This is a genomic window from Streptomyces sp. NBC_01498 (assembly GCF_036327775.1).
GTDB lineage: Bacteria > Actinomycetota > Actinomycetes > Streptomycetales > Streptomycetaceae > Streptomyces.
In genome coordinates this window covers 4,424,899-4,540,241 of the sequence record NZ_CP109598.1, presented here as the reverse complement: position 1 = coordinate 4,540,241, position 115,343 = coordinate 4,424,899, and the positions used below count along the sequence as shown (strand labels likewise).

95 protein-coding genes, 1 tRNA gene, 5 pseudogenes and 1 riboswitch (2 of these 102 only partly in view) are annotated in these 115,343 nt (G+C 70.7%); of the genes and pseudogenes, 47 read left to right on the top strand and 54 right to left on the bottom strand.

Annotation, left to right across the window (positions count from 1 at the left end):
• The 3 genes and pseudogenes from OG875_RS19485 to OG875_RS19475 form a co-directional block, all read left to right on the top strand.
• Positions 1-308: the 3' portion of an RNA polymerase sigma factor SigF gene (locus tag OG875_RS19485; RefSeq protein ID WP_330175498.1), read on the top strand. Its footprint begins 652 nt before the window's first position; the window shows 308 of its 960 coding nt (coding positions 653-960); its start codon lies off the left edge, out of view; it ends in the stop codon at positions 306-308.
• 421 nt (positions 309-729) lie between these two features.
• Positions 730-1,260 carry a GNAT family N-acetyltransferase gene (locus OG875_RS19480; RefSeq protein ID WP_330175497.1) on the top strand — a complete coding sequence of 177 codons (531 nt, stop codon included), beginning with the start codon at positions 730-732 and terminating at the stop codon, positions 1,258-1,260.
• A 78-nt stretch (positions 1,261-1,338) separates the two neighbouring features.
• Positions 1,339-1,640, top strand: a pseudogene (locus tag OG875_RS19475) (transposase); the annotation flags it as partial.
• A gap of 132 nt (positions 1,641-1,772) precedes the next feature.
• Here OG875_RS19475 and OG875_RS19470 read toward each other — a convergent pair.
• The 3 genes from OG875_RS19470 to OG875_RS19460 form a co-directional block, all read right to left on the bottom strand.
• Positions 1,773-2,501, bottom strand: coding sequence for a hypothetical protein (locus OG875_RS19470; RefSeq protein WP_330175496.1), 729 nt, complete (start codon positions 2,499-2,501; stop codon positions 1,773-1,775).
• Between the two features lie 55 nt (positions 2,502-2,556).
• Positions 2,557-3,744 carry a hypothetical protein gene (locus OG875_RS19465; protein ID WP_330175495.1) on the bottom strand — a complete coding sequence of 396 codons (1,188 nt, stop codon included), beginning with the start codon at positions 3,742-3,744 and terminating at the stop codon, positions 2,557-2,559.
• Between the two features lie 362 nt (positions 3,745-4,106).
• Positions 4,107-4,283, bottom strand: a complete 177-nt coding sequence (locus OG875_RS19460) for a hypothetical protein (RefSeq protein WP_330175494.1) — start codon at positions 4,281-4,283, stop codon at positions 4,107-4,109.
• Between the two features lie 88 nt (positions 4,284-4,371).
• Between OG875_RS19460 and OG875_RS19455 the strand changes: the two genes are divergently transcribed.
• The gene (locus tag OG875_RS19455; RefSeq protein ID WP_330175493.1) at positions 4,372-5,067 is read left to right on the top strand and encodes a TetR/AcrR family transcriptional regulator; all 696 of its coding nucleotides are present in this window, start codon (positions 4,372-4,374) and stop codon (positions 5,065-5,067) included.
• A 286-nt stretch (positions 5,068-5,353) separates the two neighbouring features.
• Here OG875_RS19455 and OG875_RS19450 read toward each other — a convergent pair whose 3' ends face one another.
• From OG875_RS19450 to OG875_RS19420, 7 genes are all read right to left on the bottom strand, one after another.
• Positions 5,354-5,752 (bottom strand): YciI family protein, encoded by a 399-nt coding sequence (locus OG875_RS19450; protein ID WP_330175492.1) that lies wholly within the window; start codon positions 5,750-5,752, stop codon positions 5,354-5,356.
• A gap of 489 nt (positions 5,753-6,241) precedes the next feature.
• Positions 6,242-6,538 carry a putative quinol monooxygenase gene (locus OG875_RS19445; protein ID WP_330175491.1) on the bottom strand — a complete coding sequence of 99 codons (297 nt, stop codon included), beginning with the start codon at positions 6,536-6,538 and terminating at the stop codon, positions 6,242-6,244.
• 288 nt (positions 6,539-6,826) lie between these two features.
• Positions 6,827-7,309, bottom strand: coding sequence for a hypothetical protein (locus tag OG875_RS19440; protein WP_330175490.1), 483 nt, complete (start codon positions 7,307-7,309; stop codon positions 6,827-6,829).
• A gap of 90 nt (positions 7,310-7,399) precedes the next feature.
• Positions 7,400-7,984, bottom strand: coding sequence for a TetR/AcrR family transcriptional regulator (locus OG875_RS19435; protein WP_330175489.1), 585 nt, complete (start codon positions 7,982-7,984; stop codon positions 7,400-7,402).
• Between the two features lie 111 nt (positions 7,985-8,095).
• A complete protein-coding gene (locus OG875_RS19430) occupies positions 8,096-8,839 on the bottom strand; it encodes an SDR family NAD(P)-dependent oxidoreductase (protein ID WP_330175488.1) in 744 nt (247 codons plus the stop codon).
• Positions 8,840-9,260: 421 nt separating this feature from the next.
• Positions 9,261-10,118 (bottom strand): lamin tail domain-containing protein, encoded by an 858-nt coding sequence (locus tag OG875_RS19425; RefSeq protein WP_330175487.1) that lies wholly within the window; start codon positions 10,116-10,118, stop codon positions 9,261-9,263.
• A gap of 427 nt (positions 10,119-10,545) precedes the next feature.
• Positions 10,546-10,920 carry a hypothetical protein gene (locus OG875_RS19420; protein ID WP_330175486.1) on the bottom strand — a complete coding sequence of 125 codons (375 nt, stop codon included), beginning with the start codon at positions 10,918-10,920 and terminating at the stop codon, positions 10,546-10,548.
• Positions 10,921-11,151: 231 nt separating this feature from the next.
• On the opposite strand from OG875_RS19420, the gene OG875_RS19415 reads away from it, so the two are divergent.
• From OG875_RS19415 to OG875_RS19390, 6 genes are all read left to right on the top strand, one after another.
• The gene (locus OG875_RS19415) at positions 11,152-13,509 is read left to right on the top strand and encodes a lipopolysaccharide biosynthesis protein (protein WP_330175485.1); all 2,358 of its coding nucleotides are present in this window, start codon (positions 11,152-11,154) and stop codon (positions 13,507-13,509) included.
• Between the two features lie 76 nt (positions 13,510-13,585).
• Positions 13,586-13,765 (top strand): hypothetical protein, encoded by a 180-nt coding sequence (locus tag OG875_RS19410; RefSeq protein ID WP_330175484.1) that lies wholly within the window; start codon positions 13,586-13,588, stop codon positions 13,763-13,765.
• Between the two features lie 12 nt (positions 13,766-13,777).
• Positions 13,778-14,470, top strand: coding sequence for a hypothetical protein (locus tag OG875_RS19405; RefSeq protein ID WP_330175483.1), 693 nt, complete (start codon positions 13,778-13,780; stop codon positions 14,468-14,470).
• A complete protein-coding gene (locus OG875_RS19400; protein WP_330175482.1) occupies positions 14,467-15,456 on the top strand; it encodes a DUF6895 family protein in 990 nt (329 codons plus the stop codon). Before OG875_RS19405 ends, OG875_RS19400 begins: the two co-directional genes overlap by 4 nt.
• A gap of 119 nt (positions 15,457-15,575) precedes the next feature.
• Complete coding sequence (locus OG875_RS19395; protein ID WP_330177816.1) at positions 15,576-16,457, top strand: DUF6895 family protein; 882 nt, start codon at positions 15,576-15,578, stop codon at positions 16,455-16,457.
• Complete coding sequence (locus tag OG875_RS19390) at positions 16,454-17,509, top strand: serine hydrolase domain-containing protein (RefSeq protein ID WP_330175481.1); 1,056 nt, start codon at positions 16,454-16,456, stop codon at positions 17,507-17,509. Before OG875_RS19395 ends, OG875_RS19390 begins: the two co-directional genes overlap by 4 nt.
• Positions 17,510-17,512: 3 nt before the next feature.
• Here OG875_RS19390 and OG875_RS19385 read toward each other — a convergent pair whose 3' ends face one another.
• From OG875_RS19385 to OG875_RS19375, 3 genes are read right to left on the bottom strand one after another with little or no spacing between them, the layout of a single operon-like run.
• Positions 17,513-18,610, bottom strand: a complete 1,098-nt coding sequence (locus tag OG875_RS19385) for a glycoside hydrolase family 26 protein (protein ID WP_330175480.1) — start codon at positions 18,608-18,610, stop codon at positions 17,513-17,515.
• Positions 18,607-19,005, bottom strand: coding sequence for a hypothetical protein (locus tag OG875_RS19380; RefSeq protein WP_330175479.1), 399 nt, complete (start codon positions 19,003-19,005; stop codon positions 18,607-18,609). Before OG875_RS19380 ends, OG875_RS19385 begins: the two co-directional genes overlap by 4 nt.
• Positions 19,002-20,912: a hypothetical protein gene (locus tag OG875_RS19375; RefSeq protein WP_330175478.1), complete on the bottom strand. Its 1,911-nt coding sequence runs from the start codon at positions 20,910-20,912 to the stop codon at positions 19,002-19,004. The genes OG875_RS19380 and OG875_RS19375 overlap by 4 nt, the downstream gene beginning before the upstream one ends.
• A gap of 250 nt (positions 20,913-21,162) precedes the next feature.
• Between OG875_RS19375 and OG875_RS19370 the strand changes: the two are divergent.
• Positions 21,163-21,723: pseudogene (locus tag OG875_RS19370) on the top strand (site-specific integrase); the annotation flags it as partial.
• Between the two features lie 129 nt (positions 21,724-21,852).
• Here the strand turns inward: OG875_RS19370 and OG875_RS19365 are convergent.
• Positions 21,853-22,194 carry a hypothetical protein gene (locus OG875_RS19365; RefSeq protein WP_330175477.1) on the bottom strand — a complete coding sequence of 114 codons (342 nt, stop codon included), beginning with the start codon at positions 22,192-22,194 and terminating at the stop codon, positions 21,853-21,855.
• 841 nt (positions 22,195-23,035) lie between these two features.
• Between OG875_RS19365 and OG875_RS19360 the strand changes: the two are divergent.
• A pseudogene (locus tag OG875_RS19360) lies at positions 23,036-23,641 on the top strand (site-specific integrase); the annotation flags it as partial.
• Between the two features lie 1,727 nt (positions 23,642-25,368).
• On the opposite strand, the gene OG875_RS19355 reads toward OG875_RS19360, so the two are convergent.
• Complete coding sequence (locus tag OG875_RS19355; protein WP_330175476.1) at positions 25,369-25,713, bottom strand: DUF7848 domain-containing protein; 345 nt, start codon at positions 25,711-25,713, stop codon at positions 25,369-25,371.
• Between OG875_RS19355 and OG875_RS19350 the strand changes: the two genes are divergently transcribed.
• The 3 genes and pseudogenes from OG875_RS19350 (at position 25,669) to OG875_RS19340 (ending at position 27,478) form a co-directional block, all read left to right on the top strand.
• Positions 25,669-26,034, top strand: a complete 366-nt coding sequence (locus tag OG875_RS19350; RefSeq protein ID WP_330177815.1) for a replication initiator — start codon at positions 25,669-25,671, stop codon at positions 26,032-26,034. The two genes, OG875_RS19355 and OG875_RS19350, sit on opposite strands and share 45 nt — an antisense overlap.
• Positions 26,027-26,212, top strand: coding sequence for a helix-turn-helix domain-containing protein (locus OG875_RS19345; RefSeq protein ID WP_330175475.1), 186 nt, complete (start codon positions 26,027-26,029; stop codon positions 26,210-26,212). The genes OG875_RS19350 and OG875_RS19345 overlap by 8 nt, the downstream gene beginning before the upstream one ends.
• Positions 26,209-27,478: pseudogene (locus OG875_RS19340) on the top strand (tyrosine-type recombinase/integrase). Before OG875_RS19345 ends, OG875_RS19340 begins: the two are co-directional and overlap by 4 nt.
• A 518-nt stretch (positions 27,479-27,996) precedes the next feature.
• Here OG875_RS19340 and OG875_RS19335 read toward each other — a convergent pair.
• The 3 genes from OG875_RS19335 to OG875_RS19325 all read right to left on the bottom strand — a co-directional run bounded on the left by OG875_RS19335 (position 27,997) and on the right by OG875_RS19325 (position 29,724).
• Complete coding sequence (locus OG875_RS19335; protein ID WP_330175474.1) at positions 27,997-28,296, bottom strand: hypothetical protein; 300 nt, start codon at positions 28,294-28,296, stop codon at positions 27,997-27,999.
• Between the two features lie 235 nt (positions 28,297-28,531).
• Positions 28,532-29,002 (bottom strand): NUDIX domain-containing protein, encoded by a 471-nt coding sequence (locus tag OG875_RS19330; RefSeq protein ID WP_330175473.1) that lies wholly within the window; start codon positions 29,000-29,002, stop codon positions 28,532-28,534.
• 2 nt (positions 29,003-29,004) lie between these two features.
• A complete protein-coding gene (locus OG875_RS19325) occupies positions 29,005-29,724 on the bottom strand; it encodes an XRE family transcriptional regulator (protein WP_330177814.1) in 720 nt (239 codons plus the stop codon).
• 273 nt (positions 29,725-29,997) lie between these two features.
• On the opposite strand from OG875_RS19325, the gene OG875_RS19320 reads away from it, so the two are divergent.
• Both OG875_RS19320 and OG875_RS31030 read left to right on the top strand, forming a co-directional pair.
• Positions 29,998-30,249, top strand: coding sequence for a hypothetical protein (locus OG875_RS19320; protein WP_330177813.1), 252 nt, complete (start codon positions 29,998-30,000; stop codon positions 30,247-30,249).
• A complete protein-coding gene (locus OG875_RS31030) occupies positions 30,156-30,413 on the top strand; it encodes a DUF7848 domain-containing protein (RefSeq protein WP_443079142.1) in 258 nt (85 codons plus the stop codon). Before OG875_RS19320 ends, OG875_RS31030 begins: the two co-directional genes overlap by 94 nt.
• On the opposite strand, the gene OG875_RS19315 is transcribed toward OG875_RS31030, so the two are convergent.
• The gene (locus OG875_RS19315; protein WP_330175472.1) at positions 30,323-30,634 is read right to left on the bottom strand and encodes a winged helix-turn-helix domain-containing protein; all 312 of its coding nucleotides are present in this window, start codon (positions 30,632-30,634) and stop codon (positions 30,323-30,325) included. The genes OG875_RS31030 and OG875_RS19315 overlap by 91 nt on opposite strands.
• Before the next feature lie 269 nt (positions 30,635-30,903).
• Between OG875_RS19315 and OG875_RS19310 the strand changes: the two genes are divergently transcribed.
• Genes OG875_RS19310 through OG875_RS19300 form a run of 3 tightly spaced genes read left to right on the top strand, consistent with a single transcriptional unit; the run spans position 30,904 to position 33,769 of the window.
• Complete coding sequence (locus OG875_RS19310; RefSeq protein WP_330175471.1) at positions 30,904-32,235, top strand: replication initiator; 1,332 nt, start codon at positions 30,904-30,906, stop codon at positions 32,233-32,235.
• Positions 32,235-32,462, top strand: coding sequence for a helix-turn-helix domain-containing protein (locus OG875_RS19305; RefSeq protein ID WP_330175470.1), 228 nt, complete (start codon positions 32,235-32,237; stop codon positions 32,460-32,462). The genes OG875_RS19310 and OG875_RS19305 overlap by 1 nt, the downstream gene beginning before the upstream one ends.
• Positions 32,462-33,769: a tyrosine-type recombinase/integrase gene (locus OG875_RS19300; RefSeq protein WP_330175469.1), complete on the top strand. Its 1,308-nt coding sequence runs from the start codon at positions 32,462-32,464 to the stop codon at positions 33,767-33,769. Before OG875_RS19305 ends, OG875_RS19300 begins: the two co-directional genes overlap by 1 nt.
• A 116-nt stretch (positions 33,770-33,885) precedes the next feature.
• On the opposite strand, the gene OG875_RS19295 is transcribed toward OG875_RS19300, so the two are convergent.
• The 7 genes from OG875_RS19295 to OG875_RS19265 all read right to left on the bottom strand — a co-directional run bounded on the left by OG875_RS19295 (position 33,886) and on the right by OG875_RS19265 (position 48,853).
• Positions 33,886-34,392 carry a hypothetical protein gene (locus OG875_RS19295; protein WP_330175468.1) on the bottom strand — a complete coding sequence of 169 codons (507 nt, stop codon included), beginning with the start codon at positions 34,390-34,392 and terminating at the stop codon, positions 33,886-33,888.
• Positions 34,393-34,404: 12 nt separating this feature from the next.
• Complete coding sequence (locus OG875_RS19290) at positions 34,405-41,268, bottom strand: polymorphic toxin-type HINT domain-containing protein (RefSeq protein ID WP_330175467.1); 6,864 nt, start codon at positions 41,266-41,268, stop codon at positions 34,405-34,407.
• A 155-nt stretch (positions 41,269-41,423) separates the two neighbouring features.
• Positions 41,424-43,181 carry a LamG domain-containing protein gene (locus tag OG875_RS19285; protein ID WP_330175466.1) on the bottom strand — a complete coding sequence of 586 codons (1,758 nt, stop codon included), beginning with the start codon at positions 43,179-43,181 and terminating at the stop codon, positions 41,424-41,426.
• Positions 43,174-45,087, bottom strand: a complete 1,914-nt coding sequence (locus OG875_RS19280) for a hypothetical protein (protein ID WP_330175465.1) — start codon at positions 45,085-45,087, stop codon at positions 43,174-43,176. The genes OG875_RS19285 and OG875_RS19280 overlap by 8 nt, the downstream gene beginning before the upstream one ends.
• Before the next feature lie 348 nt (positions 45,088-45,435).
• Positions 45,436-46,242: a polysaccharide deacetylase family protein gene (locus OG875_RS19275; protein ID WP_330175464.1), complete on the bottom strand. Its 807-nt coding sequence runs from the start codon at positions 46,240-46,242 to the stop codon at positions 45,436-45,438.
• Positions 46,239-47,510 (bottom strand): glycosyltransferase, encoded by a 1,272-nt coding sequence (locus OG875_RS19270; RefSeq protein WP_443079271.1) that lies wholly within the window; start codon positions 47,508-47,510, stop codon positions 46,239-46,241. Before OG875_RS19270 ends, OG875_RS19275 begins: the two co-directional genes overlap by 4 nt.
• 233 nt (positions 47,511-47,743) lie before the next feature.
• A complete protein-coding gene (locus OG875_RS19265; RefSeq protein WP_330175462.1) occupies positions 47,744-48,853 on the bottom strand; it encodes a GNAT family N-acetyltransferase in 1,110 nt (369 codons plus the stop codon).
• Positions 48,854-49,324: 471 nt separating this feature from the next.
• Between OG875_RS19265 and OG875_RS19260 the strand changes: the two genes are divergently transcribed.
• From OG875_RS19260 to OG875_RS19230, 7 genes are all read left to right on the top strand, one after another.
• Positions 49,325-50,830, top strand: a complete 1,506-nt coding sequence (locus tag OG875_RS19260) for an ATP-binding protein (protein ID WP_330175461.1) — start codon at positions 49,325-49,327, stop codon at positions 50,828-50,830.
• A gap of 8 nt (positions 50,831-50,838) precedes the next feature.
• A complete protein-coding gene (locus tag OG875_RS19255) occupies positions 50,839-51,285 on the top strand; it encodes a roadblock/LC7 domain-containing protein (protein ID WP_330177812.1) in 447 nt (148 codons plus the stop codon).
• The gene (locus OG875_RS19250; protein WP_330175460.1) at positions 51,282-51,641 is read left to right on the top strand and encodes a DUF742 domain-containing protein; all 360 of its coding nucleotides are present in this window, start codon (positions 51,282-51,284) and stop codon (positions 51,639-51,641) included. The genes OG875_RS19255 and OG875_RS19250 overlap by 4 nt, the downstream gene beginning before the upstream one ends.
• Positions 51,642-51,729: 88 nt before the next feature.
• A complete protein-coding gene (locus tag OG875_RS19245) occupies positions 51,730-52,254 on the top strand; it encodes a GTP-binding protein (RefSeq protein WP_443079270.1) in 525 nt (174 codons plus the stop codon).
• Positions 52,255-52,267: 13 nt separating this feature from the next.
• The gene (locus tag OG875_RS19240; protein WP_443079141.1) at positions 52,268-53,596 is read left to right on the top strand and encodes a cytochrome P450; all 1,329 of its coding nucleotides are present in this window, start codon (positions 52,268-52,270) and stop codon (positions 53,594-53,596) included.
• Positions 53,597-53,708: 112 nt separating this feature from the next.
• Complete coding sequence (locus tag OG875_RS19235) at positions 53,709-54,929, top strand: cytochrome P450 family protein (protein WP_330177810.1); 1,221 nt, start codon at positions 53,709-53,711, stop codon at positions 54,927-54,929.
• A 243-nt stretch (positions 54,930-55,172) separates the two neighbouring features.
• Positions 55,173-56,438, top strand: a complete 1,266-nt coding sequence (locus tag OG875_RS19230; protein WP_443079269.1) for a family 16 glycosylhydrolase — start codon at positions 55,173-55,175, stop codon at positions 56,436-56,438.
• Positions 56,439-56,516: 78 nt separating this feature from the next.
• Here the strand turns inward: OG875_RS19230 and hutI are convergent, their stop codons facing one another.
• The 4 genes from hutI to hutU all read right to left on the bottom strand — a co-directional run bounded on the left by hutI (position 56,517) and on the right by hutU (position 62,399).
• Positions 56,517-57,728, bottom strand: a complete 1,212-nt coding sequence (gene hutI / locus OG875_RS19225; RefSeq protein WP_330175457.1) for an imidazolonepropionase — start codon at positions 57,726-57,728, stop codon at positions 56,517-56,519.
• 14 nt (positions 57,729-57,742) lie between these two features.
• Positions 57,743-59,110, bottom strand: a complete 1,368-nt coding sequence (locus OG875_RS19220) for a formimidoylglutamate deiminase (RefSeq protein ID WP_330175456.1) — start codon at positions 59,108-59,110, stop codon at positions 57,743-57,745.
• Positions 59,101-60,291, bottom strand: a complete 1,191-nt coding sequence (locus OG875_RS19215; protein WP_330177809.1) for an allantoate amidohydrolase — start codon at positions 60,289-60,291, stop codon at positions 59,101-59,103. Before OG875_RS19215 ends, OG875_RS19220 begins: the two co-directional genes overlap by 10 nt.
• A gap of 434 nt (positions 60,292-60,725) precedes the next feature.
• Positions 60,726-62,399 carry a urocanate hydratase gene (gene hutU / locus OG875_RS19210; RefSeq protein WP_330175455.1) on the bottom strand — a complete coding sequence of 558 codons (1,674 nt, stop codon included), beginning with the start codon at positions 62,397-62,399 and terminating at the stop codon, positions 60,726-60,728.
• Positions 62,400-62,533: 134 nt separating this feature from the next.
• Here hutU and OG875_RS19205 point away from each other — a divergent pair, with 134 nt between their 5' ends.
• Positions 62,534-63,991, top strand: coding sequence for a diaminopimelate decarboxylase (locus OG875_RS19205; RefSeq protein WP_330177808.1), 1,458 nt, complete (start codon positions 62,534-62,536; stop codon positions 63,989-63,991).
• A 303-nt stretch (positions 63,992-64,294) separates the two neighbouring features.
• Entirely contained in the window at positions 64,295-65,785 is a 1,491-nt protein-coding gene (locus OG875_RS19200; RefSeq protein WP_330175454.1) for an APC family permease, read from the top strand.
• Between the two features lie 69 nt (positions 65,786-65,854).
• Here the strand turns inward: OG875_RS19200 and OG875_RS19195 are convergent, their stop codons facing one another.
• Complete coding sequence (locus OG875_RS19195; RefSeq protein ID WP_330175453.1) at positions 65,855-66,277, bottom strand: hypothetical protein; 423 nt, start codon at positions 66,275-66,277, stop codon at positions 65,855-65,857.
• 299 nt (positions 66,278-66,576) lie between these two features.
• Here OG875_RS19195 and OG875_RS19190 point away from each other — a divergent pair, with 299 nt between their 5' ends.
• The 4 genes from OG875_RS19190 (at position 66,577) to OG875_RS19175 (ending at position 68,926) form a co-directional block, all read left to right on the top strand.
• Positions 66,577-67,077 (top strand): hypothetical protein, encoded by a 501-nt coding sequence (locus OG875_RS19190; protein ID WP_330175452.1) that lies wholly within the window; start codon positions 66,577-66,579, stop codon positions 67,075-67,077.
• A gap of 83 nt (positions 67,078-67,160) precedes the next feature.
• On the top strand, positions 67,161-67,904 hold the full coding sequence (locus tag OG875_RS19185; protein WP_330177807.1) for a transcriptional regulator: 744 nt from the start codon (positions 67,161-67,163) through the stop codon (positions 67,902-67,904).
• 38 nt (positions 67,905-67,942) lie between these two features.
• Positions 67,943-68,389, top strand: coding sequence for a roadblock/LC7 domain-containing protein (locus tag OG875_RS19180; protein WP_330175451.1), 447 nt, complete (start codon positions 67,943-67,945; stop codon positions 68,387-68,389).
• A 162-nt stretch (positions 68,390-68,551) separates the two neighbouring features.
• Positions 68,552-68,926: a hypothetical protein gene (locus OG875_RS19175; RefSeq protein ID WP_330175450.1), complete on the top strand. Its 375-nt coding sequence runs from the start codon at positions 68,552-68,554 to the stop codon at positions 68,924-68,926.
• A gap of 248 nt (positions 68,927-69,174) precedes the next feature.
• Here OG875_RS19175 and OG875_RS19170 read toward each other — a convergent pair.
• The 3 genes and pseudogenes from OG875_RS19170 to OG875_RS19160 all read right to left on the bottom strand — a co-directional run.
• Positions 69,175-69,708: pseudogene (locus OG875_RS19170) on the bottom strand (hypothetical protein); the annotation flags it as partial.
• A gap of 148 nt (positions 69,709-69,856) precedes the next feature.
• A complete protein-coding gene (locus OG875_RS19165; RefSeq protein ID WP_330175449.1) occupies positions 69,857-70,693 on the bottom strand; it encodes a MurR/RpiR family transcriptional regulator in 837 nt (278 codons plus the stop codon).
• Positions 70,690-72,285 carry an aromatic amino acid ammonia-lyase gene (locus tag OG875_RS19160; RefSeq protein ID WP_330175448.1) on the bottom strand — a complete coding sequence of 532 codons (1,596 nt, stop codon included), beginning with the start codon at positions 72,283-72,285 and terminating at the stop codon, positions 70,690-70,692. Before OG875_RS19160 ends, OG875_RS19165 begins: the two co-directional genes overlap by 4 nt.
• Before the next feature lie 605 nt (positions 72,286-72,890).
• On the opposite strand from OG875_RS19160, the gene OG875_RS19155 reads away from it, so the two are divergent.
• Both OG875_RS19155 and OG875_RS19150 read left to right on the top strand, forming a co-directional pair.
• Positions 72,891-76,535: a LamG domain-containing protein gene (locus tag OG875_RS19155; protein ID WP_330175447.1), complete on the top strand. Its 3,645-nt coding sequence runs from the start codon at positions 72,891-72,893 to the stop codon at positions 76,533-76,535.
• Positions 76,536-76,753: 218 nt separating this feature from the next.
• Positions 76,754-77,185 (top strand): hypothetical protein, encoded by a 432-nt coding sequence (locus OG875_RS19150; RefSeq protein WP_330175446.1) that lies wholly within the window; start codon positions 76,754-76,756, stop codon positions 77,183-77,185.
• A gap of 294 nt (positions 77,186-77,479) precedes the next feature.
• Here the strand turns inward: OG875_RS19150 and OG875_RS19145 are convergent, their stop codons facing one another.
• The gene (locus tag OG875_RS19145) at positions 77,480-78,889 is read right to left on the bottom strand and encodes a cystathionine beta-synthase (protein ID WP_330175445.1); all 1,410 of its coding nucleotides are present in this window, start codon (positions 78,887-78,889) and stop codon (positions 77,480-77,482) included.
• A gap of 172 nt (positions 78,890-79,061) precedes the next feature.
• On the opposite strand from OG875_RS19145, the gene OG875_RS19140 reads away from it, so the two are divergent.
• The 3 genes from OG875_RS19140 (at position 79,062) to OG875_RS19130 (ending at position 82,899) form a co-directional block, all read left to right on the top strand.
• A complete protein-coding gene (locus OG875_RS19140) occupies positions 79,062-80,159 on the top strand; it encodes an SGNH/GDSL hydrolase family protein (RefSeq protein WP_330177806.1) in 1,098 nt (365 codons plus the stop codon).
• A 196-nt stretch (positions 80,160-80,355) separates the two neighbouring features.
• Positions 80,356-81,576, top strand: a complete 1,221-nt coding sequence (locus tag OG875_RS19135; protein WP_330175444.1) for an acetyl-CoA C-acetyltransferase — start codon at positions 80,356-80,358, stop codon at positions 81,574-81,576.
• A gap of 246 nt (positions 81,577-81,822) precedes the next feature.
• Positions 81,823-82,899, top strand: a complete 1,077-nt coding sequence (locus tag OG875_RS19130) for a hypothetical protein (RefSeq protein WP_330175443.1) — start codon at positions 81,823-81,825, stop codon at positions 82,897-82,899.
• Here OG875_RS19130 and OG875_RS19125 read toward each other — a convergent pair.
• Entirely contained in the window at positions 82,883-83,215 is a 333-nt protein-coding gene (locus OG875_RS19125) for a hypothetical protein (protein ID WP_330175442.1), read from the bottom strand. The genes OG875_RS19130 and OG875_RS19125 overlap by 17 nt on opposite strands.
• Before the next feature lie 103 nt (positions 83,216-83,318).
• Here OG875_RS19125 and OG875_RS19120 point away from each other — a divergent pair, with 103 nt between their 5' ends.
• Complete coding sequence (locus tag OG875_RS19120) at positions 83,319-83,549, top strand: DUF4287 domain-containing protein (protein ID WP_330175441.1); 231 nt, start codon at positions 83,319-83,321, stop codon at positions 83,547-83,549.
• Positions 83,550-83,639: 90 nt separating this feature from the next.
• Here the strand turns inward: OG875_RS19120 and OG875_RS19115 are convergent, their stop codons facing one another.
• A complete protein-coding gene (locus tag OG875_RS19115) occupies positions 83,640-84,524 on the bottom strand; it encodes a Bax inhibitor-1/YccA family protein (RefSeq protein WP_330175440.1) in 885 nt (294 codons plus the stop codon).
• A gap of 423 nt (positions 84,525-84,947) precedes the next feature.
• A tRNA-Leu gene (locus tag OG875_RS19110) sits at positions 84,948-85,031 on the bottom strand.
• A 445-nt stretch (positions 85,032-85,476) separates the two neighbouring features.
• Between OG875_RS19110 and OG875_RS19105 the strand changes: the two genes are divergently transcribed.
• Together OG875_RS19105 and OG875_RS19100 are read left to right on the top strand one after the other, a co-directional pair.
• Positions 85,477-86,235: an ABC transporter ATP-binding protein gene (locus OG875_RS19105; RefSeq protein WP_330177805.1), complete on the top strand. Its 759-nt coding sequence runs from the start codon at positions 85,477-85,479 to the stop codon at positions 86,233-86,235.
• Between the two features lie 241 nt (positions 86,236-86,476).
• Positions 86,477-89,020, top strand: coding sequence for an ABC transporter permease (locus tag OG875_RS19100; protein WP_330175439.1), 2,544 nt, complete (start codon positions 86,477-86,479; stop codon positions 89,018-89,020).
• A gap of 192 nt (positions 89,021-89,212) precedes the next feature.
• On the opposite strand, the gene OG875_RS19095 is transcribed toward OG875_RS19100, so the two are convergent.
• The 9 genes from OG875_RS19095 to OG875_RS19055 form a co-directional block, all read right to left on the bottom strand.
• A complete protein-coding gene (locus OG875_RS19095) occupies positions 89,213-90,511 on the bottom strand; it encodes a cyclopropane-fatty-acyl-phospholipid synthase family protein (RefSeq protein ID WP_330175438.1) in 1,299 nt (432 codons plus the stop codon).
• 341 nt (positions 90,512-90,852) lie between these two features.
• Positions 90,853-92,289, bottom strand: coding sequence for an NAD(P)/FAD-dependent oxidoreductase (locus OG875_RS19090; RefSeq protein ID WP_330175437.1), 1,437 nt, complete (start codon positions 92,287-92,289; stop codon positions 90,853-90,855).
• Between the two features lie 634 nt (positions 92,290-92,923).
• Positions 92,924-93,868 carry a Ppx/GppA phosphatase family protein gene (locus OG875_RS19085; RefSeq protein WP_330175436.1) on the bottom strand — a complete coding sequence of 315 codons (945 nt, stop codon included), beginning with the start codon at positions 93,866-93,868 and terminating at the stop codon, positions 92,924-92,926.
• Positions 93,865-94,491 carry a DUF501 domain-containing protein gene (locus tag OG875_RS19080; protein ID WP_330175435.1) on the bottom strand — a complete coding sequence of 209 codons (627 nt, stop codon included), beginning with the start codon at positions 94,489-94,491 and terminating at the stop codon, positions 93,865-93,867. The genes OG875_RS19085 and OG875_RS19080 overlap by 4 nt, the downstream gene beginning before the upstream one ends.
• A gap of 22 nt (positions 94,492-94,513) precedes the next feature.
• On the bottom strand, positions 94,514-94,987 hold the full coding sequence (locus tag OG875_RS19075) for an FtsB family cell division protein (RefSeq protein WP_330175434.1): 474 nt from the start codon (positions 94,985-94,987) through the stop codon (positions 94,514-94,516).
• A 281-nt stretch (positions 94,988-95,268) separates the two neighbouring features.
• Positions 95,269-96,549 carry a phosphopyruvate hydratase gene (gene eno / locus OG875_RS19070; protein ID WP_330175433.1) on the bottom strand — a complete coding sequence of 427 codons (1,281 nt, stop codon included), beginning with the start codon at positions 96,547-96,549 and terminating at the stop codon, positions 95,269-95,271.
• A 509-nt stretch (positions 96,550-97,058) separates the two neighbouring features.
• Positions 97,059-97,751, bottom strand: a complete 693-nt coding sequence (locus OG875_RS19065; protein WP_330175432.1) for a transglycosylase family protein — start codon at positions 97,749-97,751, stop codon at positions 97,059-97,061.
• 3 nt (positions 97,752-97,754) lie between these two features.
• Positions 97,755-97,936: riboswitch (cyclic di-AMP (ydaO/yuaA leader) on the bottom strand.
• A 255-nt stretch (positions 97,937-98,191) separates the two neighbouring features.
• Entirely contained in the window at positions 98,192-99,169 is a 978-nt protein-coding gene (locus OG875_RS19060) for a transglycosylase family protein (protein WP_330175431.1), read from the bottom strand.
• A gap of 138 nt (positions 99,170-99,307) precedes the next feature.
• Positions 99,308-100,567: a cytochrome P450 family protein gene (locus OG875_RS19055; RefSeq protein ID WP_330175430.1), complete on the bottom strand. Its 1,260-nt coding sequence runs from the start codon at positions 100,565-100,567 to the stop codon at positions 99,308-99,310.
• Positions 100,568-100,940: 373 nt separating this feature from the next.
• Here OG875_RS19055 and OG875_RS19050 point away from each other — a divergent pair, with 373 nt between their 5' ends.
• Complete coding sequence (locus OG875_RS19050) at positions 100,941-101,594, top strand: hypothetical protein (RefSeq protein WP_330175429.1); 654 nt, start codon at positions 100,941-100,943, stop codon at positions 101,592-101,594.
• A gap of 37 nt (positions 101,595-101,631) precedes the next feature.
• Here OG875_RS19050 and OG875_RS19045 read toward each other — a convergent pair whose 3' ends face one another.
• Positions 101,632-101,853, bottom strand: a complete 222-nt coding sequence (locus tag OG875_RS19045; protein WP_330175428.1) for a DUF397 domain-containing protein — start codon at positions 101,851-101,853, stop codon at positions 101,632-101,634.
• A gap of 56 nt (positions 101,854-101,909) precedes the next feature.
• Between OG875_RS19045 and OG875_RS19040 the strand changes: the two genes are divergently transcribed.
• Positions 101,910-102,392: a hypothetical protein gene (locus OG875_RS19040; protein WP_330175427.1), complete on the top strand. Its 483-nt coding sequence runs from the start codon at positions 101,910-101,912 to the stop codon at positions 102,390-102,392.
• A gap of 19 nt (positions 102,393-102,411) precedes the next feature.
• On the opposite strand, the gene OG875_RS19035 is transcribed toward OG875_RS19040, so the two are convergent.
• The 6 genes from OG875_RS19035 to mfd all read right to left on the bottom strand — a co-directional run bounded on the left by OG875_RS19035 (position 102,412) and on the right by mfd (position 111,275).
• Complete coding sequence (locus OG875_RS19035; RefSeq protein ID WP_330175426.1) at positions 102,412-103,446, bottom strand: nucleoside triphosphate pyrophosphohydrolase; 1,035 nt, start codon at positions 103,444-103,446, stop codon at positions 102,412-102,414.
• Positions 103,447-103,494: 48 nt separating this feature from the next.
• The gene (locus OG875_RS19030; protein ID WP_330175425.1) at positions 103,495-104,154 is read right to left on the bottom strand and encodes a SurA N-terminal domain-containing protein; all 660 of its coding nucleotides are present in this window, start codon (positions 104,152-104,154) and stop codon (positions 103,495-103,497) included.
• Positions 104,155-104,356: 202 nt separating this feature from the next.
• Positions 104,357-105,925, bottom strand: a complete 1,569-nt coding sequence (locus OG875_RS19025; RefSeq protein WP_330175424.1) for a serine/threonine-protein kinase — start codon at positions 105,923-105,925, stop codon at positions 104,357-104,359.
• Positions 105,922-106,602: a hypothetical protein gene (locus tag OG875_RS19020; protein ID WP_330175423.1), complete on the bottom strand. Its 681-nt coding sequence runs from the start codon at positions 106,600-106,602 to the stop codon at positions 105,922-105,924. The genes OG875_RS19025 and OG875_RS19020 overlap by 4 nt, the downstream gene beginning before the upstream one ends.
• Before the next feature lie 297 nt (positions 106,603-106,899).
• Positions 106,900-107,658, bottom strand: a complete 759-nt coding sequence (locus OG875_RS19015; protein WP_330177804.1) for an HNH endonuclease family protein — start codon at positions 107,656-107,658, stop codon at positions 106,900-106,902.
• A 65-nt stretch (positions 107,659-107,723) separates the two neighbouring features.
• Positions 107,724-111,275, bottom strand: a complete 3,552-nt coding sequence (mfd, locus tag OG875_RS19010; protein ID WP_330175422.1) for a transcription-repair coupling factor — start codon at positions 111,273-111,275, stop codon at positions 107,724-107,726.
• 355 nt (positions 111,276-111,630) lie between these two features.
• Between mfd and OG875_RS19005 the strand changes: the two genes are divergently transcribed.
• The 4 genes from OG875_RS19005 to OG875_RS18990 all read left to right on the top strand — a co-directional run.
• Positions 111,631-111,900 (top strand): hypothetical protein, encoded by a 270-nt coding sequence (locus tag OG875_RS19005; protein ID WP_330175421.1) that lies wholly within the window; start codon positions 111,631-111,633, stop codon positions 111,898-111,900.
• Positions 111,893-112,516 carry a DUF6879 family protein gene (locus OG875_RS19000; protein WP_330175420.1) on the top strand — a complete coding sequence of 208 codons (624 nt, stop codon included), beginning with the start codon at positions 111,893-111,895 and terminating at the stop codon, positions 112,514-112,516. The genes OG875_RS19005 and OG875_RS19000 overlap by 8 nt, the downstream gene beginning before the upstream one ends.
• Before the next feature lie 163 nt (positions 112,517-112,679).
• On the top strand, positions 112,680-114,956 hold the full coding sequence (locus tag OG875_RS18995; protein ID WP_330175419.1) for an ATP-binding protein: 2,277 nt from the start codon (positions 112,680-112,682) through the stop codon (positions 114,954-114,956).
• Between the two features lie 278 nt (positions 114,957-115,234).
• Positions 115,235-115,343, top strand: the start of a protein-coding gene (locus OG875_RS18990) for a helix-turn-helix transcriptional regulator (RefSeq protein WP_330175418.1). 887 nt of this gene lie beyond the right edge of the window; 109 of the gene's 996 nt are visible here — the first part of the coding sequence; the start codon lies at positions 115,235-115,237; its stop codon lies beyond the right edge, outside the window.

Here is a 115,343-nt window from a genome sequence, read left to right as displayed (position 1 = left end):
CGGCGAGCAACGCGTACACCGCGAGTTCGCTGGACGCGCAGTCGGACGACGACGGCCCGGAGGGGTTGCTGTCCGACCGCATCGGCTACGAGGACCACGGGCTCGAAGGCATCGAGTACGTCGAGTCCCTGAAGCCCCTGATCGCCGAACTCCCGGCACGCGACCGCACCATCCTGTCGCTGCGCTTCTTCGCGAACATGACGCAGTCGGAGATCGGCGAGGAACTGGGCATCTCCCAGATGCACGTGTCCCGCCTGCTGTCCCGCACCCTGGTCCGGCTGCGGAAGGGCCTCACGGTCGAGGAGTGACAGCGCCCCGACGGCTTCGCTTGTGCGGCCCGGCTGCTCCCGACGACTGCCGGGCCGCACGGCGGCCGTGGACCGGCGACGCGAAGAGTATGCGGACGACGGCGCCGTCCCCGACGAGGAACACGTACGCCGGCTTCCGCCCGCGCCCGGGTCCGCCGGCCGGCCACGCGCGCGGCGGCCGGGCTGGCGGGCGGGCGGGCGACGGATCGAGCGGGTCGGCGAGGTGCGTCGGGGCCGCCCGGTGCGAGTGGGCCTCGCGCTCACCGAACGGCGAACCCGGGCCTCAGGCGGGCCCCTTGCCCGGCCACCGAACCCGGCACCCCGGCACCGGAACGCCTCGGAACGCGTGACCGCCGTCCGGTCGGCCCGTGCGACCGCAAATGGGTTTGCCGTCGGCGAATCGGTCCGATAGGAAGCGTGCATGCTACGCGGCGGCAAGGTCGGGCTCAGGGCCCGGCACGACGACGACATTCCGGTCCTTGAGGCCGAGCTCCACGGCGACGTGGCCAACGCCTCGCGGGCCGCCGCCGGGCCGTGGCGGCCGATCACACCCGGTTCCAAGCACGCGCAGTTCGTGGTGGACGACACGGAGGAAGGGAGCATCCCCTTCTCCGTGGTGGAGTCGGCCGGCGGCACGCTGATCGGCGCGGCGACCCTGTGGGGCATCGACACCCACAACCGGTCGGCGCACCTCGGACTGGGACTGCTGCCGGCCTCGCGCGGCAAGGGCTACGGCACCGACGTCGTCGCGGTGCTGTGCCACTACGGGTTCGTCGTACGAGGGCTGCACCGGCTCCAGATCGACACGCTCTCGGACAACACCCCGATGATGCGCTCCGCCGAACGCAACGGCTTCGTCCGCGAGGGCGTGCTGCGCTCCTCGGCCTGGGTGATGGGCGAGTTCCTGGACGAGGTACTGCTCGGGCTGCTCGCGCGGGACTGGAAGCCGTAGCGTTGCAGCTGCCACCACCACGCTTCGAGTTCCTGATACTCGGCGGCTTCCACGGGGACCGCGTACGGCGACTCCCGCGCGTGCGGCAGCGCGTCGGTGCGGGCGGCAAAAGGGGGTCGTTGACGGGACCGAATCCGACCGACCGTGGCAAGTCGGGATCGAAAATCCACCTGATCAACGACCGGAACGGACTTCCGCTGTCGCTGGGCATCTCCGGCGCCAACATGCACGACAGCCAGGGCCTGGGGCCGCTCGTGCGCGGCATTCCGCCCATCCGCTCCCGTCGTGGACCCCGCCGTCGGCGGCCCGGCAAACCGCATGCCGACAAGGGCTACGACTCCAACCACCTGCGCCGATGGCTGCGCAGTCGGGGTATCTCCCCCCATCCGCGCCGGCCGAGCCGTTCACTGGAGCCGATGCCTTTGCGGGCGATACGGACTCCGATCAGCTCAAACGGGCGAACGTGACCTGATGCGGCACCAGGTGCTGCCATGCTCCGCGTCCTGTCCGCATCAGCGCACCGCCTGAGCGGACGAGGGGGCGACGCCGCCGCGCGTGGTGAAGTTGATCATCCCGGCCCGTGGTGCTCCTTCCGTTCCCAGGTCGTGGTCCAGGGCCTCGCCCAGCCTGTTGCCACAGACGTCTTCGAGACGTTCGGAGACGACGAGGCGGTGCTCCCCGGCGCGCCACGGGTGACTCGGGATGAGCCGCGCCGTGGTTCCCTCCGGTGCGAGTGACACACGCGTCCCAACGACCTCTCCCGAAGGGGTCAGGACTCCGATCTCGTCCTGGCAGAGAGTGGCGTCCATCACCCTGTCGAAGTGCACGAGGAGGGGATCGAGACTCTCCGCTGTCGGGGAGACGAGACGCCAGTGGGTCTCGTCGACCGGCTCCAGCACTGGATCGCCTACGCGGAAGGTATGGCGCGCTGTGTGCCCGAGTGCCGTGACGATGAGGCTGTACATCCGCCCGACGACAAGCGCCGGTTCGTGGGACGGGTCTGCTCCGAGACCGCGTTTGATCCTTCCTGGCTCCATCAGGACTGTCAGGCGGCGCCCGTCGACGGACCAGAGCTCGTACGGCAGGACGAGGAAGGGGTCTGACACCACCTGTTCGTCCTCGTTCAGCAGCCAGAGGTGGTCACGATCGAAGTGCGCCTCTGCCGGCCTGGGAAAATGGAGGTAGAAACGCAGGGTGTTGGCGGGCAGGACCTCTGCTTGCGGAGAGATGCGGATGGGCACCTCCGGGGAAGTCGGCATCGGCATCTCAGGCGCACTCAACGTTGAAGCCCGCCTTTCACGCCGTCGCCTTGTGCGGGCTCTCGGCGCTCGGGAAATCCATCTCCACCCAGATCTTGTCCAGCCGCGCGGGGAGCGGGGCGACCATCAGGGTTTCCAGCGTCAGATCGCCGGTGTCCGCGTAGCGGGTCAGCGAGACGAAGAAGCGGTCGCTGAACAGGTCGGCCCGCAGCGACGATCCGACGAACATCACCTGCCTGCCGACCGGCCCGGCCGGCATGAAGGGGGATTGGTCGAACATCGGGCCCTCGGTCGGCCGGTTCCCGGGGGTGAAACCTTCGGCTGTGCGGATCCCGGAAAGCGGGACCACGACGGGGCCGCGACTGACATTGGTGATGAACAGCTTCTCTTCGTCCCCCTCGCGGTAGGCGACCATGCTGATGGGCTGGCCGTTGCCCATGTCGCCGATCGTCTTGCCCCTCACCTTCGCGCCGTGCGTCAGCTCCGAGACCGGAATGGTGACGAGCGGGCTGCACGCATAGGCGGCGATGAGGGTGTCCTCGCCGTCAATGGCGGCGAACTGCATGGCCCGGATCGGCGCACGCGTTTCGTACTGACCGTGGGCGAGGTGGTAGATCTCCAGTTGCGTCTCGCTGGCATCCCCGGTGAACGGGTAGGGGATCCGCCGCAGCGTGGAGGAGAACTCCTGGTTCGAGACGCCGGCGGCGAACACCTCTCCGGCGTGGAACTTCAGGTCCACGATCGTCATGGACCGCAGCGGCGTTCGCGCCTTCTCGTCGAAGTAGGCCGCCGGCGGCATGGGGAAAGTACCGGCCCGGGACTTGAACGTCTTGCCCTCGTCGGGAACGTCGGACAGCTGGTGCACCGTCACGTTCGACGAGGAGAGGTCGAACGGGCGGACCTCGCCGGCCAGCGAGACGCTCACGACCGCGGGCTCCAGGCGATCGCCGTTGCGCACCCCGACTGACAGGTACGGCTCGCGCGTCACCGGATGGACGGCCATCCCGTTCATCATTAGGTTCTTCGCCGTTACGCCCAGCGCTTCGGCGATCTTCTCGTCGATCGACTCGAAGAGGAAGGGATCGAGCGAGGCCGGAGCCCTGCCCCGGTCCGTCTCGAAGGCGAAGACGGCCCCGAGCTTGCTGTCGCCCACGAAGAGGACCCCGTCGGGGCCGAAGGTCAAAGCTCCCGCTGATTGCGGGGTGACTTGGTCGATCGTGTTCACAATGGCCTCCTCGCCGCTCTCAGCGGCGAACCACACCCGGCATATTTTGCAGGGTTCACTCCATTCTATGGCCCAAAATTGGAGTGTCAACTACAAAAATCCCGGACGCCCTGCGATGGACCTTTCATGCCAAGCCACACATTACGGTCACATTCGCCCGGTCGAGTTGCTCGGCCGGGCGTGTCAGGGCCCGCGAGATGGATGATGACGGGGCCAAGCGTCTGGCGCGGATCGCGCACCGGGGTACGGAGGCGCCCATGGGGCCGCACCTCCACGAAACGTGCCCGCTGCGATCAACGCTGCGGCGAGGCCGGACCGGCCGAGGGCCGTGGTCGACTCACCCCCGGCGCAGGCGCCCCCACTCACGTCAGGACAGAAGGAGAAGACTTCCAACCGGCCCATGGCGGCTGCGCAGCGGACTTGGCCCGGACAGACACGAAGACGAGCGCCCCGAGGGCGGCCAGACGGGCGGCGGCTCTGCCGGTGCCGCTGATAGCGCCGCCGATCAGGGCGGTGGAACCGGCCAGATCGGTGGTCACGAGAACCTCTCGCCGAGTGGAGCGAATACTCCAAACCGTTAACCGATGTATCTGGAGCGTCCACTCCATAAGCGGGTACGCTGCGTATATGGAGCAGTCGGCAGTCGAAGGCCAGACGGACGGCACAGGGCCGATGGGCGCGGTCGTCGAGGCCGGGCCGGCGCCGGCCCGGAAATTCACGGCGAAGGGTCTGGCAACCCGGGCTCGCATCGTCTCCGCCGCCGCTGAGCTGGTGTTCGCCCACGGAGTGGCCCGTACCGCTATCGAGGACGTTCAGCGGCAAGCGGGGGTCGGCGCGTCGCAGATGTATCACTACTTCACCGACAAGGACGACCTGATCCGGGCCGTGATCGCCCACCAGACCGACGGCATCCTGGCCGCCCAGCGACCCTGTCTCGACGAACTCGACAGCTTTGACACCCTTTATCGCTGGCGTGATCTACTCATCGACCTGCAAGAACAGCGCCACTGCGTCGGCGGCTGCCCCATCGGATCGATCGCGGCCGAGGTGGCCGACAACACCCCCCACGCACGAGCGGACCTCGTCGACAGCTTCGAACGCTGGGAGGCTCCGATCCGCGACGGCCTGGCCCGCATGCGCGCCCGAGGCGATCTACGCCCCGACACCGACACCGACACCCTCGCCCTCGCCCTGCTCGTCGCACTCCAGGGCGGCCTTCTCCTCACCCAGACCCGCCGCAACACCACCCCCCTGCGCACCGGTCTCGACACCGTCCTGGCCCACATCCGGACCTACGCGACCGAGCAGACGTCAGCGCCGTGAAGCTCGGCCGGGTGCTACTGATCCGCAATGAAGTCGCCAACTTCGGCCTCGGCCCGCATGGTGCGCCGTCGACTATTCAGCCGCCATCGCGGCATGTGGCGGAACACCACCGAGAGGCGGCCGAAGCGGGAGAACTTGGTCGGGTCGCACGACGCGCACCAACTAGCCTCAGCCACACGTCGACGCTCCACCGTCCACACCCGGCTGCGCTGTGGATCGGAATGCAGCTTCGGGATCGGCGGCGACTCTCGGAACGTGTCATGCATTCATGCATCTGCCGTGAGAGTCAGCTGATCTGGGGTCGGCCACCCGAGTAGAAAAGCCGAATGTTGTAAGTGCCCTCGTTCAACAGCCAGGGGTGAACGATGTATCGACGCGCTCCGCTCTGGTGCATCGGGTCGCTCTCGGCGATCCCAACTGCCTCTTCACGGGAGGACGCGCGGTAGACGAAGAGGCCATCGCCGTTCCACTGCTCCTCAGCGTCGTCAGCCAACGGCCCCGCGGCGAACATGATCCCTTCATTTTCCATGCGGGTCTGGTAGGCCACGTGGGGATCCAGATTCTTGAGTACCGGGCCGAGGCCATTGGTCGGTTCGGAAATCACAACATAGAGCCGGAGTGCCAGCAGGCCGTGCTCCTGAGACCAGGAAACGAGGTCACCCCACGGCATGCGGTGTTCGGTCATACGATCCTCCGGCTGATATTAGATTAGATGAGTCTTCGCACACCGCCTCGCGGAATATAGCGCAGCGGGCAGGCGCCGTACGCAACGCCGAAAATGGTGGTGAGCGATACCTTTTCACCGTTGACTTCGCCGCCGTGCCGATTTTTGCCGAGTTCCCCGCGGACCGTCGACGTCGGAGCCTGGGGGACGCCGGGTGCGGCCGTCTCCCTCGACCCGACGGCCAGTGGCCTGTCGCCGAATACGCCGACTGGCGCTGGAATTCCTGGCCGACGTGACCCGGGCACGAGTGGTGGCTCGCGAGCGGGTCACGGCCTGCCGACATCGCGAATAGTTCGACGGTCTGTTGTTGGGAAAACTGAGCGTCGTCTCTGCTGTTCTGGCGCACTTCGTGCTGGTGATCACGAGCGCCTGCGCTCGTTGATTCTCTTCACCGACGTGGCCGGCTTCATCTCAAGCCCGCGCCCCGACGGTGATCCGACCAGCCGTCGACTACTTGGAGGCGACGACGTCGACTGTGCGGATGTCTGGCGTGGAGGCGAGCAGGTCGGTGGCGACCTGGGTAATGGCTCGTGGCATCTGTCCCGCGAGGTGGGCGTCGCGGGCGTCGTTGGTCTCGAAGGTGTCGAACATGCCGTAGTGACTTTCGTTGATCTTGAACGCGTACCACGTGACGGTGCCCTGCTCGGCCAGCGCCAGTTCACGACCTTCTTGCAAAAATGCGGCCAGCTCGTCACCCTTGCCGGGCTTTGCTTCAAGGAGAGCGAGAACTCCGAGTCGGATTGTCATTTGTCGTTTTCCTGTTCTGGTGAGCTACTGCAATGGTTGTCCAGCCAGCCGTGGACTCAGCATTGGCCACGCATCGGCGGTAGGCCACGCAGGGAGCATTCGTTGCCGCACTACAGCGGGGGGCTCATCTTTTACGTGATCTACTCGCTGTCGATGTCCGTTGCCCGGCCCGGTACCTCCGAGAAACCAGCGACGTTTCGCCCGGGCCGACGGCATTCTGGCTGCAGCGTAACCCGTCCTCGCCGAACTCGACAGCTTTGACGCCCTCGATCGCCGACGCATTCTGCCTCATTGCCCCGACAGAGCAGCACGACTGTCCTGGCGGCCGCCCGACCGGATCACAGCCAGTACGGCAACGGTCTTTAGGAATTTCTTTTGGATCATCGTGCCGACCAGATATAGATGCCGGCAATGTGGAGTCAGGCGAGGCAGATGGTTGCGGTCTTGCCGTATCGAGTGCACGGGCCGCGCAATGGCTTTCAAGCGGTTGATGCACCGCTCGACGGTGCTGCGCTCCTTGTACGCCTGACGGTCGAAAACGGGCCGTCCGCCGCGGCGGATTCGGTGGTCACGTTGGTCGTCCGAGGCGGGGACGACCGCTCGGATGCCGCGCCTGCACAGGTGCTCGCGAATGGCGCGGGAGGAGTACGTCTTGCCCGGCCAGGACAGCGTCCCGCCGGGCAGGGCCGGCCCCACAGGCGGGGAAACGCGCAGACAGGACATCACGTCGGTGAAAGCCGCGGCGTGGTCGGTCTGCCCGGCGGGCAGCATCAGAGCGCGTGTCCCGGGAAACCGACTGGGTGGAGCCGAAGAGCGAAGACGGCCAGAACCCCGGGTGTCCCGTGGCCGTGCACTCGTGCCCTACGACTGAGCGATGGCCGTGTCCACCAGAACCTCGGCCGCGGCCCTTGCCTCATCGGCCAGCGACGGGTCTCGCTCTACATCGGCGCCGAGCCCCGATCCGTCGAAGAGCATGTGCAGCTGTCGGGCCAGGGACGCTGGATTCGCGACCCCGGCGTCGCGGGCGAGATCGGTGAACAATCCCCGGACCCATGCTCGGTACCTGGCGTTTTCCTGCTGGGCCGCACTTCCGGGAAGTGCCTCTGCGGTGGCCTTGATGAAGGCGCAGCCGTGAAAGTCCGGACTGCTGAAAACCGTTCCCAGAGTGGTGAAAACGTTCAGGATACGGTCGCGAGCAGTCGCTTGCGCCTCCACCCCACCCATGATCCGTTCGACGGTGGAGGTGTGCTGGAGGTCCAGGTATGCCCGGATCAGTTCGTCCTTGCTCCCGAACGTCTTGTACAGGCTGGCCTTGGCCACCCCGGCCTGTTCTATCACCCGGTCGATTCCGACCGTTTGGATGCCCTCTTCGTAGAACAGCCGATTCGCTGCCGCGAGCAATCGTTCACGGGCCGACGGCCTCGGCACCGAGTTAACTTCGCTCATCCGTCAGCATCCTTTCGATGACAGCGGCCCCGGGCCTCATTCAGCGCACATGCGGCTCGGCCAGCCTAACGAAGCAGGCAGACCGGTCTGACTATCCCCCGGGGAGGCTAGTCAAAGGACCATTCCGCCGTCAACTGCGAGGGTCGCGCCGTAGATGTAGGAGGCGTCGTCGGAGGCGAGGAAGGCGATGGCAGCGGCCACTTCCGCAGTCGTGCCGACACGGTCGGCCGGGGACCCCTTGGGAAAGTCGTGGACGGCCTCGCCAAATGCCTTGGTACTACCTTCGGTAAGGATCGCGCCGAGGCTGACGGTGTTGACCCGGACACCGCTGACGCCGTATTCGGCCGCCCACGACTTGGTGAGCAGACCCACCGCCGCCTTGGAGGAGCCGTAGGCGGCCGGCCCCACCGCGCCTTTCTCGGCGAAGGCCGTGGTGATGTTGATGATGGCACCGTGCCCGCGCTCAGCCATCAACGGAGCCAGCTCCGCGACCAGGAAAAAAGGAACCTTGACGTTCAGGTCGTATATGGCATCGAAGTCGGCCTCCGTGACACTGGCGGTCGGTCCGAGAATGTAGACGCCCGCGTTGTTGACGAGGATGTCGATCTCACCCGCCAGGGCCACCGCCTCGGCGGCGAGTGCCTTGGCGCTGGCGGCATCGTGCAGGTCAGCGACGAGGAAGTCGGCCTCACCCCCGACGGCCCTGATCTCAGCGACGGCCTTCTCGCCGCGCTCCACGTTACGGCCGGTGATCAGGACCCGGGCGCCGGAAGCGGCCAGGGTGCCGGCGGCGTCTCGACCGACGCCCTGGGTCGATCCGGTGATGAGGGCGGTCTTGCCGGTGAAATCGCTCATGGCGATACTCTCCAAACCTCGATAGTCAGACCGGTCGGTCTTCTGAGACCGAAGATAGACCGACAGGTCTGTTCCGTCAACGACCGGAGTCACGCCGTCCGGGAGGGGAAGGGTGGACAGCGCCCGGGACACGTTCTTCAAGCCCACCCGGACCGGTCCAACGCTCGCGCCTCAGTGATCCTCAGCACCCCGGGCGGGTGGATGTTGGACCCGCACTTGCGGTAGGCACCCGCCCGGTCCGAGGTCGCGTCAGGCAAACACCGAGGATGTCGGCGACCAAGAGGCCGTGACGCGCCCCAATCGGTACGGACGTCCATCTCCGCGCCGGCGTGGCCGCCTCTCGCCACTCGCTCGGTGGAAACCGCCGCGATCGGCCGGCCCCCGCCGGCGGTTGAACGCCGGCGGGGGCACGGTCACTCGGTCACGGTCTCGCGGCGGTGCCGTAGCCGTAGGTGGAGACGCGGTTTCCGGCCGGGTCGACCAGCGCCGCGCTGTCGCCCTTGTCGTTCCAGATGGGCCGGCCGCTGCCGTAGTTGAAGCCGCCCCACTCGGGGTGGACCTCGTTGGTGTAGACGCGGATGCGCCGGCCGGGCTGGAGGACGGTGCCGGGCGGGAAGGTGAAGTCCTGGCCGCGGTCGTCGGCGCCGAGGACGAAGCCGGAGATGTCACCGGGTGCGGTGCCCCGGTTGATGATCTCCACGTATTCGTCGGCCTGGGTGTACTTGACGTCGCCCTTGTACCGGACCGTGGTGATGGCGATGTCGGGCGCGCCGGTGCGGGCGAGCACGGCGACGATGTCCCCGCTGTTGGCGCCGTTCTCCGCGCTGATGAACTGGGTGACGATGTTGCCGCCCTGCTTGAAACCGGTGATGACGACCGCGTATTCGGTGCCGTCGATGGTCACGGTCTCGGGGGAGACGGTGGTCGGCAGATCGACGATGTCCTCGGGGTTGGGCCCGTCGTTGGGGGTCTCGTTGTGGCGGAAGCGGAAGCTGAAGTTCTTCGAGAGACCGGCCTCGAAGGCGACGCCGACCGACAGGTCGACCTCGAACCGGTTGACACCGTTGGACTGGATCGGGAAGTTCTGGTGGGTGAACGTCCCGATCACGAACTCGGTTCCGTCGGTGACGACATCCGTGGTGCTGCCGGTGAACACGTAACCGCTCTTGCCGCTGCCCGCGGGGATACCCCAGCGGACGTTGCTGGTGCTGAGCCCTTCGAGGTTCGGCGGGTTGGCGGTCATCGACGGCCACGTGCCGCTCGTGGTGACGGTGGACATGCGTCGGTCTCACTTCCGGTCGGGCAGACAGGGGCGGGACGGCCCCGGCTGCGGTCCACGCCCCCTTGAGGTGGCGCGACTACGAACCGTAGGAGGGTGGCGACGCTGTGTGGGAACGGCGGGGCGCCTTGGCCGAATAGCGCTTCCGTGGCCGGTCGGGAGCCCTTGACCGCCGACGCTCCCGCCCCGGACCTGTCCCACCTTGGCCCGGTCGGGCTGTCACGGGATGTTCGGAGCCAAGCTGACGGGCCGTCAAGACCGTTCCGCGCACCGCGAATTCATCCGTGCGAGTGAACTTCTCTGTCGTGCCGCCGGGACACGCGCGGACATCGGGAACCGGGAACGCTGGGACCGGGAACAGCGGGACCGGGAACGGTGCAACCGGGATCAGTTGGGACCGGGATCGATTGGGACCACGGACGCGGACTCAGTTCTTCTGGTCGTCGGTCGACCCGTAGTAGTCGTCCTTCGCCTTGTCCGTGTCGACCACGTCGTCCTCGGACCCGTAGTAATCGTCCTTCGCCTTGTCCGTGTCGACCACGTCGTCCTCGGACCCGTAGTAATCGTCCTTCGCCTTGTCCGTGTCGGCCACGTCGTCCTCGGACCCGTAGTAGCCGTCCTTGGCCTTGTCCGGGTCCGCGTTCTTGTCGGAGGACGTGCCGGTCCCGCCGCCGTCGGTGGAGTTCTCGACGCTCGTGGACGTCCCGGCGGGGCCGCACGCGGTCACGGTCGCGGTGAGCGCGGCGGCTGCCACGACGGCCAGAACGAGGCGGGCGGAACGGGCGGCGAGGCTCGGACGCATCGTGGTCTCCATCATCCGGGGGGCGGTCGCGGCGGTGTCCCGCCGGCCGCGCCAAACGTATGGCCGAATCGGTCCGGGAACGATCTCGCGAATGTCCGGGTTCCGTCCCGGCACCTCAGGGAGTCCATCCGTGAGGAATCGTCAACTCCGTTGCCGGGAGACCGTATTGACGGCAGCCGTCCCCAACGCCCACATTGATCCGGGAGCCGGGGGGACCGCAGGGGGGACCGTATGGCGCGTGGGGAGGGCCGCCCGGCGGCGTACGCCGCGCCGGGTCCGGCGGCCGGTGACGCGCGTGCGCCCTCGGACGCGAAGGACGGGCCCGGCGACTTACGCGACCGCGGCGACTCGATGTTCCGCAACGCGTACGCGTTGATGCTCTCCACCGGTGTCTCCGCCGCCCTCGGTCTCGGCTTCTGGCTGGTCGCCGCCCGCCACTACACCGACGAGGCCGTCGGCCAGGGCTCCGCCGCCATCGCCGCCATGCGGCTGCTGGCATCCCTGACCGCGACCACCATGATCGGCGCGGTGGTGCGTTACGTGCCCCGGGCCGGGCGGGCGACCGGGGCGCTCGTGTGGCGGGTGTACGCGGTCAGTTCGGCCGTCGTCTGCCTCGCCTGTGTGGTCTTCCTGCTGACCCTCGACCTGTGGGGCGCCTCTTACGCGCCGCTCGGCGGCCTCACCGCCGGGCTGCTGTTCACCGCGTCCTGCGTCGGCTGGGCGCTGCTGACCCTCCAGGACGGGGTACTGACCGGGCTACGGCGGGCGTTCTGGGTGCCGGTCGGCAACGCCGCGTTCTCCCTCGGCAAGCTGCTGCTTCTCGTCGCGTTCGCCACGGCGCTGCCCGTCCTCGGTGTCTTCGTCTCCTGGGCGGCGGCCATCGCCCTGTCCGTACTGCCGCTCGGCTGGCTGGTGTTCCGGCGGCTGATTCCCCGTCAGGCCGCCGCCGACCGGGACCGGGAGCCGCCGCGTACGGCCGAGATCGGGCGGTTCCTGGCCGGTGACTCGGTCGGCGCGCTGTTCAGCCTGGCGATGATCAACCTGCTGCCGGTGATGGTGGCCGTCCGCTTCGACGCGGCGCACAACGCGTACTTCTACACCGCCTACACCGTCGGCGGCACGATGGAGTTCATGGCCATCAACATGGCCTCCTCCCTGACCGCGCACGCCTCGCACTCCCCCGAGCGGCTGGCCGAGGGCGTACGGGGGGCGCTGCGCCGCATGACCGTCCTGCTGGTGCCCGTGGTGCTGGTCCTGGTGGTCTTCGCGCCGCGGATCCTGGCGCCCTTCGGGGCCGACTACGCCGAGCACGGGTCGACGGTGCTGCGCCTGCTGGCCGCCGCCGCGCTGCCGCGTGTGGTGGTGGAGTTGTACATCGGCGTGCTGCGTGTCCAGGGCCGTACGGGCATGCTCGCCGCGCTCCAGGGCGCGATGTGCGTGTCCGTCCTCGGCAGCGCGGTGCTGCTGCTCGGTCCCGCCGGGATCTCCGGGGCGGGGCTGGCGATGCTGCTGTCCATGACGCTGGTGGCGCTGTTCGCGGCGCCGGGGCTGCGGTCGGCGCTGCGCGGTCGCGGGGAGCACGGAAACGGCCGACGGGACGGGAGCCCCGCACAGGGCCGGGGGCGCGAACAGGGCCGGGGCCGCGCGGAGGAGTACGGGACGACGTGGGCGCGCGAGGCCGCCGAGCGGGGCCGGCGGCGGGGCGGCGGGCCGCTGGACGCGACGGAGGAGGCCGCGTACCGGGCGGCGTGGGCGCGGGGGACGACGTACGCGCCGAGCGGGTACGACACGGCGACCCCGGCCTTCGGGCTGCCCGTGCACATACCGCCGAAGGCCGCCGCCCCGGCGGAGGAGCGTTTCGGGTCGGAGGGGCACGTCGAGCCGCCGGAGCCCGCGCCGGCCAGCGGGCCGCGCGGAAAGGGGCCCGGCGCGGCCCTCGCGCTGTGGCCGCTGCTCCTCCTGGCCGCCGGGCTGTTCTGGGTCCCCCTGCGGGACGCGGCGGAGCTCGGCGCCGGGCCGGTGCCGGGGGCCCGGCTGCTCGCGGCGCTGCCGCCGTGGTCCCTCGGGGGCGGAGTGCTGCTGGTCGTGGTCCAGTGCGCGGCCGTGGCGCTCGTACGGTCGCGTCCGCTGCTGCTCGCCGCCGGGACACTGGCGTTGTTCGGCGCGCTGCACGGCGCCCCGGCGCTGCTCGGTGTACGGCCCCCGGCGCTCGCCGGCCCCGGGCATCGGCCCCTCGTCGACGCGCTCGCCCAACTGCCTTGGCCGGAAAAGGTGTTGGACCGCCTCCCGACCACCCTGCCGATTTCCGGGTCACTTGACCCGCCGGGCCTCCTGCCGGTCCTGCTCCCCCTCCTGCTCCCGGTCCTGCTGCAAGTGCTCTGCCTGGGGTCGGCCGCCGTCGTACTCCGCGCCGCACGCCTGGACGGGCGGGTCGTGGCGTCGGTGGTCTGGGTGCTCGCGGTGGCGGGTTGGGCGGCGCAGCGCGCCTTCGCGGACGTCGCCGTGCCGGTCTCGCTGGGGCTGCTGGGCCTTGCCGCCACCGCCGTACTCGCCCGTATCACCATCGGGAAGTCCCGCACGCGGAGCTGAGCGTTTGCGCATGTCCGATATGTGCGTTGAACTTATTTATGTACGAGAAACCAGCTTCCTCCTGAGAGGACAAGGCATGTCCACCGAGACCACCGCCCGTGACGTCACACAGGACATCGACATCGAAGCGGTCCTGAGCCCGAGCGAGGCCGAAGGGACCTACCGCGACAGCCGCGAGAGCCTGGCTCTCGCGCTCATCGGCGGCGCCGGAGGGCTTCTGCTCTCCCCGCCGACCCCGCGCCCGAAGAAGGGCTGACGGGAGAGTCGAATGAAGCAGTCAGGTACCCCTCCCCGCCTGGCGGGTGTGGTGCACGACCTTGCTTCAGAGGTGGTCTCCGTCCTTCGGGACGGAGGCCATTCCTCTGTGGTGGGGGGCACCGTCGCCACCCTCGCGGACGACCGGCTCGGCCTGGCGGCGGTGCGCGTGCTGGGCGCCGACCTCCTGCTGCCCAGCGTGCTCGCGCGCCGCCGGCCGCTCCCGGACGACCTCGCGGTCTTCCAGCGCGCCGTCCACGCCTTCACCCCCGGCGCCTCGTCGTCCGAGACGACGGTCTGGAGCCACTGGGCGATGACCCAGACCCTGCACCGGCTCGACGGGCCCGCCGCCAAAGCGGGCGCCGGGCCCGACGCGACATGGCTGGACAGCCTGGAGTGGCCCCGGCTGACCCACCAGTTGTCCCTGCTCGGGGCGCTGGCCGTACCCGGCGCCGACTCGGCGGTGGCACGGGCCGTCGCCCGCCGGCCGGTGGACGTGGCGCGGGGCTTCGTACGCGCCGTACGCCGGCGGGACTGGCTCCAGGCGGCCGGCGCGGGGCGCTGGCTGACCGTCGTCGAGGGGGTGCCCGAGACGCTGGGGCTGGAGGCGGGGCTCGCGTTCGTCGGGCAGATGGCCGGGGCGGACGCGCGGGTCGGCCTGCATCTGCACGCGGCACGCCACATCCGCGCCGAGGTCGGGGCATGAGCACGCCCCGGACCGCCGAGCCGCGCGAGTGGTCGGTCCCGGCGCGGACGCCGGGCGAGTCCTGGGCGTCCCGGGTCTCACGGACCACCCTGGAGTGGGTGGACGTCCACCGGGTCTCCTTCCGGCTGCCGGACGACGTGCTGGCCCCGTACGCGAACGTCAACCGGACCCTCAAGCCGCTCGGCGAACTGGCCCAGCTCTCCTTCTCGATCCGGGAGCGCAGCGCCCCCGGATCGGAGCGGCTCCGGCGCGCCTCGGCGCTGCTGGACTTCGCGTGGGAGCAGACCGGGCGGGGGCAACTCTTCCTGGATCTCCAGCGGGGCGAGCCCTTCACGACGTACCCGCTGGAGATCTACGCGCCCTTCGCGTCGGCGGGTCTGCGGCACCCGGGCTTCGAGGAGGTGGCGGCGACGGTGAGCGGTACGCGCGGCTGGGCGCGGATCGAGCAGGAGCCGAACCGTCGCCTCGGGGTGCTCAACTCCGAGCGGCGGGTGGGTCTTCCGCCGTACGGGCAGTGGTCGGAGGCGTACGCCCGGACCTGGCTGGGCGGTCTGCCGGAGCCGTGGACCTTCGAGCGGACGGCCGGCTACGGGCTGACGCACGTCGTCTTCCATCTCACCGACTGGGGCAACGCCCCGCAGCGGATGCCCGCCGAACTGGGCCGTTATCTGGCGGCGTGGCTGCCCGCGTGGGTGGACACCTGTCTGGAGGCGGAGCAGTGGGACCTGAGCTGCGAACTGCTCGCCGTCGCCGCGTGCGTTCCTGACGCGCCGTCATATAGCGGGCTGGCGGACACCGTTGAGGCCGCCTGGGCGCGGATCGCCGCGGTCCAGGACGCGGCGGGCGGTTTCCCGGAGATCGGTTCCGGGCGTCCGGACGAGCCCCCGAGGGACTTCGCGAACTGCTACCACTCCACGCTGGTGGGCGCGTTCGGCGCCACGCTGTCCGATGTCCGTCTGGCCGCCGTACCCGGAGGCGCCGCATGACCACCGACCACACCGACGGAACGGGCAGCGCGGACGGCGCGGGCACCGGCGGAACGACCGGCACCGACGCCACGGACCCCGCGCACACGCGGCTGATCCACCAGGTCGGCGCGCAGGCCATGGAGTGGCTGCACACCCACCGCGCGGGCTTCCGGCTCGAACCCGACGTCGATCCGGAGATCGGCTTCCTGGAACGCTTCAAGCCGATCGGCGAAGCCGCCATGATCTGCGAGATCCTCTTCCGGGAGGGTGTGGCGGGCTCGCGCCAGGCGTCTCTCGCACGCGGGCTGATGGACCACCTGTGGCGCGAGGCCCTCGACGGGGGGCGTTCACTGGCTCGCGGCCAGCGGCTGGAACCGCTGTCCCCCATCCCCTTCGAGGTCTATCTGCCCTTCAAGGAACTGGGCTACCAGGAACCGGAGACCGAGCGGGCCGTCCGTCTCAACCACCGGCTCGGCAGCTGGGCCGCCCTGGAGGTGCTGCCCATGCGGCGGCTGGGCATCTCCGCGTACGAGCGGCGCTTCGGGCTCGCGCCCAGCACCCCGGTCCCCGAGGCCACCGCGCGCACCTGGCTCGCCCGCACCCCCGAACCGTGGACGGTGGAGGGGCACATCGGCTACGACATCACCCACACGGTCTTCCATCTCACCGACTGGGGCCAGCGTCCGGCCGGACTGCCGGCGGACATCGCCGGGTATCTCGCCCTGTGGCTGCCGGTCTGGCTGGACGACTGGCTGGACCTGGGGCGCTGGGACCTGCTCGCCGAACTGCTCGTCGTGGACGCCTGTCTGCCCGAACCGACCCTCGACGTGCGGGCCTGGCGCGGGCTCGCCGCCGCGCAGCAGCCCGACGGCGCGGTGCCGACGGCGGGCGCGATGCCGGAGGGCACCGGGGACGAGGTGTTCGACCTCGTCTACCACCCGACGCTGGCCGCCGCCCTCGCCTCCGTCCTGGCCACCTCACGCTCCTTGTCGCTCCTGGCGGAGCCCGTGGCGTCATGACCGGACCGGAACAGGAACCGGCGGCGGGCGGCACCCGGGGCGTCGCCCAGGTCGCGCGCGCGGCCCTCGCCGGTACGCCGCACGACCGCCTCGACGCGGCCGTGCGCGCGGTCGACGCCCCGGACGTCGTGTTCGCCATGTCCGTGCAGGGGCACCGCACCCTGCGCGCCTCGCCCGGCGCGGAGGGGCTGCGCTACGAGATCGGCTCCGCGTCCAAGCCGTACGCCGGTCTGCTGCTGGCCCACCTCGCGGGGACCGGCCGGCTCGCGTACGACGACTCCGCCGCCGCCTGCCTCGGGCCCGAACCGCCACCGTCCGTCGCGCCGATCACCCTGCGCCATCTGATCACCCACACGTCCGGACTGCCCCCGCTGCCCTGGGACTTCTACCCGCAGGCGCTGTCGCGCTGGTCGACCAACCCGTTCGCCGGATATCCCGCGCACCGCGTGGTCGACGCGTTCCTGCGCGCGCGCCCGCACCACCGGCCGGGCACCCGCTGGCGCTACTCCAACTTCGGTGTCTCCGTGCTCGGGCACGCCCTCTCCGCCGCCACCCGCACGGGCTGGGACGCGCTCCTGGAGGAACAAGTCCTGGCGCCGCTCGGCCTGTCCGCCACGTCGACGAGCCCCGCCGGCCCCGCCACCGACGCCGTCGGGCACGCGGCGGACGGCGAGAGAGAGGTCCCCCCGCTGCTCATGGGCGGCTTCGTGACGGCGGGCGGGGTCCGGGCCACCCCGCACGATCTGCTGACCTTCCTGGAGGCGCATCTGCGGCCGGAGCGCACCCCGGCGCTCGCGGACGCGCTGCGCGCGGTGCGCCGCCCCGTCCTGCGGCGCGGCCTCGGCAAGGCGCACACGCACACCCTGACCTGGTTCCAGCACCAGACCGCCGAGGGTCCGGCGTACGTCCACTGCGGGGCGACGAGCGGGCAGCAGGCGTTCCTCGGGTTCTGCCCGGGGACGGGAACGGCGGTGGCGGCGGTGGCGACCCGGCGGTTCCGGCGCGCGGACGCGTTCGTGCCGACGGCGCACGGGGTGCTGTTCGGCGCGTGAGGCTCACCCCGGCGGCTGTCCCGGCGGCGGCTGGCGGAAGTAGCCGTCCCGGCCCGCCTCGCGGTAACCGGCCAGCCCCGGGCCCTCGTTGACCGTCAGGTCGCAGTACTTCCCCGGCACCGGCCGGTTCCACTGCACCAGCGCCCTCACCTCCGGCATCGTGCGCACCGTGTAGGGGATACGGGCGTACCAGTCGCGCTGCCGTTCCGGGTCCGCCGGATCCGGGACCGTGCCGAACTCGGCGAGCATCAGCGGCTTCTCGTCCGAGACGTGGGCCCGCAGCCAGTCGTAGGTGGGGCGCTGGCTGCTCTCGAAGTCCTTCCAGTCGGTGGTGCCGTGGCAGAGGAAGTAGTTGTACTGGTCCATGCCGATCCAGTCGACGTACGCGTCGCCCGGATACAGCGCCTTCATCTCGTCCGCGCTGCCGAGAAAGCCGGAGACCGTCCACACCCACACCACGTTGTCCACTCCCAACTCCCGGAAGCGGTCGTGGAGATGGCGGTAGGCGGCGACGTACTGCGCCGGGGTGCCCGCGCCCTCCTCGATCCGGGCGTCGACCTCCTGGTCGAAGGAGAGGAAGATCCGCTTGCCGTGCCTCTCGCCGTACTCCTTGATACGGCGCGCCTGCGGGTCGACGATCTTCTCGTCGTAGCGGCCGGAGGCGAGGCCGGCCCAGCCCAGCTGGTCCTCGGTCCAGTTCTCGTGGTGCTTCTCGCGCCAGACCGTGGACTCCCAGGCCAGCATCAGCATCCGGTCCTCACCCAGCTCCCGCTCGTCGGGGGTGAGCAGTTGGCCGTCGAGTTCCGTGTTCGACATGTCGTGGTAGTTGTAGACGAGGTCGAGCCTGCGGCCGATCTTCTTCTCGAACGCGTACACGGCCCTGGTCAGCGAGCCCTCCGCCGGGCCGTCCTCGTCGTACGGGACGTACGCGCCCCACCACGCCCCGCACGGCGGCTCCAGCCGCGCGGTCGCCGCGCAGTCGTCCCCCGGCCCGTCCGCCTCGGTGGCCCAGATGCCGATCCCGGCGAGGAGCAGCGCGACGGCGGCCAGCACGACGGGGGTGTACGCCCACTTCCCGCCCCGGCCGTCGGACGCCGTCAACGGCCCCGCCCGGTGTCGGGGGTCCTCGCGCGGGCCGCCCCGCGCGTCGCGGCGGGCAGCGGCAGTCCCGGCAGGGCGGCGGCGACGGTCGTGACGGCGGCGAGGACCGCCAGGAAGGCCGTCGCGGAGAACCCGTTGAGCAGAAACAGCGCGGTGCTGACGGTGACCGCGAGCGAGAGGCTGAGCGGCGCGGCGAGGGCGACGGCCTCGATACGGGCGGCGGGGCGCAGTTTGCCGCCCTGCGGATGGAGGAGCGCGAGGCCGGGTCCGAAACAGACGAACAGCACCACCGGGGCCCAGCGCAGTGGGGAACCACCGGGCAGCGCGGTCGCGGCGAGCGCGCCCCAGCCGGCCAGGGCCAGCGGTACTCGGAGCCGTAACTGATCGACCGTCATGGGCGTGCGCCTCCGGGTGCGTCGGTGGTCCGGGTGTCCGGCCGGTACTCCAGGACGATGCCGTACGGGTGTCGCTCCACGACCCCGAACAGCGGTGAGGCGGTGAGGCGTTGGCGCAGGACGTCGAAGCCGCCCGGGGGCAGGAGACCCTCACCCGCCGCGTAGATGTCCTGCGTACGGGTGAGGACCACGTACGCGGCGGTGCCGGGCGGGATGCCGTCCGCCAGATACCTCGCGGGATCCGCCAGCATCCTCTCGTTCTCGGGGAGTTCCTGCTCGGCGAAGAACCAGTGCTCGACCCGGTCGTAGCGGTGCAGCGCCCCCGGGAACGAGCCGGTGGTGGCGAGGAGCAGCGCGCCGTCCGGCGCCCGGTCGATCGCACGGGTGACCAGCGCCGTCTCGGCGGGCGGGGTGTAGTACATCTTCTCCTTGCCGTAGTACGACGGCAGGAAGCCGGCCAGCAGGACGAGCAGCGCCACCGGCAGCACGGCGTGCAGCGTGAACGCCCGCGCCCGTCTGCGGGCCGGCCGCCAGGCGCCTCCGGCGGCGGGCACGAGGGTCGCGGCGGCGAAGAACGCGGCGCCGGGAAGCCCGAACAGGTAGACGCGGAACAGCATTTCGCCGCCGTAGTCGTTGACGACGAACAGCGGGACCGGGGCGAGGGAGACGAGCAGCAGCGGCAGCGCGGCATGGATCAGTCTGCGTCGCAGAAGCAGCGCGGTGCCCGCGAGCGCGGCGACGACGAGGACCATCAACACATTGGCGAGACCGGCCAGTTCGGGGCCGGGGCCGGTGAGTTCACCGGCGTATCCGGCCCGGGAGTTCTGGGTCAGCTGACCGAGCGAGTCGCGCAGGGTGCCCAGGGTCTCCAGGAAGAGCGGGCGTCCCATCGTCAGGTCCCACACCAGCATGATCAGCCCGGCGACCGCCAGCAGACCGTAGTTGCGGTAGCGGCGGGTGAGGGTCAGGGCGAACAGCGAAACGCAGAGCATCACGGGTGTGAGCTGGTGCGACGCGTTGATGGCCAGGATCAGCGGCGCGAGAACGGCGACACCGACGGCCCGCTGCCGGGTCCCGGTCGGCGGCGGCACGGCGGCGGACGCCGGGTCGAGGTACGACCGGTCGCGCAACCGTCCGGCCGATCCGGGCCGCACGAAGTGCCGCATGACGACGGCGAGTACGGACAGATGCAGCAGGAACGCGAAGCCCTGCGGCGCCAGATAGTCCTGCCCGACCCAGTTGGCGAGCTGAAAGATCCAGACGGCGGTCCACACCAGCCGCCAGTCCTCGGTGAAGGTGCGGTAGAGCAGTACCAGCACCGGCATCATCAGCAGACCGAGTGCGATCGGCGCCCAGTTGAGGAACACGGCCGCGCTCTCCACACCGAAGGCGCGCACCAGTCCGCCGACAAGGGTGAAGAACCCGGGCCACTGGTCGTAGGCGGACATGTTGCCCGACTGCGTGGTGTACGGCCGCAGTTCACCGCCGAGCAGCATCTGGTTGACGACGGCGTCGTGCTTCGACGCCCACGGGTACCGCACGGCCCCGTACAGCACGGCGGGCGGGGCCTTCAACGCGACAAGCAGCGCCACGCAGTACGCGGCGGGCCACCAGGGCGCGGTCCCGGCACGGCGCAGCGCGACCAGAAACCCGCAGGTGAGCAGCGCGAGGGCGGCGTAGTACGCGACGGGGAACCGGTCGAGGAGCCCGTAGTCGCCCATGGACCGGAAGCCGATACGCGGCAGGGCGTAGACCCAGAGAACGGCCGCCGCCGCCAACGGCAGCCAGGAGAGAAGGAGTTGCGGGCGTAATGGGGGCGGCAGGGTGCGCCGGGACGGTGCTGGCGGGCTGTCGGCGGTCTCCGTATCGGCCCTGACCTCGGCCGGCCGCGGCTCCACATCCGTCACGGGCACACGTGATCGCACGGTGCGCATCCCCCCACCCCGTCGGTCGCGGCCGTCACGCCGCTGTCCCCTTCAGCGAAGTATAGGAAGGTCTCTGCGCTTTTGGGCGGCTGTTGTGCCTCTCTGTCGCGAAGAGAGCGCAGCGGGTGCCCGCACCGCCGGGGAGGCTTGGAGTCTCCCCTCGGCGCGGCTACACCTACTTCAGCCGGCCCCACCTTCCAACCCCGAAGGCCATGCACCACTCCAAGTCAGCAGGAGGCTCGCCCTGTTCGAACTCGCTCACCACACCGGGCTGCGCAAGGGCGAACTCCTCGGTCTCCGCTGGGAAGACCTCAACCTCGACCGGGGCACCGCTGCCATCCGCCGCACCTTGCAGCGCACCAACACGGGCGGACTCACCACGTTGCCCACCAAGACCCGGGCCTCCGAGCGCCGCATCGCCCTTCCCGCCCGCTATCTCCAGTCGCTCAAGCACCACCACGAGGAGCAGCGGCGTGAACGGCACACGGCAGGCATCGAGTGGCAGCACAACGGGTACGTGTTCACCACGCCGCAGGGAAGAGCGATCGACCCGACCAACCTCACGCGGACCTTCACCACGCTCCTCCGCAAGGCCGGCCTTCGCCACCGATTCCACGACCTCCGCCACTCGACTGCCACCCTGCTCTTGGAACAGGGCGTCGACCTCGTCGTGATCAAGGAACTCCTCGGCCACGCCCACATCGGCGTCACCGCCACCGTCTACGCCCACGTCCGACTCCGCCTCCAGCGCGATGCCATCGACCTCCTCGGCCGCGCCCTCGACCACCCCTGACATACGTACGGCGACGGCGGCGGACAGCTGGTGTCCGCCGCCGTCGCCGTCAACTACTGCCGTCAAACGGCAAATCAGCCCCGCCGAGCGCAGCTCGACGGGGCTGATATTTGCGATCGCTAGCGTCACTCAGTGTGGCAGCCGAGACAACATCTGCGCGAGGCTGTCCGAGAACTCAGACATGTGCGATTCGGCGGCATATCTCACGGTGCAGGCGGCAGAGACCAGCTCCAGCGCCGAATAATCACCACTCGAAAGCATCCTCGCGCACATTCCTAGGGGGACTACGAAATCTGCTTGCGCACCATCCGATAGCGAATCGAGCATGTCGTCTTCCCCTGCGAGAACCAGCTCCACGATCGAACTCAACACTCCTACCACCCTTGGAGCATCTACTCCATGGGCGAGCTCAATCATGTCTTCGTATTCGGCAAACCCGAATCGATTAACCTGGAGGTGCTCTCTGGCCACATCAACCACCTTCGAAACTGATTCCCTGATGCTGCAGCCTGGGCTGACAGACCAACGCACATGGACTGGCAGGCGTGCCGTGCGCGCCACCGGGCGGCGAATTCAATCCCCGCACCTTTACCACTTCGAACGATCCCCCTCGGATCCCGGCCGCACCCTCGGCCGCCTCCGCCTGGATGAGGCACATCGTTTCAGCACATCCCGCATGGTAGCGACCCCCCTCAGGCGTGAACTGCCGCACGAGAGAATCCACTTCTCCACCGGGAGCTGGCGTCAGGTCATGACCCGAGTGACCAAAATAGGTTCGCCCTGACGGTGATGTATATTTCGCCGCAAAGAAGGGGCCATCAGTTTTATTGAAGCCAGCACGCAGACTGTCGGCATAGTCACCCAGGTTGCAGTTGTGAACCAGGACCGGCGTCGTCCCCGCCAGCACATAGTACGTGTGTGTGCTGAGGTGCTTTCATCTGCGGTTTCGCAGGTCAGCTGAATTCGGCCAGTCCGTGGGCGTGCGTGGAAGTGCGGTGTTGTGCGCACCCTGTTGCCGTCAGACGGCTACGTGCGTGAGGGCGGGGGAGTGGGCTTTGGCCGGTGTCCTGTTCGGGTTGGGGTCGGGCATGGTCAGGGGGCCGTAGGCTGTCCGGCAACTCGGGCGGGCTTTGGGCCTGACCGGAATTCTGAACGAGTGGCCCCCTGGCCTTGCCCGACGCGGGCCCCGGCCTGAACAGGTGGGTTAAAGCCCACGGAGCCGACCGGCCCCACCCGCGAGCCGCGCACCGGCCAACTCCCTGCCGCTGTCTCGCCGTCGGCCTGGCCCTCGTGGTGCAGGTGCGTCCGGGCTCGGCTCCACGCGCTGTACGAACTCGCCCTGCGCACCGGGCTCCGCAAGGGTGAACTCCTCGGCCTCCGCTTGGGAGGGCCTTGACCTCGACGCCGGAACGGCCGGCATCCGGCGCTCGCTCCAGCGGACCCCCACCGGCGGCCTTACGCACCTGCCCACCAAGACCCGCGCATCCGAACGCCGCATCGCCCTTCCCACTGAATGCCTCCACTCCCTCAAGACCCGCTGGCAACGACAGCACGAAGAACGCGGGGCAGCCGGAACGGGATGGACGGACAACGGGCTCGTCTTAACCACCCCGAAGGGCAGGCCGCTCGACCCCACCAACCTCACCCGCCGCTTCCGCCGCCTCCTCCACAAGGCCGGGCTCCGGACGATCCGCTTCCACGACCTCCGTCACTCGGCGGCCTTCTCCTCCTGGAGCAAGGAGTGGAACTCGTCGTTATCAAGGAACTGTTGAGCCACGCCCACATCGGCGTCACTGCGACCGTCTACGCGCACGTCCGAATCCGCCTCCAGCGCGATGCCATCGACACCCTTAACGAAGCGCTCGGCCAGGCCGACGACGACCCTGAAGACCCACCCATCGCAGCCGTCGTCCACTGACGTTGCCGTCACCGTTGCCGTCAAAGCCCCGAAGGCCTGCCGGAAGCATTCCGGCGGGCCTTCGGCAGATCCTCGGCGACATCAAATCCGACGGAGATCAGTCTGCTCATCCCTGAACGTCGAGACCACCCCTACCAACGGAGATGTCTCGAGAATTCCGAGAAAATTAGCCAGCGTCTCGCAATTCTTCAATCGAGGCAGAAATTAGGCCTAGATTTCCCTCTAGCCCGGCTAGCCCTTTAGCTCTCTCCAGGAAATATACGGACCGAGACCTAAGCTCGCTACTAAATAGCCCACACATGAGAATTAGGTCGATGCAAGCCGTACGAGAATCAAGCGTTGCGCTCGTTTCAAGAATCTCAACGTAGGCCGGATACCCTAGGCTGATCTCCTTCATGCACTCCGCTTCGGACGCCGGGCCGTATACGCCCGGATCCTCCTCGCTCACCACGGCGGCTGAAATATCCGAGAGAAGCCCTAGAATTAGATCTTCAGAATAGTCCGAGCAGCGCCATAGACAATGAACGAGACTAGACGCCAAGGCGGTTGAGGCTTCACATAGAAGTCCTTGCCCAAATGAGACCTGCTCTACCCGGCGCGCAGCGCCCACCGCAGCCTCCCGGCTGCCAGCGCGGGACAGCTCCCAGAGGGCATCCCCGAGTATACGAGCATCACCAGAGACCCCTTGGAGTGATCCCCAGGAATGCCGTCTCAGTTCAAGGTCCATATCGGCCTCAACCACCCTTAAGTGTTACTCATCGAAGAGTCTCAATACGTCTGAGTCGAACACTGTACCCGCCCCCTTAAACCCACTACGTCCGAACTGGCCTTCGCATGAGACGCAAATATTGATCGGCGCCCCGGTCCGAGGCCTTACGGCAGTAGTGAATACAATCTTCGACGGGTCGCCTCCGAGCTGATTGACGACGCAAGTCTCTGCGCAGACGCCCTTGGACGATGCACCTGCGGCGTACTGTCCGGTCTCCGAATTGTATCCAGCCGTGACAGTGGCTGGCCTCTTCCTATTGGAGAGCTGGGCCATTTCTCCGGCGTACTCATCTCGAAGCTCTTCTGCCTTCGACATGAGTTCATCCGGACCCAGACCTGCGCCATCTCGGGGACCTGTTCCGCAATTGTGAACCAGTACGGGCGTGGCCCCCGCCAGCACATAGTACGTGTGCTGGCCGAAGTGCTGTCATCTGCGTTTTCGCTGGTCGGCGAATTCCGGCCTGTCCGTGGGTGTGCGGGGAAGTGCCGTGTTGTGCGCCTGTGTTGTCGTCGGCGTTGCCGTCAGACGGCCACGCGCGCGAGGGTGGCGGAGTGGGCTTTGGCCGGTGTCCTGCCCGGGGAGGTGGGTAAAGCCCACGGAGCCGACCGCCCCCACCTCCGAGCCTGCCCTCGGCCAACTCCCCGCCGTCGCCTCGCCGTCTGCCTGGCGCTCGCCGGGCGGGCGCGTCCGGCTTCTCCTCGCTTCCGGCGCAACGCTGTGCTGTTTCTGTGCGGCCTGGTCGCTGGCCGGCCCGCGGTGGCGGAGCCGAGAGCGGGCCGGGTGGGCGGCCGTGCCGTGCGCGACCCGCGTCAGCGGGTCGCCTTGAAGACGTAGAGAAAGTTTGGACGCACCCCGCTTCGGCGGTACGCCGTGGCCGGTGGCTGAGCGTTCGGCTGGGCTTCTGGCCTGGTGCGATGGTCTGCGGCGTGTGGGTCCTGTTCCGGTTGCCGACGGGGCTCTATTCGGCTCGGGTGGCCTTGGCGTGGTCGGTGACGACGCGTCTGAAGAGGTCGTGGCCGATGCGTCCGGTGTGGCGGAGCGCCCAGTCCTGTGCGGCTTCCTGCTCGGCGTGGGGTCCGGATTCGGCTCCGCAGTCGGCAGTGGCGCAGAACGCCTCGTAGGTGATGCCACCTTCAGGGGCGTGGCGGATGGCGTGGGTGACGTGCCGGTAGACGGTGCGGGGGCTCGCTGGTGGCCCTCCGGGTGGCGTCGCATGTAGACGTGCACCGAAGCCGCGACCGGCACCCTCGACCACCAGCTGAAGAGGATCACCGACCTCGGGTTCGAATCCGTACCCGAGCACGCCGCCCGCATGATCCGCACCGCCTGGGCCCTCGGCGCCCGCGACGACCTCAAGTACCTGAACCTGCGCAAGTGGGCCCACAGGCTCGGCTTCCGCGGCCACTTCTCCACCAAGACCCGCACCTACCCCACCACCCTCGGCGCCCTCCGCGCTGCCCGAGCCGCCTGGCAACGCCGCCATACCCCTCCGCCCTCCCCGACCACTCTCGTCATCGCCCACTGGGCCTACGAGGGCACCGGCCTCACTCCCGACCTTGAACGCCTTGCCGCACTCATCAATGGCGGCCCGGCACGCGAACAGGCGGTGACAGCCGGTGCGTGACGACGAACTCCTCACCGTGCCCGAGGCGATGGCCCGTCTCAAGATCGGCCGCTCCGCCCTCTACGACCTGATGCGCACCCGCCGTCTGGCCTCGCTGACTATCGGCCGCGCCCGCCGCATCCCCGCCCACGCCCTGGACGACTACGTGCAGCACCACCTGGAAGAGGCCGCGCGATGACCGCCCCCAAGCGCAAGACGGCCCGCGCCAACGGTGAAGGCACCATCTACCAGCGAAAGGACGGCCGCTGGGAAGCCGCCGGCTACGTCCTCGCCGCCAACGGCACCCGCAAACGCGTCCGTGTCTACGGCAGCACGCGGAGAGAAGCCGCCGACAAACTCGCCGAGAAGATCGCCGACAGCAACCTCGGCCTCCCCGTCGCCACGGCCGACAGCACCGTCACCGACTACCTCACCTACTGGCTGGGCAGCGTCGCCATCCACCGGCTCCGCGAGAACACCCACACCCGCTACGCCGCCTGCGTCCGACTCCACCTCGTCCCCGGCCTCGGCGTCAAGAAGATCGCCCGCCTCACCGCCAAGGACGTCCGCACCTTCCTTGACCGGCTCCGCACCACCTGCCAGTGCTGCGCTCAGGGACTGGACACCGAACGGAAGAGGTGCTGCGCCATCGGCGAGTGCTGCCAGAAGCGGCTGTCCGCTTTGACCGTGACCTACGTGCACTCGGTGCTTAAATCAGCGCTGGAACACGCGGTCCGCGAAGACGAGCTGCCGCGCAACGTCGCTCGCAACGTCAAGACCACCACGCACCAGCCTAGGCGCTTCCGTCCGCTTACAGCGGCCGAGGCCCGCCAGTTCCTCGACGCCGCCCGCGCCGACCGGCTCCACGCGCTGTACGAACTCGCCCTGCGCACCGGACTCCGCAAGGGCGAACTCCTCGGCCTCCACTGGGAAGACCTCGACCTCACCACCGGAACGGCCAGCATCCGGCGCTCACTCCAGCGCACCCGCACCGGCGGCCTCACGCATCTGCCCACCAAAACCCGGGCATCCGAACGCCGAATCGCCCTCCCCACCGAATACCTCCACTCCCTCAAAGAGCACAAGCAGGCAGCAGGACACGGAGCGAGAGATCGCAGGGTCAGCGTTGAGAGACAGCGGCCTCGTCTTCATCACGCCGACCGGGCGGCCTCTCGATCCTGCCAACCTCACCCGCCGCTTCCGCAGCTTCCTCAACCGGGCCGGCCTCCGCAGCATCCGCTTCCACGACCTCCGCCGCTCGACCGCGACCCTGCTCCTGGAACAGGGCGTCGAACTCGTCGTGATCAAGGAACTCCTCGGCCACGCCCACATCGGCGTCACCGCCGGCGTCTACGCCCACGTCCGACTCCGCCTCCAACGCCAAGCCATCGACACCCTCGGCAAGGCCCTCGGGTCGACCGACGATGGACCTGAAGACCCACCTGCCCCAGCCGTCGTCCGCTGACGTTGCCGTCAAGCCCCCTCCCAAACCGCTGCTGCCCCCACCGGATTCCCCGGTGGGGGCAGCAGCGTAATTCCTCAGATGTTCTACGGGGAATCGCCCGAACAAGGCATCTCAAACCTCGACCTGCACACCTCCACGCGAGAAGTCAAGAGATTTGACGCCTATTTCTTCGATCCCTCTCGGATTGGATTCCCACGGCCGGAACCCAGCAATCGGACGCGGAGACCCACCCCCCCAAGAATCCCAAGAATCGAAGTAGATCGAAGCTCTGACTATTGGCCCATAAGGGCCAACAGCCACGGGCTCCCCAATCGATTGCTGGATGGCATCCAGCAATCGACCCACCTGGCCAGCATCGACCCTGCCCTGAGTGCTCCAACAGCCGAGCCAGGACACCGGCGGCAGTGATTCAGGGGACCGCAGGCACACCCAGGTCCTCTCGGGAAGCTCACCATCCCCACGCAGCACGTACGCCGTGAAGTGTACGGAGGACTCCAGTCGGACAGCCCACACCTCCACTAATTCCCTCCGATCATCATTTCAATGAGTGTATCCGGGTGCATCCGCCCATCCAGAACGCGGTTCCTTATCTTCTCGGTTCTGTTATTCCCGTCAGCGATATGCAGCCGGGATCCGGGAAGATTTATGTCATCCCCAGGAGCGAAGTCCCTGAACCCGGTAATTGGTTCACGTCCATTCGGCCCGCCGAATCGGATCAGGTCGTCCTTACTCAGCGATGTCACACCGCCGTGCCCTGCATCGGCGCTGCCATACATCTGCTCGCGAGTCGCAGGGTTCCCCTGGATGCGGTCCAGCATCTCACTCGCCTTTGCATAAAAACGTGTCGGCCTCTCATGGACCGGAAGGTCAGCGAGCTTTCCGTTGCAATTGTGGACGAGTACCGGCCTAGCCCCCGCCAGCACATAGTACGTGTGCTACGCGAAGCCTTTGACCTGCTTTTTCGCAGGTCAAGTGCAGTTTGCTGGTCTGGTGAAGTGCGTGGGTGTCCGTGGTTGTGCGGGGTTGTTGCCGTCGCTACTGCCGTCAGACGGTTCAGCCCAGGTACGGCCTTTCGCGCTGTTCCAGGAAGTGTTGGAGCCTGAGTTGTTGGGTGTGGTGCATCGGCAACCGCTCGATCTCTTCTGATGGCACAAACCGGAGTTCGGTGGACTCGTCGGAGATCTCCAGTTGGCCGCCGGTGATGCGGGTGGTGAAGCAGACGTTGAACTGACGGCGGACCTCACCGTCGGTGTAGGCGATGATGTGCTTCGGGTCGGTGTAAGTGCCGACCAGGCCGGTGATCTCCACGTCGAGGCCGGTCTCTTCCTTGACCTCGCGGACGGCTGTGCCGGGCAGGGAGTCGGTGAGGTGCATGCCGCCTCCGGGCAGAGCCCATAGGTCGTTGTCGCGGCGGCGCTGGAGGAGGATGCGCCCGTGGTCGTCGGTGACGACGGCGGACGCGGCGACGACCATGCTGTTCGGCCTGGGGGCGTTCGGGTCGTCGTAGTACTCGGTGCGGGCCACGGTCAGCCGTCCTCTCGTACGGGTGTTGCCGTCGTCCACACGGCGTCGAAGCTCTCGGCGTAGGTGTCGAACATGCCGCCTGTCTCGTGACGGCGAAGATGCCATACGGGGGCGGCGTAGGCGTTGACGCCCCAGACGTGTGCGTTGACGAGTTGCTGGTCGTCGGCGCGGTAGAGGGAGTTGTAGAGCGTGGTGCCATGGGTGCGGACTTCGATGCCGGGGGTGCCGGCGAGGGGCCTGTAGTGCATGAGGGCGAGGCAGCAGCGGGATTCGATGCCGTGGCCGAACCGCTCCTCTTGGCCGCGGGCTTGGACGTTGTCGCTGTCGGGGTCCCCGATCGCGATGCGGACGGTGCAGCCTTCGGCGGCGCGTTCGGTGAGGAGTTCGTTCAACCGGGGGTACGCCTCGTGGAGGAAGACGGCCGCGTAGACGAGGATGTCGATCTGTTCCCGGGCCTGGGTCATCAGGTCGGTGAACGTCGAGACGGGGATATCGGCCCGCTGTTCGTAGAGCGCGACCAGCTCGGGGCTGATGGCGCGGGCGGGGCGGGCCTGGCGGAGCGCCGGCCAGAGTGCGTGCACGTCTTCTCCCAGGGCCTTGGCCGCCTGGAGGGCGGTGGCACGACGTGGGATACGCCCGAGGTTCACCCAGCGCTCGACCGACTTCGGGTCGACCTCGACCTGCTGAGCGAGTACGGCGTACGTCCAGCCTCCCGCCGCCATGACGGCTCGTAGTCTCTCGTTCGGCACGAGTCTCCCCCTTCGTCTCAGGACGGCACCAGGGACGTTCTACACGGCGTGGGACGTCCTGAAGTGGGGTTTGGTGGAGGTTCCTTCGTCCCGGTGACCGGCGTAAGGATCGGTGCCGACCCTGCGGCACCAACAGGCCCAGGGGCACGCATCAACGCCGCCGAGGAGCGTCACCGTGCGAATGAGCGCCACCCCATGTGTTCCCGCCCTGCGACTGGACGCCCGGTCGCGGACCGCCTCGCCGGGGTGGTCCCGATGACGGTCCCCACCCCTGATGCCGACGGGCACACCGTCTCGCCCGATGCCGGCGCCCTGGTGGTCGACCGGCGGAGCGGCAAGGTGGGCGTGGTGATGGGGCATGTGGGGACGTACGTGCAGCTTCGGCCGCCGCGCGGTGGGCGGGAGTGGGACGTGCCACCCGAAGACGTACGTTCGCCGACTCCGACGGAGGAGTTGAGCGCGAAGGTGGCCGTGGCCAACCGGAGGTGGGGACGGTGACCCCTCGCTCGGTCCTGCGCTACGAGACCTGGAGTATCCAGCCCGACCGCGAGCCGGACGCGGAGCCGGTCCTTTACGCCTCTTCATCGGACTTGCCGCTGAGCCGTACTGCTTCCTCGTCCGCCTGGCGCTGGGCGATGCTCTCGTCGAGCATCTCGTTGTAACGGTTGAGGAGCTGATCGCGCGGGCTGAGTTCGCGGACGAAGACGCCTCGGCCTTGCACGGAGTAGATCAGCCCTTCCTCCTTGAGGACCCGCAAGGCGTTCTGCGCGGTGGAGTTGGCGATGCCGAACTGTTCCTGCATTTCGCGGGCAGGCGGCAGCTTGGCACCGGGTGCGAGCTGGCCGTCCTGGATCTGCTTGCGGAGCGTGTTCGCAGTCCGCACATATGGGGGGCGGGGATCGTCAGCGGGGCTGGTGGCGGTCTGCGATCCGCGCTGACGATCCCCGAGGCCTGTGTACGCGGGATCGGACTCGCCGGGATCAGCCCCGTCGTTTGCCGCTGGGGTCTCCGGCTCCCCTTCGGCCGGTGTCTCCTGCGTGCGGACGTAGCTGCCCCTGCCGAGGACGGAGTAGATCAGCCCCTCGCGCTTGAGGAGCCGCAGGGCGTTTTGGACCGTGGAGCTGGCGATGCCGAAGCGTCGTTGCAGTTCGCGTGCGGCCGGAAGGCGCTCGCCTGTGCCACACCACCACCGCCGACACCACGACCGGCGAGGCCCTGCGTTCCTACGCCTCCTCCGACGAGCCCACAGGCAGCCTGCTCACCACGTGCGGCAACCGCCGCGCCTCCCGTTGCCCGGCCTGCTCCCGCCTCTACGCCGCCGACACCTACCACCTCATCCGCGCCGGCCTCTCCGGCGGCAAGACCGTGCCCGACGCCGTCCGCACCCACCCCCGCGTCTTCGTCACTCTCACCCCGCCATCCTTCGGCCCCGTCCACAACCGCCTCACCACCCCCGGCGGCGACATCCGGCCCTGCCGCTGCCGCAAGCTCCACGAACTTAACGACGCCCTGATCGGGACGCCGCTGAACCCCGCGACGTACGACTACGAAGGCGCGGTCTTGTTCAACGCCTACGCCTCCACGCTGTGGGCCCGCTTCACCACCTACCTGCGCCGCGAGATCGCCGCCGGGCTCGGCATGACCCAGAAGGCGGCCCGCGCGGTCCTGCGGGTGTCCTTCGCCAAGGTCGCCGAGTACCAGCAGCGCGGTCTGGTCCACTTCCACGCCGTCATCCGACTCGACGGCCCGGACGGCAGCAGCCAGCCCCCGCCGCCGTACGCCACCGTCGCCGTACTCACCAAGGCCGCCCGCGCCGCCGCCGCGCGGGTCCGCGTCACGGTCGCCTCGGATGCGGTCGGGGAACGCGAACTCGGCTGGGGCGAACAGTTCGACGTGCGCGAGATCGCCTCCTTCGGCACCGACGCCGAACTCACCGACCAGGCCGTGGCCGCCTACGTGGCGAAATACGCCACCAAGTCCGCCGACGCCTCCGGCACCCTCGACCGCGCCCTGTTCTGCCGCCCCTGCCAGGGACGCGGCGCCACCGTCCTCCCCCACGGGACCCCGCTCCCGTGCACCGCCTGCGGCGGCACCGGGCAGGCCCGGCCGTTGCCCCGGCTCGCCGTCGCCCGGCACGTGCGGCAGATGATCCGCACCTGCTGGGAGCTGGGAAAGCTGCCGGAGTTCGCCGATCTCAAGCTCTGGAAGTGGGCGCACATGCTCGGCTTCCGGGGCCACTTCTCCACCAAGTCCCGCAGCTACTCCACCACCCTCGGCGCGCTGCGCGACGCCCGCCGCGCCTGGCGCACCGAACAGGCCCGCACCCACACCGGCCTGCCCGAGCCGGACCCGACGACCACGCTCGTCGTCGGTCGGTGGGACTACCTGGGCTCGGGCTACAGCCCCGGCGCCGCGCTCCTCGCGGCCGGCGTGTGGCACCGCAAGGAACTGGAACGGCAGTTCATCGCGGAAGGGGGCTGCTGATGATCCCGCCCCCGCCCACCGTCCTCCGCACGGAGGTGGCACCGGCGCTGGATCTGCTCACGGTGCCCCAGGTGATGGCCCGCCTCCAGCTCGGCCGTTCCGCCGTCTACGACCTGCTCCGCTCCGGCCAGCTCACCTCGATCACCCTCGGCCGCGCCCGCCGCATCCCCACCCACGCCCTCACCGACTTCATCCGCACCCGCCTCGAACAGGAAGCCGCCGCCTGATGACCACACCCCGCGACACCCCCGCCTCCCGCCGTATCCGCGCCAACGGTGACGGAACCGTCTACCAGCGCAAGGACAGCCGCTGGGAGGCCGCCGGATATGTCCTCGCCCGCGGCAACACCCGCAAGCGCGTCCGCGTCTACGGCACCACCCGCAAGGAAGCCCTGGCCAAGCTCACCGAGAAGATCGCCAACAGCAACCGCGGGGTCCCCGTACCCTCCGCGCAGGGCAGCCTAGCCGCGTACCTGACGTACTGGCTGAAGGCCGTTGCCGTCCACCACCTCCGCGAGAACACCCACACCCGCTACACCGCCTGCGTGAACAACTACCTCATCCCCGGCCTGGGCAAGAAGAAGCTCGCCAAGCTCACCGCCAGGGACGTCCGCACCTGGCTCAACCAACTCCGCACCACCTGCCAGTGCTGTGCCCGCAGCATCGACGCCGGCCGCGATCAACCCCGTTGCTGCGCCACCGGAACATGCTGCTCCAAACGGCTCTCGCCGCTGACGCTGACCTACATCCACTCCGTCCTCAAGTCCGCCCTGGAACACGCCGTGCGCGAGGAGGAGATCCCGCGCAACGTCGCCCGCAACGTCCGCACCGGCACGCCTCGGCCCCGACGCTTCGAACCACTCACCGCTGAAGAAGCCCGCCATTTCCTCGCCGCCGCGAACGAACACCGGCTGCACGCCCTGTTCGAACTCGCTCTCCACACCGGGCTCCGCAAGGGTGAACTCCTCGGTCTCCGCTGGGAAGACCTCAACCTTGACCGGGGCACCGCTGCCATCCGCCGAACATTGCAGCGCACCAACACAGACGGCCTCACCGCTTTGCCAACCAAGACTCGGGCCTCCGAGCGCCGCATCGCCCTCCCTGACCGCTGCATCCAGTCGCTGAAGCACCGCCACGAAGAGCAGCAGAGCGACCGTGACACGGCGGGCGCCGAGTGGCAGCACAACGGGTACGTGTTCACCACGCCGCAGGGAAGAGCGATCGACCCGACCAACCTCACCCGGACCTTCACCACACTCCTCCGTAAGGCCGGCCTCCGCCGCATCCGCTTCCACGACCTCAGACACTCCACCGCCACCCTGCTCCTGGAACAGGGCGTCGAACTCGTCGTGATCAAGGAACTCCTCGGCCACGCCCACATCGGCGTCACCGCCACCGTCTACGCCCATGTGCGACTCCGCCTCCAGCGCCAGGCCATAGACACCCTCGGCACCGCCCTTGACATCCCTGGCAACGACGAGTCGACCCGCGACAACGGCGATGACCCGCCGCTGTGCGGAGCCACCGTCCACTGACGTTGCCGTCAACTACTGCCGTCACTCACCGCAGAAGCCCCGCCAGGACACACCTGGCGGGGCTTCAATTTTGCTACTGCTATCCAACACGTGGATTGCAGGATCGGGCCGTGAGGCTACACCTCACCCTCCAGCCAACGATCGAATGGTGCGGCCTCCGACAGGTCGAACTTAATCGCCTTCAACCCCCGTGCGAAGTCTTCGGCCAATTTCGAGAGCATCGCGACTAGCTCACTTTGCGCAATGCTCTCGAACTCTGGGTTTGGAACCCAATTGGTCCGCGACTCGCAGTGAATCATCACCAGGTCCTCGCTTGGACGGAAGGTCAAAGTCCTCTCGATACCCTGCGAGTAAAGATCCACCTCGACTTCGCGACGTTCACGCACACTCGCCATCAGCGACGGGAACTGCTCCATGAAGGCAGACAAGTCATACCCGACATCGAGCGGCCACTCATCGTTCCCGAAACCGCCAATGTGGAATCTGCCGCCTCCAGCATCGGAGAGGGCGCTACACGCCTCCATGACGAGGGTTTCGTAATCGTCACCCGGCTCCAGACTCGCTAGAGCAGGAGCCGCAGCACCAGACTGCACGGCCGGATTGAACGACACAGAGAAGGTCATCTCTCCAGCCTCCTAGTTCGGGCCAATAATCGGGAATCCCGTCTTGTACAGTCCATTTGGACTCGGGACGATGGTAGCTGCCCGCGCTTGGACGATACTCCCATCCGGCATGATTACCTGCCCCAACCCATCCGGAATGCGCACCGACCTGGGACCGGCCCCTTCGACATGGAGTCCCTTCAAGAACTCTGCAGCGCCGTCATTATCCAGCCATTGACCCTGCTGATTCCCGGTACTACGAGCGCGATCGGTCAGAGCCTTCGTGTTCTTCGCTCCGGCACCATGAGTCTTGAATGTGTGCCCCCATGTCTTCACGCTATTGGCGGCCCAATTTGTGCAGTTGCTGTTGTGAACGAGTACCGGCGTCTCACCCGCCAGCACATAGTACGTATGGAGGTCGTCCACGGTCAGGTTGTATGTGCGCGCGTGCTTGGCGTAGGCGCGGTTCGCGGTCACGATGACGGTGGTGCCGTCGTCGGTGAGCAGGGTCATGGCCGGTTTCAGTTGGCCAGCTTCGACCCAGCGGTTCTCCGAGGGGGACCAGAAGGGGTGCTCGTGGGTCGCGGTGAGTGTTTCGATGCCTCTGTCGGTCGCGACGGACAGCGTGTTGAAGCGCTTGTCATCCTCGGTGACGATGAGGCGGGTCACTTCTCGAGCGCCTGCCTCGCCTGTTTCCGGGTCTGTGGCCTGTACCTTGTCACCGAGCTTGACTTCCTCGATGTCTTTGGTTTTTCCGTCTGCCATGAGTACGTCGGTGCCGGCCAGGAAGCATTTGCAGCCGCGTGGCTTCTTCTTGGCGGCGTCGACGGCGTTGTCGACCTTCTTGAGCTTGAGCAGCTTGAAGGCTTTGGTGAACGGAGTGGGAATGTCACCTGCGGCCGAACCACAGTCGAGTGTGAGTCCGGGAGAATCGATGCAGTTCCCCCATGCCTCGGGGTCCGGCAGAACAAGCGCGGCGACCAATTGGAAGAAGAACGGCACTTCAGCGGGGCCCGTTATGTAGGGAGCCGGGCCGGGGCTCGGTGAGGGTGTTGGTTTTGAGTTGCTGGGTGTGGTTGCGGTGCCGCCGCTTCCGCCCTTGCCGCCACCACCACCGCCGCCCCCTCCACCGCCGGAGCCGGGGCTGGGTTGCCATTCAGGGCCACCACCCGTGCAGGGCGAGATGATGCCGCACTGTGCGCCGCCCGGGTCTCGAAGGCCGCTGGGGTCGCTGCCGGTCGGGGGGCGGTTGTTTGCGTAGGAGTATCCGTTGAAGGACTGGTGTTGGTCGAGGGAGAGGAGTGGGTCGACGCTGATGAACTGGCCGATGCCCGGGTCGTATTCGCGGGCGCCGATGTGGGTGAGGCCGGTCGCCGCGTCGGCGGGTTTGCCGAGGAAGAGCTTGTCGTCCGGCCAGGTCCCGGCGGCGCTGCCGCGCGGGGCGCCGAAGGGGGTCGTGTAGCGCTTGGTCACCGCCAGGGTGGTGGCGTCGATGGCGAGGCTGGAAGTGCCGTGGTGATCGCCGGCGAGGAAGGTGAGTCTGCTGCCGCTCGTGCCCAAAGTCGCGGTACGGACGGCGATGGTCTTCCCCGCGGCCGTGTAGTAGCGGGTGCCTGCCAGGGTCTTGGTCGTTCCCTGGGTGGTGAGCCGGACCTCGCTGCCGTCACCGAGGTAGAGGACGGTGTCCCCGTCGCCCGTGGTGTTGCGGCTGATGAGGAGTTCGCCGTCTGCGTCGTAGAGATAGCTGGTGCCGGTGGCCGGCTTGGTGCCCGCCACGGGTTCCGCTGTCGTGGCGAGTTTGCCTTCGCTGTTCCACGTCAGGGTCTGCTGGGCCTGGACACCGGGGCGGCTGGTGGTACCGCCGGTCTTGTCGTAGGTGTACGTGCCTGTCTTCGCCCCGGTGGTCCCGGTGAGCGGGTGCGGCTGACCGGTCGACGTGCCGTAGGCGTACGTCGTGGTGCTGTTGCCCGCGGAGGCGTGCTTAGTCTCGGTCTTGCGCTGGCCACCCTGCGTGTAGGTGTAGCTGGACCAGTAGGGAGCCGCGCTGTCGAGGTTGGCCGTGGTGCGGCCGGTGGTGGCGCAGTCGGGAGTTCGCGGCGTCCAGGCCTCGACGAGGCGGCGGTGGCCGTCGTAGGTGAAGCACTGGTTGTCGGTCTTCGTCGTGCCGCCCGTGCCCTGGGTCGCGGCGTCGAAGATCGAGGTGATGTTTCCGGCGTCGTCCTGGTTGAAGGTGAGGTCCTGGGTCCGGCCCGGATGCAGGGTGTCGCTGACGACCGAGGTCTTCAGACGGCGCGTGCCGGGCTCGTACCCGTACGTCTGGTTGAGGTTCTGGTTGGTGCCGAGGGTGAGCTGGCGTGTGTCGCCCAGCTCGGAGTAGGCGGCGGCAGTGAGGTAGGCGCCGGTGCCGCTCGCGGTGGTCTGGAGGCCCAGGTCGTTGTACTTGTTGGACAATCCTTCCACCGGGAGCCCGCCCACGGCCGGATGGGTGTAACTGCGGACGGTGCCGTCGACGTTGTAGGCGGTGGAGAAGTTGAGGGTGGCCGGTACTCCCCCGGTGACCAGCGGGTCCGTGGCGGGCAGGGTCAACTGGCTGCCCGTGACGTTGTACATCGGGTCGTAGGCGGTGACCTTGGTGGTGTACGCCTTGCCGGTCAGGCCGCCTTCGTAGCGCACCGCCGTGTCGGCCTGGCCCTGGAGGAGGGTGTCGAAGGTCCAGGCCGCGAGCTTGGCCGGGTCCGTCTTGCTGCCGTCCCACAACCCGGTCCGGCGCCCCAGGATGTCGTACTCGGACATCAGGGTCTTGCCGCGGGCATCGGTGGTGGAGACGGGCTGGTCGAGTGCGTCGTAACTGGTCGAGGACGTGCCCGAGTCGGGGTCGGCCGCGGTGGCCTTCCGGCCGAACAGGTCATAGGTGTAGGTCCACTTGGCCTGGTCGGGACCGGTGACGGTGGCCTGCTGGCCGGCCGGGGCGTACGTGAAGTCGGTCGTGGTGAAGTCGCTGCCGGTCGGTTGGGTGCCCGCGTACTCGCGGCGCTGTGTGGTCCGGTCGAGGGCGTCGGTGACCATGGCGGTGGCCTGGCCGCCGGCGGGGGCTGTGGTGGTGACGGTGTCACCGGTGTAGGTCGCGTCGGTGGTCCACCGGACTTGCCCGAAGTGCGCCGTGACTGTCTTGGTCGCGCGCTCGGCACCGTCGTAGGTGGTGTCGGTCTGTACCGGAGCCTGACCGCCTTCGGTCTGGGCGATGACGGAGGTCGGCGCTGTCTCGTCGTCCCAGATGTCCGACTGGGAGGACACCGCGAGTCCCCGGTCGTCGTACATCGTCAGTCCGATCACCCGGCCGCCGAGTGGCGACGGTGACTGGGTCTGACGCGGACGCAGTTGGGAGTCGTAGATCTCGAACGTGGTGTTGTAGCCGGCTCCGTCACCTTGCAGGGTCCCGGTGGACACCCAGGGCGGATCGGTCGCCGTGATCCCGTAGTCGTACACGTAGTTGGGGCTCTTGCCCCCGGACCTGAGGCTGTTGGGCAGCCAGACCTGCTTGATCCGGCCGAGCGCGTCGTACGTGGACTCGGTGATCCTGGTGTTCGGGGCGGTGACCTTCAGCGGGGCGGCGGTCGCGTAGTCGAACAGGGTGGTGGTGGCGTGGGACTTGGCGTTCGTGACGGTGCCGGCGGTCAGGGGCCCGGTCGCGGCCGGTGTGTAGGTGGTGGAGGAGGTGGTGGCGTCGTTGGTGTCCTTGACGGTGAGCGGGCGGCCGAGGGCGTCATAGGTGACCGTCGTCGTCTTCTGCCAGGCCGGCTGGTTGTCGCTCCCGTACGAGGCGGCGCGGCCTGTCCAGCGGGCCTCGCCCTTGGTGGGCTGCTGGGACGGCGTCCAAGTGGTGCTGTCGTAGGCGGTCGCGCTGTCGGAGACGACATCACCGGGGCGGGTGGAGTCGGCCGGGAGGTCGAGAGCCGTGTCCGTGGTGGCGCAGGGCTTGGCGACGGTACGGGTCCGGGAGACGAGGTTGTTGATCCCGGCCGTGTCGTTGCGCGCGTACCAGGTCCGCGTGCACGTCTCGTCGCCGGTGACCGCGTTGTCGCCCTTGTCCTCGACGGTCTCGGACATGCCGTAGTCGTCGTAGGCCGTCACTGTCGAACGGACCCGGTCGCGCGGGGTGCCGCTGGTCGTGATGTTGGTGCGGTCATGTGTCGCGGCGACGCGGACGAAGTACGCCTCGGTGTCGGCGTAGGACTTGTGCTGGGTGGCGGTCTTCTTCGACCAGGGGTCGCTGATCCGGCCGCTCACCTCCTGGGCACCGTTGTAGGTGACCGACTCACGGGTGAGCCCGGCGTACTGGTCGGTGTCGGCGATCCCCGCGGCCTTGATGCCGGTGACGGTGACGCTCTTGCGGTCGGTCGCGTGCGGGGTCTTTCCGTCGGCGCCCAGGACACGGTCACCGTTCATGCCCCGCATGTACACCGTCACGGTCTTGGACTGAGTCCTGCCGGGGCGACCGGTGATGTGGGTGACCTGGCCGAAGCCGCGCCAGATGGACCAGGTCCGTTCCTTCTCCTTGGTCATCGGGTCGTCGTTGTAGTGCCAGGCACCGCCACCCGCGTAGGTGTAGGTGTGCTCGACGGCCTCGGATCCGCCGTGCGGGTCCGTGGTGGTCACGGCCTCGACCGGGTACTTCTGGAACCAGTCGAGGACGGGGGTCTCCTCGCCGTTCGGGGACCAGTACACCGGGTAACAGCGCTTGGTGTTGGTGTCGACGGCGGGCTTCGTCTGTCCGGCGGCACAGTCGGCCGGCAGATAGTTGACCACCGACTGCGCGCCGGTCTCGGACGTGATCGTGTAGAGGCGCGGCCTGTGCAGGGGCAGGATGTCGTCGCTGTTGCCGTCGACACGATTGGCAAGGAACTCGTGGGTGAAGGTGACCGGGGGCAGGGCTGTCTCGGTGCCGTTCCGTCCGGTGTGCCGGATCTCGTCGAGCCACAGCGACTGGTCGGCGGAGTCACCGGTGTCACCGGGATCCAGGTACTGCTGCTTGAGGGCCCACGTGTCGACCGGGTAGAAATCCGGGGTGGCGGCTGTGGCTTTCCACGCGTAGGTGGAGACCTCCGTCATCCGCTTGCGCGTGAAGAAGCTGGGGCTGACGTTGCCGGTGCACTCGTCGCCCTCCTTGCACACCGCGTCGAGGGGGACGTCCGGCCAGTTGTCCCGGGTGTCCTCGGTCAGCGAATCGCAGCCGGTACCGGTGGCGACGCAGCGCTCCTTGTAGGAGAAGACCACCTTGTTGGACGCGGCGGGGCTGCCACTGAAGAGGGCGTTGGCGCGCTGGCCGTAGCGGATCTCCTTCAGCCAGCCGCCGCGCGTGTAGGCGGTGCCGGTGTTGTCGTCGCCGAGCTTGTCGTAGTGGTTGGTCTCGGCGGCGTACCAGTACGACATGGCGTTGGCGTGGGTGTCTTCGACGTAGTCGAGGTTCCACCGCCACGCCTGCTTCTTGTCCCGGCCGGAGAAGCTGCTGCCGCTCGTGTAACCGGGTTCGCCGGAGTCGTCGCCGAAGACCGGGACCGTCCACACCGAGTCGGTGCGCTGGTCGGCCGGTGCCCCGACGAGCTTGTTGAGACCGAAGACGTACTTGGTGCCCTCGCCGGTGATGATGGTCCAGTACTCACCGTTGTCGTCACCGTTTTCCGCCCCGATGGAGTGGACGACGGTCGCGGCCTGGTCGTTCTTGAGCCGCCAGACACCGGCCTCGTCCGCCCCGCCCGGCGCGCCTCCGTCGCCGTCCTGCTTGACCAGTTCACTGGCCTGCCCGTTCAGGACGACGGTGGCGTTGTCGTACTTCCAGCACTGGTCGAACTTGTCGTCCTGACCGTCGTCGTCACACGAGCCGTACTTACGTTCGATGTACGACGAGGTGATGTCGAAGCCCTCACCGATGGCCGTGCCCTGATTGTTCGTCGAGGCCGTACGGCCGTCGACGCTGCCCGAGTCGTAGGAGATGGACAGGTCCGGGGCGGGGCCGGCGGCGGCAGGGGGAGTGCGCAGCGGATAGGACCAGGTGAAGGTGCCCGACGAACCGCCGGCCTCCCAGGTCGACGACGCGGCGAGCGGAGTGGCCTTGTAGTCACCGGCACCGGACTCGCTGCCGGCCGCGAGGGCGAGGACCATGGTCCGCGGGCCGGACGGTGCGGCGGGCGCGAAGGTGACGGGCGCCGTCACACTGCTGTGGGCGCGGTCGTTGGTGAAGTCCAGTGGGGTGCGGGTGCGGCACTTCGCCGCTGTCGGATCGGTCAGCGCGCACTCGGGCAGCTGCTGGAGCTGGAGTCGTCCGGCCCAGTTCGCACCGTAGGCGGACGCGAACTTCTCGTAGTTCAGGGCAAGTTGCGCGCTGCCACCTCGGGCGGGTCCGGTGACGGTCAGTGCGACGCCCTTGATTCCCATCTTTGCCGACTGCCCACGGTCCAGGACGGCGACCTTCACCGCGCCGGTCACGGGCGTCTGCTTCTTCGCGGCGGTCAGCGGGGCCGCGAGGCTGAGGGGAAGCCCGCCGACCACTGTCTTCGCGGCAGCGGTGCCCGACGGAGTCAGCGTCGCGCTTCCGGCACTCGGCCAGGTCACGGTTGTCGCCCGGTCGTGCTTCGCGCGCGCCGTGTCCTTACGGTGTGTGTCGGCGGCCTTCTTCATCAAGGCGGCCTGCTTCTTGTTCACCTTCGCGGTGAACGGGGTCACCTCCGCCGCCTTGGGCGCGGACAGTTTCGGCGCACCCAGTGGCGCGGGATCGTCCGCGAACACGACTGGGGTGAGCAGGCCCGGCATCAAGGCAATCCCCGTCACCACGGCGATGCGGCTCATCCATGCCCTGACGCGCGGTCTGCCGCCGTCGGCCGTGCCGTGCTTGCCCCTCATCGGATCCGCTCCCCATTCCGGCCGCCTTCAGGAGGACGACACATGCTTCGGTCCGCCACCGTCGTGTCCGGGGGCGCTGTCGTGCACAAGATTGAGTAAGGCGTCGTACGGCCGGGCCCGGGGCGGCGGACGGTGCCGCCGCCCCGGGCCGACGGCTACTCGGCGCCCGGGTCACCCATGACTTTGGTGATGACCTGGTCCAGCGTCATGGCCCCGGTCCAGACACGGACCTCGTCCAGAACGCCCGGCAAGTAGTGCCCGGTCTGCCCACCGGACGAGCCGCGCCCCCAGGTCAGCGCGCCCGTGCCCTGTACCGGTGTGGTGAAGGAGGCTTCGCCGGCCGACGGCTGCTCGGACTGGTTCACGTAGAGGTGGGTGCTGCCGAAGCCCCCGTCCGCCGCTTCGTTGGCGTCGTGGACACCGGTCACCTGGACCCAGGTGCCGAGTTCCGCCTCGAATTCGGACGGGACCTGTGCCCGCCCGGTCACGGCACCGTTCGCACCAGTGCCGGTACGGCCGAACTTCCAGTAGTAGGAGGCGATGCCGTCCCCGTCGGGGTCGATCTTCTCGATCCACAACGCCCACGACGACTCACCGCCCTGGGAAGTGGCCTGGCTGAAGACCTGGCCGCGATAGCCGATCGGTTTGGTCTCCATGAGGGCCTTGTCGACCTTCACGTCGGCCGTGACCGTGAAGGATCCCGTCTCGTCGACCACCGGACCACCGGTCGACAGATAGCCGGTCACCCCGTCGAGATCGAGTTCGTTCTCCTCGGGACGGGCCACCGCCCCGGTCGGTGAGATGGTCATGCCCAGGGACGCGTAGTCCGTCCACTCCTCCACGCCGCCGGCCGCAGCGGACGCCGTGTCCCAGTAGCCGACCAGTTCGGTGGCCGGTGTCCCTTCCGGGGAGAGCGCGGCACTGTCCTGGCGGACCAGGTCCGGCGTGAGCGCGCTCTGCCAGAGGGTGAGTTCGTCCACCCGCCCGGTGAAGTACTCCCCGGCCGGGGAGCGGCCGATCATCATGTCCTTGGTCGACGTGAACGGCGTGTAGGCCGGGTTGGCCGCGGACAGTGTCACGGGCTGGCCCTGCGGCCGTCCGTTGACGAACAACTGGATGGTGTCGTTCGTCTTGTCGGTGTCGCCGTACGTGTCGAACACCCCCGCCAGATGAGTCCACACCTCTCCGGCCGGGTTGGACGCCATGGCCGACGACTGCACCATCACCGGGTTCGCCACATCGGCGGCCACGCGTGCGAACACCCACTTCTTCGCGGTGCCCGAGTAGGAGAGCTGGAAAGCGGAACCGTACGTGCCCGGGGCCGAGGCGATCGTGCCGGTCTTCTGTCTGTCCGCCAGCAGCGCCCACGCGGAGAGCGTGAAGGAGTCCTTCGTGTTCACCACCGGGCCCGTTGTCGACGCGTAGGCGGTCTCCTGCGCCGGATCGCCCGTGTCGTCGTTCAGACCGAGGGAGTAGTCGTCCGTCCCCCGGCGGCCCTTGACCGACCAGTAGGCACCAGTCCCCGGCGTCGTGGGCGGGCGGAGAGTGGCGTGATGACGCACACCGGCCGTCGCGCTGTCCGTCGCCGTGACGGACGTCGATCCCGGTCCGGCGTCGTCGAAGTGCCATCGCCCGACCGGCCCCTCAGGAGCCGCGACCTTGAAGGCGAACTCCGCCCACGGCCCGAACCGCGCCCGCCCGGCCGTGTCCAGATCACCGGCCCGCACACTGAGCACCTGCTCACCGGCCAGCATGGGCATGACGTCATTGACCACCACCGTCGAGCCGGACACCTGACGCGTCGCGTCCGCGGGCATCGTCAGCAGACGCCACTGGTAGTTCTTGATGTCCGTGTCGGACGGATCCGGCGCGAACGTGAACGTCCCCGGCTTCCCCGGAGTCCCCTCACCCACGCAGTCGACACAGCCCAGGTACGGCCCCTGAGCCGTGATCCGCGGTGCGCTCGGCGCCTTCGAGTCGATCCGGAAGTAGCAGTACGGCGAGTAGGCCGAGGAGACGCTCGATGTCACCACCGAGGGTCCAGAACGAGTCGGTGCGCGCCTTCAGCCGGTACAGCGTGCCGTCCGAGCGCGCCGGCAGACGCACCTTCTCCAGGGTGTCGTCCGGGTGGAACCCCGACGCAGGGGTCACCGTGCTCCAGTTGCCCACCCAGGTGTTGTCGGTCTGCTGCCGCTCGACCACGAAGGTCGTACGGAGGGAGCCGGTCGACTCGGAGCCCTTGGGCTGCACCAGTGTCTGGGCCCTGGCCTGAACCATCGGGTCGGCGCGCGTGGCGATCGTCGGACTCGCGGCAGAGGTCGCGCAGTACTGCACCGTCCCGTTGCCGGGAATCACTCCCGTGCTCGTCGGAACACCCGGCTTGGGAACGTAGACGACCTGAAGCTCCGCGTTGTCGTCGAACCGCTTCCACGCGGTCGGGTCCTCCTCGTCCTTCGCCCGCAGCATCAGCGTCAGCCGTGCGAATTTCCCGTCCGCGAAGGCGCGCACCGTCGAGGTCAGATTCTCGTCCGTCTCGGAGGTGTTGTCGTTGAACTCGATCCACGCGGCGGGCTGATCCGGATTGCACAGCCTGCCCCGCCCGGCGGACACGTTGCGGTCGCCCATCTGGTCGAGCTCCTTGGGGCCCGGCCAGCGCGTCGCCGACGACATGTTGTCCGTGCGCTCCAGGTCGACCCAGTGGGGGTTGCAGTCGAAGGACCAGGTCTCGCGGGCCCGGAAGGTGGCGTCCAGCACCCTCTTGCCCACCAGGTTCGTCGGCGCGAACTCGAACAGCATCCGGTTCTTGTAGGACGAGCCGATCGTGCAGTAGTAAGGGGCTGCCGTGGCGCAGAGCCCGACTCCGTATTCGCCGTTGAACTGCCAGAAGCGATCGCCGTCGGAGGAGATCACCGAACGTTCCGAGTCTCCCAGTCCGATCGGCGGATCGATGTACACGGGGTAGACGGTGTTCTCGCCGCGGAGCAGTGCGAGGTCGGGCTCGACCGCGACGGTGTCCTCTGACACCCGCACCGGCAGGAGCGCACGGGCGTCACCCTTGCCCGGATGGGCGGTGTCGTCCTCAACCGCCACCGGTCCCAGCGCTTCCCGGGCACGGGAGAGCCGCAGTCCGGGTACGTCCGCCTCGTCCTCACCGGCCGAGTCCCACATCTGGCCGGCGGGACCGCCGAAGACGACGTTGCCGTCCTCGTCGTGCGCCTGGAGACCACCGCCCGCGCCCGGGTGGATGGTCAGGCCGTCCGCGGAGGTGCTGAGTTCGATCTGCTCCAGTTCCGGATTCTTCGCGGCGTCCGCGGACTTGACGACGAGCACTTCGCGGAAGCCCTCGGCGGTGGCGGTCAGTTGAAGATCGACGCCCTTGAAGACCTCCGCGTACGTGGCGGTCGCGCCGTCGAGTGCCGGCGTGGGAAGCGCGTCCACCCAGCCCAGTGAGATCGATCCCCGTTCGTCTCCGAGGCGGATCAGTTCCTTGCCGCTCCCGCCACCGGAGAACGACAGGTCGACGACAGCGCCCTTGGGACCGACCGAGCCGTCCGACCGGCGTTCGAGCGTCGCGTCGACGCTCCCCCATGCACCGTCGGCCTTCTTCACCCGTTGCGGAACTGACGACCGGGTGAGCGTGAACGTCCCGTCCGGATTGGCGACCGTGGACGAATACTCCGTTCGCTCCGAGACGACCTCGACCGGCTCGCCCGACCGCTCGGCCCGTGCGGACGCCGAGGGATCAGCGGCTGTCGGCGACTCCACGGCTCCGGCGGCCTGTGGAAGCAGGCCCGCCATCAACGCCACGAGGGTCGTCACACCCACTCTTCGGCATACCCGCCGACCCACTCTTCCGGTCACAACTCCGCCTCATCCGTTCACAGTTCGCACACAAGACGCTCCACTATGTGGCGATGACCAGAACCCGTCAACAGTGATCGCGGTCACATGCGCGAAGGAGTTGCAACCACGAACGCGAGATTACGTACGGTCATGCGCGAGGCACCAGGGGTGAGATGACGTGCGCTGGCCTCCGAATCGTTCTGAGAGGAAGGGGAGTTGCGTTCGGTCGAACGAGCCGTCCGGTGAGAAAAAACAAAAGAGCCCAGCGGAGCATCGCGGTCGCAACGACCCCAGCAAACTTCTTGCGGCTTCAGGCCGTCACGTCTATCCCGCGAAGCGCGGCCCCCGGAGGGTCGCGTGGGCCCGGCGGTAGAGGCGCCAGGCCGTGGTTGTCGGGGAGTCGGGGAACGGGGCCGTGCGGGCGCCCCGGCCCGTCAGCCAGGTGGTCACGTCCGCCGCCGTGTGGGTGCGGCGCAGGATGAGGCGGGCGATGCGGAGCGGGTCGTCGGCGGCGGAGCTGAGGGCGTGGCGTACGGCGACGGCGGAGGTGTAGCCGGTGCGGCGGGCGGCGGTGCGGACGGTGCGGCTGTTGTAGCCGTGGGGGTAGGCGAGGTGGGGGACCTCGTGGCCCAGGGCGTCCTCCAGCACGGTTTTGGACTCCCGCAGTTCGCGGTCGAGTTGGGCCGGGCGGAGGGTGTCCAGCTGCGGGTGGGTGACCGTGTGGGCGCCGATCTCGATGCCGTGCCGTTCCAGTGACGGCACCTGCGCGAGCGTCATCATCGGGGCGGGCGGCAGCAGGCTCCCCGGGCCAGGTGCGAGGGCGCCGGTGGTCAGATAGGCGGTGGCGGGCAGGGCGCGGTCGGCCAGCGCGGCGGCGGTCGGGCCCGGGAGGTCGGCGAATCCGTCGTCGAAGGTGAGCACGACCGGGCGGGGCGGCAGCGGGGCGCCACCGGTGAGCGCGGCGGCGAGGGTGCTGATCGGGACGGCGGTACGGCCGCCGGCCACGACGGCGTCCAGCTGGGCCCTGAACTGTCGTGGGCTGACCGTGAATTCGGCGATCCAGGCGGGCGGGTCGTCCATCACCGCGTGGTACAGCAGCACCGGGACGGGGTCTCGCGACGGCGTGGTCATCGGGTCCTCCAGCGGGCGCGCGCGTAGCCCAGTGGGCCGTACAGCATCCCCCGGCGCTCCAGCCGGGACAGGACGCGCGGCCACGGGTGCGCCTGGGTGCCGTGCGCGCCGGGGGCACCCGGCGCGGTGGGGGCCTCGCGGTGGGCGGTGAGGGCGCGGGCGTGCGCCAGGCCGCGCGGGAGTTTCGCGAGCAGCGCGGGCAGCAGGGCGGGGTGGCGGCAGACGACGGCGGTGAGGTAGGCGGTGAGGCCCGCCCCGTAGCCGTACGCCTGGTCGCGCAGGTCCTGCCAGGTCTCGCGGTGGTGGTGCCAGACCAGCGCGTCGGGGGTGTAGCGCAGCCGGTGCCCGGCGGTCAGGACGCGGACGAAGGCGTAGAGGTCGTCGCCGCCCCGGGCGGGGGTGCCGGTGCCGGTGGCGGGGTCGAAGCCGCCGACGGCGCGCAGCGCGGACGCCCGGAACGCCATGTTTGCGCCGGAGCCGAAGCTGCCCGCCGTGAACGGGAACAGGGGCTGGTCGGCGGGCGGCGCGGCGGGGTCGTGGAGCCGGGGTTCGAAGCCCTTGGCGAAGCCGCCGTGGCTCTCCAGGAGGACCTGGGCGGGGGTGGTGAGACGGGCGGGCAGGATGAGGCCGGTGACACAGCCGGTGCGCGGGTCGTCGGCGAACGGCGCGGTGAGCGCGGTGAGCCAGTGCGGGTCGGCCACGACGTCGTCGTCCGTGAAGGCGACGAATGGGCTGTCGGTGGCGGCGAGCCCCCGGTTGTGCGCGACGGCCAGTCCGGGCACCGGCTCGTGGAGGTAGCCGACGCGGCCCGCGTAGCGGCCCGCGACCAGTGTGCGGGTGGCCGGGGTGAGGGGCGCGTTGTCCACGACCACGACGCGGTAGTCCGGGTGGTCCTGCGCGAGGAGCGAGTCGAGGGCGCGGCCGAGCCGGTCCGCGCGTTCGCGGGTGGCGACGACGACGGTCGTACGGGGCGGTGCGGCGCGTGGCGGGGGCGCCGGGCGGGGCGGGGCGGCGCCCCCGGCGTACCGCGCGCGGAAGGCCGCGGTGAGCACCTCGGCGGGGTCGGCGCCGTCCGGGACGGTGGTGAGGACGGTGCCGACGGGGCGGCCCCGGAGCCGTACGAGGGCGTAGACGGCGCCCGCGCGCGGGGGCGGGCCGCCGGGCGCGGGGGTCAGGGACAGCACGCCGCCCCGCTCGCCGTCGGGGCCGGTGTCGAGGTCCGGGCCGAGATCGAGGTCCAGGTCCAGATCCAGGTCGGCGACGCGGATGTCGCGCAACAGGGGACGGGACGGTGAGGGTGACGGTGCGGACGTGCGGGGAAGGTGCGGCATGCTGCCTCCGCTCGGGTGCGGCTGAGTACGACGGGTGGTGCGCGGGGCCCGCGCCCTCGATGCCCGGACGTCCGCCCCGCGCCGGGGTCACGGGCGTCGGCGGTCGGCGAAGCCCGGTGCGTGACGCCCGGTGCGTTTCTGCGCGGGCCCGGACCGGTCCGGCCGCCCGGTCATCTCTCCCGGAAGCGGCCGACCTGCTTGAGGGCGCGCCGCGCGTGGCCGGCCAGCCCCGGCCGGTTCCGTACGAAGCGGTGCGCGCGGCGCGACGGCTCGTGGCCGAGCCGGTACAGGGCCGCCCGGGGCCCGCGCCGCACCGAGGACCCCTCGTACACCCGCAGTTCCCCGGTCTTGAGCGCGTCCTTGTACTCGGCGGCGCCCCGGCCCAGGTCGAGCAGCCCGATCCCGGCCTCCGCCGCCGCCTCGGCCATCCGCAGATGGAGGATCAGGCCCGGCGAGTACGTGGCGAAGCCGGTGTCGTACGCGGGGAACCAGCAGGACAGGACCGTGCGCGAGCGGAGCCCGAAGTGGGCGGCGACCGGGCGGTCCGCCGCGTACAGCACGGACAGGACACCGGAGCATCCGGGTGCGCGCTCGGCCGCCAACTGCCTTACCAGTGAACGGATCCACTGCTGGGCGAACCGGTCGCGGCGGCCGGTCCTGCGGTACTGCGCCGACTTCCACTCCATGAGCGTGCGCAGGACGGACGAGTCGCGCTCGTCGAAGACGAACCGGACGTCGCCGGTCTTCCGGGTCAGCCGGCGCTCCTTGGCGGTGGTCGTACGGAAGAACTTGGGCGAGCGCGCGCGCAGCGACGTCTCGTACGCCGCGTAGCCCCGGCCGAGGTCGACGACCGGGGAGGCGAACGCCTCGGCGGCGTCGGGGACGAACAGGGTCTGGCCCGCTTCGAGGTTGTCGAACTCCCAGCCGGTGAGCGCGCAGGCCCGTAGCAACTCCCTTGCTTTGAGGGCGTGTTCGCGGTCGAGTATCGGTCCCTGGCTGTCCGAGACGCCGAAGCCGATCGCGCGCCCGTGTCCCAACGGGCCCTTCTCGTAGGGGAAGAAGCCGGTGATCGCGTCGCCCCGCCGGACGACGGCCACCCGGGCGCCGGTCCGGACGCGGCCGACGGCGCGGGTGAACTCCGGTTCCATGAACGGATTGGCGGGCGCCCCGGACCGGGCCCGTAACGCGCGCCAACGCTCGATCTCTCCCGTGTCCAACTCCTCCGGCCGCACCACACGGATGCGGGCGGCGGCGGTGCCCCGTACGTGTACGTCGCTCAACTCGACCCCCCGGTCGCTCGGGCCCGTCCGCCGCGGCCGGTCACCGGCCGTCCCCCGACGGGCGCACGCTCATGTCTCACGTTCCACGTCGAAAAGGACGGTACCGGCCCAAATCCCTCCGGTACAGGGCCAGTCGGCCATGTCGTGACGGGTACGAAACGCGGCCGACACGACCGGAGAACCTGTACATGGGACTGATGGTGCCGGGGATGCCGGTGGGCGGGACGGGTGCACACCGTGCGGCCAGCCCGTATGCGCGGACGACCGCCTCGGGAATGTGTGCGGAAGGTGCGCGGCCGGTATCGGCTGGTGACCGGAGTTGGGCAACACCTGCCCAATTCGAACGCATTGCTCGTAGGATCTGGTTGCTCACGATCACCCCATCGGGAGCCCGACCTGTCCGACGAGTCCTGGAAGGGGCCCGGTCTTCGTGCTAGCCGTATCCGCGCCTGTCGTTTCGGGGTCGCCGTGGTGAACCGTCCGGCGAACAGACGGAGCAGACGAGCGGCGTGGTGGCTCTCGGTCCTCGTGCTCGCCGCAGCCGCCGCCGCGGCGATCGCGCAGGCGTCCGCGGACGAGTGGCGGCAGGCCCTCGCGGGAGGCTGCGCGGCTCTGGCGGTGCTGCTGCTCGCCTGGGTGATCGCGCTGCACCGGCGGCTGCGCGTGGAGCGCGCCGACCGGGACCGCGAGCGCAGGACCTCCGCCGCGCGCGGCGCCGAGATGGCGCATCTGGCCTCCGTACGTGTCCCCGCCATCGCCGAACGCGTGCGCGCGGGACGGCGGTTGGACGGAGTCCCCGGCCCGGTCGCGCCCGACGCCGACACCGGTGAGGAGTTCGCGCGGGCCCTGGCGGCGGTGGTCGCCGCGCTCGGCTCGGACGAGGCGGTACGGCGCGAACGCGGCCTGCGCGACTCGGTGCAGGCGGCCTTCGAGTCGGTCGCCCGCAACATGCACGCGATGGCCACCGTGCAGCAGCAGGTACTCGACCACGTGGAGCGCGCCATCGACGACCCGCGCCTGATGGCCGACGTGATGAAGGCCGATCACGCGGCCTCGCAGATGACCCGCAAGGCCCAGACGCTGCTGGTGATGTGCGGTATCTGGCCGGCCCGGCGCGAGTCGCAGCCGGTCTCGCTGTACGACTGTGTGCGCGGCGCGCAGTCGCGCATCGTGGAGTTCGGGCGGGTGGAGGTGCACGGCGGGCAGACGCTGTTCGTGGTGCCGCCCGCCGTCGAGGGTCTGATGCACGCGATCGCCGAACTCCTGGAGAACGCCACGGTGTTCTCCCCCTCCCGCACCCAGGTGATCGTGACGATCCGGGAAGTGGGCGCGGGGGCCGTCGTGGAGATCGACGACGCGGGGCTCGGGATGCCGCCGGACGTGCTGCACCAGGCCATGTCGCAGCTCAAGGACGATCTGGACCTGACCCGGCTCGGGGCCGTACCGAGGCTGGGGCTGGCGTGCGTCGGGCGCTGGGGGCGGGAGCTGGGCTTCAACGTGGAGCTGACGGGCGCGTCCGCGTACGGCGGGACCCGGGCCGTCACCTTCGTACCGCACCGGCTGCTGACCGAACCGCTGTCGCACTTCCCCGCGGAGCGCGGGACGGGACAGGTGTCCGCGCCCGCGGCCGCGTCCGTACCGGTGCCCGCGTCGGCACCGGCGGGCGGGGCCCCGGCGGGCGGGGCGCGTGAGCACGAGCGGCCGGCCGCCGGGGCCGCACCCGTGTCCGACGAGGACGGGCCCGGAGCGCTCCCGCGCCGCCGCAGCCGGCGGCGGGCCGCCGACGCGCCCGCCACCACCGCGCGGGAACAGGCGTCGGCGCCGCGCTCCCCGGAGCCGGCCCGGCCCGACCCCGCCTGGACCCCCGAAGCGGCCCGCGCGTCGATCACCAGTGTGGTGTCCGGCTCGCGCCGTGGCCGCGCCGCGGCCTTCCAGGACACCGAACAGCCCGACCAACACGACGGAGGCCGGCAGTGACCGGAAGCGTGACCGGAACGATCTCCCGACTGCCCGACCTGGGGTGGATGCTCCGCCCCCTGACCGACATCCCCGGCGTCAGGCACGCCGTGGTCGTCTCGGAGGACGGCCTGCGGCTCGGCCACGCCTCCGCCGCCAATCTGCGCGGGCCGGTGTCCGAACTGAGCGTCGCCGAGGCCGAGTCGCTCGCCGCCGCGTCGGCGGCGCTGACCATGACGGGCCGGTCAACGGCGGGCCTGATGTTCGGCGGGGACGCCGGCGTACGGCAGTTGATGCTGGAGTCCGACCAGGGCTTCATCCTCTTCACCTCCGCCGGGGTGGGCGCCCAGCTCGGCGCCGCGACCGACCCCGACGCCGATGTGGGCCTGGTGGCGCAGCAGATGCAGCTGCTGGTCGTGAAGATAGGCAGCCACCTGAGCAGCCACCCGCGGGATCCGGTGAGCCCGTCGTCATGACGGATCGTCCCGACGACCGGACCACGTCGGCGGTACGCCCGTACGTGATCACCGGGGGCAGGGCGGAGGCCGGAGTCGGACCGCTGTCCTGGGAGTCGCTGGTGATGGCCGCCGAGGCGGTCCCGCCGGCGACCCTCCAGCCGGAACACCGCATCATTCTGACGCACTGTCAGGGACTCCTGTCGGTGGCCGAGGTGTCGGCCCATCTCGGCCAGCCGCCCTCCGTGGTACGGGTGTTGCTCGCCGACCTCATCGACTGGGGACTGATCGTGACCCGCCCGCCCATACCGCCGGCCGAACGAGCCGATGTGTCCATGCTGAGAAAGGTCCTCCATGGCCTCGAAAGCCGCCTCTGAGCCCGCCGCGGCCGAGGCGCCGGACGGCGTACCGCCGGAGGTGTCCGGCAAGTACGTCAGCTCCACCGTCGCCGGCGCGGCGAAGATCATGGTCGTCGGACCGCTGGGCGTCGGCAAGACCACGTTCATCGGTACGGTCTCCGAGATCAAGCCGCTCAGCACCGAGGCCGTGATGACCCGGGCGGGCGCCTCGGTGGACGTGGCCGTCGACCGCACCAAGGCCACCACCACCGTCGCCCTGGACTTCGGCCGGATGACGATCGACGGCGAACTGGTCCTGTATCTCTTCGGTACACCGGGGCAGCAACGTTTCCTCCCCGCCTGGCGCGATCTGGCACGCGGCGCGCTCGGCGCGCTCGCCCTGGTGGACACCCGGGACCTGACCGCGTCCTTCGACGCGCTCGGCCATCTGGAGGACCTGGGGCTGCCGTTCGCCGTGGCCGTCAACATCTTCCCGGGCAGCCCGGTGCACAGTGACGGCGAGTTGCGCGCGGCGCTCGACCTGCTGCCGGAGACACCGCTGGTGACCTGCGACGCGCGGGACGAACGGTCCTCGGTCATGGCGCTCATCGCCCTCGTACGCCATCTCGTCCTCACCGCCGAGTCCTCATGACGCCGGAGTCCACATGACCACGCCCGCAGCGACACCCGCCGCGACACCCGCGTCCGCCCCCGACGCCGACGCCGCGTACGCCCCCCGCCCGGCCGGAAGCTGTCCGGTCGGCAAGGGCGCCGCGACCCCCATCTTCGGCGAGCACCTCGACGGCGACGGGATGCCGTCGCTGTACGCACAACTGCGCGAGGAGCACGGCCCGGTGGCCCCGGTCACCGTGGCGCCCGGCATCACGGCGTGGCTGGTGCTCAGCCACCGCGAGCTGCTGCGGCTGACCCGCGAGGAGCAGGACTTCTCGCACGACCCGCGCCGCTGGGGCCAGTTGCGCGAGGGCCGGGTGCCCGCGGATTCGCCGATCCTGCCGATGGTGGGCTGGCGGCCCGCGCTGCTCTTCGCCGACGGGCAGCAGCACCGCAGGATGCGGGCGGCCGTCTCGGACGCGCTCGGCCGGATCAACGGCCACGAACTGCGGCGCGGCGTACGGGCCACGGCCGAGCAGCTGATCACGGAGTTCGCCGACGGCAGGAGTGCCGACCTGGTGTCGGACTACGCGCGCAAACTGCCGCTGATGGTGATCACCGGGCTGCTCGGGCTCGACGGGCCGACCGGGCGCAAGCTCGTGGAGGCCATCGCCGGGCTGGCGGCGGCCGACGAGGACTCCGTCGACGCGAGCCGGCGGATGGGCGCGATCCTGCTCGCCCTGATCGAGGAGAAGCGGCACCGCCCGGCCAACGACGTCACGTCCGCGCTGCTGCACCACCCGGCGCGGCTGACGGACGAGGAAGTGCTGCACAACCTGGTGGTGATGTTCGTCGCGGGCAACCAGACCACGGTGAACTGGATAGCCACCACCCTGCGCATCCTGCTCTGCGACCCGGCGTTCCGCTCCTCGCTGACCGGCGGCCATCTGAGCGTGGACGACGCGCTGGACCTGGTGCTGTGGCGGTTCCCGCCCACGCAGAACTTCCCCGCCCGGTACGCCACCCGTGACCTGCGGTTCGGCGGCCAGGACATCCGGGCCGGGGACATGATGATCCTCGGTCTGGCGGCGGCGAACGCCGACCCCGCCATCCTGCCGGAGGACGGTGCGCCCGTCGTCGGCAACCGCTCCCATCTGGCCTTCGGGGCCGGGCCGCACACCTGCCCGGCCCAGGACCCGGCCAGGCTGATCACCCGTACCGCCGTCGACACCATCAGGCACCGGCTGCCGGATCTCGAACTGGCAGTCCCGGAGAACGAGTTGGCCTGGATCAAATCGCCCTGGAGCAAGGGCCTGGCGGCCCTGCCCGTCCGCTTCACCGAACCGCAGCTGCCGCGCGGACCGCGCGCGCCGCGGAATTGAGGAGAGCCTGTTGACCCCGGAGCCGAGCACCACCCCCGCCACGTCTCCCGTCGCGACCACCGACCCCTCCCCCGCCGCGGACACCGCCGCGGACACCGCCGCCCCGCACCGGATGGACCCGGCCGGCGGCTGCCCGCACGCCGCCAACGCGCGCCTGCGCGCGCGGGGCGCGGTGGCCCCCGTCGTACTCCCCGGCGAGGTGGAGGCGATGGCGATCGTCGGGCACGACGCCCTGCGGGAGTTCCTGGCCAACCCCGAGGTCGCGAAGGGTGCCACGCACTTCACCGCGCTTCAGGAGGGGCGGATTCCCGACGGCTGGCCGCTGAAGACGTTCGCGACCGTGCAGGGCATGACGACGGCGGACGGCGACGACCACCGGCGGCTGCGGTCGCTGGTGAGCAAGGCGTTCACGACCCGCCGGGTGGAGGCGCTGCGCGGACGGGTGGAGGAGGTGACGGCCGAGCTGCTGGACACGCTGGAGGCTGCGGCCGGGGACGACGGCACCGGGCGCCGGGTCGTGGACCTCCGTGAACACTTCGCGCTGCCGCTGCCGATGGGCGTGATCTGCGAACTGCTCGGCGTGGACGCGGAGTTCCAGGGACAGCTGCACCATCTGTCGAACCAGATCGTCGCCACGGACATCGCTCCCGAGGACGCGATGGCCGCCAACCGGGACATCGTGGCCACGCTGGGCGCGGTGGCCGCCTCCCGTACGGAGAACCCGGGCGACGACCTGACCAGCGCGCTGATCGCGGCGCGTGAGGAGGACGGCGACCGGCTGAGCGGGCAGGAACTCATCGGCACCCTGCTCCTGATGATCATCGCCGGTCACGAGACGACGCTGAACCTGATCACCAACGCGGTGCGGGCCCTCTGCGGCCACCGTGACCAGCTGGAACTCGTCCAGATGGGCAAGGTCGGCTGGTCGGAGGTGATCGAGGAGACGCTGCGCTGGGACAGCCCGGTGAGCTTCTTCCCGTTCCGCTACCCGACGCGGGACCTGACGGTGGACGGCACGGTGATCCCGCGAGGCATGCCGGTCCTGGCGGGCTACTCGGCGGCGGGCCGGGACAAGGCCGCGCACGGCGAGGACGCGGACGTCTTCGATCTCACCCGGTACGGCACCGGCCCCACGACCCGCCATCTCTCGCTCGGGCACGGGGCGCACTTCTGTCTGGGATCGTCGCTGGCCCGGCTGGAGGCGACGATCGCCCTGGAGCGGCTGTTCACGCGCTTCCCGGACCTGGACGTCGCGGTCCCGGAGGCGGAGCTGCCTCGCCACGCGAGCTTCGTGGGCAACAGCGTGCAGCAACTTCCGGTCGTGCTGCGCTAGTTGGGCCGTCGGCGCCGAGGCCGCCAGGAGGTTCCGGACAAGGGGCCGTCAAGAACTTTGGTCCATACCAAAGCCTTGACGGCCCCTTCCGCCCTCCCTTAAATCAAGTAGTGAAATAACCCGGCTCCATCACGACTCCACACAGTTCCGACGCTGTGTTCCGACATTGTGAATGTCATGCTCATGCCCCCACACGAAGTGAAGTGATGACCTGTGCGAACTCCCCTGCGGCGTCGTGTGACGCTGTACGCCCTGGCTCTTCTCTGCTGTACGAGCGTGGCCACGGCCGTGCCCGCCGGAGCGGCGGGCCCCACACCGGAGCCCCCCGCCGCCGCCGCGAGTGATACGCGCGACACGCGTGCCGCGAACGGCACGAGAGCCGTGACGTTCGACGAGAACTTCGACGGTCCCGCCGGATCGGCCGTCAACGGCGGCAGATGGCAGATCGAGACCGGCGACAACGTCAACAACCACGAGCGGCAGTACTACACGGCGGGCGCCAACAACGCGCGGCTCGACGGACAGGGCAATCTGGTCATCACCGCCCGCAAGGAGAACCCGGGCAACTACCAGTGCTGGTACGGCCGTTGCGAGTACACCTCGGCCCGTCTCAACACCTCCGGCAAGTTCACCGCGCAGTACGGCAGGGTCGAGGCCCGGATGAAGATCCCGCGCGGCCAGGGCATCTGGCCCGCGTTCTGGATGCTGGGCGACAACATGGGCCAGGTCGGCTGGCCCAACAGCGGCGAGATCGACATCATGGAGAACGTCGGCTTCGAGCCCGGCACCGTGCACGGCACCCTGCACGGCCCCGGTTACTCGGGCGCGGGCGGCATCGGCGCCGGCTACACCCTCCCCGGCGGCCAGGCGTTCGCCGACGCGTTCCACACCTTCGCCATCGACTGGTCGCCCAACCAGATCCGCTGGCTGGTGGACGGCAACGTCTACCAGACCCGTACGCCCGCCGACCTCGGCGGACGCGAGTGGGTCTTCAACAAGCCGTTCTTCATCATCCTCAACCTGGCCGTGGGCGGTTACTGGCCCGGCGACCCCAACGGCAGCACGCCGTTCCCGAGCACGCTGACCGTCGACTACGTCCGGGTCACCACGGACGGCGGCGGAGGCGGTGGCGGCGGTTCGATCACCGGTCTCGGCGGCAAGTGCCTGGACGTGGCGGCGGCGAGTTCCGCCAACGGGACGGCCGTTCAGCTCTACGACTGCAACAACTCCGCCGCGCAGCAGTGGAGCCGGGGCCCCAACGACTCGCTGCGGGTGCTCGGCAAGTGCCTCGACGTGAAGGACAACAGCACCGCCGACGGGGCGAAGTTGCAGATCTGGGACTGCAACGGCGGAGGTAATCAGCGCTGGGCCGTCTCGGGCGCGAACGATGTCGTGAACATCCAGGCGAACAAGTGCATGGACGCGGGCGGACCCGGCGTCAACGGCACGCTCACGCAGCTCTGGACGTGCGCGGGTACGGCCAACCAGAAGTGGTCGGTCAACCTGTAGCGCGCCGGCCTACGACCCCGGCCGTGTGGCGAGTCCCTTGCCCGCGGCCGGGGTTCCGTGTTTTCCGCCCGCCGGGTGTCAGTGCACCCGTACGCCGGAGCGCCAGACCGCGCGGGTCAGCGGGACACCCGGCCGGTAGGCGAGATGGACATGGCTCGGGGCGTCGAGCAGGACGAGGTCGGCGCGGGCGCCGGGGGTCAGACGGCCGATGTCGGTACGGCGCAGGGCGGCGGCGCCGCCCGCCGTGGCCGACCAGACCGCCTGGTCGGGGGTCATCCCCATGTCGCGTACGGCGAGGGCGACACAGAACGCCATGGACGAGGTGAAGGACGAGCCGGGGTTGCAGTCGGTGGAGAGCGCGACGGTGACGCCCGCGTCCAGCAGGCGCCGCGCGTCGGGCCAGGCGGCGCGGGTGGAGAACTCGGCGCCGGGCAACAGGGTCGCGACCGTACGGGAGTTGGCCAGCGCGTCCACGTCGGCGTCCGTGAGATGGGTGCAGTGGTCGGCCGAGGCGGCGTCCAGTTCGACGGCGAGTTGAACGCCGGGGCCGTACGACAACTGGTTGGCGTGGACGCGGGGGTGGAGGCCCTTCGCGATGCCCGCCGTGAGGATCGCGCGCGCCTGGTCGCCGTCGAAGGCGCCCTTCTCGCAGAAGACGTCGATCCAGCGGGCGTACGGGGCGCAGGCGTCGAGCATGTCGCCGGTGACGAGGGCGACGTAGGCGGCGGGGTCGTCGGCGAGTTCGGGCGCGACGATGTGGGCGCCGAGGTAGGTGACCTCGTCGGTGTGGCGGGCGGCGACACGCAGCGCGCGTGCCTCGTCGGCGACGGTCAGGCCGTACCCGGACTTGGTCTCCTGGGTGGTGGTGCCCTGGCGCAGCGACTCGGCGAGGTACGTGGCGACGTTCGCGTCGAGTGCGTCGTCGGTGGCCGCGCGGGTGGCGGCGACGGTGGTGCGGATGCCGCCGGCGGAGTAGGGGCGGCCCGACATGCGGGCGTTGAACTCCTCGGTGCGGTCGCCCGCGAAGACGAGGTGGGAGTGGGAGTCGACGAAGCCGGGGAGGACGGCCCGGCCGCCGGCGTCGACCTCGTTGTCGGTGGGGGGTGCTTTGCTTGTCTCACCGACCCAGACGACGCGGTCGCCGTCCATGACGACGGCCGCGTCCTGGATCAGACCGAGGGGGGACCCGTCGCCGAGGGAGGGATCGTTGGTGACCAGGGCGGAGATGTGGGTGAGGGCGGTGCTGCGGGCCGTCGTGGGTGCGGTGCCGGGCGTGGTGGCTGTCGTCATGGGGGCGCTCTCCTTCAGCCGCGTACGGCCGCGATCGACCGGGCAAGGGCTCCGGGCACGTCGGGAATCAGGGTGTGGGCACCGTCGCGGACGAGATGACGGCCGCCGACGACCGTGTGGCGCACGTCCGCCGAGGTCGCGGCGAATACGGCCGTCTCGGCGCCGAGCCGGGGCACCTGTCCCGCTGTCCTGACGGACTCCAGGGTGATCGTCACGAGGTCGGCGAGCGCGCCGCGCTCGATACGGCCGGCGTCGGGTCTGCCGAGGGCGGCGTGGCCGTCGGCGGTGGCGGCGGCGAGGAGCGCGGCGGCGGTCCAGTGGCCCCGGGTGCGGCTGCGCAGCCGTTCGTCGAGTTCCAGGGCGCGGGCCTCTTCGAGGATGTCGATCACGGCGTGGCTGTCGCTGCCCAGGGACAGGGGCGAGCCCGCGCGCTGGAGCCGTCTGGCGGGGCCGATGCCGTCGGCGAGGTCGCGTTCGGTGGTGGGGCACATACAGGTGCCGGTGCGGGTGGCGCCCAGCAGAGCGATGTCCTCGTCGGTGAGGTGGGTGTTGTGGACGCCGGTGGTGCGGGGGCCGAGGACGCCGTGGTCGGCGAGGAGACGGGCGGGGGTGCGGCCGTGGGTGGCGAGGCAGGCGTCGTTCTCGGCGGTCTGCTCGGAGAGATGCACATGGAGCGGGGCGCGCCGGGCCTCGGCCCACTCGGCGACGGTGGACAACTGCTCGGCGGGCACGGCCCGTACGGAGTGGACGGCGGCGCCGACGCGCACGTGGTCGTCGTCCTCGGCGTAGCGGTCGGCGAGGGCGGTGACCCGGTCCGCCCAGGTGTGCGCGGTGCCGTCGGAGAAGCGGACCTGGTGGTGCTCCGGGGGCTTGCCGCCGCGCCGCTTGGAGATGCCGGAGGAGAGATAGGCGGTGTCGAGGAGGGTGATGCGGACACCGGCGTCCTGGGCGGCGGCGATCAGCGCCTCGCCCATGGCGTTGGGGTCGTCGTAGGGGGTGCCGCCGGGGGCGTGGTGCAGATAGTGGAACTCGCCGACGGCGGTGATGCCGGCCAGCGCCATCTCGGCGTACACGGCGCGGGCGAGGGCGTGGTAGGTGTCCGGGGTGAGCCGGGAGGCGACCTGGTACATCATCTCGCGCCAGGTCCAGAAGGTGCCGGAGCCGACCTGGACCTTGGCGCGCAGCGCGCGGTGGAAGGCGTGCGAGTGGGCGTTGGCCAGGCCGGGGAGGGTGAGCCCGCGCAGGGCCGTGGCGCCGGGCGGCGGGGTCTCCTGCTCCGCACGGACGTCGGTGATCCGGCCGTCGGCGACGGTCACGCCCACGCCCGGCTCGACATGGGTGCCGAGCCAGGCGTGCTCCAGCCAGTACGTGGTCACGTGCACGCCAGCCCTTCCAGTACGTCGGCGAGTGCGAGGACCCCGGCCACGCAGTCGTCCTCGGCGGCGTACTCGGCCGGGGAGTGCGAGACACCGGTGGGGTTCCGTACGAACAGCATGGCGGTGGGAATCGATCCGGACAAAATACCCGCGTCGTGTCCGGCGCCGGTGCCGAGGACGGGGAGCCGGCCGCCGAGGATGCCGCTCACCTCGTCGCGCAGGGCGTGGGCGAACTCCACCACGGGGGTGAAGGACTCCCGGACGACGTTCAGGTCGATGCCCGCGCGCCCGGCGTGGTCGCGGGCGGCGGCCTCGATCGCGGTGACGACGGTGTCCAGGGTGGTCTGGTCGGCGGCGCGGGAGTCGAGCCAGCCACGGACGAGGGAGGGGATGGCGTTGACGCCGTTGGGTTCGACGGCGACCTTGCCGAAGGTGGCGAGCGCACCGGCGAGTGCCGCCTCGCGGCGGGCGGCGAGGACGGTCTCGGCGTAGCCGAGCATCGGGTCGCGGCGGTCGGCGAGCCGGGTGGTGCCCGCGTGGTTGGCCTCGCCGTGGAAGTCGAAGCGCCAGCGGCCGTGCGGCCAGATGGAGGAGGCGATGCCGACGGGGTCACCGGTCAGGTCGAGCGCGCGGCCCTGCTCGACGTGCAGTTCGACGAACGCGCCGATCCGGGCGAGGCGTTCGGGGTCGGGCCCGATGGCGTCCGGGTCGTGTCCTGCTCTCTCCATGGCGTGGGGCAGCGGGACGCCGTCGCCGTCGAGCAGGGCGTGCGCCTGCGCGAGGGTGAGCTGCCCGGCGGTGAGCCGGGAGCCGACACACGCGAGGCCGAACCGGGCGCCCTCCTCGTCACCGAAGTTGGTGACGGCGACCGGCCGGGTGAACTCCGCTCCCCTGCGGCGGAGTTCGTCCAGCGCGGCGAAGGACGACACGACACCGAGCGGCCCGTCGAAGGCGCCGCCGTCCGGTACGGAGTCCAGATGGGACCCGATGACGACGGCGTCCCCGGCGGCCGGGTCGCCGAGCCAGCCCCACTGGTTGCCGTTCCGGTCGGTCTCGTACACCAGCCCACGCGCCTCGGCCTGCGCCCGGAACCAGTCCCGGCACTCGCGATCGGCCCCGGTCCACGCGTACCGCCGGTACCCACCGCCGCCGGCGTCCCGCCCGACGGGGGCGAGCTCCCGCCACATCTCGTGGAAGGAGACGGCGCCGGGGGCGGAAGCCGGGGCGGCGGGGCGCTCCGGCCCGTCGCCGGGCCGGGCCGGGGCCCGCCCGGTCTCCGCCCGGACGGCCGGGCGCGCGGGAGTTCCGTCCGGCTCGGCCGACCGGCCCGGTCGGGGCCCGGCCGGGCCGTCGTCGGGCCGGGCGGCCGACGTGGCGGGGGAGGGTCCGGCGGTCCCTCTGCCGGAGAGCCCCGGCCCCCCGGCGGCCGGGTCCGCGCCGGGGGCAGCGGCGGCAGGGCGCCCGACACCAGCCGGAACGGCCGGAAGCACGGGCGCTCCGTCCGGACCGGCCGGGGCCTCGCTCCCCCGCGCCGCGCCGGTGGGCGCTTCGCCCGAACCCGGTTGTGGATCGGGCGAGTTCGGAGGGCCGCCGGTCGCCGGGGCCGGGTTGTCGGTCGGCGTCACTCGCCCTCCCGCATCGGGACGCGGACGGCGCGCTCGGTGGCGACCGTGTCGGCGATGTCGTAGCCCGCGTCGACGTGCCGGATGACGCCCATGCCCGGGTCGTTGGTCAGGACGCGGCGGATCTTCTCGCCCGCCAGTTCCGTGCCGTCCGCGACCGTCACCTGGCCCGCGTGGATGGAGCGGCCCATGCCGACGCCGCCGCCGTGGTGGATCGAGACCCAGGTGGCGCCGGAGGCGACGTTCACCATGGCGTTCAGCAGCGGCCAGTCGGCGATGGCGTCGGAGCCGTCGAGCATCGCCTCGGTCTCGCGGTACGGGGACGCGACCGAGCCGGCGTCCAGGTGGTCGCGGCCGATGACGACCGGCGCGGCCAGTTCGCCGCTCGCGACCATGTCGTTGAAGCGCTCCCCGGCCTTGTCGCGTTCGCCGTAGCCGAGCCAGCAGATGCGCGCGGGCAGTCCCTGGAAGCGGACGCGTTCGCCGGCCATCCGGATCCAGCGGTGCAGGGACGCGTTCTGGGCGGAGTCTTCCTCGGGGAACAGCTCCAGGATCGCCTTGTCCGTCTTGTGGATGTCCGACGCCTCCCCGGACAGCGCGGCCCAGCGGAACGGCCCCCGGCCCTCGCAGAACAACGGCCTGATGTACGCGGGTACGAAGCCGGGAAAGGCGAACGCCCTTTCGTAACCGGCCAGTTGGGCCTCGCCCCGGATCGAGTTGCCGTAGTCGAACACCTCGGCGCCCGCGTCCATGAAGCCCACCATCGCCTCGACGTGCCGCGCCATCGACTCCCGCGCGCGCAGCGTGAAGTCGGCCGGCTTCTCGGCGGCGTACGCGGCCATGTCGTCGAAGTCGACCCCGACCGGCAGATACGCCAGCGGGTCGTGCGCCGACGTCTGGTCGGTGACGATGTCGATCGGCGCGCCCTCGGCGAGCATGCGGGGCAGCACGTCGGCCGCGTTGCCGAGCAGCCCGATCGACAGGGGCCGGCGGGCGTCGCGGGCCTCGGTGGCGAGCTGGAGCGCGTGCTCCGGGGAGTCGGCCCGCACGTCCAGATAGCGGTGCTCGATCCGGCGGTCGATGGCGCGCGGGTCGCAGTCGACGCAGATCACGACGCCGTCGTTCATGGTCACGGCCAGCGGCTGCGCGCCGCCCATCCCGCCGAGCCCGGCGGTCAGCGTGATCGTCCCGGCGAGCGTGCCGCCGAACTTCTTCGCGGCGACGGCGGCGAACGTCTCGTACGTGCCCTGGAGGATGCCCTGCGTGCCGATGTAGATCCAGGAACCGGCGGTCATCTGGCCGTACATGGTGAGGCCGAGCTGTTCCAGGCGGCGGAACTCCTCCCAGTTGGCCCAGTCGCCGACCAGGTTGGAGTTGGCGATCAGGACACGCGGCGCCCACTCGTGCGTGCGCATCACACCCACCGGGCGGCCGGACTGGACCAGCATCGTCTCGTCCTGCTTGAGCGTGCGCAGGGTGCGCGTCATCGCGTCGAACGAGCGCCAGTCCCGCGCCGCCTTGCCGGTGCCGCCGTAGACGACGAGCTGGTCGGGGTGTTCGGCGACCTCGGGGTCGAGGTTGTTCTGGAGCATGCGGAGGGCGGCCTCCTGCTGCCATCCCAGGGCGCTCAGTTCCGTACCGCGCGGTGCCCGTACGGGTCGGGGTCCTGACATGGCGGGTGCCTCCTCCGTCACTGCTCCACTGTTGGCCAAACTATTCACATACTCGGGGCCTGAATAGTTGTAGTCAACAGTGGAGCGACCGGCGGCCGGATGATTGGCTGACACATATGGGTGACAACAACGGCATGATCGCGGGAACGAACGGCCTCGGCACGGAGACACGGGGTGCGGCCGGGGAGAGCGCCGCCAGGCGCGATCTGGCCGTACGGGCGGCGGTCGAACAAGGACTGCTCACGGAGGCCGAGCCCGTCGTGGCCCTGCTGGACGTCGCGGGCGTCCGCGCCTCGGCCGCCGCGCTGCACGCGGCGTTCACCGCCGTCACCGCCCCGGGCACCCCCGTCCTGCACGCCTTCGCCGTCAAGGCCGCGCCCCTCGTGCCCGTCCTGCGCCTGCTGCGCGACGCGGGCATCGGCGCCGAGGTCGCGAGCCCCGGCGAGCTCGGCCTGGCCCGCGCGGCCGGGCTGCTCCCGGACCGCACCGTCCTCGACTCCCCCGCCAAGACCCCCGCCGAACTGCGCGAGGCGCTGGCCCTCGGCATCGCCGTCAACGCCGACAACCCGCAGGAGCTGGCCCGCCTCGACGCCCTGCTGGCCGCCGCGCCCAGCCGTTCCCCGATCGGGCTGCGGGTCAACCCGCAGACCGGCAGCGGCTCCATAGGAGCGCTGTCGACGGCGACGGCGACATCGAAGTTCGGCGTCGCGCTGCGCGACGAGGGGGCGCGTGCCCGGGTCGTGCGGGCATATCTGGACCGGCCCTGGCTGACGCGTCTGCACACCCATTCCGGTTCCCAGGGCGTGCCGCTCGCCCTGATGGCGGAGGGGGTCCGCACGGTGTACGAACTGGCCGAGGAGATCAACGCGGCGGCCGGCCGGCACCAGGTCGACACCGTCGACATCGGCGGCGGGCTCCCGGTCAACTTCTCCTCCGACGACGAGACCCCCACCCACGCGGAGTACGCGCGCCTGCTGAAGGAGACCGTCCCCGGCCTGTTCGACGGGCGGTACGGGCTGGTGACCGAGTTCGGCCGTTCGCTGCTCGCCAAGCACGGCACGGTCCTGGCGCGGGTCGAGTACACGAAGTCCGCGGGCGGGCGGCCGATCGCCGTCACCCACGCGGGTGTGCAGATCGCCACCCGTACCGTCTACGACCCGGAGTCGTGGCCGCTGCGCATCGCCGCGTACGACGCCGGGGGGCGGCCCAGGACGGGCCCGGACCTCACGCAGGACATCGCGGGCCCGGCGTGCTTCACGGGCGACATGCTGGCCACCGGGCGGGCGCTGCCGGCCCTGGAGGCGGGCGATCTCGTCGCGGCGCTGGACACCGGGGCGTACTACTTCGCCAACCACTACGCGTACAACAGCCTCGCCCGGCCGGGCGTGCACGGCTTCACGGTCACCGGGAGCACCGGGAGCACCGGGACCGCCGGGACCGCCGGGAGTACCGGGACCGCCGGGAGTACCGGGAGTACCGGTCTTCCCGGGGACGGCAGGGTCCGGTTCGCGGCCGTGCGCCCGCCGCAGACCGTGGCGGAGATCGTCGCGGAGGCGGGCGGCGGGGACCCGGACGCGCTCGTACGGAACTGACCACCGTGCGGGCGTGGGACCGGCCACGTCCGCAGCGGAACCGGCCACCGCGCGCGTAAGCGGGACTGATCACCGCACTCGCACTGGGTCGGCCGCGTCCGCAGCGGGACCGACCACCGCGCTCGCACGGGGCCGGCCACGGCGCGTCGTACGAGGCCGGTCGTCCGCGCGCGTACGCGGCCGGTCGGCACATCCGTGCGAGAACCGTCACCCGCCGTACGCGGCCGGCCACCCGACCGGCAGGAATCAGCCGACTCTCACCGGGCAGAACACCTTCCACCAGCGAGCGGGGGAGGTCCTTCCATGTCCACATCAGACACACCGACGGCAGCCGACGCAGCGGGAGCCGCGGACGACCCGGACGGCCGGGGTGACCAGGGTGACCGGGGCGACAGGGGTGACCGGGGTGACAAGCCCGAACTCAAACGCGCCCTCGGCCCGAAGCTGCTCATCCTGTTCGTCATCGGCGACATCCTGGGCACCGGCATCTACGCCACCACCGGCCAGGTCGCGGGCAGGGTCGGCGGCGCGCTGTGGCTGCCGTTCGCGATCGGCTTCGTCGTGGCGGTCCTGACGGCCGCCTCGTACGTGGAACTCGTCGGCAAGTACCCGAAGGCCGCCGGTGCCGCGCTCTACACGCAGAAGGCGTTCAAGGTCCCCTTCCTGACCTTCATCGTCGCCTTCATGGTGATGTGCTCGGGCCTGTCGTCGGCGAGCGCGGCGGCACGCGCGTTCAGCGGCGACTATCTGGCGGAGTTCACCGAGGCCGTGCCCCCGACCCTGGTCGCGATCCTGTTCATCGTGGCGCTGGCCGCGCTGAACCTGCGCGGTGTGTCGGAATCCGTGAAGACCAACGTGGTACTGACGCTGGTCGAGTTGAGCGGTCTGGCGATCATCCTGGGCATCGGCGCGTACGCGGTCCTCAGCGGCGACGGGGAGCCGTCGCGGCTCACCGAGTTCGAGGCGAGCGGCAGCGGCTTCGCCCTGATGACCGGCGTCCTCGGCGCGACCGCGCTCGCCTTCTTCGCCTTCGTCGGCTTCGAGGACTCGGTCAACATGGCCGAGGAGACCAAGAATCCGGGCCGGAACTTCCCGCGCGCCATCTTCATCGGAGTCGCGGTCACCGGCACGATCTACATCCTGGTCGCCCTGGTCTCGTCCCTGCTGGTCGACCACAAGACCCTGGAGGGCTCCAGCGGCCCGCTGCTGGAGGTCGTGAAGGCGGGCGGGGTCGACTTCCCGCCGAAGCTGTTCGCCCTGATCGCGCTGTTCGCCGTCACCAACTCCGCGCTGATCAACATCATGATGGCCTCGCGGCTCTGCTACGGCATGGCCAACGAACGCATCCTGCCCAAGGCCATGGGCCGGGTGCTGCCCGGCCGCCGTACACCGGTCGTCGGCATCGTCTTCGTGTCGCTGCTCGCCATCGGACTGGTGTCGACCGGCGAGATCAAGGGGCTCGGCGACACCACGTCGTTCCTGCTGCTGTGCGTGTTCTTCGTGGTCAACGTCGCCGCGCTCATCCTGCGCCGGAACCCGGTCGGACACCGGCACTTCCGCGCGCCCACGATCGTGCCCGTGCTGGGCGCCGTCACCGCGCTGATCCTGGCCAGCCCGCTCGCCGACCGCGACGCCGACGTCTATGTCCGCGCCGGGGTACTGCTGTTGATCGGTATCGCGCTGTGGGCGGTCAACAAACTGGTCCTGAAGTCGTCCGACGAGGCGTCCGACGACACACCCGGCGAGGCGCCCCCGACGGCGCCCGCCCGGACGGCCGACGACACGACGGCGTAGGGCGCCGGTCCCCACGACGGACACGAACGGCCCGCCGGAGGCGGGCCGTTCGACTGTCCTGACGCGTGATCACTTCACATACAGGCGGACGTACTTGCCGTCCTTGCCCGGCTCGACGGCGCAGGTGTACGTCTTCCACTTCTTCGCCGCGGCGCCGTCCTTCCCGGCCGACTGACAGGCCGCCGAGCCTTTCGCGAGACCCTTGGAGTCGTTGAACGGCCCCCAGGACCGGACGAGGCCGGCGGCGGACGCGGGCCCCGCGGTGGTGACGCCGACCGCGCCGAGCACGGCGACGGCGGCGAGGGTGGTGGCGATCCGGTTTCCCTGCTTCACGGTTTCCCCCGGGTGAAGGTCGGTTGAGCGGTCGATCGAAGGATCGGTCGTGCGGTCTGTCGTGCCGTGGATCGTGCGGTCGGTCATGAGGTCTGTCGTGCCGTGGATCGTGCGGTCGGTCATGAGGTCTGTCGTGCCGTGGATCGTGCGGTCGGTCATGAGGTCTGTCGTGCCGTGGATCGTGCGGTCGGTCGTGCGGTCGGTCGTGCGCAAAAGACGCGTCGGTGGACCGGTGCGGTTCCCGCCGGGGCTCGTGGGGGGTCCGGCATCAGGCCCAAAAGGGCAGGGGAGCGCGCGGGGTTCACCCCGGGGCCGTGCCGTGCGCCGACCCTAGCGCCGCAGGGCACGTTCCGTTGGAAAATGCCCGAATTCCCTTGCCCGGTGCGGACGTTGCGTAATCTCGCCGTCACTGTCGAACGACGGTGACTGCGCACGACCGGCTGGGAGGTAAGTTCCGCGTGCCCGGAATCGACGCTTGTCTGGACGAAATCATGACGCTGCCCGGCGCGCGCGGGGCGGCGATCGTCGACTGGACCAGCGGTCTCGCGCTCGGTACGGCGGGTGAGTCGCCGGGCGGCGACCACGAGACGACCGCGACCGAGACGGCCGAACTGGCGCGCGCCGCCGCCGAGTACCCCGCCTTCGCGCCGACCGGCGTGCCGACGCCCACCGAGCCGCCGCCCGCCTTCGCGCCGCCCGGCGGCCGGGCACCCGGCGGACCGGCACCCGGCGAGCGGACGCCACCGGGACATTCGGCCGCCGGCGACGGGGACGCGAAGGGCCCCCCGGTCGAGGACCTGATCGTCACCAATCGCACCGGCTACCACGTGCTGCGGTTCGTCGAGACGACCTTCGACAGCAGCGTCTTCCTCCATCTGTGGCTCGACCGCGACACCGGGAATCTCGCCCTCGCCCGGCTCCGGCTCCAACAGCTCGCCGAACGGCTGGTACTCGTATGAACACCGACCTGGCGGCCCCCGAAACCGCCACCGAAACGGCCACCGCCCCGCCCGTCCCCACCGCCCTCTCCCCCGTCTCGCCGATGCTTCTGCGGCTGGTAGCCGAACGCGCCACCGGCGCCCTGCTGCGCGACCACGGCACGCTCTATCTCTCCGAGGGCCGTGTCGTGCACGCCGAAAGCCCCGCCGCGCCCGGCATCGACGTCCTGCTGACCACCGGCGGCAGGCTGCACCGTGACGGCTGGCAGCGGGCCGTGGACGAGGCGGGAGCCCGCCGCGAGGTCGGGCGCTTCCTGGTGGACAGCGGCCGAATAGCCGGGGGCGAACTGGAGATCTGCCATCTCGGCGCGCTGTACGACGCCGCGTTCTTCGCGCTGGCACCGGGCAGCGGTCCCACCCGGTTCCGTTACGGCGCCGCGCACTGGATCGGCCCGGTACGCCCCGTCCCGGCGGCGGCCGTCGAACGTGAGACGCTGCGCCGCCGCGAACTGCTCGACCAGGTCTGGCCCTACCCGGCCGTCGACCACGCCCCGGTGGTGCGCCGCGCCCCCGCGCCCGGCCAGTCGGTCACCCGCCGCCAGCAGGCGCTGCTGCGGCTGGCCGACGGCGTACGCACCCCGGCGGCCATCGCGTGGGCCCTGGGCCGCCCCGCGTTCCACACCCTTCTGGACGTACGGCGGCTGGCGGCGGCCGGGCTGGTCGACACCCCTCCCGATCCGCCCGAGGAGGCCCGTCCGAGGCTTCCCGCCTGGATCGCGGAGGTCTCCGCCGACCCCGACACCGCCCTGCTCCGACGGCTCCGTGACGCCCTGGAGGCAAGCCTGTGAGACGCGCTCTACGGCTGCGCAGCGAGAGGAGACAGCTGATGACCGCGGAGGCCGAAGTCCTGGGGGAACTGCGGCGGTTACGGGCCCGGATGCCCCAGCTGACCGGGGCACTGGCCGCGACCACCGACGGTCTCGTCCTGGCCGAGGAGCTCTCGGCTCCCGGGTCCCTCGCCGGAAGCGGCCCCGGGAGCCCGGCCGGGCGGGGCGCGGTGGTGGAGCCGGAGGGCGTGGCCGCCCTGACCGCCGCCGTGCTCGGTGTGTCGCTGCGGCTGACCGACGCGACGGGCCAGGGCGGCTTCCGGGAACTGCTGATCAGGGGCGAGCACGGCTACGTCGCGACGTACGCCGCCGGAGGCTCCGCCGTCCTCACCGTCCTCGCCGAGCCCCGGATCAACGTCGGCCGACTCCATCTGGAGGCCCGCCGGTCCGGCGCGCGGATCGGCGTACTCGTGGACGGCGCTCTCGAACGACGGGAGAACGCCTGAGCCGTGGCCCCGGCAGAACACCCCCGTCAGCGCCCCCGCGAACAGCTCGGCTCGACTTCTCCGATCTCGACTCCTCCGATCTCGACTTCTTCGACCTCAGCGCCCCCGGCCGGGACCGGCCGGGGGACGAACTCCCAAAGACGAAAAGGAAGTGCGACCCCCATGGCCAACACCGAAGCGGCTCTCAAGGAAGCCACCGCCTCCATCCAGGGCGCCATCGGGGCCGCCCTCGTCGACTACGGCAGCGGCATGGCCCTCGGCACCGTGGGCGGCGGCGAGGAACTGGATCTGACGGTCGCCGCCGCCGGGAACACCGATGTGGTGCGGGCCAAGGTCCGCGCGATGGAGATGCTCGGCCTCAAGGACGAGATCGAGGACATCCTGATCACCCTCGGCGGCCAGTACCACCTGATCCGGCTGCTCAAGGGCCGGGGCAACGTGGGCCTGTTCCTCTATCTGGCGCTGGACAAGCAGCGGGCGAACCTGGCGATGGCCAGACACCAGCTCAAGAGGATCGAGAACACCCTGGAGGTGTGACGGGACCTGACGGGACCCGTCAGCACCACGGGCCCGCAGCGCCACGGGACTCGTCAGCGCCACGGGCCCGCCGGGGCGGCCGGGTCGGCCGGTCAGCGTTCGGCGGCGGAACCCGCCTCGGCCGGCGCGGCGTTCCCCGCTCCCACCGGACCGGCCGCCCCGGCCGCCCCCGCCTTCACGGGCCGCACCGTCGCCGCCGGTTCCACCTTCGCCGCGGGCCGCGCCTTCACGGGCCCCGCCTTCCTGCCACGGGATCGCCGCGCCCCACCGGGCGCGGCGTCCCCCGCTTCGAGCCCGGTCGTACGGAACCCCTTCACCCTGGGCCCGACGGGGCTGCCCCGCCCGGCCCAGTCGGTACGGACCCAGAGCAGCTGCCCGCCCGCCCGTTCGGCGCGGCCCAGCAGCACGGCCTTGAGCCACAGCCCGGCACCGGCGCCCGCGAGGACCGCGCCCCCGGCGACCGGGACGACGAACGAAGTGCCCGCCGCCACCAGGAACCCGCCCACCAGCCACCACACATGGGCCCGCCGCCACACTCTCAGCGTCACCGCCCGGTCCTGGAGGTAGTCGAACCTCGCGACCCTTGTGGCGGCCTCGGCCCACCCGTCGTACCGCCGCCGCCGGGCGAGCGCCACGACCGCCGCCGTCAGGACGAACAGGGCCACCCCCGCGTACAACCCGACCCGGCGGCCGGTGAGTCCGGGAATCAGCGCCCCGCTCGCGGCGGCCAGCACCCCGGGCCACCACATCGGGGCCGCGCCGCCCCTCACGATCACCGTCACCCGTGCCAGCGACTGCTGCCCTCCGCGTTTCACGGCCGCCTCCTCTGCTCCGATGCACCGAAGTTGTGGCGGGCAGATTAGTGCGGTTTTCTGAGGTTTTCCTGAGAACGGGCCAACGGATCGCGCACTCCGGGGAAATCGGCGGAATCTATTCCACGAACAGGCCCCGGGCCGCCGCCCGTACGTCGAAGTCCTCCAGGCGCGCCTGCGCGTCCGGCAGGTCGTCGCACATCGCCTCCAGCAGCACCCGCCCCAGGAGCATCGGGGCGCACGCCGTGTCGAAGGCGAGCCCCGTGCCGACGGCCGCCGGGATCAGCAGGTCGCTGTGGGCGGCGACGGGCGCGAAGAGCGAGTCGGCGACCGTGACCACGAACAGCCCGGCCGCCCGCGCGTGGTCCAGCGCCTCCACGACCTCCCGGGGATGGCGCGGCAGCGCGAAGCAGAGCAGCGCGCTCGCGCCCGCGCGCCGCGCGGCGTCGACCCGGTCGGCGAGCATGGTGCCGCCCTCGTCCAGGAGCCGGATGTCGGGGTGGACCTTGGCGGCGAAGTACGCGAAGCCCTTGGCCTGGGCGGACGCGGCGCGCAGCCCGAGGACGGGCAGCGGGGTCGAGGCGGCGAGTGCGCGCCCGGCCCGCTCGACGGGGCCCGGATCGGCCAGCAGGTCGGCCAGTTGGCGCAGATTCTCCAGTTCGGCGTGGACGGCCTGTTGGTACTCGTTGTACGCGGACGCCCCCGTGTCCTGCCCGGCGGGCGCGACCTCGCGCAGATGTCTGCGCAGCGCCGGGTAGCCGTCGAAGCCGAGCGCGACGGCGAAGCGCGTCACGGAGGGCTGGCTGACTCCGGCGAGTTCGGCGAGTTCGACGCTGGAGAGGAACGGCGCGTCGGCGGCCCGGCGCACCATGCTGTGCGCGATCCGGCGCTGGGTGGGGGTGAGCCGGTGGCCCTCGAACAACTGCTGGAGGCGGGCGGCCGGACTGTCGCTCACACGATCCCTCTCGTCGTACCGGTGACATGCGCCCCGGGGGTGCCCGTACGGTTCGACTCGTCCGCGGCCGGGCCCAGCCGGTCGAGCAGCCATGCGGCGGCTGTCACGTCGTCGGTCAGCGGCCGGTCGGCGGTCTCCGCGTCGAGTACGGATTCGGCCAGCGCGAACGCCCCGCCGACGGGCAGCGTGGCCTCGGGCCTGAGCCCGCGCTGGCGCAACGCCCTTACGGCGGCTACGAGTTCGCAGCCGACGACCAGACGGTACGCCTCGCAGGCCCGGAGCGTCTGACGCGCGGCCAGCGACGCGAAGCTGGCCTGTTCCTCCACGCCCCGGGACAGTACGGCGTGGCCGAGCGAGGCGGGGGCGGAGAAGGCGCGCAGATCGCCGAGGGCGGCCCCGGCCGCGTACTCCAGGATCATCACGCCGGAACTGGCGGGCTCGGCGTCGGCGAGGAAGGGCCGCAGCCGGGTGAAGGCGGGTTCGTTGAGCGCGGAGAGCCGGGAGCTGGACAGCCGGGCGGTCTGCACGATGGCCAGTCTGAAGTGGTCGAGCGCGAGGGCGAGTTGGGCGAGGTAGAAGCCGCCGTGGTGGTAGGCGGCGGGCGCCGCGTCGTCGTCCGTGCCGGGGCAGATCAGCGGGTTCTCGGCGGCGGCGTTGATCTCGACGGCGAGCGCGCGCTCCAGCGCGTCGGCCGCGTCGCGGGCGGGCCCGTGGACCTGGGGCACACAGCGGAAGCCGTACGGGTCCTGGATACGGCCGAGCGGCGGGGTGGGCCGTTCGGGGGCGCCGAGTATGTGCCGCATCCGGGCGGCGACGGCGTACGAGCCGGGGTGCGGGCGCGCGGCGTGGGCGGGTTCGGCGTACGCCTCGAAGCTGCCGTCCACGGCGAGCAGGGAGAGCGCGGCGACGACCTCGGTCGCGGCGATCAGCCGCCTCAACTCGTCGAGTGCCAGGGCCGCCTGACCGAGTGTCAGGGCGTTGCTGCTGATGAGGGCGAGGGCGTCGTTGTTGTCGAGGGCCTGCGCCTCGGGCGGCCGGCCGCCCTGCCAGGGGTGCTCGCCGGCGAGGGCGAGGCCGACCTGGGCGAGGGCGGCGATGTCGCCGGTGCCGACCGAGCCGAACTCGTTGACGACCGGGTGCGCGCCGACGGTCAGGGCGTCGCAGAGGGCGGTGACGACGGTGGGGCGCAGCCCGGCGCCGCCGGCGAGGAGCTGGTTGGTCCGTACGGCGAGCATGGCGCGGACCTCGCGGGCGGGCAGCGGGCGCCCGATGGCACCGGCGTGGCTGCGCAGCAGCCGCAGCCCGTGGTCGGCGGCGGCCTCGCTGGGGACGGCCTCGTTGCGGTTGGCGCCGACGCCGGTGGAGCGTCCGTAGACCCGTCCGGACGCGGCGAGTTCGCGCGCGGTGTGCCAGGACCGCTCGACGCGCTTCATGGCGTCGGTGCCGGGCACGGGGCGGGCGGAGCCGTCGGCGAGCCGGACGATGTCGGCGACGGGCAGGCTCTGCCCGTCGAGGACGACGAGGGCGGGCCGTACGGCGGGGGCACGGTCGTCGGTCACGGAGGACACCACGGACACCACCCTTCGTGGCATCGGCGAACTATTCAGTCAGGGAGAACTCTGCATGAGCATATGCAGCCCGGGCAAGGAGCGCGCGGGATGAGCACCCCCGGCGACCTCGGTGACTCCGGTGGCCTCGGCGGCTCCGGCAACTCTCGCGACTCCGCGCGTGCGGGCCCTCCGGCCGCGCACCAGCGGCCCGCGCGCGTCGGGCGCCCGCTTGGTGTCCAGAAAAAACCAGTGTTGTGACGTGCGTCCCATGTGATGGAGTTGTGTTCACCGCGTGACGGCCTATGTCGGATATGTGTTCTTGCGCAGGTCAGAGGCTCATGGAATAGTCCGCCATCGCGTCTCGTAGCTGTGGGGTGGGGATCGTACAGCTGAGAGTGACGGGGACAACGGGGGCTTCTTGCGCACTGCGCGGACGGGCACGCCGCGCTGCCCGTCGCCGAACTCAGCAGGGCCTCGCACCCCCGGTCGGCACGCGGGAGTTCGCCGTTCCGCACGGTACGGCGATTTCTGGAATCAATGGTCAGAGGTTCGCGGGCCCGACGAGCCGGGCGCGAACGGAATCCCGGCGGAGAACGTCGCCTTCCGCGGGATGACCCGACGACGAACGAACAAAGGAGAGCTCACACGTGTCCAGACGAATACCACGCGGGCCGGTGCTGCGCGGCGCGGTCGCCGCGATGGTCGCCGGAGCCGTACTGACCGGCGGCGTCGGCGCCCTGCCCGGCGATCCCTCCGGCGGTGTCCGGCAGGCCGACCTGTCGCCGGTCGCCTTCGCCGGGCAGGCCCTGACCGAGCACGAGGCGCTCACCACGGCCGCCGGATCCGGCAAGAAGGCCGAGGTCCTCGCCCTGCGCACCGAGCGCCGCGAGGTCTACGCCGAGCCCGACGGGACCTTCACCGCACGGGAGTTCACCGATCCCGTCCGCACGTACCAGGACGGGCGGTGGGTCGACATCGACACGACGCTGGTCCGGCGTGCCGACGGCACCGTGGTCCCGAAGGCGACCGCCGTCGAGCTGTCGTTCTCCGGCGGCGGGGCGGACAGGCCCTTCGTCACCATGAACCGGGCGGGCCGTGAACTCGCGCTGACCTGGCCGTACGGCAAGCTGGCCGCGCCCGTCCTCGACGGCGGGAGCGCCACGTACAAGGACGCGCTGCCCGGAGTCGACCTGACCGTACGGGCCGAGGCGGACGGCTTCGGCCACCTGCTCGTCGTCAACACCCCCGAGGCCGCGGCCGATCCGCGCCTGGCCAGGATCGAACTCGGACTGGAGACCGCCGGCCTCGACGTCACGGAAGACGCCTCCGGCGCTCTCAGGGCCGAGGACGCCGCCGTCGGCGGCACCGTCTTCGAGGCGGGCAGGCCGGCCATGTGGGACTCGTCCGCCGTCAAGGAGGCAGAGGCGGGACCGCGGGGCCCCGCCGCCGTGTCCAAGGCCCTGACGGGGGCCGCCGCAGCGGCGGACCCGGCACCGTCCGCCGCGCCCGAGCCGGCGCTCGCCGGTCCCGGAGGCGGCGGCAGGACCACCCCGTTCGGAGTGCGGGTGGACCAGGACAGCCTCACGCTCGTTCCCGACCGGAAGCTGCTCACGTCGGAGGACACCGTCTTCCCGGTGGTCATCGATCCGGTCCAGCGCACCACGTCCCGTACGGCCCGGACCGGAGTCATGTCCGGCATGCCGGGCGAGCAGGACTGGAGGTTCTCCGGGAGCGCGGGGGTCGGCATGTGCACCGCCGACCGGCACCCGGTGTCCTGCGACGAAGTCGGCGTCCGGCGGGTGCTGTTCACCCTGCCGATGTCGTTCTACCGGGGGAAGCAGATCCTCGGCACGACGTTCTCCGCCCGCGTCGCCGACGTCCACGGTGCCGCCTCGGCCGCCGAACCGGTCCGGCTGTACCGCGTCGGCGGCAAGAACTACCGCGTCGACCCGTCCAGCGACTGGGCCGGCACCGTCGACGACTGGACCGACCACCTCGGCACCGTCGACAAGCGCCTCTCGCCCACCAGTTGCGGCGGCCGGGCGAACCTGCACTTCAAGGGCGGCGCCACCGGTGAACTCACCACCGAGGTGCGGACCGCGGCGAGGGAGGGCTGGTCGTCCATGACGCTGGGCCTGAGGGCCGCCGACGAGAGCCGTCTCCCGGAGTGGAAGAGGGTCTGCGGAAACGCGTACCTGTCGGTCAACTACAACAACCTGCCGGACAGGATCACCACGCTCTCGCAGAACCCGGGCGGTGTCTGTGCCGCCGGCACCGGGCGGCCGTACTCCGAGGTGCCGCCGCTGTTGCAGGCGGTCGCGAGCGACCCCGACCACGCCGACGGCCGGACCGACAAGGTCAAGGTCGAGTTCAAGGTGGAGTGGACCGACCCGGTCAGCGACGCGGCCCGGTCCTACACGTACCTGACCCCTTCGTGGCTGTCGCCGGCCGGCGACACCAAATTCACCCACACGGTGAAGTCCACGATCCCGGAGAACACCGTCGTCCGGTGGAGCGCGCGGACCTACGACGGGGACGGCTACGGGCCGTGGAGCGACGACGGCCCCGGCGTGAGCTGTGAGTTCGTCTACGACAAGACCCTGCCGGGCATGCCGGACGTGCTGTCCGACGACTACCCGTCCGACTCCGCCTACCACCACGGCGTCGGCACGAACGGCACGTTCACCTTCTCGCCGAACCCGGACGACTCGGTGCCGGACACCGACGTGGTGAAGTACCGGTACGCGTTCGACAGCACGGCGACCCCGGCCACCACGGTCGACGCCACCCCCGCCGGCGGCTCCGCCACGGTCGACTGGATGCCCACCCGCGCGGGACGCCACTGGGTGGACGTCGTCGCCGTGGACCGGGCCGGGAACCCCAGTACCAAGGCGCACTACGAGTTCCTGGTGACCGAGGGCACACCGGTCGTCGGGCAGTGGAACCTCGCCGACGCACCGGGCAGCACCGAGGCCCGCGACGAGACGGGGGCGTTCCCCGCAAGCACCGGTCCAGGTGTCTCCTTCGGAGTCCAGGGCCCCGGTGGCAGGGGCGACGCGGCGGCCCGCTTCGACGGCTCCGCCGGCGCCTTCGCCGACGTCGACGACACGGTGCTGGACACCTCGAAGAGCTTCAGCGTCAGCGCGTGGGTGCGCCCGACGGCGCTCGACCGCGACATGGCGGTCGTCAGCCAGGACGGCGCCGGCGAGCCCGGCTTCACCCTGGGCTACGACCACACCGCCGGCACCTGGGCATTCTCCGTACCGGCCGGCGACGTCGGCTCCCCCGAGAAGTGGCAGGCCGTCTCCACCGGGATCTCGGTGGTCGAGAACCAGTGGGTCCTGCTGACGGGTGTGTACGACGCCACCGCGTCCGAACTGCGCCTCTACCTCGACCGGGACTCCCGGGGCGTCGCCGGGCGAGTCTCGGTGCGGGCGGCGTCCGGCCCGCTCCAGATCGGCCGTGCCACGGCCGGGAGCGGCTACCGGAACCACTTCACCGGTGACCTCGCCGGGGTCCGCGTCTTCGACCGGGTGCTGCCCGCGGCCCAGGTCGCCGAGCTGATGACGGTCGTGCCGAACCGCGTGGGGTACTGGCAGCTGGACGCGGAGTCCGGCGGGAGCTCCGTGGACACGGCGGGGGGCCAGGCCCTGTCCCTCGCGGGCGACGCGCGGATCCGCCTGGCGCCCACCGACCCGCTGTCGCCCGACCCGTTCCCGATGGTCGGGGCCGGTGACCTCATGCTGGACGGCGACGGGGACTACGCGTCCACCGCCACTCCCCCGGTCACCGGGGCGACGAGTTTCACCGTGGCGGCACGCGCCCAGCTCACCAGCCTGGACGCGGAGCGGCCCCAGACCGTGCTCTCGCTGCCCGGCACGGCGGCGAACCGACTCGCCGTCCGCTACCGGCCGGGACCGGACGCCGAAACCCCGCCGATGTGGGAACTGTCCGTGGCCGGGACCGACTCGGCGACCGCTCCGCAGACGGTGTTCCGTGACGACCAGGATCTCCCGGACATCGACTCGCCCGGCCAGCACCTGGCCGTGGTCTACGACGCGTTCGCCAACGAGATCCGGCTGTACGTCAACGGCAGCCTCGCCGACAGCGCGCACGGCGCGGACGACACGCTGTGGAGCGCCACCGGCGGTCTCCAGGTGGGCCGTTCGGCACTCGGCGGCGGCAGCGAGTACTTCGCCGGCGCGATCGACGAGGTCCGCGTCTACGGTGGAGCGGTCGACTCGACCACGATCCAGCAGCTCGCCGGCCCGATGGCCCTGCCGGACCTGTAGGACGACCACGGGTGTGCCGGCTCCCCCACCGGGGCGGCACACCCGTACGTACCCGAGTCCCGTTCCGGGCCGTCGCCCGCGTCCTTCAGGAAGGACGCGGGCGACGGCCCTTTCCGGCGGGCCCCGGAGTGTCTCGGGGAAAGGCTCCGGGCCGCCTCAGGGAAAGAGGGGGGACAGCCCCAGTGCCCCGGCGGCGGCCCGTTCGTACCGTGGTGGGCATGGAAGCCCGTGACCCTGAGCTCAAGAAGGAGCTCGACGCGACCCTGCAGGCCCGGCGAGAGCTGGGGCCCGAGTACGAGTCCGCGCTGATCGACTCCTTTCTGGAGAAGCTCGACCAGCGCCTCGACAGCACGAGCGGCCGGGACGCCCGGCGGCGGCTCGCCGAGGAGCGGATGGTCGTCGCGCGCGGCGCCCGGCCGCGCGGCGGCGGCGTGGAGTCGTTCGGCTCGCGCTACGGATTCGGCGTCGTCTCGCTGGTGCTGGCCGTGCCGTTGTCCGCCATCGCCGCGGCCGAGGCGCACTTCGCCGGCCTGCTCGTGGCCTGGCTCGGCATCGTCGCCGTGAACGTCGCCCACGCGGCCGGGGGTGTGCCCTGGGCGCGGCCGGGCGGCGGCGGGCCGAAGCGGTCGCGGGACGACTGGGAGGACTGACCCCGCGTCACACACGCGCGAAAGCCGGACCGGGGAGGGCCGGGGCGCGACGGGCCGGAGGGGGAGATGTCGCGGGGGCCGCCGCACCCCCGTTTCCGGGGGGCGGGACGACGGCGGTCCCCGCGAGGGACCCGGGCCGGGTCAAGTACCGGCACCGTGTCCTGGCGTCCATGGGTCCGGGAGCCGCTCCGGAGATCACTGACGCCGACAACAACCAGTGTGCCCCGGCCGTGTTAAGCGCGTGCTGCGCGTAGATGTCGCGCTGGTACCACTTTCACGACGGCCCGTACGGGTCTACGTGAGGGCGTCCTTGGCGTCCTTGGCGAGGAACGCCAGCAGGTCCTGACGGCTCACCACACCCGTCGGTTTGCCCTCCACCAGCACGATCGCCGCGGCGGCGGCGTTGGTGCCGCTGAGCGCCGTCATCAGGTCCGCCACCGGCTCGCCCGATCCGACCTGCGGCAGCGGGGTCGACATGTGCTTGTCCAGCGGGTCGCCGAGGGAGGCGCGACCGCCGAACAGGGCGTCGAGCAGGTCGCGTTCCACGACCGAGCCGATGACCTCGGCTGCCATGACGTCGGGGTGCCCGGCGCCGGGCTTCACGATCGGCATCTGCGAGACGCCGTACTCGCGCAGGACCTCGATCGCCTCGCCGACCGTCTCCTCGGGGTGCATGTGCACGAGCGTGGGAAGGGCGCCGCCCTCCTTGTACCGCAGCACGTCACCGACGCGCGGGGTGTCCCCGCCCTGCTCCAGGAACCCGTAGTCGTTCATCCACTCGTCGTTGAAGATCTTGCTGAGGTAGCCCCGGCCGCTGTCGGGCAGCAGGACCACCACCACGTCGTCCGGCCCGAGCCCCTCGGCGACCTTCAGCGCCGCCACGACCGCCATGCCGCAGGAGCCGCCGACGAGCAGGCCCTCCTCCTTGGCGAGGCGGCGCGTCATCTGGAAGGAGTCCTTGTCGGACACGGCGACGATCTCGTCGGTGACGTTCCGGTCGTACGCGCTCGGCCAGAAGTCCTCGCCGACGCCCTCGACCAGATACGGACGCCCGGAGCCGCCCGAGTAGACGGAGCCCTCGGGGTCGGCGCCGACGACCGTGACGCGGCCCTCGCTGATCTCCTTCAGATACCGGCCGGTTCCGGAGATCGTGCCGCCGGTGCCGATGCCCGCGACGAAGTGGGTGATCCGCCCGTCCGTCTGGTCCCACAGCTCGGGACCGGTGGTCTCGTAGTGCGAGCGCGGGTTGTTCGGGTTGCTGTACTGGTCCGGCTTCCAGGCGCCCGGCGTCTCCTGGACCAGCCGGTCGGACACGTTGTAGTACGAGTCGGGGTGGTCGGGGTCGACCGCCGTCGGGCAGACGACGACGTCCGCGCCGTACGCCCGCAGCACGTTGATCTTGTCCGTGGAGACCTTGTCGGGGCACACGAAGATGCAGTGGTAGCCCTTCTGCTGGGCCACGATCGCCAGGCCGACGCCGGTGTTGCCGCTCGTCGGTTCGACGATGGTGCCGCCGGGCCGCAGTTCGCCGCTCTCCTCCGCGGCCTCGATCATGCGCAGGGCGATCCGGTCCTTCACCGAACCGCCCGGATTGAAGTATTCGACCTTGGCCAGGACGGTCGCCTGAATGCCCGAGGTCACCTTGCCCAGCTTCAGCAGCGGGGTATTGCCAACCAGACTGATCATCGAGTCGTGGAATTGCACCGTAGTCTCCGGGGTCTCCGTGATGGTCCGGCCAGCGTATGCGTCCCGGCGGGAGATTGGGCCACACCCGTTACGGGGCAATGACCTCTTGCCTGGTCTTATTGCGGTGTGTGAACCGCTACAGCGCGTGTACGGCTACAGGGAGGTGACCCGGACTGTGTCGAGAGCGAGGGTGGCACGACGGATCGCGGCGGGCGCCGCCTTCGGCGGGGGGAGCGTCGGTCTGATCGGAGCGGCCGGGGTGGGGCTCCTGCTCGCCGAGGTGCAGTTGGCGAAGCGGTCGGTCGGCGGCGGTACGGCACCGGTCCCGCCCCGGGGCAACGGCTGGTACGGGCTGGCGTACGGGCACACGGAACCCCTGCGGATGGGCATGCTCGGCGACTCCACGGCGGCCGGGCAGGGCGTCCGGCGGGCCGGCCAGACACCGGGGGCGCTGCTCGCCTCGGGGCTCGCGGCGGTGGCGGAGCGCCCGGTGGACCTGCGGAACGTGGCGCAGCCGGGGGCCCAGTCGGACGATCTGGAACGCCAGGTGACGCTGCTGCTCTCGGACACCTTCCGGACCCCGGACGTCTGCGTGATCATGATCGGCGCGAACGACGTCACGCACCGGATGGCGGCCACCGCCTCGGTGCGGTATCTCGCGGCGGCGGTCCGGCGGCTGCGGACGGCGGGCGCGGAGGTCGTCGTCGGCACCTGTCCGGATCTGGGCACCATCGAGCCGGTCTACCAGCCGCTGCGCTGGGTGGCCCGCCGGGTGAGCCGGCAGCTCGCGGCGGCGCAGACGATCGTGGCGGTCGAGCAGGGCAGCCGTACGGTCTCGCTCGGCGACCTGCTGGGGCCGGAGTTCGCGGCGAACCCCCGGGAGATGTTCGGCGCCGACAACTACCACCCGTCGGCGGAGGGGTACGCGACGGCGGCGATGGCGGTGCTGCCCACGCTCTGCGCCGTACTGGGGCTGTGGCCGGAGACGGACCACCTGGACGCCGCGCGGGACGAGGACATGCTGACGGTGGCGAAGGCCGCGTCGGCGGCGGCGGCGGAGGCGGGCACCGAGGTCACGGGCGCGCGGGCGCCGTGGGCCCTGCTCAAGCACCGCAGGCGCAGGCGTCTCCCGGACCCGGAGCCGGCCCAGGCGGACCCGGCGGAGGCGGACCCGGCGGAGGCGGGGTCCGGGGAGACCGGGTCTACGGAGGCGGGGTCCGGGCGGTCGGGACCGGCCGGGCCGCCCCCACCGCCGCACCCGCCGAAGGAGCGGGCCGACCGGACCTGAGACGCTCGCCCCGCCGTGGCGCCGCACCGCGCCGGCCGGTCCGCCCACCGGTGTCTGAGCGCTTGCTTAGGAACGCTCCCGCGTGGCACGCTGCGGTTCTCGTCACACGTGCGGCCGGGTGACCCCGGGCCGTACGTGCGGGTAACTTCACCAGACGGCACTCCCGCCGTACCGCACCCGCCCCTCTGGAGCCGTGATGCCCGAAGCCGTGATCGTCTCTGCCGCCCGCTCCCCCATCGGCCGGGCCTTCAAGGGCTCCCTGAAGGAGCTGCGGCCCGACGACCTGACCGCCACGATCATCCAGGCGGCGCTGGCCAAGATCCCCGAGCTGGACCCGCGCGACATCGACGACCTGATGCTCGGCTGCGGTCTCCCCGGCGGCGAGCAGGGCCACAACCTGGGCCGGATCGTCGCCGTACAGATGGGGATGGACCATCTCCCCGGCTGCACGATCACCCGTTACTGCTCGTCCTCGCTCCAGACCTCCCGCATGGCGCTGCACGCCATCAAGGCCGGCGAGGGCGACGTCTTCATCTCGGCCGGCGTCGAGATGGTCTCCCGCTCCGTCAACGGCTCCAGCGACGGCATGCCCGGCACGCACAACCCGCTCTTCGCCGACGCGGAGGCCCGTACCGCCGCCGTCGCCGCCTCCGAGGGCTCCGACTGGCACGACCCGCGCGAGGACGGCGTGGTCCCCGACGCGTACATCGCGATGGGCCAGACCGCCGAGAATCTGGCCCGGCTCAAGGGCATCAGCCGCCGTGAGATGGACGAGTTCGGGGTGCGCTCGCAGAATCTCGCCGAGGAAGCCATCAAGAAGGGCTTCTGGGAGCGCGAGATCACCCCCGTCACCACGCCCGACGGCACGGTGGTCGCCAAGGACGACGGCCCCCGCGCCGGCATCACCCTGGAGGGCACCCAGGGCCTCAAGCCCGTCTTCCGCCCCGACGGCCTGGTCACGGCGGGCAACTGCTGCCCGCTCAACGACGGCGCCGCCGCCCTCGTGATCATGTCGGACACCAAGGCGCGGGAGCTGGGCGTCACCCCGCTCGCCCGGATCGTCTCCACGGGTGTCTCCGCGCTCTCGCCGGAGATCATGGGGTACGGCCCGGTGGAGGCCAGCAAGCAGGCGCTGCGCCGCGCGGGTCTGGGCATCGGCGACATCGACCTGGTGGAGATCAACGAGGCGTTCGCCGCCCAGGTCATCCCCTCCTACCAGGGCCTCGGCGTCGACCTCGACAGGCTGAACGTGAACGGCGGCGCCATCGCCGTCGGCCACCCCTTCGGCATGACGGGCGCGCGGATCACCGGCACGCTCATCAACGGGCTCCAGTTCCACGACAAGCAGTTCGGCCTGGAGACCATGTGCGTCGGCGGTGGTCAGGGCATGGCCATGGTGATCGAGCGGCTCAGCTGAACCGCCCCGGGCGCCCCGCGCCGAATCCCGTCGATCCCCAGTCGTGACGCAATCTCCCCCAGGATGTGACCCGCCTCCTGGGGGAGACCCATTTAACCTGGTCACGGCGGCAATGGCGTCGGCCCGCAGGTCCAAAGACCCGTCCAATTCATGACGTAATGCACTGCCGACGTGCGCGCCCCCCACGACACGCTGAGGTAGGAAGTCGGGGGACCATTGAAGACCGGGAGTAAGTCAGTGAGCGCCATGTCTCTTGCCCTGCTGCTCACCACGGCCGCCGCGACCGCCGTGGGCGTCGCCGCCCTGCACGCCGCTCATGGGCTGCGACGAGAGGTCACCGCCCTGCGCGGCGAACTGTCCCTGGCCAACGAGGCCGGCCCGGTCGCCGTACCGCAGGCCCGCTCCGCCGAACCGGCACCGGCCGCCACCTCCACCGAGGACATCCGGCTGGCCGTGGCCGAGGCCCTGGCCGAGGAGCGCGAGCGGGAGCTCGCCGAGGCGCGTGCCTTCTGGGCCGCGCAGGAGGCCCGCGACGCCTCCGACGCGCCGTCACTGCTGGGCGGCTTCGGCGGCCCCGGCTCCGGCGGCGACGACGGGATGTTCTACGTGCCGCGCCAGGCCGACTTCGTGGGTCTGGAGTCGCTGGACCTCGACGCCCTCGACCGGGCCGACCGGGCCCGCCGCGCGGTGGAGGAGGACTACGACGACCTCGCGGAACTGGCGGAACTCGCCGGGCTGCGCGAGCACGGCGAGCCGGACGCGGGCGACCCCGCCGCGTACGAGGACCTGGACGAGCACCCCGACACCCGCGCCGGCCTGGGCGCGCTGCCGGACCTGAGCGAGGTCAGTGAGGTGAGTGAGGTCGGTGAGTACGCCGAGGACTCCCCCGAGCTGGCCGCCGCCCGCCGCCGGCACCCGTCGCACCCGGACTTCGTCCCGGTCCGTACGCCCGTGATCACCGACCACGAGCGCACCGTCGCGCGGCTGGAGGAGCTGGCCGGCGCCCGGACCGCGCTCGCCGACGTCCGCCCCGGCCCGCTGGGCACGCTCGACGTGTACGTCTTCACGGACGGTACGACGCTCTGCATGACGCCGGGCCACCGCGAGACCGCCGAACGCCTGGCGGGCGCGCTGCGCGACGGCGGTACGCCGTTCCTGCTGGGCGGCTCGGGCGTCTCGGGGGCGTACGCCCTCACGTTCTCCAGCGGTGTCGCCGCCAGTACGGGCGACGGGCCCGGTACGGCCGGCCCCGGTGCGACGGAGGACGACACCGCCGGCGACCACATCTACGTACTCGCCGACCGGGTCATAGCCTCGCTCTAGCCGCGGCCCGCTCCACCGCTCTCACGGCCTCGTCCAGCTCCGCCGCGGACGGGGCCGTTCGCAGTGCCTCCGTCAGGTCCCCGACGGCGACGGCGAGTTGATCGGCGACGGCGAACGCGCCGGCGTCCGGCATGATCCTCGGCGGGGCCGGCGGGGCGCCCTCCGGGGCTTCGAGACGCTGGGCCGTCGCGGACAGTTCCCTGGCCAGGGCCAGCCCCTCGGCCGCGGCCCCGCGCCGGAGCGCACTCTGCGGGGCCGCCCGGAGCCGGTCCGCGAATCGGTCCGCGGCGGCGGTCAGACGCGTCGTATCAAGCACGCCGCGACCCTACGCGCCCTTCCGGGACTGTTGCCAACGGGCCAACGCTCGGGCACGGTGACGTGAAGGACCAGTACGCGCGAAGCAGCGTCCGGAGGCGCCGATGTCCCTTGTCTTCTCCGAAGAGACCCACCGCAACCTGTTGTCCCGTATCCCCGACCGCACCGGCCGCGAAGTCTCCGACTGGCTCCGCACGGTCGACGAGGGCCCGGCCCTCGTGCGCTTCGACGAGAAGGTCGCCTGGCTGCGCGGCGAGCACGAGCTCGCGTACGGGCACGCCAAGGCGATCATCCACGAGCACGACCTGAGGCGGGCGGCCCGCCGCTTCGGCTGACCCCGACGCGCGGAGACGACGGAAGGGGCCCGCGGGCTGCTGCCCGCGGACCCCTCCGCCGTAACGCCGCACAACCGGCGGCCGTCACCGCTAGTCGTTGCCGCTCAGGATCGAGAAGAGCCGCAGCATCTCCAGGTAGATCCAGACCAGGGTCATGGTGAGGCCGAAGGCCGCCATCCAGGACTCCTCGCGGGGCGCGCCGTACGTCACGCCGTCCTCGACCTGCTTGAAGTCGAGCGCCAGGAAGCACGCGCCGAGGATGATGCCGATCACGCCGAAGAGGATGCCGAGGCCGCCGCTGCGGAAGCCGAGGCCGTCACCGCCGCCGAAGACGCTGAACAGCAGGTTGGCGGCCATGAGGAGCACGAAGCCCATCGCCGCGGCCATCACGAAGCCGTAGAAGCGGCGGGTGACCCGGATCCAGCGCATCTTGTACGCGATCAGCACGCCGGCGAAGACCGCCATGGTGCCCATCACGGCCTGGACGACGACGCCCGGCGACAGGTACGTGCTGACCGTGTTGCTGATCACGCCGAGGAAGACGCCCTCGAAGGCCGCGTAGGCCAGGATCAGCGCCGGGGTCGGCTTGCGCTTGAAGGACTGCACCAGGGCCAGGACCAAGGCGACCAGGGCCGCGCCGATGGCGATGCCGTAGGACTTGCCGAGGTTGTCCTGGTCCACCGGGAGCAGGACCCAGGCGAGGACGGCGGTGAGGACGACCGTGCCGAGCGTGGACGCGGTGCGCGTCACGACGTCGTCGATCGTCATGACCCCGGCGCGGGCGGGCGCCTGCGGCCCGGCGCCGAACTGGCCGTCCGTCTGCGGGGCGTAGGGGTTGGTGGCGTACGGGTTGGTCGCGTACGGATTCTGCGTACCTACGGCGGGGCCCCCGGCCTGCGGCGCCGCGTTGAAGCCCGCTTGGCCGTTGTCGCGGCTGAAGCCCCGTCGCGAGAAGACCGGGTTGCTGCTCCTCATCTCACTCCTCCATGGCGGCCACCTTGCGCGGCCTTGGCACAAGAGTAATAGGGGAGCAAAGGGAACACCCTAGTGCCCCAGGAGGATCTTTCCACGATCGTGACGCGGGGGCCCGCGCACCGCGTCCGCCGGGGGGCTCGCGGGTGCCCCCGGGAGGTCCGTTCCGCCCCCTCCGAGGGGCTCGCGCCGACGCCTCGCGCGGGACCGGAAATCCGGGGATTGACGCGCACTCGACAAGCCGTTCAAGGGGTCTGAGCTGCGGATTCATCGACTCCTGGAACTGACTCTGCGTCAAAAGCTTTACTTTTCAATCCAGTTGACCGATCGTGGCGATGCGCAGAGACGTTTCAGCAGAACTGTGCCTCAGAGGCAAGAAATCAGGGGAGAATCGATCGTCGCAGGTCAGCGCGGGTTCAGAGAGTGTGCCCGGAACCGGACTTGAACCGGTACGCCCCATTTGGGGCAGCGAGGTTTAAGCTCGCCGTGTCTGCATTCCACCATCCGGGCGTACGCGGCTCCGCGTCGGCTCACGAGCCTATCCGGGAGGACCCCCGGACGGCCGAGCGCTCTGGTCCATCCTGTCTGATTTTATTGGCACCTGAGGGAGTGTCAGCCCTGGTAACACGCCATCGGCACATGCCGGAAGCAGGACGAAGGTCTTGATCCGGACCTTGGGATATGACGGAAACTCGCCGCTCTCTGTCCACTATTCGCCACTCCCCGCACACGGTTTGCTCGCGGCAGTCGATCGTGTGACAGAGAGACGTCAGGTTGACGGGAGTCGGGGTCGGAGTCATCCCGGAGGAGTACGGAGCAGTCGCGCGGTCCGACCGGAGAGGGCCCCCGGAACGGGCATGAGGAGTGACGACCGGCGGCCGGGCGGTCGGGAGGATGAGTTCCATCCACCGCACCACACGCCGTACCTCCTCGAAGGAGCCCTCCCGTGACGACCATGCCCCTCCTCCGCGCCCACGCCGTGGCGGCCCACGCCTCCGGCCTGTCCAAGGTCTACGGGCAGGGCGAGACGCAGGTGGTCGCCCTGGACCAGGTCAGCGTCGACTTCCGGCAGGGTGAGTTCACCGCGATCATGGGCCCGTCCGGGTCCGGCAAGTCGACCCTCATGCACTGTGTGGCCGGTCTCGACAGCTTCAGCGCCGGTTCGGTTCGGATCGGCGAGACCGAGCTGGGCACGCTCAAGGACAAGCAGCTCACCCAGCTCCGCCGGGACAAGATCGGCTTCATCTTCCAGGCGTTCAACCTGCTGCCGACCCTGACGGCCCTGGAGAACATCACCCTCCCCATGGACATCGCGGGCCGCAAACCCGACCAGCGGTGGCTCGACGAGGTGATCACGATGATCGGCCTCAAGGACCGGCTCCACCACCGCCCCGCCGCGCTCTCCGGCGGCCAGCAGCAGCGCGTGGCCGTCGCCCGCGCGCTGGCCTCCCGCCCCGAGATCATCTTCGGCGACGAGCCGACCGGAAACCTCGACTCCCGGGCCGGCGCGGAGGTGCTGGGCTTCATGCGTAATTCCGTTCGGGAGCTGGGTCAGACCGTCGTCATGGTGACGCACGACCCGGTCGCCGCCTCGTACGCGGACCGGGTGATCTTCCTCGCCGACGGCCGGATCGTCGACGAGATGCGGGACCCGTCCGCGGACGGGGTGCTCGACCGGATGAAGGCGTTCGACGCCAAGGGCCGTACGAGCTGACGCCCACCGCCCGGCACCCCTGACGGCCGCGCGTACGAGCCGGCGCCCGACAACCCGGCGTACGGCCCGCCGCCAGGCACCCGGCACCCGACCGGCCCCGCGCCGGCCGTACCGGCCCGACCCGACACCCACGTCCCGACCCACGCGACACCACGCGACACCCAGGCACCGCCCTCCACGGCCGCGCCCTCCCGGGGCCCCGCCGCCCGTTCGCCCTGCCCACTTCACCTGGACTCCCACCATGTTCCGTACCGCCCTGCGCACCGTGCTCGCGCACAAGGCCCGGCTGCTGATGACCGTGCTCGCCGTCATGCTCGGCGTGGCCTTCGTCTCCGGCACCCTGGTCTTCACCGACACCCTCGGCAACGCCTTCAACAAACAGTCGGCCAAGAGCTACAAGGACGTGGCCGTCGCCATCTCCGCCTCCGGCCCCGGGACCGCGCGCTCCGACGACAAGAAGGAGGACCCCGGCCTCCGGCCCGAGACCCTGGACCGGATCGCCGCCCTCGACGGCGTCGCCTCCGTCACCGGGCGGGTCAGTGGCTTCGCCGGGGTGGCCGACCCGGACGGCAGGCTCATCGGGGACGGCTGGTCCAACAGCGGCACCAACTACGCCCCCGGCAAGGACGGAAAGGACCCCGCGCACGACTTCACCGACGGCACGGGGCCCGTCGAGCCCGACCAGGTCGCGCTCGACCGGTCCACGGCCACCCGGGGCGAGTACGCGGTCGGTGACCGGGTCAGGGTCTCCACCAACGGACCGGTGAAGGAGTACACCCTCTCCGGGATCTTCACCACCGAGGACGGACAGGTCAACGCGGGCGGCAGCCTGGTCCTCTTCGAGACCTCGGTCGCCCAGAAGCTCTATCTGGAGCCGGGCTTCTTCACGGACGCGACCGTCACGGCCGCACCCGGCGCCTCCGGGACGCGGATCCTCGGCGCCGTCGAACCGCTGCTGCCGGAGAACGCCGACGCCCGGACCGGCGACCAACTCGCCAAGGAGCAGGCCGAACAGATAGAGAGCCAGCTCAGCGGCATCAACCAGATGCTGCTCGCCTTCGCGGCCGTCGCGCTCTTCGTCGGGATCTTCCTGATCTCCAACACCTTCACCATGCTCGTCGCCCAGCGCACCAAGGAACTGGCCCTGCTGCGCGCCGTCGGCGCCTCGCGCCGCCAGGTCAAGCGCTCGGTGATGATCGAGGCGCTGCTCGTGGGCCTCTTCGCGTCCGCCGTCGGCTTCGTCCTCGGAATCGGCCTCGCCGTCGCGCTGCGCTCGGCCATGAGCTCCTTCGGGGCGCGGGTGCCCGCCGGACCGCTGGTGATCTCGCCGGTCGCCGTGGCCGCCGCGTTCGGGGTCGGCGTGGTGATCACCCTCATCGCCGCCTGGCTGCCCGCCCGCCGGGCCGCGAAGATCCCGCCGGTCGCCGCGATGAGCAGTGTGCACGCGGTGGCCACCATGAAGTCGCTCGTCCTGCGCAACTCCATCGGCGCGGTGCTCACGCTCCTCGGCGCCGCCCTGATCGTCGCGGGCGCCTCGGCCGCCGGGGACAACGGCCGGCTGCTGGTCGGCGGCGGTGCCTTCTTCTCCCTGGTCGGCATCATCGTGCTGATCCCGCTGCTGTCCCGGCCGGTCATCGCCCTCGTACAGCCGCTGCTGAACCGGCTGTGGGGCGTCGCGGGCAAGCTCGCCGGGCAGAACGCGGTACGCAACCCGCGCCGTACGGGTGCCACCGCGTCCGCGCTGGCCATCGGCCTCACGCTGGTCACCGGCCTCACCATCATCGGTGTCACGCTCGGCCAGGCCATCGACAGGATGACCACGGACCACATCAGCGCCGACTACATGGTCACGATGGCCAGCGGCGGCGGTCTGGACGAGTCGGTGGTCCCGGCTCTGGAGAAGGCACCGGGCGTCAGCGCCGTGTCCCCGCAGCGGTCGGTGTACCTGAGCATCGACGGCAAGGACAGCTTCGCCTCGGGAGTGACCCCCGGGGACATCGAGCGGGTGCTCACCCTGAAGACCGTGACCGGGTCGCTGGACACGCTCAAGGGCGACGCGATCGCGGTGGCCTCGGACACGGCGAAGTCCCGCGGCTGGAAGACCGGGGACACCGTGACCGTCACCTACCTGGACGACACGAAGGCCCGGCTGACGATCGGCGCCACCTACGAGCCCAACGAGTTCGCCTCTCCGACCCTGATCTCCACGGCTCTGCTGGACCCGCACGAGGAGAAGCCGCACACGGGCCAGGTGTTCGTGTCGATGGCGGGCGGTGCGACCGAGGCCAACGAGAAGGCCCTGATCGACGCGCTGGGCGACAACCCGGCCATCACGGTCGCCGACCAGCAGGACATCCGGAACATGTTCGGCGGCATGATCAACACCGCGCTGAACATCATGTACGGCCTGCTGGGCATGGCCCTGATCATCGCGGTGCTCGGCGTCGTCAACACCCTCGCCATGTCCGTCTTCGAGCGCCAGCAGGAGATCGGCATGCTCCGGGCGATCGGCCTGGACCGGCGGCGGGTCAAGCGCATGATCCGGCTGGAGGCGGTGGTGATCTCGGTCTTCGGCGCGCTGATCGGTGTCGGGCTGGGCGCGTTCCTGGCCTGGGCGGTCGGCGAGACCATCCGGTCCTCGATCCCGTCGTACGAACTGGTGCTGCCGTGGGACCGGATCGGGATCTTCCTGCTGCTCGCCGGGCTGGTGGGGGTGCTGGCCGCGCTCTGGCCGGCGCGGAGCGCGGCGCGGCTGAACATGCTGACGGCGATCAAGACGGAGTGAGTCCGGGGCCGCCCCGCGCCCGGTGCGCGCGGTGGTGGGGCGAAGGGGCCCGCGTCCTCGTGGACGCGGGCCCCTTCGCCGTGCGACGGAGGGCCGCTGTGGGTGGTGGGCGGGGCCGTACGTGCTGCGGAGGGGGCCGTACGTCCTACGGCCCCCATGCCACCCTGCCCCCGTGCCGCCCGGGGTGCCCGCTCAGTGCCAGGTGCGGGTCCGCAGCGGGAGGCCGGAGCTGCCCGTGTCGGGGGGCCGTACCGCCAGGATCTGGTTGACGCCGATCCTGTTGCGTTCGAAGGCCAGCGCCGACGCGGCCATGTAGAGCCGCCAGACCCGGGCCCGGCCGGGTGAGGTGGCCCGTACCGCCTCGGGCCAGTGCCGCTCCAGATTCCGCACCCAGTGACGGAGCGTCAGCGCGTAGTGCTCGCGCAGGGATTCGACGTCCCGGGCCTCGAAGCCCGCCTCCTCCAGGGTGCCCACCGTGCGGCCGAGCGGGGCCAGTTCGCCGTCCGGGAAGACGTACGCGTCGATGAAGTCGTCGATGCGGTAGTCGGACTCGTCGTGCGCCGGGCGCCGGGCGATCTGGTGGTTGAGCAGCCGGCCGCCGGGCTTGAGGAGCGCGAAGAGGTCGTCGGCGTACTCGCGGTAGCGGACCGAGCCGACGTGTTCGGCCATGCCGATGGAGGAGATCGCGTCGTACGGGCCGTCCCTGACGTCCCGGTAGTCCTGGATGCGGATCTCGATCCGGTCGGTGAGGCCCTCCTCGGCGATGCGCTTGCGCGCGAAGGCGGCCTGCTCGCGGGAGAGTGTGACGCCGGTGACCTGTGCGCCGTACTCGCGCGCCGCGTGGATGGCCATGGAGCCCCAGCCGCAGCCGACGTCGAGCAGCCGGTCGCCCTCCGTCAGTCCGAGCTTGCGGCAGACCAGGTCGAGCTTGTCGCGCTGGGCGTCCTCCAGTGTGGCGCCGGGCTCGGCGAAGTAGGCGCAGGAGTAGACCATGGACGGTCCGAGGACCATCGCGTAGAAGTCGTTGCCGACGTCGTAGTGGTGGCTGATCGCGGCTCTGTCGCGGTGTCTGGTGTGCAGGGCGCCGGTTCTGCGCCGTACCTCCTCCGGGGGCGGCGGGGGCGGCGGCCAGGGCCCGGCGATCTCCACGATGCCCTTGGCGGCGGCGCGCATCCGGGGGTCGAGCAGCGGGTGTACGGACTCCTTGGCGCCGGGGTCGGGATCGCGTTCCCAGACGAGTCCGGCGATCCCTTCGAGCGCGGCGTACAGATCGCCGTCGATGTCGATCTCGCCGGCCACCCAGGCGCGGGCCAGGCCCAGCTCGCCCGGCTTCCAGAGCAGCCGGCGCAGGGCCCGGCGGTGCCGGACGACGACGGTGGGTCCGTCCGGCGGGCCGGACTCGCTGCCGTCCCAGGCCCGGACACGTACGGGGAGCGGGGCTCCCAGCAGTTCCTCGGCAAGAGTGCTCAGCCGCAGTGCGGCATCGGCCATGGCGCACACCTCCGTGAGGGGTGGATCCCGGAACGGGCCCCGGAGTGCGGGTCCCAGAAATGCTCAGCTGACTCGTGAACGCCGCCGGGGTGGTGGCGCAGTCCCGGTGGCACGCAATGGGTGGGCAAAATAGCTGCACTGGCCACGCATTTTGTGGTCAAATCGACTGCTTCGCGCCCCTTGTGTGACATGACGTACCCACCATCAGCGCCCGGCGCACGCGAAAGGGCCGCCCGCACCACGGATGGCGGGCGGCCCTTTCGGGTCGTCGGGGGGCGCGCGCAGCTCGCCGCGCGCGCCGGGGGCGGGTCAGGAAGCCCTGACCGCGCCGGAGGACGGGGTCAGGAAGCCCTCACCCGTGCACCGGCCTCGGCCTTGACCTGCTCCGAGCCGGACCGGTCGTCCGACGCGGAAGCCGGGCCGGCCGCGCCCTGGTGCGCCGGGGCGGGCTTGGCCGCCTCGTAGAACTCCTCGCGCGGGGTCTCCATCGCACCGAGCGAGACGACCTCGCGCTTGAGGAACGCGGAGAGCGTCCAGTCGGCGAAGACCCGGATCTTGCGGTTCCAGGTCGGCATCGCCATGCCGTGGTAGCCGCGGTGCATGTACCAGGCGAGGCGCCCACGGAACTTGATCTTCAGCTTGCCGACGACGATCATCGCGACGCCCTTGTGCATGCCGAGACCGGCGACCGCGCCCTTGTTGGCGTGGCTGTACTCCTGCTGCGGGAAGCCGCGCAGCGCGGAGATCACGTTGTCGCCGAGGACCTTCGACTGGCGCAGCGCGTGCTGGGCGTTGGGCGGGCACCAGGCGTTCTCGACACCGGCGCGGCGGGCGGCCATGTCGGGGACCTGGGCGTTGTCGCCGGCGGCCCAGACGTGGCCGGTGCCGCGGACCTGGAGCTTGGCGTCGGTGTCGACGTGACCGCGCGGGCCGAGCGGCAGACCGTAGCGGGCGAGCGCCGGGTTGGGCTTGACGCCCGCGGTCCACACGATCGTGTGGGAGTCGACCTCCAGGCCGTTGCCCAGCACGACGCGGCCGTCGACGCAGGAGTCCATGCCGGTCTTGAGGTAGACCTCGACGCCCCGGCTCTCCAGGTGCTCCTTGCCCCAGGTGCCCAGCTTCGGGCCGACCTCGGGGAGGATCTTGTCGGCGACGTCGACCAGCAGGAAGCGCATGTCCTCGCGCTTGACGCTCGTGTAGTACTTCGCGGCGTCGCGCGCCAGGTCCTCGATCTCGCCGACGGTCTCCGCGCCCGCGAAGCCGCCGCCGACGAAGACGAAGGTGAGCGCCTTGCGGCGGACGTCCTCGTCGGTGGTGGAGTCGGCCTTGTCGAGCTGTTCGAGCACGTGGTTGCGGAGACCGATGGCCTCCTCGATGCCCTTCATGCCGATGCCCTGCTCGGCGAGGCCGGGGATCGGGAAGGTCCGGGACACGGCGCCGAGCGCGACGACCAGGTAGTCGAAGGGCAGCTCGTACGCCTCACCGACGAGCGGCGAGACGGTGGCGACCTTGCGGTCCTGGTCGATGGTCGTGACGCGACCGGTGAGCACCTCGGCCTTCGGCAGCACGCGTCGCAGCGGGACGACGACGTGGCGGGGCGAGATGTTCCCGGCGGCTGCTTCGGGGAGGAAGGGCTGGTACGTCATGTACGAGCGGGGGTCGACGACGGTGACCGTCGCCTCGCCGTAGCGCATCTTCTTCAGAATGCGACGAGCCGCGTACAGGCCGACGTACCCTCCGCCTACGACAAGGATCCTGGGACGCTCCGTGGTGCTCATGCCATCGAGTATCCACCTGGTGTGGAGGGGGTGCTCGTGAGCCCCTTCACAAGCACCCCTCACACCTCTGCTACACTGCGCGGCCCGCTTTCCGGAAGGGCCGCCCGAAGGGCGCGCCCGGGGATCGCCGCGACACCGTCCGCACCCCCTGTGAGCTGGCCCTTGAGACGTTTCCCAGCGGCGGCCCGCCGACCTGTTCACACCCCCGCAACGCACCCGGCACGGCCCGTTGACCGGCCGTACGGGGGTGCCGGAGCGGCCCCGGGGGCGTCCGGGCAGTGATGTGCGTCCAACCCGGCGGTTTCTCTTGTGAAGAACTTCACGAACTTCGTTCCGGACGCCGTGCGGACCCCCCGTAAAACCCCGGTAAAGACCTCCGGAGACACCGGGAACGGGCCCGGAACGGGGCCTGGGACGGGGCTCGTTCACCCGCTCGGACGAGGGGGGACCATCCGGCTCGGACGACGGTGCGGGCGATGCCGTCGAGCACGCGCTGCCGGGACGACGCGCGCCCCCGAGCGCTCAGGTCCTGGACGGCTGGCTCGTCGTCCTCGTCGTCCTCGTCGTCGGAGTGGGCGAGCGTCGCGACGTCCGCCGCAGTATCCGGATACGGGAGCACGTCGTCGCCGGCGTGCTACTCCCGTTCCTCCGCCGCGTGCCAGGCGATGCCGTCCAGGATGTCGTGTTCGCTCACCACGACCTCCTTCGCGCCCGTGCGTTCCATGATCGTCAGGAGGATCAGGGCGCCCGCGCCGATGACGTCGACCCGGCCCGGGTGCATCACGGGGATCGCGGCCCGTTCCTCGTGGGTGGAGGAAAGGAGCGTGGTGGTGATCTCGCGGACCCGCTCGAAGGGGATCCGGGAGTGGTGGATCGCCGCCGAGTCGTACGCGGGCAGGTCCAGGGCGATCCCCGCGACCGTGGCGACCGAGCCGGCGAGGCCGACCAGGGTGCGGGCCTCGGTGAGCGGGACGGTGGCCGCCGCCGTGTCGAGCGCGGCGTCGATGTCCGCGCGGAGGGCGGCGATGTCGGCGGGGGTGGCCGGGCTGCCCGGCCGGTGCCGTTCGGTCAGCCGTACGCAGCCGATGTCGACCGAACGCGCGGCCGTGACCCGCTCGTCCCCCACGACGAACTCCGTGGAGCCGCCGCCGATGTCCACGACCAGGTAGGGCGTGGTCAGGTCGGTGCGGCCGGTCAGTTCCCTGGTGGCGCCGGTGAAGGAGAACGCGGCCTCCCGGTCACCGGTGATCACTTCGGGTTCGACGCCGAGGATGCCGAGGACGCCCCGCACGAACTCGTCCCGGTTCTCCGCGTCGCGCGACGCGGAGGTGGCCACGAACCGGGTCCGCGCCGGGTCCACCCCGTGGTCCCGGATGATCTCCGCGTACGCGCGGCAGGCCGCGAAGGTGCGTTCCAGCGCCTCGGGGGCGAGCCGGCCCGTGCGGTCGACGTCCTGGCCGAGCCGGACGATCGTCATCCGCCGGTCGAGGTCGACCAGTTGGCCGGTGGCCGGGTCGGCGTCGGCGACCAGGAGGCGGATGGAGTTGGTGCCGCAGTCGACGGCCGCGACCCTGGTCACGCGGCGTCCCCCTCGGCGGAGCCGTCACGGGCGGGCGCGGTCCCGTCCCCGGCCGGACCGTCACCGGCGGACGCGATCCCGTCACCGGTGGGCGCCGTCGCGTCGTTTGTGAACGGGATCACACAGGGTCCCTTGCGCCACCACTCGGGCAGCATCGCCAGTGCCTCGTCGCCCAGCGGGTTCACCCCGGGGCCCGCCGCCAGCGAGTGGCCGACCAGCACGTGCAGGCACTTCACCCGGTCCGGCATCCCGCCGGCGCTGGGGAAGTTCGCCAGCAGTTCGATCGCGTCCCGGCGCCCGAGGTAGTCCTCGTGGGCCTTGCGGTACGCGGCGGCCAACTCCGGTTCGGCGGCGAGGCGTTCGGTCATCTCCTTCATGACCCCGTTCGCCTCCAGCGTGCCGATCGCCGAGGCCGCGCGCGGGCACGTCAGGTAGTAGAGCGTCGGGAACGGCGTGCCGTCCGGGAGGCGCGGCGCGGTCTCCACCACGTCGGGCTGCCCGCAGGGGCAGCGGTGTGCGATGGCGCGCAGACCGCGCGGGGGGCGGCCGAGCTGTTGCCGGAACGCGTCGACGTCCGCCTCGGTGGGCTCGGTGCGTTCGGTCTGCGGAGGGGGCGTGTCCATGCCTGCGTCGGTTCCTCGGTGGTTATCTGTCCGTCCGGTCGGCGCTGTCGACGCCGTCCAGAAGATTGGAGTACCAGGGCCGGTCGGACGCGCCCTGGTCGGTGCGGCGCTCCTCGGCCGCGCGGGGGTCGGTCATGACGTAACCGGTCTCCCCCGGCATCACGTAGTGCAGGTGCTCGCGCGCCAGCCGCTGGACGTACGCGTCGTCCTGGAGGCGCGCCTTCTCGTCGCGCAGCTCCTCGACCCGGTGCGCCGCCTCGCGGGTCAGCCGTTCCTGCTCGGCGATGTCGCCGCGCTGGGACACGTACTGCCGCATCGGGTAGGCGAGCGCCACGATCAGCGAGCAGACGACCAGGACGAGGAAGGCCGCGCGCCCGGTGAGCCGGGAGCGGCGCGCCTGTCGGCGGGTCTGCGAGCGGTAGACACGGGCGGCGGTCTGCTCGCCCAGAATCCTGATCCTGGTCGCGGTGGAGAACCGGTCCCGGTTCGCGGCCATGGTCCCGCCTCTCCCTCAGATCCGTGGATCACCCTCGGATCCGTCGGATCGTCCTCGGATCCCGCAGAGACCGAGCGGACCCTCGTACCTCTGTCCTGCGTATGCCGTACCGCCCGGTGCCGGTCCCGGTCACGTTTCCGATCCGGTCGCGGCGCCGGGCCCGGTACGCGCGTACGTCCCCGGACACGGTACGGGACCGTGGCCGGGGACGGCCGCACGACGGGCTGTCCGGTCAGCCCCGAAGCACCGGAGCACCGAAGGCCGGCTCGGAGCGGCGGAGGTCAGTCCTTGAAGCGGGGGAACGCGCTGCGGCCCGCGTACACCGCCGCGTCGTCGAGGATCTCCTCGATGCGCAGCAGCTGGTTGTACTTGGCGACGCGCTCGGAGCGGGCCGGGGCGCCGGTCTTGATCTGACCGCAGTTGGTGGCGACGGCCAGGTCGGCGATCGTGACGTCCTCGGTCTCGCCGGAGCGGTGCGACATCATGCACTTGAAGCCGCTGCGCTGCGCCAGCTCGACGGCGTCCAGCGTCTCGGTCAGCGAACCGATCTGGTTGACCTTGACGAGCAGGGCGTTGGCCGAGCCCTCCTCGATGCCACGGGCCAGGCGCTCGGGGTTGGTGACGAACAGGTCGTCGCCGACGATCTGGACCTTGGCGCCCAGCTTGTCGTTGAGCGCCTTCCAGCCGGCCCAGTCGTCCTCGAACAGCGGGTCCTCGATGGAGACCAGCGGGTACGCGGCGACGAGCTCCTCGTAGTAGTCGGTCATCTCGGCGGCCGAGCGGGACTTGCCCTCGAACTCGTACGAGCCGTCCTTGTAGAACTCGGAGGCCGCGACGTCCAGCGCGAGCGCGATGTCCTTGCCGGGGGCGTAACCGGCTTCCTTGATGGCCACGAGGATCAGGTCGAGCGCGGCGCGGTTGGAGTCCAGGTTCGGCGCGAAGCCGCCCTCGTCGCCGAGGCCGGTGGAGAGCCCCTTCTCCTTCAGGACCTTCTTCAGCGTGTGGTAGACCTCGGCGCCCCAGCGCAGGGCCTCGGAGAACGACTCGGCGCCGATGGGCGCGATCATGAACTCCTGGATGTCCACGTTGGAGTCGGCGTGCGACCCGCCGTTGAGGATGTTCATCATCGGCACGGGCAGCAGGTGCGCGTTCGGGCCGCCCAGGTAGCGGAACAGCGGCAGGTCCGACGCCTCGGAGGCGGCGTGCGCCACGGCCAGCGAGACACCGAGGATGGCGTTGGCGCCGAGCGAGGACTTGTCGGGCGTGGCGTCCAGGTCGAACATCGCCTGGTCGATGAGGCGCTGCTCGGTGGCGTCGTAGCCGACCAGCTCCGGGCCGATCTGCTCGATGACGGCGAGGACCGCCTTCTCGACGCCCTTGCCCTGGTAGCGGTTCTGGTCACCGTCGCGGAGCTCGAGGGCCTCGAACGCACCGGTGGACGCACCGGAGGGGACAGCAGCACGGCCGGTGCTGCCGTCGTCGAGGCCGACCTCGACCTCGACCGTGGGGTTGCCTCGGGAGTCAAGGATTTCCCGGGCTACGACGACGTCGATGGACGGCACGAGCATCTCCTTCTGGGATGTGACGCGTGGAGTGCAGGGCCTCGGTGGCCTTGCGGCATGAGCCTAACCGGCTCCCGTGCGGCGGTCGGCAGATGCCCGCCCGCTGGGACGAAAAGAGTCCCGATTGACCGTTCGGCCATGAAATGTCGGTCGGCGGGGCGGGGTTCGGGGCTGGGGCCTCCGGGGCGGCTGGGACCCGTACGGTGGCGCGCTCGGGCGCTCGGGCGGTGCCGCAGTTGCGCGGCGGCCGGGGGGCAGGTTCGCAGTTGGGCGGCGTCGTACAGCGTCGAGGCCGGGCGGGCCGGGGGCACGGTCGCGCGGGCCGGGCGGCGGGGCGCCGTACGGACCCGGCGCTGTCCGGACCCGGACGCCGTTCGGACCCGGACGCCGTCCGGACCTCGGGGCCTTCGGGGCCCTTGCCGCCGTCCCGTACGACGGGCCCGAGCCCCGGTGCGGCGCGCACCCCGGGGGGAGTGGGGCGTGCCGGCCGGGGCTCGGGAGGGAAGGGATCAGCTCAGGTGGAGCTGCTGACCCGGGAAGATCTCGTCGGCGTTCTCGACGATGTCCTTGTTCAGCTCGAAGAGCTTCTTCCAGCCGCCTTCGACCTTCTTGGTCTCGGCGATCTTGGAGAGGGTGTCGCCGGCCTTGACCTTGTATTCGCCGTCGCCCTTCTTGATCGGACCACGGGTCGTGTCGCGCGAGGCGGGCTGCTCCTGCTCGGCGCGCGGCGCGGACCGCTGCGGGGCGGGCTGCTCCTGCGGGGCGGCCTGCTGCTGACCCGGGTCGGCCGGGGCGGCCTCGTCGGAGCCGGCGTCGTTGGCGGCGTTGGACAGGCCCACGCCACAGCTCGGCCAGGCACCCTTGCCCTGGCCGGCCAGGACCTTCTCGGCGATCTGTATCTGCTGGGACTTCGTGGCCCGGTCGGCGCTGGACGCGAAGGCGTTGCCGCCGTACGCGGCCCAGGTGGAGGCGGAGAACTGGAGCCCGCCGTAGTACCCGTTGCCCGTGTTGATGGACCAGTTGCCGCCGGACTCGCACTGGGCGACGGTGTCCCACTCGGAGGTGGTCGCGGCGGAGGCGGAGGTGGTGGCCATCAGCGGGATGGCGACGGCCGCGCCGGTGATGCCGGCGAGTGTGGCGTAACGGCCGGCCTTGGACTGACGGCGGTGCTTGGCCTTGCCGGACTTGCTGGAAAACAGCATGCGAGATCTCCTCACCGACGCCTGCGAGGTGAGCTGTCGGGTTCGGGCCAAGTGAGTTGCCCGGCCGTGCGATCGGGGGAGACGTCCTGCTGTCTCCCCGCACACGGCTCCACCCCGAGCCGGCCGCGTGTGCGGTCGGCGCCTACCTGTGGGTCCCCCGCTCCTGCCTACGGCGCTTGACGCGACGTGTTCCCCCCGACCGACGGCAGGATTCGGCGTGACGGTCGACGGTGCCCGCGGTGCGAGCGGTTCAGACCGTAATCACAGGCATCCCGGATGTTCAAAGGAGGAACATCCGGGATGATTCGCCCATCCCGCCCCAGGAGAAACTCCGTTTACGCAGGTGGGGCGGAAGCCGGGCGCGTGGGCGGGCGGATCACATCAATGCGGGCAAAGAGATGCTTGTCTCACTTGCACAGATGCGGACATAAAGGTCTTAACTACCCCTGTTCCAGGGCCAGATCGAGGCTCTGGCCGGGCAGGATCAGATCGGCGTCGGAGCCGACGACCTCACGGTTCGCGGCGTAGAGCGCGGACCAGCCGCCGTCGACCTTCTGCTCGTCGGCGATGGTCCACAGGCTGTCGCCGGAACGGACGGTGTACGCGCCGCCCTCGGCACCCTGGCCCTCGGCGGCGGCGCCTTCGCGCGCCGAACCTTCGTCCCGCGAGGCCCGCTCGGCACCCGACGCACCCGACGCACCCGCTTCGAGAGACTCGTCCGCGTCCCCGGCATCGACGCCCGCGTCCGGATCCGTGCCGGCCGACGCGCCGGGCCCGGTGCTCGCGTCGGCCTCGGGGGCGGGCGCGCCCCGGTGCTTGCCGGTACCGGTGGCGGCCTCGGTGCTGGGCCGGACGGACGGCTCCTCGGCGGGCTCGTCCGTACCGAGGGCGGAGTCACGGCCGAACTGGCCGTACGGGGGCACCTCCTCGGGAGCGGCGGGCAGCTCGGCCTCCTCGCCCGGCGCGGTGTCCTCGGCCTCCGCGGCCTGCGCGGTCTCCTCGGAGGAACCTTCGGAAGGCTCGCTGTCCGGCGTCGTCCCGGCGTCCGCGGCGAGTCCGGTGATCAGCGCGCAGGTAGGCCAGGCGGCGGGGCCCTGCTCGGCCAGGATTCTCTCGGCGACGGCGATCTGCTGGCTGCGACTGGCCTGGTCGGCCGTGGGGGCGTACGCCGTACCGCCGAAGTCGGTCCAGGTCTCCTGGGCTATCTGGAGCCCGCCGTAGTACCCGTTTCCGAGGTCCGCGCTCCACATACCGCCGCTCTCGCAGTCGGCGACGCGGTCCCAGGTGGACGCCTCCGCCGCGCTCGCGCCACTCGCGCCGAGCAGCGGGATGGCGATCGCCGAGCCGGTCACCCCTGCCGCGACGATGAGGGCGGGGGCCTGACGGGGCCGACGGTGCCGACCGTTCCCGGAGCGCATGCGGTTGCCTTCCGTGAGACTTCTGGAGCGTGGCCCGGCAGGTGACAGCCGAGCCGGTCGTGAAGGTAGCGCCCCTCGAACGTCTGTCACAAGTCGATACAGCGGAGATCACGTGAAAGTCACAGTACTGACGTTCGGTCAGTCACTCACCGCTGTGAACTGCACCGGAAGCGTGCGCAGTCCGCGCATGATGAGCCCGCCGCGCCAGCGCAGTTCGGACGGATCGACCGCCGGCCGCAGGTCCGGCAGACGGGTCAGCAGCGTTCGGAGAGCGGTCTGTCCCTCCAGCCGGGCGAGCGGGGCGCCGAGGCAGTAGTGGATGCCGTGGCCGTAACCGAGGTGTTTGTTGTCACTCCGCGCGAGATCGAGCCGGTCCGGCTCGGCGAACCGCTCCGGGTCACGGTTCGCGGCGGCGAGTACGACGAGGACGGGATCGCCCACCGCGACGCTCTGCCCGCCGAGTTGGACGGGTTCGGTGGCGTACCGCCAGGTGGCGAGTTCCACCGGGCCGTCGTAGCGCAGGAGTTCCTCGATCCCGGTCGCGAGAAGCTCCGACTCGCCGGCGCGGAGGGAGGACTGGAGCCGCGTGCGCTGCTCGGGGTTGCGGAGCAGGGCATAGACCCCGTTCCCTATCAGATTCACAGTTGTCTCAAAACCGGCGAAGAGAAGGATGAAGGCCATCGCGGCGGCCTCGTTCTCGGTGAGGTGCTCGCCGTCGTCGCTCGCCCGGATCAGCCCGGAGATCAGGTCGTCGCCGAGGTCGTCCCGCTTGCGGTGGATCAGCTCGGCGAGATACGCCCGCATCTTCTTCACGGACCGCGCGACCCCGCCCCTCGGCCCGCCACCGTGCCGGATCATCATCCCGGCCCAGTCGCGGAAGTCGTCCTGGTCCTCGCGCGGGACGCCGAGCAGATCGCAGATGGCGTAGATGGGGAGCGGGAAGGCGAAGTCGTGGATCAGGTCGGCTTCTCCGCCGGCCGCGAAGGCGTCGATGAGCCCGTCCGTCAACTCCTGCACACGCGGCGCGAATTCGGCCACCCGCCGGGGCGTGAACGCCTGCGACACCAGCCGGCGGAGCCGGGTGTGGTCGGGCGGATCGATGTTTAGCAGATGCGTCATCAACTCGGCGCCCCGCTCCCCCGGAATCCCGGTCTTCCCCTTGGCGTGCGCCTGCGCGGCGTGGTGCGCGGGATTCTTCGACAACCGCGGATCGGCGAGCGCCCGCCGGGCATCCGCGTACCGCGTGACGAGCCACGCCTCGACCCCACTGGGCAACCGCGTCCGCCGCACGGGCTCGTGCTCGCGGAGCCAGGCGTAGGCGGGGTAGGGGTCGGTGGCGAACTCCCAGGTGAAGAGTTCGGGAGCGGGGGGCGGTGGGGTGGGTACGGGGTCGTGCATGGCCACGACAGTAAACCCGGGCGGTCGACCGGCGCCCCTCGGATGCCGCGCGTCCGGAGCCGATCCGGACCCGGCAGCGCGATCAGCGGGAACGGGGCCGTGAGGGTACGCCGTGGACGGGGCGCCGGTCCGGAATTCCGACACGTGAAGTGATGACGTCTGTCACCGCCCCCTCGTCGGCACCGCACGAACACTGGATCTCACCGGCTCGCGCCCGGCCCGGCCGTCGTCGGCCAGGGCGCCACGGTGTCTGTCCGTGGGACCGCAACACGTGCGCGAACGACACGGTGACGGCGTTCCCGGTCACCGGCCGACGCCCGGCGGGTGGCATCGCCCGCGCGGCGGAGCCGAACAAGTAAGGAGGAGCGGCGGCATGTTGAAGGAATGGCGGCACCGTCGGGCCGTGCGGCGGGTCAAACCCGGGGACGGGCGAGCGCTGAGGCGCTTCCGCTGGTGGCAGTCGCTCAGCCGCGTGCTGTTCCATCTCCGGCTGACGGGCGGCGACGGCCGGCGGACGGTCTACACCGTCGATGCCAGGCGTGGGGGCGACAACGGGACGGGCGAGTTCAAGGCCGATCTGTATCTCGACGGCAGGCACCATGCCCACTCCGGACTCCCCGCCGTGTTCCCCGTCCGGGGCGGCACCATCGAGGTGAGGATGAGCGCCTTCGGACTCAAGCGCTGCCACTACGTCACCGCCGAAGGCACCGAACACCAACTCGTCCCCGACCCCGCCTCCGCCGAGGGCCACCGCGCCCGCCTCGCCCACGCACACCCCACGCTGAGCCGCTGGATCGGTTCTTTCTCGGCTACCGTGCTCGTCGCCGCCCTGGTTCTGCTCATCCCGCAGATCATCGAACCGCTCAGCGCGATACCCCCGGTCGCCGAGCGCGTGGGGACCTTCACCTCACCCGTCCGCCTGCCGCTGTGGCTCAACATCACGACCGTGGCGGCCACGCTGACGGCCAGCACGGAGCGCGCGCTGCGACTGCGCTACAGCCGCCTGCTGGACGGGGCGGCGGGCTGACGCGGTCTCGTCTCGGCGGGCCGAGGCGGCCGCATCGTTACGGCGCGGGAGTGTCGGTGTCCGGGTGGGCGAAGTGGTCGAACTCGCCCGCTTTGACGCCGAGGATGAAGGCGCGGAGCTTCTCGGGGGTGGTGGTCACGACGACGTCGGGGTCGTCGCTCTCGTGGAGCTTGATGGAGCCGTCGTCGGCAGCGGCTATGTAAACGCAGTTGCCGCAGTTGCCGCTGTAGGAGGACTTCTGCCAGTCGTAGGTGGACATGTTCTCTACCCCATCACATGCTCTGCGCGATGCGCTGTCACGGCGCTTACCTCGCCATGCCCAACCGCATTACCCGGCTCACCGTCGACGAGGCGGGCGGCACCACCGGCCGATCTCTGGGTGACCGTGTCTCGTACATGCTCGCCCGGCCCCACGAACGCCCGCCCCGGCCAACGTTCCACCGGCTTCCGGGTGAAGTCCGCACGAGCCGTGTCGATCCGGGTCTCCTTGACGACCGGACCGGCCACTTCGTGGCGCAACTCGCCGCGCCTTCGGCCGAGTTCCGGGCCTCGGACGGGGACGTCGTCCTTGTCGACGTGGCGACGGGGTCCCAGGCGTGGACGGAGTCCGAGCCGGACGGCTGGTCCGTACACCAGAGCGGCCCGTTGCGGCTGTGGGACCAGGTGGAGACAGCCCTCCTGAGCTGGCGGGCGGCGGGAGCACCCGACCAGACCGCCTTCGGGATGACCGTCACGACCGCGACGCAAACCGTCTGGCTCGGCGCCCCGGACGGGCCGAGTTGGCGGCTCCCGGTCTGAGGAGGGAACGCGTCGGCGGCTACCCCTCCGAGCCGCCCCGCTCCGGGCCCCGATCCGGTTCCCCGTCCCGTTCCGCCGCCCGGATCGCGTCACGGTAGACGCGGGACGTCTCCCGCAGCGCCGATTCCGGGTCGATGCCCGATGCCTCCGCGCGGGCCGCCAGGGCGAGGAGCGCGGGGCCGATGTCGTCGCCGGCCGGGAGGGGGATGTCGAGGGCGGCGGCCGTGGCGCGGGAGACGAGCTTCGCGGCCAGGGCCAGGGCCGGCTGGCCCAGGGGGACGCCGTCCGTGATCGATTCGCGATGTTTTTCCGCCGCCTTCGTGCGCAGCCAGTGCGCGTGCACGTCCTCCGGGGTCTCGGCCGTCTCGTCGCCGAAGACATGGGGGTGGCGGTGGATCAGCTTGTCCACGATCGTGGCCGCGACGTCGTCGATCGAGAACGGCTCATCGTCCTCCTCGGGGCCGCCCTCCTCGGCGATGCGGGCGTGGAAGACCACCTGGAGCAGGACGTCGCCCAGTTCCTCGCGCAGTTCGTCGCGGTCGCCGCCCTCGATCGCCTCGACCAGTTCGTACGCCTCCTCGATGGCGTACTTGGCGAGGCCCTCGTGCGTACGGGTGGAGGACCAGGGGCATTCCGCGCGGATGCGGTCCATGACCTGGACGAGGTCGAGGAGGCGGGCGCCCGGGAGGTCGTACGAGCCGGGGAGGAGTTCCAGGTCGGGCATGTCGACGCGGCCGGAGCCCGCGAGGCGGGCGAGGCCGTCGGTGAGTGCCTGGTCGTGGCCGCCGTCGCCGTCCCCCGTGAGCAGGACCACGACCGTACGGCCGCCCGCGCAGGCGTCGACCAGTTCCCGTGCGGCGGGCGCGGTGTGCTGGACGGTGACACCGGCCTCGCGCAGATACGGCAGCTGGGGATGCGCGGCGTCCGCGCACAGGACCTGGCCGGCCGTGTGCAGCGTCTGCCAGGCGGGCCAGGACAGTACACCGGGGGCGACCCGGTGGCTGACGGTCAGCAGGACGATACGGCCGGGGTCCGCGGCGGATTCTTCAGTCACCCGCAGCAACCTACCCCCGGCCGTCGGCCGTCCCGCCGGCCGGGGCGGTCAGGTGCCCGTCGCGACCTGCTCCGGCGCGGCCTCCTTGGTGACCTGGCTGAGCCAGGGGGTCTTCGCCTCGCCGAGCCGCACCTGCTTGACGTCCCACGCGCCGTAGCGCGGGTTGACGTCGATGCCCAGCTTCTCGGAGGTCTTGACGAGAGCGTCCAGGACCCGCTGCTGGCCCTCGGGTGTGGTGGTGTTCGCGCCCAGCGCCTGGGCGAGCTTCGTCATCAGGACCTCGCGGCGGACCGCGGTGTCGATCTGGTCCGGGGTGAGCGCGCCCTGCTGGAGCAGCATCGCCGCCAGCTGGTCCTCGCCGCCGGACTGCTGGGCCGCCGACTGCCGGGTGGTCTGGATCTCCTTGCGGGTCGCCGTCACCCCGGCGTCGGCCGCGGCCTTGTCGAGGATGCGGTCGAAGATCATGCTGTTGAGCTTGATCTGCCCGAGCCGGCCGGTGTTCTTGATCAGTTCGGCCGCCTGCGGGGACTTGCCCTGCGCGTCGCGTACGTCCCGGACCTGGGCCTGGAGCGCGGACACCTCGATACGGTCGCCCCCGACGACGGCCGCGGCGCCGGGGTGGGCGTCGTTGCCGCAGGCGGTCAGGAGCGGGGCCGCGGCGAGGAGCGCGGCTGAGAGGGTGAGCGCTGTGCGCCGGCGGCGGTACAAAGGGTGCCTCCTGGATCGTGACAACGACCGTGCGTGGATCGATGGTAGGCAGTGGCGGCTGGTCCGATCCAGTCGGCCTGCTCTTTTGCGAAATCTTCGCCGGCCGGGGCCGCCGGGACAGGGTCCGGGGCCGCCGGGACAGGGCCCGGGTCGGGCGGGACAAGGCCCGGGTCGACAGGGCCCGGGTCCGCCGGAACAGGACCTAGTTCCGTCGGGTGCCGCCCCGGAACTGCTGCCGGTGGTCGAGCCCCCGGCGCAGTTCGGCGGGCAGCGGGTGGTACGGGCCGTACGCCCGCTCCGCGTCGTACAGCAGGTACTGCAACTGCTGGTGCGCTCCCGTGTGGTCACCGACCGCGAGCAGCAGGTGCCCGATGCGGTGCCGGACGTCGAAGGCGCGGGACTGGTCGGCGCCGGGCTGTCCGACGGCCTCGTAGTGGGGCAGCACCGCGCGGTACTCGTCGAGCGCGGCGCTCGCCTCGCCGAGCTGTTCGAGGCACTGCGCCGCGTCCTGGCGGAACTGGAGTGTCCCCGGGTCGCCGGGGCCCGCCTCGGCCGCGCGGTCGTCGGCGAGGCGGCGCAGTTCGGGCAGGGCGCGGCGGTACTGGCCGTCGTCCATCAGGGTCGTCGCGTACAGCTTGCGCAGGATGCGGACGACCGGTGAGCGCGGGCCGTGCTCGGCCGCCGCCGCGGGGAGGATGCCACCGAGGATGTCGACCGCCTGGGTGATGCTGCCCTCGCCGAGGAGCCGCTTGGCCTCGTCCACGGCGGCGGCGACGTCGGGGCGCCGGGCGGGGACGTGGTCGGGCTTCGGCGGCAGGGGCATGGACGGCGGCGCGGTGGCCCGGTCCGGCCAGGGCGCGTGCGGGCGCAGGAACGGGCGGGTGGGGTCGAGGGCCTTGCCCGCGCCGCCGGGGTGCGGGGCGCCGACCACGCCGCGGGTGGGCAGCAGCGGGGCGAGCGCCTCGTAGACCTCCTGGGCGCCGGCGGGCCGGTGCTGCGGGTCCTTGGCGAGCAGGCGCAGGACGAGCGCCTCCAGCGTCTCGGGGATCTCGGGGCGGATGCGGCGGACCGGCATGGGTGCCTCGTACAGATGCCGGTGCAGGACGCCGAGGGCGGTCGCGCCGGGGAACGGGACGCTGCCGCTGAGGAGTTCGTGCAGGAGCACGCCGAGGGCGTAGAGGTCGGTGTACGGGCCGACGGCGCCGCCCATGACCTGCTCGGGCGCCATGTAGGCGGGGCTGCCGATGACCGATCCGGTGTGGGTGAGACGGGTGGTGTCGGTGTCCATGACGGAGGCGACGCCGAGGTCGAGGACGAGGACGGAGCCGTCGGGCTGGACCATCACGTTGCGCGGCTTGAGGTCGCGGTGCACGATCGGCACCGCGTGCACGGCGGCGAGGACGGCGCACAGCTGGGCGGCGACGGAGGCGGCCCACTGCCACGGGTAGGGCGCGTGGGAGGTGAAGTGGGCGGCGAGGTCGGTGCCTTCGACGTACTGCATGATCAGGTACAGGTCGTCGCCGTCGCTGCCCGCGTCGTGGACGGTGACCAGACCGGGGTGGTTGACCTGCGCGGTGACCCGGCACTCGCGGACGAAGCGGCGGCGCATGTCCTCGGCGCCGGCTTCGGCGGCCACCTTGTCGGGGCGCAGCAGTTTCACGGCGACGCGGCGGCCGAGGCGCTGGTCGTACGCCGTCCAGACCTGGCCCATGCCGCCCTGGCCGATGAGGCCGGCCATCTCGTAACGGTCCGCGACGACGCGGGCGTTCACCGCTTGTCGCCCCCGCCGGAGCCGGAGTCCCAGCCGTCGTGGCTGTCCCGGCCACCGCCACGGGCGTCGGGGCCCGCCGGGGAGCCGGGGGTGCCGTGGCCGTCACGAGGGTCACGGCCGTCGCGGCTGTCGCGGCGCAGGAGGTCGCTCAACTCGTCCAGCTCGGCGCGCATCTGGTCGATACGGGGCGGGGGCGTGTGGGCGGGCGGCGCCGGGTGGCCGGGCTGGGCCGGGACCGGGGTGGGCGGGCCGGACTGCGCGTGCGGCGGCGGAGGAGTGGTCATCGGCCGGGTGGGACCGCCGTATCCGTAACCGTGGTTGGCGGGCGGCTGGTACCCCTGCATCGGGGGCGGCGGGTAGTAACCCGGGTACGGCGCGGCGGAGGCGGCGACCCGGTAGTGCTTGAAGTCCGCGTACAGGTAGTAGGCGATGGCGGCGGCGCCGGTCGACAGCATGCCGAACATCCCGATGTTGCCCTGGGGACTGCTGTAGTCGCTGGTGTCGTCCTGGGACAGGAAGATGATCCAGACGATGTTCAGGACGACGTTGACCACGAACAGCGTCCAGTTGAGGGCGGTCCGGGTCAGGATCGCCACCCGCAGGGTCGCCGCCCAGGCGAGGAAACCGCAGGTGAAGAACGGCAACCCGACGAAGATCACGCGAAGGAAGGCGAGCATGCCGGGCGAGGGTGTGCCACTCGGCGGACGTTGCGCTATTCCGGGGCCGTGCATGCTGCTCCTGACAGGCCAGGGGGGACGACTGCGAAAGCGTATCGAGGGTATACACCGGCACCGCCCGCCGAACCCCGTCCTGTGGATTCCCCCGGCCGCCGGACCTGTCCCCCTCGCTCAGTCCCGGCGGCGCACCCGCACATGGGGTCCGACATGGACACCGTAGCCTCGTGGGGCCCGCCGTGCACGGGGCCCGCGCCCCGGGGTTGCTCCCGGTGTCCGCGCGGGCCGCCCCGCCGGTGCTCAGCCGCCGCACTGGGCGGTCATGACGCGCTTGTCGGCGGCGGTCACCGGCAGTTCGTACTTCGCCGCGACCTGCGCGAAGCGCACCACGTACGCGCAGCGGACCGGCTTGCTGGGCGGCAGCCAGGACGCCGGGCCGGAGTCGCCCTTGCCGCTGTTGGTGGGGCCGTCGACCGGGAGGAGATTGAGCGGGTCGTTGGCCAACCGCTCCCGCTTGTCCTCGTTCCAGCGGGCGGCGCCCATCTGCCAGCCGTAGGAGAGCGGCACCATGTGGTCTATCTGCACGGCCGTCGCCCGCTGCTTCTTCCAGGCGATGTCCTTGCCGGTGTACGGGTCGTGCAGCGTCATCGAGACGACCACGCAGTCGGAGCCGGACTTGAACGCGACGTCCTGGCCGTCCCGTTCGAGCAGATCGTTACGGGTGTCGCAGCCGTTGCGGGCGAACGGGACGCCGTCCACCGAGTCCTTCCACGCGTAGCCGAACGCGTCGCGGTCGTACCCCGTCCTCGGGCCGCGCCCCTTCACCTCCAGCGCGGCGATCAGCTTCCGGGCCGCCGCCAGGTCCGCGTCCCCGGTGAGGGGCGCGAGGCCGGGGGCGGTGCCGTCGCGGTTCTTGAGCGGGCTGGTCCCCTGCCCGGCCGAACCGCCCCCGTCCGCCGCGCCGTTGCCCGCGCCCGTGCCGTCGGAGGCGCCGGGCTGGACGGTGCCGATCGCGTCGCACCCCGCCAACGGGGAGGCGGCGAGGGCGACGACGAGCAGCAGGTGCGCGCGACGAACGGCACGGGCGGGACGGGCGGGACGCGGAGTCGTACCTTTGTGAACGGTCACGACCCCAGGATCGTCGTCAGGAACTCTCCCGTCCATGCCAGCAATTCACGTCCCACCACCGGCTTGCCGCCGATCTTCCCGGACGTCGGGCGCGGCACCAGGATCTGATGGGCCGTCGGCTTGATCACCGTACGCGGGTGCAGACGCTTCAGCCGCAGCTCCTGCGACTCCCTCAACTCCACCGGCGCGAAGCGGATGTTGGACCCCTGGAGGACGATCTCGCCGACCCCGCAGGCCCGCGCCAGCATCCGCAGCCCGGCCACCAGCAGCAGATTCTCGACCGGCTCCGGGAGCTTCCCGTAACGGTCCGTCAACTCCTCGCGTACGGCGGTGATGTCGGCCTCCGAGTTGGCGGAGGCGATCGCCCGGTACGCCTGGAGGCGCAGCCGCTCGCCGGGCGCGTAGTCGTGCGGGACGTGCGCGTCGACCGGCAGCTCGATCTTGACCTCCAGCGGCGGCTCCTCCTGCACCGAGCCGTCGACGGCCGCGCGGTAGTCCGCGACGGCCTCGCCCACCATGCGGACGTACAGGTCGAAGCCGACGCCCGCGATGTGCCCGGACTGTTCGCCGCCGAGCAGATTGCCCGCGCCCCGGATCTCCAGGTCCTTCATCGCGACGTACATGCCGGCGCCCATCTCGGTGTGCTGGGCGATCGTCGCGAGGCGCTCGTGGGCGGTCTCGGTCAGCGGCTTCTCCGGCGGGTACAGGAAGTACGCGTAGCCGCGCTCCCGGCCGCGCCCGACCCGGCCGCGCAACTGGTGGAGCTGGGACAGGCCGAAGTTGTCGCCGCGCTCCACCACGAGGGTGTTGGCGTTGGCGATGTCGATGCCGGACTCCACGATCGTGGTGGAGACGAGCACGTCGAACTTCTTCTCCCAGAAGTCCACCACGACCTGCTCCAGGGCCTGTTCGGACATCTGGCCGTGCGCGGTCGCGATACGCGCCTCCGGCACGATCTGGCGCAGCCGGGCGGTGGCGCGGTCGATGGACTCGACCCGGTTGTGGATGTAGAAGACCTGCCCCTCGCGCAGCAGTTCACGGCGGATCGCGGCGCCGATCTGCTTCTCCTCGTACGGGCCGACGAAGGTCAGCACCGGGTGCCGCTCCTCGGGCGGGGTGGTGATGGTCGACATCTCGCGGATGCCGGTGACCGCCATCTCCAGGGTGCGCGGGATCGGGGTGGCGGACATGGTCAGCACGTCGACGTTGGCGCGGAGCTTCTTCAGCTGCTCCTTGTGCTCGACACCGAAGCGCTGCTCCTCGTCCACGATGACCAGGCCGAGGTCCTTGAACTTCGTCTCGGAGGAGAAGAGGCGGTGCGTACCGATGACGATGTCGACCGAGCCCTCCCGCAGCCCTTCGAGGGTGGCCTTGGCCTCCGCGTCGCTCTGGAAGCGGGACAGGGCGCGGACGACCACGGGGAACTGCGCGTACCGCTCGGAGAACGTGCCGAAGTGCTGCTGCACCAGCAGGGTCGTGGGGACGAGGACGGCGACCTGCTTGCCGTCCTGGACGGCCTTGAAGGCGGCCCGCACCGCGATCTCCGTCTTGCCGTAACCGACGTCGCCGCAGACCAGGCGGTCCATCGGGACCGTCTTCTCCATGTCCTCCTTGACCTCGGCGATCGTGGAGAGCTGGTCGGGGGTCTCCACGTACGGGAACGCGTCCTCCAGCTCGCGCTGCCAGGGGGTGTCCGCGCCGAACGCGTGGCCCGGGGCCGCCATCCGCGCCGAGTACAACTTGATGAGGTCGGCGGCGATCTCCTTGACGGCCTTCTTGGCGCGCTGCTTGGTCTTGGTCCAGTCCGCGCCGCCGAGGCGGTGCAGGGTGGGGGCCTCGCCGCCGACGTACTTGGTGACCTGTTCGAGCTGGTCGGTCGGGATGTACAGGCGGTCGCCGGGCTGGCCGCGCTTGGCGGGCGCGTACTCGACGAGCAGATACTCGCGGGTCGCGTCCTGCACGGTGCGCTGCACCATCTCGACGTAGCGGCCGACGCCGTGCTGCTCGTGGACGATGTAGTCGCCCGACTCCAGGGTGAGCGGGTCGATCGTCTTGCGGCGCTTGGTCGGCATCCGCACGCCGTCCTTGCCCGCGGCCTTCTGGCCGGACAGGTCGGTCTCGGTGAGGACGGCGAGCGCCAGGCCCGGGTCGACGAAGCCGTGGTCGATGGAGCCGCGGGCGACGTGCACGACGGACGGGGTGATCTCGCCGAGGCCCCTGCCGTCGTGGGCCTCGGGGGTGTCGAGGCGGGCGGGGATGCCCTCGCCGCCCAGCACCTCGACGGTACGGGACGCGGTGCCGTGACCCTCCGTGACGTAGACGGTACGCCAGCCGTCGGCGAGCCAGCCCTTGGTGTCGGCGAGGGCGCGTGCGGTGTCGCCCCGGTACGTCTCGGGGGCGCGCATGCCCAGCTTGAGGGTGTCGGCGGACAGTTCCTCGTCGGCGGCGAACGGGGCCACCGACCACCACATCATGCCCAGCTCACGGGCCCGGTCACGGACGTCGGCGATGCCCCACAGGGAGGCCGCGCCCACGTCGATGGGCGCCTCGCCGCCGCCGGCCCCGGCGGCCCACGACGCCTGGAGGAACTCCTGGCTGGTGGCGACCAGATCGGCGGCGCGGGTACGGACCCGCTCGGGGTCGCAGACCAGGGCCATCGAACCCTTGGGCAGGACGTCGAGGACCAGCTCCATGTCGTCGACGAGGACTGGGGCCAGCGCCTCCATGCCTTCGACGGCGATGCCCTCGGAGATCTTGCCGAGCATGTCGGCCAGCTCCGGGTGCACCTCGGCGAGGGCGGCGGCCCGCTCCCGTACCTGCGGGGTCAGCAGCAGCTCACGGCAGGGCGGGGCCCACAGTCCGTGCTCGGCGACTTCGAGGGACCGCTGGTCGGCGATCTTGAAGTAGCGGATCTCCTCGATGTCGTCGCCCCAGAACTCCACCCGCAGCGGGTGCTCCTCGGTGGGCGGGAAGACGTCGAGGATGCCGCCGCGTACGGCGAACTCGCCGCGCTTCTCGACCAGTTCGACGCGGGAGTACGCGGCGGCTGCCAGCGCCTGCGTCACCTCGTCGAGATCGGCGGTGCCGCCGCCGCGCAGCGACACGGGCTCCAGGTCGCCCAGGCCCTTGACCTGCGGCTGGAGCACGGAACGGATGGGCGCGACAACCACACTGACCGGGCCGGCGCCGGGGTCGTCGGCGCTGGGGTGCGCGAGACGGCGCAGCACGGCGAGCCTGCGGCCCACGGTGTCGCTGCGCGGCGACAGGCGCTCGTGCGGCAGCGTCTCCCAGGACGGGAACTCCACGACGGAGTCGGCGGGCAGCAGCGACCGCAGCGCGGCGGCCAGGTCCTCGGCCTCCCGGCCGGTCGCGGTGACGGCGAGTACGGGGCGCCCGGCGTCCCGCGCGAGCGCGGCGACGACGAAGGGCCGGGCGGCGGGCGGCCCGACCAGATCGACGTGCGACCGGTGCCCGTCGGCGGCGGCACCGACCGCTTCGGCGAGCGCCGGGTCTCGTACAACGGCGTCGAGCAGACCGTGCAGGCTCATGAAGGGGCTTCCGTCCGGGTCCGGGGTGTGGGTGGGGTGGTCTGGGGGTGGGCGGTCTCGGGGGGTGGGGTCCGGGGTGTGCGGGTGTTCGGGTGTGCGTGGTGTCGCGGGTGCGGGCGGTCGGGGGTGTGTGCGGGTGGTCGGGGGCGGCAACGCAAAGGGCCCGACACGTCGAACGGGCCGGGGGTTCCAGCGTACGACCCCGGAGGGGTGGGCGTCGCACGGGACGGGTGGGAGCGGGTGGCGGGACGGGGACTTTGGCGAGAAGGCGCCACACATCGACGTTGCTCTGTGTAATCGGCGGCGATAGAATCTGTGACAGCAGCAAGTCGGAACTCGCACCTGGAGGCAACGAGTGAACCGTTCTTGGGAAGCCGACCCGTCCGCGTTATTCGAGCGGCGCCTGGGCAAAACAGCTCAGGAACTCGGGAATTCGAAGGACGAGGAAGACTGCCCGGACATCTGGCGGCTGGACAACGGTGACATAGCCGTCGTTGGCCGAGATCTCACAGCCGATTACTCGGGAAGACTGCCCGCCGGGGTCTCTCTCGCAGCGGACGAACGCCTCGTCGTCATTCCCGGGAACATGCTCAGCGCCGCCAAGAAAGACATCCCGGATGCTTGATCTCACCGTACCGACGATCGACCCCGAACTGGGCCGGCGCCTCGTGAGCAAGGACTACAAACGCGACTTCAGGGAACACAACGCGGTGATACAGGACAGCACCGGATGGAAGCTGGAGCGGCGGCAGTACTTCGAGGAGCAGCACGATCCCAGCAGGGACGCTCTCACGCGCGGTGACTGGCAGGAAGTTCTCCGGCTCTTCGCCGAGGACCGGGACAGCGTACTGGCCAAGGCCGAGAGGGACAGAGAACGTCGGTTCACCTTCCATCGGGTACGCGTGGTCGAGTACCCCGTCACCCCGTATGTGCAATGGGAACTGCACTGGCTGCGGCAGCACGACGAACTGGGCGGCAGCCGGGTACGTATCGTCACCGCGGATCAAGTCGCGGATGCGGAGAAATCGGAGAAGTTACCGGAGATGGTCGTCCTTGGCGGCCGAGTTCTCTACAACGTCATCTACAGCGACTCCGGTGTACCGATGGGGTCCCTTCGCTTCACCGACGAGGAACACGTCCGTTCCTGGGAGCGGTACATCAGATCGCTCTTCGAGATCGGCGAGGACATCGCCTCTTACTTCCCCCGCGAAATCGCGCCCCTGCCCGCGCCAGTCCCATAACCCGGAGCACATCATCAACGAGCACAACGAGGCATCGGAGGTTCCCGACCGGTCGAGCAATGACCTGTCGGGAACGTCCCAGGACGTCGTCCAGGCCGGGAGCGTCACCGGCGGAGTTCACTTCCATCGGCACGGAGAGGGTGAGGCGGGCCGCGAAGGACCGGTGCCTCGCCAGTTACCGGGCGACATACACCGCTTCATCAACCGCAGCAGCGAACTGGGCCAGCTGAATGCCGTTCTGCCCCGTGAGGACGGTGACGGCTCCCCCGTCGTCGTCTCGGTCGCCGTCGTCGCGGGTACGGCCGGTGCGGGCAAGACCTCGCTCGTGCTGCACTGGGCGCACCAGGTCCGTGAGCGTTTCCCCGACGGGCAGTTGTACGTCAATCTGCGGGGGTACGACCCCGCGCAACCGCTGAGTGCCCAGGAGGCCCTCCGCGGATTCCTCTCCGCCCTCGGCGTGCGGGCGGACTCCGTGCCGCGGGAACCCGATGCCGCAGCCGCGCTCTACCGCTCCCTGCTGGCCGACCGGACGATGCTGATCGTCCTGGACAACGCGGCGACAGTCGCGCAGGTACGACCCCTGCTGCCCGGCGGCTCGAAGTGCCTGACGGTGGTGACGAGCCGCAGCAGGCTCTCCGGGCTCGCCATCAGGGACGGGGCGCACCGGCTGACACTCGGCACGCTGCCCGAACCGGAAGCCGTCGCGCTGCTTCGGGCGGTGACCGCCGGTTACCGGGCCGAGGACGATCTGCGTGAGATTGCCGAACTCGCCAAACTCTGCGCCGAGCTGCCGCTCGCTCTGCGCATCGCCGGCGAGCGTGCCGCGAGCAATCCGCATCTACGTCTGGCCGATCTGATCGCCGAACTGCGCGACGAGTCCGCCCTCTGGGACGCGCTCAGCGTCGGGGACGCGGAGGAGGCCGAGGCCGTCCGCACCGTGTTCGCGTGGTCCTACCGTGCGCTGTCCGAACCGGGCGCGACGCTCTTCCGGCAGCTCGGTGTGCACCCCGGGCCCGAGTTCGGACTGGCCGCCGCCGGTGCACTCGCCGCCCTGCCCGCCATACAGACCCGCCAGCTGCTCGACTCCCTCGTCGGGGCACACCTGCTGGAGCAGACGGGGCCTGACCGCTACCAGTTCCACGACCTGCTGCGCGCGTACGCCGCCGGGCTCACCCGGCAGGAGAAGCCTCAGGAGGAGGGACAAGCCGCTCTTGAACGGGTGCTGAGCTGGTACCTGTGCACTGCGGAGGCAGCGCGGGTCAGACTCGCCCCCTCGGAGGAGCACGTATCGCTGCCTGAACTGCCCGAGACCGTCCGTCCGTTGGAATTCGCAGACTACGACGCGGCGATGGACTGGGCTGAGCGCGAGCAGACCAACCTGCTCCGGACGGTCGGCGCCGCAGCGGCCGGTGGACAAGACGCGCTGGCATGGAAGTTGGCTCTGGTCCTGTGGTACATGCAGCCGCCGTCCGCGTCCATGACGGACTGGGTGGCCGTGGGGACCACGGGGGTGGAAGCGGCCCGCCGGGTGGGCGACCCCACCGCCGAGGCGGAACTCCTCAGCTGTCTGGGCATGGCACATCACCGGATCAACGCGTGGGACGAGAGCCTGGACTGCCATCAGCGGGCGCTGGCGATCCGCCGTGGCAACGGCGACGGGGCCGGTGAGGCGAGCTCACTGAATCTGATCGCGCTCATTCACCTGAGGCGACGCCGACTGAGCGACGCGGCTGCCCATTTCGAGCAGGCCGCGACCCTCTGGCAGGAGGCCGGCTCCGAACGCTGGGCCGCTTCCGCCCTGGCGAACCTGGCCGCCACGCACTACAACGCGGGACGGCTCGAAGAGGCCGCTGTCTCCGCCGAAGAGGCGCTGGCCGTCCAGCGCGCCCTGGGAAACGCGGGGAGCGAAGGCAACGTTCTGCGCATCCTGAGCTGTCTCCACCGCGAGCGGGGCGAGTTGGACGAGGCGCTGCGCCTGGCCGAGGAGGCCATGAACATCGCGCTTGTCCTGCGCGACCAGATCTATGAGGGCTACTGGCTGCTGACGCTCGGAGACGCCCAACTGGCTCTGGGCCGAACCGCCGACGCCCTCACCTCCTACCAGCGCTCCGCCGAGCTGCACCGGCGGCTCGGCAACCGAAGTCGTGAGGCGATGGCCTGGTACGGCACGGGTGAGGCGTACCGCGCGCTCGGCCGGCCGGAGGAAGCCGTCCACTTCCACCGTCGTGCCGCCGCCGTGCATCACGACCTCGGCGACTCCTGGCACGAGGCACTGGCCCTCGCGGCACTGGCGTCCGCGACGGAGCAGTCCGCGACAGAGCCGGCCGAGGCACCCGGTGCGGGGGACGCGCAGCGGGCGGAGGCTCTGCGGCTCATCTCCGCCTACGACGACCGACGGGCGGGCGCTCTACGCCTTCGTCTCGGCGGGTGGAGCGCATAGGCTCCCGGCGGGAGGCGATTTCGTCGAGGCGGGGTGGGAATCCTGGGAGAGGCACGACCCGGTGCGCCGGGGGGACCGCGGGGCGTCACGACATGCCCGGTTCACCCATATCTTCGGCACCGTTCCACGCAAGATCAGTTACAGAGTCGTGGCATTGCCTTTACTCTCTCCAGGGTCCTCCCCTGCCGCGCGGGCGGCGGGAGCGGTGGACCGGGGAAACAGCATCGGCAACCCATTCCGTCCTCGGCGTGAATTGATGAAGTAGCGGAGGCCAAGTCTTGGGCGACAACGAGATGTCCGTCTTCGGCGTCTCTCCGACCGAGGAAGAGATCTACCGGCACTTTCTCCGTAATCCGGATACGTCCGCGGACGACATCCATCTGCTGG

Excerpts from the sequence above, each read along its gene's own strand:
- OG875_RS19335 (WP_330175474.1), bottom strand. The coding sequence starts at position 28,296 with ATGCTGGACCGCATCCAGGGGAACCCTGCGACTCGCGAGCAGATGTAT.
- OG875_RS19405 (WP_330175483.1), top strand. The coding sequence starts at position 13,778 with ATGAAGCAGTCAGGTACCCCTCCCCGCCTGGCGGGTGTGGTGCACGAC.
- OG875_RS19055 (WP_330175430.1), bottom strand. The coding sequence starts at position 100,567 with ATGCACGACCCCGTACCCACCCCACCGCCCCCCGCTCCCGAACTCTTC.
- OG875_RS19420 (WP_330175486.1), bottom strand. The coding sequence starts at position 10,920 with ATGCGTCCGAGCCTCGCCGCCCGTTCCGCCCGCCTCGTTCTGGCCGTC.
- OG875_RS19180 (WP_330175451.1), top strand. The coding sequence starts at position 67,943 with ATGACCGCGGAGGCCGAAGTCCTGGGGGAACTGCGGCGGTTACGGGCC.
- OG875_RS19065 (WP_330175432.1), bottom strand. The coding sequence starts at position 97,751 with ATGCTGTTTTCCAGCAAGTCCGGCAAGGCCAAGCACCGCCGTCAGTCC.
- OG875_RS19095 (WP_330175438.1), bottom strand. The coding sequence starts at position 90,511 with ATGGCCGATGCCGCACTGCGGCTGAGCACTCTTGCCGAGGAACTGCTG.
- OG875_RS19300 (WP_330175469.1), top strand. The coding sequence starts at position 32,462 with ATGACCACACCCCGCGACACCCCCGCCTCCCGCCGTATCCGCGCCAAC.
- OG875_RS19105 (WP_330177805.1), top strand. The coding sequence starts at position 85,477 with ATGCCCCTCCTCCGCGCCCACGCCGTGGCGGCCCACGCCTCCGGCCTG.
- OG875_RS19445 (WP_330175491.1), bottom strand. The coding sequence starts at position 6,538 with ATGACAATCCGACTCGGAGTTCTCGCTCTCCTTGAAGCAAAGCCCGGC.
- OG875_RS19050 (WP_330175429.1), top strand. The coding sequence starts at position 100,941 with ATGTTGAAGGAATGGCGGCACCGTCGGGCCGTGCGGCGGGTCAAACCC.
- OG875_RS19455 (WP_330175493.1), top strand. The coding sequence starts at position 4,372 with ATGGAGCAGTCGGCAGTCGAAGGCCAGACGGACGGCACAGGGCCGATG.
- hutI (WP_330175457.1), bottom strand. The coding sequence starts at position 57,728 with ATGACGACAGCCACCACGCCCGGCACCGCACCCACGACGGCCCGCAGC.
- OG875_RS19450 (WP_330175492.1), bottom strand. The coding sequence starts at position 5,752 with ATGACCGAACACCGCATGCCGTGGGGTGACCTCGTTTCCTGGTCTCAG.
- OG875_RS19275 (WP_330175464.1), bottom strand. The coding sequence starts at position 46,242 with ATGACCACGCCGTCGCGAGACCCCGTCCCGGTGCTGCTGTACCACGCG.
- OG875_RS19160 (WP_330175448.1), bottom strand. The coding sequence starts at position 72,285 with ATGCCACGAAGGGTGGTGTCCGTGGTGTCCTCCGTGACCGACGACCGT.
- OG875_RS19115 (WP_330175440.1), bottom strand. The coding sequence starts at position 84,524 with ATGAGGAGCAGCAACCCGGTCTTCTCGCGACGGGGCTTCAGCCGCGAC.
- OG875_RS19410 (WP_330175484.1), top strand. The coding sequence starts at position 13,586 with ATGTCCACCGAGACCACCGCCCGTGACGTCACACAGGACATCGACATC.
- OG875_RS19040 (WP_330175427.1), top strand. The coding sequence starts at position 101,910 with ATGCCCAACCGCATTACCCGGCTCACCGTCGACGAGGCGGGCGGCACC.
- OG875_RS19135 (WP_330175444.1), top strand. The coding sequence starts at position 80,356 with ATGCCCGAAGCCGTGATCGTCTCTGCCGCCCGCTCCCCCATCGGCCGG.
- OG875_RS19020 (WP_330175423.1), bottom strand. The coding sequence starts at position 106,602 with ATGCTCGCCTTCCTTCGCGTGATCTTCGTCGGGTTGCCGTTCTTCACC.
- OG875_RS19200 (WP_330175454.1), top strand. The coding sequence starts at position 64,295 with ATGTCCACATCAGACACACCGACGGCAGCCGACGCAGCGGGAGCCGCG.
- mfd (WP_330175422.1), bottom strand. The coding sequence starts at position 111,275 with ATGAGCCTGCACGGTCTGCTCGACGCCGTTGTACGAGACCCGGCGCTC.
- OG875_RS19295 (WP_330175468.1), bottom strand. The coding sequence starts at position 34,392 with ATGACCTTCTCTGTGTCGTTCAATCCGGCCGTGCAGTCTGGTGCTGCG.
- OG875_RS19245 (WP_443079270.1), top strand. The coding sequence starts at position 51,730 with ATGGTCGTCGGACCGCTGGGCGTCGGCAAGACCACGTTCATCGGTACG.
- OG875_RS19480 (WP_330175497.1), top strand. The coding sequence starts at position 730 with ATGCTACGCGGCGGCAAGGTCGGGCTCAGGGCCCGGCACGACGACGAC.
- OG875_RS19060 (WP_330175431.1), bottom strand. The coding sequence starts at position 99,169 with ATGCGCTCCGGGAACGGTCGGCACCGTCGGCCCCGTCAGGCCCCCGCC.
- OG875_RS19000 (WP_330175420.1), top strand. The coding sequence starts at position 111,893 with ATGCTTGATCTCACCGTACCGACGATCGACCCCGAACTGGGCCGGCGC.
- OG875_RS19415 (WP_330175485.1), top strand. The coding sequence starts at position 11,152 with ATGGCGCGTGGGGAGGGCCGCCCGGCGGCGTACGCCGCGCCGGGTCCG.
- OG875_RS19235 (WP_330177810.1), top strand. The coding sequence starts at position 53,709 with ATGGACCCGGCCGGCGGCTGCCCGCACGCCGCCAACGCGCGCCTGCGC.
- OG875_RS19080 (WP_330175435.1), bottom strand. The coding sequence starts at position 94,491 with ATGGACACGCCCCCTCCGCAGACCGAACGCACCGAGCCCACCGAGGCG.
- OG875_RS19240 (WP_443079141.1), top strand. The coding sequence starts at position 52,268 with ATGACCACGCCCGCAGCGACACCCGCCGCGACACCCGCGTCCGCCCCC.
- OG875_RS19045 (WP_330175428.1), bottom strand. The coding sequence starts at position 101,853 with ATGTCCACCTACGACTGGCAGAAGTCCTCCTACAGCGGCAACTGCGGC.
- OG875_RS19120 (WP_330175441.1), top strand. The coding sequence starts at position 83,319 with ATGTCCCTTGTCTTCTCCGAAGAGACCCACCGCAACCTGTTGTCCCGT.
- OG875_RS19175 (WP_330175450.1), top strand. The coding sequence starts at position 68,552 with ATGGCCAACACCGAAGCGGCTCTCAAGGAAGCCACCGCCTCCATCCAG.
- OG875_RS19195 (WP_330175453.1), bottom strand. The coding sequence starts at position 66,277 with ATGACCGACCGCACGATCCACGGCACGACAGACCTCATGACCGACCGC.
- OG875_RS19380 (WP_330175479.1), bottom strand. The coding sequence starts at position 19,005 with ATGACGGTCGATCAGTTACGGCTCCGAGTACCGCTGGCCCTGGCCGGC.
- hutU (WP_330175455.1), bottom strand. The coding sequence starts at position 62,399 with ATGTCAGGACCCCGACCCGTACGGGCACCGCGCGGTACGGAACTGAGC.
- OG875_RS19150 (WP_330175446.1), top strand. The coding sequence starts at position 76,754 with ATGGAAGCCCGTGACCCTGAGCTCAAGAAGGAGCTCGACGCGACCCTG.
- OG875_RS19250 (WP_330175460.1), top strand. The coding sequence starts at position 51,282 with ATGACGGATCGTCCCGACGACCGGACCACGTCGGCGGTACGCCCGTAC.
- OG875_RS19435 (WP_330175489.1), bottom strand. The coding sequence starts at position 7,984 with ATGAGCGAAGTTAACTCGGTGCCGAGGCCGTCGGCCCGTGAACGATTG.
- OG875_RS19425 (WP_330175487.1), bottom strand. The coding sequence starts at position 10,118 with ATGTCCACCGTCACCACGAGCGGCACGTGGCCGTCGATGACCGCCAAC.
- OG875_RS19305 (WP_330175470.1), top strand. The coding sequence starts at position 32,235 with ATGATCCCGCCCCCGCCCACCGTCCTCCGCACGGAGGTGGCACCGGCG.
- OG875_RS19395 (WP_330177816.1), top strand. The coding sequence starts at position 15,576 with ATGGAGTGGCTGCACACCCACCGCGCGGGCTTCCGGCTCGAACCCGAC.
- OG875_RS19185 (WP_330177807.1), top strand. The coding sequence starts at position 67,161 with ATGCTTCTGCGGCTGGTAGCCGAACGCGCCACCGGCGCCCTGCTGCGC.
- OG875_RS19440 (WP_330175490.1), bottom strand. The coding sequence starts at position 7,309 with ATGCTGCCCGCCGGGCAGACCGACCACGCCGCGGCTTTCACCGACGTG.
- OG875_RS19130 (WP_330175443.1), top strand. The coding sequence starts at position 81,823 with ATGTCTCTTGCCCTGCTGCTCACCACGGCCGCCGCGACCGCCGTGGGC.
- OG875_RS19205 (WP_330177808.1), top strand. The coding sequence starts at position 62,534 with ATGATCGCGGGAACGAACGGCCTCGGCACGGAGACACGGGGTGCGGCC.
- OG875_RS19400 (WP_330175482.1), top strand. The coding sequence starts at position 14,467 with ATGAGCACGCCCCGGACCGCCGAGCCGCGCGAGTGGTCGGTCCCGGCG.
- OG875_RS19215 (WP_330177809.1), bottom strand. The coding sequence starts at position 60,291 with ATGTGGCGGGAGCTCGCCCCCGTCGGGCGGGACGCCGGCGGCGGTGGG.
- OG875_RS19430 (WP_330175488.1), bottom strand. The coding sequence starts at position 8,839 with ATGAGCGATTTCACCGGCAAGACCGCCCTCATCACCGGATCGACCCAG.
- OG875_RS19325 (WP_330177814.1), bottom strand. The coding sequence starts at position 29,724 with ATGGCGGCGGGAGGCTGGACGTACGCCGTACTCGCTCAGCAGGTCGAG.
- OG875_RS19290 (WP_330175467.1), bottom strand. The coding sequence starts at position 41,268 with ATGAGGGGCAAGCACGGCACGGCCGACGGCGGCAGACCGCGCGTCAGG.
- OG875_RS19390 (WP_330175481.1), top strand. The coding sequence starts at position 16,454 with ATGACCGGACCGGAACAGGAACCGGCGGCGGGCGGCACCCGGGGCGTC.
- OG875_RS19100 (WP_330175439.1), top strand. The coding sequence starts at position 86,477 with ATGTTCCGTACCGCCCTGCGCACCGTGCTCGCGCACAAGGCCCGGCTG.
- OG875_RS19075 (WP_330175434.1), bottom strand. The coding sequence starts at position 94,987 with ATGGCCGCGAACCGGGACCGGTTCTCCACCGCGACCAGGATCAGGATT.
- OG875_RS19090 (WP_330175437.1), bottom strand. The coding sequence starts at position 92,289 with ATGAGCACCACGGAGCGTCCCAGGATCCTTGTCGTAGGCGGAGGGTAC.